The sequence below is a fragment of the Mesorhizobium sp. SP-1A genome (assembly GCF_032460275.1).
In the GTDB taxonomy this organism is placed as follows: Bacteria; Pseudomonadota; Alphaproteobacteria; order Rhizobiales; family Rhizobiaceae; genus Mesorhizobium.
In genome coordinates this window covers 110,842-221,768 of record NZ_JAVXZD010000002.1, presented here as the reverse complement: position 1 = coordinate 221,768, position 110,927 = coordinate 110,842, and the positions used below count along the sequence as shown (strand labels likewise).

The 110,927-nt window shown below is 50.6% G+C and carries 130 protein-coding genes and 1 pseudogene (2 of these 131 only partly in view); 70 read left to right on the top strand and 61 right to left on the bottom strand.

What is annotated here, in order from left to right:
• The 3 genes from QU595_RS09660 to QU595_RS09650 form a co-directional block, all read right to left on the bottom strand.
• Positions 1-438, bottom strand: partial view of a PcfJ domain-containing protein gene (locus QU595_RS09660; RefSeq protein ID WP_315921281.1) — the 5' end (the start) only. 1,407 nt of this gene lie to the left of the window's left edge; the window shows 438 of its 1,845 coding nt (coding positions 1-438); its start codon is at positions 436-438; its stop codon lies beyond the left edge, outside the window.
• A gap of 57 nt (positions 439-495) precedes the next feature.
• A complete protein-coding gene (locus QU595_RS09655; RefSeq protein ID WP_315921279.1) occupies positions 496-2,781 on the bottom strand; it encodes a PcfJ domain-containing protein in 2,286 nt (761 codons plus the stop codon).
• 76 nt (positions 2,782-2,857) lie between these two features.
• Positions 2,858-3,328 carry a hypothetical protein gene (locus QU595_RS09650; RefSeq protein WP_315921277.1) on the bottom strand — a complete coding sequence of 157 codons (471 nt, stop codon included), beginning with the start codon at positions 3,326-3,328 and terminating at the stop codon, positions 2,858-2,860.
• A gap of 337 nt (positions 3,329-3,665) precedes the next feature.
• Between QU595_RS09650 and QU595_RS09645 the strand changes: the two genes are divergently transcribed.
• The 3 genes from QU595_RS09645 to QU595_RS09635 all read left to right on the top strand — a co-directional run bounded on the left by QU595_RS09645 (position 3,666) and on the right by QU595_RS09635 (position 5,910).
• Positions 3,666-4,079, top strand: a complete 414-nt coding sequence (locus tag QU595_RS09645; protein WP_315923267.1) for a peptidyl-tRNA hydrolase — start codon at positions 3,666-3,668, stop codon at positions 4,077-4,079.
• A 156-nt stretch (positions 4,080-4,235) separates the two neighbouring features.
• Entirely contained in the window at positions 4,236-4,997 is a 762-nt protein-coding gene (locus QU595_RS09640) for a porin family protein (protein WP_315921276.1), read from the top strand.
• Between the two features lie 148 nt (positions 4,998-5,145).
• Positions 5,146-5,910, top strand: a complete 765-nt coding sequence (locus tag QU595_RS09635) for a porin family protein (protein ID WP_315921274.1) — start codon at positions 5,146-5,148, stop codon at positions 5,908-5,910.
• Between the two features lie 296 nt (positions 5,911-6,206).
• Here the strand turns inward: QU595_RS09635 and QU595_RS09630 are convergent, their stop codons facing one another.
• The 4 genes from QU595_RS09630 to QU595_RS09615 form a co-directional block, all read right to left on the bottom strand.
• Positions 6,207-6,608, bottom strand: a complete 402-nt coding sequence (locus QU595_RS09630) for a DUF3990 domain-containing protein (RefSeq protein WP_315921272.1) — start codon at positions 6,606-6,608, stop codon at positions 6,207-6,209.
• A 4-nt stretch (positions 6,609-6,612) separates the two neighbouring features.
• Positions 6,613-6,966: a hypothetical protein gene (locus tag QU595_RS09625; protein ID WP_315921270.1), complete on the bottom strand. Its 354-nt coding sequence runs from the start codon at positions 6,964-6,966 to the stop codon at positions 6,613-6,615.
• Between the two features lie 313 nt (positions 6,967-7,279).
• Entirely contained in the window at positions 7,280-7,759 is a 480-nt protein-coding gene (locus QU595_RS09620) for a hypothetical protein (protein ID WP_315921268.1), read from the bottom strand.
• Between the two features lie 327 nt (positions 7,760-8,086).
• Positions 8,087-8,512, bottom strand: a complete 426-nt coding sequence (locus tag QU595_RS09615) for a transposase (protein ID WP_315921266.1) — start codon at positions 8,510-8,512, stop codon at positions 8,087-8,089.
• Positions 8,513-8,895: 383 nt separating this feature from the next.
• Here QU595_RS09615 and QU595_RS09610 point away from each other — a divergent pair, with 383 nt between their 5' ends.
• Positions 8,896-9,597 carry a type IV toxin-antitoxin system AbiEi family antitoxin domain-containing protein gene (locus tag QU595_RS09610; protein ID WP_315921264.1) on the top strand — a complete coding sequence of 234 codons (702 nt, stop codon included), beginning with the start codon at positions 8,896-8,898 and terminating at the stop codon, positions 9,595-9,597.
• Between the two features lie 117 nt (positions 9,598-9,714).
• Positions 9,715-10,632 (top strand): nucleotidyl transferase AbiEii/AbiGii toxin family protein, encoded by a 918-nt coding sequence (locus QU595_RS09605; RefSeq protein WP_315921262.1) that lies wholly within the window; start codon positions 9,715-9,717, stop codon positions 10,630-10,632.
• Between the two features lie 314 nt (positions 10,633-10,946).
• On the opposite strand, the gene QU595_RS09600 is transcribed toward QU595_RS09605, so the two are convergent.
• From QU595_RS09600 to QU595_RS09590, 3 genes are all read right to left on the bottom strand, one after another.
• Entirely contained in the window at positions 10,947-14,912 is a 3,966-nt protein-coding gene (locus tag QU595_RS09600; RefSeq protein ID WP_315921260.1) for a putative Ig domain-containing protein, read from the bottom strand.
• A gap of 150 nt (positions 14,913-15,062) precedes the next feature.
• The gene (gene dnaK, locus QU595_RS09595; protein ID WP_410000503.1) at positions 15,063-16,895 is read right to left on the bottom strand and encodes a molecular chaperone DnaK; all 1,833 of its coding nucleotides are present in this window, start codon (positions 16,893-16,895) and stop codon (positions 15,063-15,065) included.
• Between the two features lie 174 nt (positions 16,896-17,069).
• On the bottom strand, positions 17,070-17,465 hold the full coding sequence (locus tag QU595_RS09590; protein ID WP_315921257.1) for a hypothetical protein: 396 nt from the start codon (positions 17,463-17,465) through the stop codon (positions 17,070-17,072).
• A gap of 170 nt (positions 17,466-17,635) precedes the next feature.
• Here QU595_RS09590 and QU595_RS09585 point away from each other — a divergent pair, with 170 nt between their 5' ends.
• Together QU595_RS09585 and QU595_RS09580 are read left to right on the top strand one after the other, a co-directional pair.
• Positions 17,636-18,223, top strand: a complete 588-nt coding sequence (locus QU595_RS09585; RefSeq protein ID WP_315921255.1) for a hypothetical protein — start codon at positions 17,636-17,638, stop codon at positions 18,221-18,223.
• Between the two features lie 6 nt (positions 18,224-18,229).
• A complete protein-coding gene (locus QU595_RS09580; RefSeq protein WP_315921253.1) occupies positions 18,230-18,709 on the top strand; it encodes a hypothetical protein in 480 nt (159 codons plus the stop codon).
• Here QU595_RS09580 and QU595_RS09575 read toward each other — a convergent pair.
• From QU595_RS09575 to QU595_RS09560, 4 genes are all read right to left on the bottom strand, one after another.
• Entirely contained in the window at positions 18,706-19,203 is a 498-nt protein-coding gene (locus QU595_RS09575) for a hypothetical protein (RefSeq protein WP_315921251.1), read from the bottom strand. The genes QU595_RS09580 and QU595_RS09575 overlap by 4 nt on opposite strands.
• A 146-nt stretch (positions 19,204-19,349) precedes the next feature.
• Positions 19,350-20,855, bottom strand: a complete 1,506-nt coding sequence (locus tag QU595_RS09570) for a hypothetical protein (protein ID WP_315921249.1) — start codon at positions 20,853-20,855, stop codon at positions 19,350-19,352.
• A 123-nt stretch (positions 20,856-20,978) separates the two neighbouring features.
• Positions 20,979-21,950 carry a hypothetical protein gene (locus QU595_RS09565; RefSeq protein ID WP_315921247.1) on the bottom strand — a complete coding sequence of 324 codons (972 nt, stop codon included), beginning with the start codon at positions 21,948-21,950 and terminating at the stop codon, positions 20,979-20,981.
• A 100-nt stretch (positions 21,951-22,050) separates the two neighbouring features.
• Positions 22,051-23,136 (bottom strand): hypothetical protein, encoded by a 1,086-nt coding sequence (locus tag QU595_RS09560; protein WP_315921246.1) that lies wholly within the window; start codon positions 23,134-23,136, stop codon positions 22,051-22,053.
• Between the two features lie 116 nt (positions 23,137-23,252).
• On the opposite strand from QU595_RS09560, the gene QU595_RS09555 reads away from it, so the two are divergent.
• From QU595_RS09555 to QU595_RS09535, 5 genes are all read left to right on the top strand, one after another.
• Positions 23,253-23,426 (top strand): hypothetical protein, encoded by a 174-nt coding sequence (locus tag QU595_RS09555; protein WP_315921244.1) that lies wholly within the window; start codon positions 23,253-23,255, stop codon positions 23,424-23,426.
• A gap of 93 nt (positions 23,427-23,519) precedes the next feature.
• Complete coding sequence (locus tag QU595_RS09550) at positions 23,520-24,452, top strand: hypothetical protein (RefSeq protein WP_315921242.1); 933 nt, start codon at positions 23,520-23,522, stop codon at positions 24,450-24,452.
• Between the two features lie 58 nt (positions 24,453-24,510).
• The gene (locus QU595_RS09545; RefSeq protein ID WP_315921240.1) at positions 24,511-25,320 is read left to right on the top strand and encodes a hypothetical protein; all 810 of its coding nucleotides are present in this window, start codon (positions 24,511-24,513) and stop codon (positions 25,318-25,320) included.
• A 63-nt stretch (positions 25,321-25,383) separates the two neighbouring features.
• Positions 25,384-25,779 carry a nucleoside 2-deoxyribosyltransferase domain-containing protein gene (locus tag QU595_RS09540; protein WP_315921238.1) on the top strand — a complete coding sequence of 132 codons (396 nt, stop codon included), beginning with the start codon at positions 25,384-25,386 and terminating at the stop codon, positions 25,777-25,779.
• A 110-nt stretch (positions 25,780-25,889) separates the two neighbouring features.
• A complete protein-coding gene (locus tag QU595_RS09535; protein WP_315921236.1) occupies positions 25,890-26,261 on the top strand; it encodes a hypothetical protein in 372 nt (123 codons plus the stop codon).
• A 64-nt stretch (positions 26,262-26,325) separates the two neighbouring features.
• On the opposite strand, the gene QU595_RS09530 is transcribed toward QU595_RS09535, so the two are convergent.
• The 4 genes from QU595_RS09530 to QU595_RS09515 all read right to left on the bottom strand — a co-directional run bounded on the left by QU595_RS09530 (position 26,326) and on the right by QU595_RS09515 (position 31,527).
• Positions 26,326-27,312, bottom strand: a complete 987-nt coding sequence (locus tag QU595_RS09530; RefSeq protein ID WP_315921234.1) for a hypothetical protein — start codon at positions 27,310-27,312, stop codon at positions 26,326-26,328.
• Between the two features lie 91 nt (positions 27,313-27,403).
• On the bottom strand, positions 27,404-28,993 hold the full coding sequence (locus QU595_RS09525) for an ATP-binding protein (RefSeq protein ID WP_315921232.1): 1,590 nt from the start codon (positions 28,991-28,993) through the stop codon (positions 27,404-27,406).
• A 423-nt stretch (positions 28,994-29,416) separates the two neighbouring features.
• Positions 29,417-29,950, bottom strand: a complete 534-nt coding sequence (locus QU595_RS09520; RefSeq protein ID WP_315921230.1) for a hypothetical protein — start codon at positions 29,948-29,950, stop codon at positions 29,417-29,419.
• The gene (locus QU595_RS09515) at positions 29,947-31,527 is read right to left on the bottom strand and encodes a TROVE domain-containing protein (RefSeq protein WP_315921228.1); all 1,581 of its coding nucleotides are present in this window, start codon (positions 31,525-31,527) and stop codon (positions 29,947-29,949) included. The genes QU595_RS09520 and QU595_RS09515 overlap by 4 nt, the downstream gene beginning before the upstream one ends.
• Positions 31,528-31,948: 421 nt before the next feature.
• On the opposite strand from QU595_RS09515, the gene QU595_RS09510 reads away from it, so the two are divergent.
• Positions 31,949-32,152: a hypothetical protein gene (locus QU595_RS09510; RefSeq protein ID WP_315921226.1), complete on the top strand. Its 204-nt coding sequence runs from the start codon at positions 31,949-31,951 to the stop codon at positions 32,150-32,152.
• A gap of 297 nt (positions 32,153-32,449) precedes the next feature.
• Here the strand turns inward: QU595_RS09510 and QU595_RS09505 are convergent, their stop codons facing one another.
• Positions 32,450-32,935, bottom strand: coding sequence for a hypothetical protein (locus tag QU595_RS09505; RefSeq protein WP_315921224.1), 486 nt, complete (start codon positions 32,933-32,935; stop codon positions 32,450-32,452).
• 120 nt (positions 32,936-33,055) lie between these two features.
• On the opposite strand from QU595_RS09505, the gene QU595_RS09500 reads away from it, so the two are divergent.
• Both QU595_RS09500 and QU595_RS09495 read left to right on the top strand, forming a co-directional pair.
• Entirely contained in the window at positions 33,056-33,652 is a 597-nt protein-coding gene (locus QU595_RS09500; protein ID WP_315921222.1) for a hypothetical protein, read from the top strand.
• Positions 33,653-33,942: 290 nt separating this feature from the next.
• Complete coding sequence (locus QU595_RS09495) at positions 33,943-34,218, top strand: hypothetical protein (RefSeq protein ID WP_315921220.1); 276 nt, start codon at positions 33,943-33,945, stop codon at positions 34,216-34,218.
• 59 nt (positions 34,219-34,277) lie between these two features.
• Here the strand turns inward: QU595_RS09495 and QU595_RS09490 are convergent, their stop codons facing one another.
• From QU595_RS09490 to QU595_RS09475, 4 genes are all read right to left on the bottom strand, one after another.
• Positions 34,278-35,183, bottom strand: coding sequence for a hypothetical protein (locus tag QU595_RS09490; RefSeq protein ID WP_315921218.1), 906 nt, complete (start codon positions 35,181-35,183; stop codon positions 34,278-34,280).
• Positions 35,184-35,395: 212 nt separating this feature from the next.
• Positions 35,396-36,331, bottom strand: coding sequence for a transposase (locus QU595_RS09485; RefSeq protein WP_315921216.1), 936 nt, complete (start codon positions 36,329-36,331; stop codon positions 35,396-35,398).
• 43 nt (positions 36,332-36,374) lie between these two features.
• Positions 36,375-36,623, bottom strand: coding sequence for a hypothetical protein (locus tag QU595_RS09480; protein ID WP_315921214.1), 249 nt, complete (start codon positions 36,621-36,623; stop codon positions 36,375-36,377).
• Positions 36,623-36,910, bottom strand: a complete 288-nt coding sequence (locus QU595_RS09475; protein ID WP_315921212.1) for a recombinase family protein — start codon at positions 36,908-36,910, stop codon at positions 36,623-36,625. The genes QU595_RS09480 and QU595_RS09475 overlap by 1 nt, the downstream gene beginning before the upstream one ends.
• Positions 36,911-37,120: 210 nt before the next feature.
• Between QU595_RS09475 and QU595_RS09470 the strand changes: the two genes are divergently transcribed.
• A complete protein-coding gene (locus tag QU595_RS09470; RefSeq protein ID WP_315921210.1) occupies positions 37,121-37,924 on the top strand; it encodes a hypothetical protein in 804 nt (267 codons plus the stop codon).
• A 35-nt stretch (positions 37,925-37,959) separates the two neighbouring features.
• Here QU595_RS09470 and QU595_RS09465 read toward each other — a convergent pair whose 3' ends face one another.
• On the bottom strand, positions 37,960-39,120 hold the full coding sequence (locus tag QU595_RS09465) for a glutathionylspermidine synthase family protein (RefSeq protein WP_315921208.1): 1,161 nt from the start codon (positions 39,118-39,120) through the stop codon (positions 37,960-37,962).
• 6 nt (positions 39,121-39,126) lie between these two features.
• Entirely contained in the window at positions 39,127-39,678 is a 552-nt protein-coding gene (locus QU595_RS09460) for a DUF1190 domain-containing protein (RefSeq protein WP_315921206.1), read from the bottom strand.
• Positions 39,679-39,839: 161 nt separating this feature from the next.
• Here QU595_RS09460 and QU595_RS09455 point away from each other — a divergent pair, with 161 nt between their 5' ends.
• From QU595_RS09455 to QU595_RS09445, 3 genes are all read left to right on the top strand, one after another.
• Positions 39,840-40,931 (top strand): hypothetical protein, encoded by a 1,092-nt coding sequence (locus QU595_RS09455; RefSeq protein ID WP_315921204.1) that lies wholly within the window; start codon positions 39,840-39,842, stop codon positions 40,929-40,931.
• 104 nt (positions 40,932-41,035) lie between these two features.
• The gene (locus QU595_RS09450; protein WP_315921202.1) at positions 41,036-41,731 is read left to right on the top strand and encodes a hypothetical protein; all 696 of its coding nucleotides are present in this window, start codon (positions 41,036-41,038) and stop codon (positions 41,729-41,731) included.
• Between the two features lie 255 nt (positions 41,732-41,986).
• Positions 41,987-42,235, top strand: coding sequence for a hypothetical protein (locus tag QU595_RS09445; RefSeq protein WP_315921200.1), 249 nt, complete (start codon positions 41,987-41,989; stop codon positions 42,233-42,235).
• A gap of 69 nt (positions 42,236-42,304) precedes the next feature.
• On the opposite strand, the gene QU595_RS09440 is transcribed toward QU595_RS09445, so the two are convergent.
• The 4 genes from QU595_RS09440 to QU595_RS09425 form a co-directional block, all read right to left on the bottom strand.
• The gene (locus QU595_RS09440; RefSeq protein WP_315923266.1) at positions 42,305-42,568 is read right to left on the bottom strand and encodes a WGR domain-containing protein; all 264 of its coding nucleotides are present in this window, start codon (positions 42,566-42,568) and stop codon (positions 42,305-42,307) included.
• Between the two features lie 189 nt (positions 42,569-42,757).
• On the bottom strand, positions 42,758-43,591 hold the full coding sequence (locus QU595_RS09435; RefSeq protein WP_315921198.1) for a hypothetical protein: 834 nt from the start codon (positions 43,589-43,591) through the stop codon (positions 42,758-42,760).
• Positions 43,592-43,621: 30 nt separating this feature from the next.
• Positions 43,622-43,984 carry a hypothetical protein gene (locus tag QU595_RS09430; RefSeq protein WP_315921196.1) on the bottom strand — a complete coding sequence of 121 codons (363 nt, stop codon included), beginning with the start codon at positions 43,982-43,984 and terminating at the stop codon, positions 43,622-43,624.
• Between the two features lie 8 nt (positions 43,985-43,992).
• Positions 43,993-44,586, bottom strand: a complete 594-nt coding sequence (locus tag QU595_RS09425) for a hypothetical protein (protein ID WP_315921194.1) — start codon at positions 44,584-44,586, stop codon at positions 43,993-43,995.
• A gap of 296 nt (positions 44,587-44,882) precedes the next feature.
• Here QU595_RS09425 and thrS point away from each other — a divergent pair, with 296 nt between their 5' ends.
• On the top strand, positions 44,883-46,067 hold the full coding sequence (gene thrS, locus QU595_RS09420) for a threonine--tRNA ligase (protein ID WP_315921192.1): 1,185 nt from the start codon (positions 44,883-44,885) through the stop codon (positions 46,065-46,067).
• A gap of 51 nt (positions 46,068-46,118) precedes the next feature.
• On the opposite strand, the gene QU595_RS09415 is transcribed toward thrS, so the two are convergent.
• From QU595_RS09415 to QU595_RS09405, 3 genes are all read right to left on the bottom strand, one after another.
• A complete protein-coding gene (locus QU595_RS09415; RefSeq protein ID WP_315921190.1) occupies positions 46,119-46,781 on the bottom strand; it encodes a hypothetical protein in 663 nt (220 codons plus the stop codon).
• Between the two features lie 160 nt (positions 46,782-46,941).
• A complete protein-coding gene (locus tag QU595_RS09410) occupies positions 46,942-48,222 on the bottom strand; it encodes a hypothetical protein (RefSeq protein ID WP_315921187.1) in 1,281 nt (426 codons plus the stop codon).
• 10 nt (positions 48,223-48,232) lie between these two features.
• The gene (locus tag QU595_RS09405) at positions 48,233-49,165 is read right to left on the bottom strand and encodes a hypothetical protein (protein ID WP_315921185.1); all 933 of its coding nucleotides are present in this window, start codon (positions 49,163-49,165) and stop codon (positions 48,233-48,235) included.
• Positions 49,166-49,342: 177 nt separating this feature from the next.
• Between QU595_RS09405 and QU595_RS09400 the strand changes: the two genes are divergently transcribed.
• From QU595_RS09400 to QU595_RS09380, 5 genes are all read left to right on the top strand, one after another.
• The gene (locus QU595_RS09400) at positions 49,343-49,927 is read left to right on the top strand and encodes a hypothetical protein (protein WP_315921183.1); all 585 of its coding nucleotides are present in this window, start codon (positions 49,343-49,345) and stop codon (positions 49,925-49,927) included.
• 79 nt (positions 49,928-50,006) lie between these two features.
• A complete protein-coding gene (locus tag QU595_RS09395) occupies positions 50,007-50,669 on the top strand; it encodes an NADAR family protein (protein WP_315921181.1) in 663 nt (220 codons plus the stop codon).
• 12 nt (positions 50,670-50,681) lie between these two features.
• Entirely contained in the window at positions 50,682-51,005 is a 324-nt protein-coding gene (locus QU595_RS09390; RefSeq protein ID WP_315921180.1) for a hypothetical protein, read from the top strand.
• A 10-nt stretch (positions 51,006-51,015) separates the two neighbouring features.
• Positions 51,016-51,222 carry a hypothetical protein gene (locus QU595_RS09385; protein ID WP_315921178.1) on the top strand — a complete coding sequence of 69 codons (207 nt, stop codon included), beginning with the start codon at positions 51,016-51,018 and terminating at the stop codon, positions 51,220-51,222.
• A 4-nt stretch (positions 51,223-51,226) separates the two neighbouring features.
• Positions 51,227-51,661 (top strand): hypothetical protein, encoded by a 435-nt coding sequence (locus QU595_RS09380; RefSeq protein WP_315921176.1) that lies wholly within the window; start codon positions 51,227-51,229, stop codon positions 51,659-51,661.
• A 21-nt stretch (positions 51,662-51,682) separates the two neighbouring features.
• Here the strand turns inward: QU595_RS09380 and QU595_RS09375 are convergent, their stop codons facing one another.
• Both QU595_RS09375 and QU595_RS09370 read right to left on the bottom strand, forming a co-directional pair.
• Complete coding sequence (locus tag QU595_RS09375) at positions 51,683-52,294, bottom strand: hypothetical protein (protein ID WP_315921174.1); 612 nt, start codon at positions 52,292-52,294, stop codon at positions 51,683-51,685.
• 139 nt (positions 52,295-52,433) lie between these two features.
• On the bottom strand, positions 52,434-53,258 hold the full coding sequence (locus QU595_RS09370) for a metallophosphoesterase (RefSeq protein WP_315921172.1): 825 nt from the start codon (positions 53,256-53,258) through the stop codon (positions 52,434-52,436).
• A gap of 411 nt (positions 53,259-53,669) precedes the next feature.
• Here QU595_RS09370 and QU595_RS09365 point away from each other — a divergent pair, with 411 nt between their 5' ends.
• The gene (locus tag QU595_RS09365) at positions 53,670-54,206 is read left to right on the top strand and encodes a dihydrofolate reductase family protein (protein ID WP_315921170.1); all 537 of its coding nucleotides are present in this window, start codon (positions 53,670-53,672) and stop codon (positions 54,204-54,206) included.
• A 195-nt stretch (positions 54,207-54,401) separates the two neighbouring features.
• Positions 54,402-55,901, top strand: coding sequence for a hypothetical protein (locus tag QU595_RS09360; RefSeq protein WP_315921168.1), 1,500 nt, complete (start codon positions 54,402-54,404; stop codon positions 55,899-55,901).
• Between the two features lie 54 nt (positions 55,902-55,955).
• Here the strand turns inward: QU595_RS09360 and QU595_RS09355 are convergent, their stop codons facing one another.
• Both QU595_RS09355 and QU595_RS09350 read right to left on the bottom strand, forming a co-directional pair.
• Positions 55,956-56,327, bottom strand: coding sequence for a hypothetical protein (locus QU595_RS09355; protein WP_315921166.1), 372 nt, complete (start codon positions 56,325-56,327; stop codon positions 55,956-55,958).
• A 2-nt stretch (positions 56,328-56,329) separates the two neighbouring features.
• Complete coding sequence (locus tag QU595_RS09350; protein ID WP_315921164.1) at positions 56,330-56,914, bottom strand: hypothetical protein; 585 nt, start codon at positions 56,912-56,914, stop codon at positions 56,330-56,332.
• A gap of 121 nt (positions 56,915-57,035) precedes the next feature.
• Here QU595_RS09350 and QU595_RS09345 point away from each other — a divergent pair, with 121 nt between their 5' ends.
• The 3 genes from QU595_RS09345 (at position 57,036) to QU595_RS09335 (ending at position 58,805) form a co-directional block, all read left to right on the top strand.
• On the top strand, positions 57,036-57,236 hold the full coding sequence (locus QU595_RS09345) for a hypothetical protein (RefSeq protein ID WP_315921162.1): 201 nt from the start codon (positions 57,036-57,038) through the stop codon (positions 57,234-57,236).
• A gap of 480 nt (positions 57,237-57,716) precedes the next feature.
• Positions 57,717-58,343 carry a hypothetical protein gene (locus QU595_RS09340; protein WP_315921160.1) on the top strand — a complete coding sequence of 209 codons (627 nt, stop codon included), beginning with the start codon at positions 57,717-57,719 and terminating at the stop codon, positions 58,341-58,343.
• 54 nt (positions 58,344-58,397) lie between these two features.
• On the top strand, positions 58,398-58,805 hold the full coding sequence (locus QU595_RS09335) for a uracil-DNA glycosylase family protein (protein WP_315921158.1): 408 nt from the start codon (positions 58,398-58,400) through the stop codon (positions 58,803-58,805).
• Between the two features lie 174 nt (positions 58,806-58,979).
• Here the strand turns inward: QU595_RS09335 and QU595_RS09330 are convergent, their stop codons facing one another.
• Positions 58,980-60,500, bottom strand: a complete 1,521-nt coding sequence (locus QU595_RS09330) for a hypothetical protein (RefSeq protein WP_315921156.1) — start codon at positions 60,498-60,500, stop codon at positions 58,980-58,982.
• A gap of 107 nt (positions 60,501-60,607) precedes the next feature.
• Here QU595_RS09330 and QU595_RS09325 point away from each other — a divergent pair, with 107 nt between their 5' ends.
• Entirely contained in the window at positions 60,608-61,306 is a 699-nt protein-coding gene (locus tag QU595_RS09325) for an HD domain-containing protein (protein ID WP_315921154.1), read from the top strand.
• A 42-nt stretch (positions 61,307-61,348) separates the two neighbouring features.
• Here QU595_RS09325 and QU595_RS09320 read toward each other — a convergent pair whose 3' ends face one another.
• A complete protein-coding gene (locus QU595_RS09320; RefSeq protein ID WP_315921152.1) occupies positions 61,349-62,149 on the bottom strand; it encodes a hypothetical protein in 801 nt (266 codons plus the stop codon).
• Between the two features lie 316 nt (positions 62,150-62,465).
• Here QU595_RS09320 and QU595_RS09315 point away from each other — a divergent pair, with 316 nt between their 5' ends.
• From QU595_RS09315 to QU595_RS09305, 3 genes are all read left to right on the top strand, one after another.
• Complete coding sequence (locus QU595_RS09315) at positions 62,466-62,855, top strand: hypothetical protein (RefSeq protein WP_315921150.1); 390 nt, start codon at positions 62,466-62,468, stop codon at positions 62,853-62,855.
• 91 nt (positions 62,856-62,946) lie between these two features.
• Positions 62,947-63,228 (top strand): hypothetical protein, encoded by a 282-nt coding sequence (locus tag QU595_RS09310; protein WP_315921148.1) that lies wholly within the window; start codon positions 62,947-62,949, stop codon positions 63,226-63,228.
• Between the two features lie 45 nt (positions 63,229-63,273).
• The gene (locus QU595_RS09305) at positions 63,274-63,831 is read left to right on the top strand and encodes an FAD-dependent oxidoreductase (protein ID WP_315921146.1); all 558 of its coding nucleotides are present in this window, start codon (positions 63,274-63,276) and stop codon (positions 63,829-63,831) included.
• A gap of 3 nt (positions 63,832-63,834) precedes the next feature.
• Here QU595_RS09305 and QU595_RS09300 read toward each other — a convergent pair whose 3' ends face one another.
• Genes QU595_RS09300 through QU595_RS09290 form a run of 3 tightly spaced genes read right to left on the bottom strand, consistent with a single transcriptional unit; the run spans position 63,835 to position 66,295 of the window.
• Complete coding sequence (locus tag QU595_RS09300) at positions 63,835-64,329, bottom strand: hypothetical protein (RefSeq protein ID WP_315921145.1); 495 nt, start codon at positions 64,327-64,329, stop codon at positions 63,835-63,837.
• Positions 64,330-64,386: 57 nt separating this feature from the next.
• Positions 64,387-65,736, bottom strand: a complete 1,350-nt coding sequence (locus QU595_RS09295) for a hypothetical protein (RefSeq protein ID WP_315921143.1) — start codon at positions 65,734-65,736, stop codon at positions 64,387-64,389.
• A gap of 37 nt (positions 65,737-65,773) precedes the next feature.
• A complete protein-coding gene (locus QU595_RS09290; RefSeq protein ID WP_315921141.1) occupies positions 65,774-66,295 on the bottom strand; it encodes a hypothetical protein in 522 nt (173 codons plus the stop codon).
• A 215-nt stretch (positions 66,296-66,510) separates the two neighbouring features.
• On the opposite strand from QU595_RS09290, the pseudogene QU595_RS09285 reads away from it, so the two are divergent.
• Positions 66,511-67,279, top strand: a pseudogene (locus QU595_RS09285) (L,D-transpeptidase family protein); the annotation flags it as partial.
• 354 nt (positions 67,280-67,633) lie between these two features.
• On the opposite strand, the gene QU595_RS09280 reads toward QU595_RS09285, so the two are convergent.
• Together QU595_RS09280 and QU595_RS09275 are read right to left on the bottom strand one after the other, a co-directional pair.
• On the bottom strand, positions 67,634-68,401 hold the full coding sequence (locus QU595_RS09280) for a hypothetical protein (protein WP_315921139.1): 768 nt from the start codon (positions 68,399-68,401) through the stop codon (positions 67,634-67,636).
• Positions 68,402-68,500: 99 nt separating this feature from the next.
• Positions 68,501-70,075, bottom strand: coding sequence for a hypothetical protein (locus tag QU595_RS09275; protein WP_315921137.1), 1,575 nt, complete (start codon positions 70,073-70,075; stop codon positions 68,501-68,503).
• Between the two features lie 267 nt (positions 70,076-70,342).
• On the opposite strand from QU595_RS09275, the gene QU595_RS09270 reads away from it, so the two are divergent.
• From QU595_RS09270 to QU595_RS09250, 5 genes are all read left to right on the top strand, one after another.
• Positions 70,343-71,062 (top strand): hypothetical protein, encoded by a 720-nt coding sequence (locus QU595_RS09270; protein ID WP_315921135.1) that lies wholly within the window; start codon positions 70,343-70,345, stop codon positions 71,060-71,062.
• Between the two features lie 185 nt (positions 71,063-71,247).
• A complete protein-coding gene (locus tag QU595_RS09265; protein WP_315921133.1) occupies positions 71,248-71,682 on the top strand; it encodes a hypothetical protein in 435 nt (144 codons plus the stop codon).
• Entirely contained in the window at positions 71,675-72,007 is a 333-nt protein-coding gene (locus QU595_RS09260; RefSeq protein ID WP_315921131.1) for a hypothetical protein, read from the top strand. The genes QU595_RS09265 and QU595_RS09260 overlap by 8 nt, the downstream gene beginning before the upstream one ends.
• Positions 72,004-72,795 (top strand): ABC-three component system middle component 2, encoded by a 792-nt coding sequence (locus QU595_RS09255; RefSeq protein WP_315921130.1) that lies wholly within the window; start codon positions 72,004-72,006, stop codon positions 72,793-72,795. The genes QU595_RS09260 and QU595_RS09255 overlap by 4 nt, the downstream gene beginning before the upstream one ends.
• 70 nt (positions 72,796-72,865) lie before the next feature.
• Complete coding sequence (locus QU595_RS09250) at positions 72,866-73,294, top strand: hypothetical protein (RefSeq protein ID WP_315921128.1); 429 nt, start codon at positions 72,866-72,868, stop codon at positions 73,292-73,294.
• Here the strand turns inward: QU595_RS09250 and QU595_RS09245 are convergent.
• The 3 genes from QU595_RS09245 to QU595_RS09235 form a co-directional block, all read right to left on the bottom strand.
• Positions 73,286-73,810 (bottom strand): GNAT family N-acetyltransferase, encoded by a 525-nt coding sequence (locus QU595_RS09245; RefSeq protein WP_315921126.1) that lies wholly within the window; start codon positions 73,808-73,810, stop codon positions 73,286-73,288. The genes QU595_RS09250 and QU595_RS09245 overlap by 9 nt on opposite strands.
• 92 nt (positions 73,811-73,902) lie before the next feature.
• Positions 73,903-74,391 carry a hypothetical protein gene (locus tag QU595_RS09240; RefSeq protein ID WP_315921124.1) on the bottom strand — a complete coding sequence of 163 codons (489 nt, stop codon included), beginning with the start codon at positions 74,389-74,391 and terminating at the stop codon, positions 73,903-73,905.
• Between the two features lie 13 nt (positions 74,392-74,404).
• On the bottom strand, positions 74,405-75,121 hold the full coding sequence (locus QU595_RS09235) for a hypothetical protein (protein WP_315921122.1): 717 nt from the start codon (positions 75,119-75,121) through the stop codon (positions 74,405-74,407).
• Between the two features lie 409 nt (positions 75,122-75,530).
• On the opposite strand from QU595_RS09235, the gene QU595_RS09230 reads away from it, so the two are divergent.
• From QU595_RS09230 to QU595_RS09215, 4 genes are all read left to right on the top strand, one after another.
• Positions 75,531-76,064: a hypothetical protein gene (locus tag QU595_RS09230; RefSeq protein ID WP_315921120.1), complete on the top strand. Its 534-nt coding sequence runs from the start codon at positions 75,531-75,533 to the stop codon at positions 76,062-76,064.
• A 66-nt stretch (positions 76,065-76,130) separates the two neighbouring features.
• Entirely contained in the window at positions 76,131-76,544 is a 414-nt protein-coding gene (locus tag QU595_RS09225; protein ID WP_315921118.1) for a hypothetical protein, read from the top strand.
• A 145-nt stretch (positions 76,545-76,689) separates the two neighbouring features.
• On the top strand, positions 76,690-77,337 hold the full coding sequence (locus QU595_RS09220; protein WP_315921116.1) for a hypothetical protein: 648 nt from the start codon (positions 76,690-76,692) through the stop codon (positions 77,335-77,337).
• Positions 77,338-77,357: 20 nt separating this feature from the next.
• Positions 77,358-77,936, top strand: a complete 579-nt coding sequence (locus QU595_RS09215) for a hypothetical protein (RefSeq protein WP_315921114.1) — start codon at positions 77,358-77,360, stop codon at positions 77,934-77,936.
• A gap of 24 nt (positions 77,937-77,960) precedes the next feature.
• Here the strand turns inward: QU595_RS09215 and QU595_RS09210 are convergent, their stop codons facing one another.
• A complete protein-coding gene (locus QU595_RS09210) occupies positions 77,961-78,584 on the bottom strand; it encodes a DUF922 domain-containing protein (RefSeq protein WP_315921112.1) in 624 nt (207 codons plus the stop codon).
• 150 nt (positions 78,585-78,734) lie between these two features.
• Between QU595_RS09210 and QU595_RS09205 the strand changes: the two genes are divergently transcribed.
• The 4 genes from QU595_RS09205 (at position 78,735) to QU595_RS09190 (ending at position 80,312) form a co-directional block, all read left to right on the top strand.
• Entirely contained in the window at positions 78,735-79,241 is a 507-nt protein-coding gene (locus QU595_RS09205; RefSeq protein ID WP_315921110.1) for a hypothetical protein, read from the top strand.
• 101 nt (positions 79,242-79,342) lie between these two features.
• Positions 79,343-79,720 carry a hypothetical protein gene (locus QU595_RS09200; protein WP_315921108.1) on the top strand — a complete coding sequence of 126 codons (378 nt, stop codon included), beginning with the start codon at positions 79,343-79,345 and terminating at the stop codon, positions 79,718-79,720.
• A 42-nt stretch (positions 79,721-79,762) separates the two neighbouring features.
• Positions 79,763-79,906 (top strand): hypothetical protein, encoded by a 144-nt coding sequence (locus QU595_RS09195; protein WP_315921106.1) that lies wholly within the window; start codon positions 79,763-79,765, stop codon positions 79,904-79,906.
• Between the two features lie 22 nt (positions 79,907-79,928).
• On the top strand, positions 79,929-80,312 hold the full coding sequence (locus QU595_RS09190) for a hypothetical protein (RefSeq protein ID WP_315921104.1): 384 nt from the start codon (positions 79,929-79,931) through the stop codon (positions 80,310-80,312).
• A gap of 207 nt (positions 80,313-80,519) precedes the next feature.
• On the opposite strand, the gene QU595_RS09185 is transcribed toward QU595_RS09190, so the two are convergent.
• A complete protein-coding gene (locus QU595_RS09185; protein ID WP_315921102.1) occupies positions 80,520-81,125 on the bottom strand; it encodes a deoxynucleoside kinase in 606 nt (201 codons plus the stop codon).
• A 231-nt stretch (positions 81,126-81,356) separates the two neighbouring features.
• On the opposite strand from QU595_RS09185, the gene QU595_RS09180 reads away from it, so the two are divergent.
• Complete coding sequence (locus tag QU595_RS09180) at positions 81,357-82,364, top strand: hypothetical protein (RefSeq protein WP_315921100.1); 1,008 nt, start codon at positions 81,357-81,359, stop codon at positions 82,362-82,364.
• A 36-nt stretch (positions 82,365-82,400) separates the two neighbouring features.
• Positions 82,401-82,847 carry a hypothetical protein gene (locus QU595_RS09175; protein ID WP_315921098.1) on the top strand — a complete coding sequence of 149 codons (447 nt, stop codon included), beginning with the start codon at positions 82,401-82,403 and terminating at the stop codon, positions 82,845-82,847.
• A 64-nt stretch (positions 82,848-82,911) separates the two neighbouring features.
• Here the strand turns inward: QU595_RS09175 and QU595_RS09170 are convergent, their stop codons facing one another.
• Together QU595_RS09170 and QU595_RS09165 are read right to left on the bottom strand one after the other, a co-directional pair.
• A complete protein-coding gene (locus tag QU595_RS09170) occupies positions 82,912-83,310 on the bottom strand; it encodes a hypothetical protein (RefSeq protein ID WP_315921096.1) in 399 nt (132 codons plus the stop codon).
• A gap of 94 nt (positions 83,311-83,404) precedes the next feature.
• A complete protein-coding gene (locus QU595_RS09165; RefSeq protein WP_315921094.1) occupies positions 83,405-84,046 on the bottom strand; it encodes a hypothetical protein in 642 nt (213 codons plus the stop codon).
• A 203-nt stretch (positions 84,047-84,249) separates the two neighbouring features.
• Here QU595_RS09165 and nadE point away from each other — a divergent pair, with 203 nt between their 5' ends.
• Positions 84,250-85,488: an NAD(+) synthase gene (nadE, locus tag QU595_RS09160; RefSeq protein WP_315921092.1), complete on the top strand. Its 1,239-nt coding sequence runs from the start codon at positions 84,250-84,252 to the stop codon at positions 85,486-85,488.
• 17 nt (positions 85,489-85,505) lie between these two features.
• Here nadE and QU595_RS09155 read toward each other — a convergent pair whose 3' ends face one another.
• Entirely contained in the window at positions 85,506-87,242 is a 1,737-nt protein-coding gene (locus QU595_RS09155; RefSeq protein WP_315921090.1) for a hypothetical protein, read from the bottom strand.
• On the opposite strand from QU595_RS09155, the gene QU595_RS09150 reads away from it, so the two are divergent.
• From QU595_RS09150 to QU595_RS09140, 3 genes are all read left to right on the top strand, one after another.
• Positions 87,213-88,061 (top strand): ATP-grasp domain-containing protein, encoded by an 849-nt coding sequence (locus QU595_RS09150; protein ID WP_315921088.1) that lies wholly within the window; start codon positions 87,213-87,215, stop codon positions 88,059-88,061. The genes QU595_RS09155 and QU595_RS09150 overlap by 30 nt on opposite strands.
• 68 nt (positions 88,062-88,129) lie before the next feature.
• Complete coding sequence (locus tag QU595_RS09145) at positions 88,130-88,528, top strand: hypothetical protein (protein WP_315921086.1); 399 nt, start codon at positions 88,130-88,132, stop codon at positions 88,526-88,528.
• Between the two features lie 11 nt (positions 88,529-88,539).
• Entirely contained in the window at positions 88,540-88,992 is a 453-nt protein-coding gene (locus QU595_RS09140) for a hypothetical protein (protein ID WP_315921084.1), read from the top strand.
• 12 nt (positions 88,993-89,004) lie between these two features.
• On the opposite strand, the gene QU595_RS09135 is transcribed toward QU595_RS09140, so the two are convergent.
• The gene (locus tag QU595_RS09135) at positions 89,005-89,769 is read right to left on the bottom strand and encodes a hypothetical protein (protein WP_315921082.1); all 765 of its coding nucleotides are present in this window, start codon (positions 89,767-89,769) and stop codon (positions 89,005-89,007) included.
• A gap of 280 nt (positions 89,770-90,049) precedes the next feature.
• Here QU595_RS09135 and QU595_RS09130 point away from each other — a divergent pair, with 280 nt between their 5' ends.
• Entirely contained in the window at positions 90,050-90,826 is a 777-nt protein-coding gene (locus QU595_RS09130) for a hypothetical protein (protein WP_315921080.1), read from the top strand.
• 210 nt (positions 90,827-91,036) lie between these two features.
• On the opposite strand, the gene QU595_RS09125 is transcribed toward QU595_RS09130, so the two are convergent.
• From QU595_RS09125 to QU595_RS09115, 3 genes are read right to left on the bottom strand one after another with little or no spacing between them, the layout of a single operon-like run.
• On the bottom strand, positions 91,037-91,915 hold the full coding sequence (locus QU595_RS09125; protein ID WP_315921078.1) for a hypothetical protein: 879 nt from the start codon (positions 91,913-91,915) through the stop codon (positions 91,037-91,039).
• 3 nt (positions 91,916-91,918) lie between these two features.
• A complete protein-coding gene (locus QU595_RS09120; protein WP_315921076.1) occupies positions 91,919-92,428 on the bottom strand; it encodes a hypothetical protein in 510 nt (169 codons plus the stop codon).
• A gap of 30 nt (positions 92,429-92,458) precedes the next feature.
• Complete coding sequence (locus tag QU595_RS09115) at positions 92,459-93,127, bottom strand: NucA/NucB deoxyribonuclease domain-containing protein (protein WP_315921074.1); 669 nt, start codon at positions 93,125-93,127, stop codon at positions 92,459-92,461.
• Between the two features lie 318 nt (positions 93,128-93,445).
• Between QU595_RS09115 and QU595_RS09110 the strand changes: the two genes are divergently transcribed.
• Complete coding sequence (locus QU595_RS09110) at positions 93,446-94,567, top strand: OpgC domain-containing protein (protein WP_315921073.1); 1,122 nt, start codon at positions 93,446-93,448, stop codon at positions 94,565-94,567.
• Here the strand turns inward: QU595_RS09110 and QU595_RS09105 are convergent, their stop codons facing one another.
• Complete coding sequence (locus tag QU595_RS09105) at positions 94,568-94,849, bottom strand: hypothetical protein (RefSeq protein ID WP_315921071.1); 282 nt, start codon at positions 94,847-94,849, stop codon at positions 94,568-94,570.
• A 252-nt stretch (positions 94,850-95,101) separates the two neighbouring features.
• Between QU595_RS09105 and QU595_RS09100 the strand changes: the two genes are divergently transcribed.
• Entirely contained in the window at positions 95,102-95,326 is a 225-nt protein-coding gene (locus QU595_RS09100) for a hypothetical protein (protein ID WP_315921069.1), read from the top strand.
• A gap of 50 nt (positions 95,327-95,376) precedes the next feature.
• The gene (locus QU595_RS09095; RefSeq protein WP_315921067.1) at positions 95,377-95,721 is read left to right on the top strand and encodes a hypothetical protein; all 345 of its coding nucleotides are present in this window, start codon (positions 95,377-95,379) and stop codon (positions 95,719-95,721) included.
• Between the two features lie 39 nt (positions 95,722-95,760).
• Here QU595_RS09095 and QU595_RS09090 read toward each other — a convergent pair whose 3' ends face one another.
• The gene (locus QU595_RS09090) at positions 95,761-96,117 is read right to left on the bottom strand and encodes a hypothetical protein (protein ID WP_315921065.1); all 357 of its coding nucleotides are present in this window, start codon (positions 96,115-96,117) and stop codon (positions 95,761-95,763) included.
• Positions 96,118-96,121: 4 nt separating this feature from the next.
• The gene (locus tag QU595_RS09085) at positions 96,122-96,562 is read right to left on the bottom strand and encodes a hypothetical protein (protein WP_315921063.1); all 441 of its coding nucleotides are present in this window, start codon (positions 96,560-96,562) and stop codon (positions 96,122-96,124) included.
• 126 nt (positions 96,563-96,688) lie between these two features.
• On the opposite strand from QU595_RS09085, the gene ruvA reads away from it, so the two are divergent.
• The 12 genes from ruvA (at position 96,689) to QU595_RS09025 (ending at position 108,882) form a co-directional block, all read left to right on the top strand.
• Positions 96,689-97,285 (top strand): Holliday junction branch migration protein RuvA, encoded by a 597-nt coding sequence (gene ruvA, locus QU595_RS09080; RefSeq protein ID WP_315921061.1) that lies wholly within the window; start codon positions 96,689-96,691, stop codon positions 97,283-97,285.
• A gap of 14 nt (positions 97,286-97,299) precedes the next feature.
• Positions 97,300-97,707, top strand: coding sequence for a hypothetical protein (locus QU595_RS09075; protein ID WP_315921059.1), 408 nt, complete (start codon positions 97,300-97,302; stop codon positions 97,705-97,707).
• A 68-nt stretch (positions 97,708-97,775) separates the two neighbouring features.
• Positions 97,776-98,891, top strand: a complete 1,116-nt coding sequence (locus tag QU595_RS09070) for a hypothetical protein (RefSeq protein WP_315921057.1) — start codon at positions 97,776-97,778, stop codon at positions 98,889-98,891.
• 11 nt (positions 98,892-98,902) lie between these two features.
• Positions 98,903-100,108: a hypothetical protein gene (locus QU595_RS09065; RefSeq protein WP_315921055.1), complete on the top strand. Its 1,206-nt coding sequence runs from the start codon at positions 98,903-98,905 to the stop codon at positions 100,106-100,108.
• 10 nt (positions 100,109-100,118) lie between these two features.
• The gene (locus QU595_RS09060) at positions 100,119-101,129 is read left to right on the top strand and encodes a hypothetical protein (RefSeq protein WP_315921053.1); all 1,011 of its coding nucleotides are present in this window, start codon (positions 100,119-100,121) and stop codon (positions 101,127-101,129) included.
• Between the two features lie 71 nt (positions 101,130-101,200).
• The gene (locus QU595_RS09055) at positions 101,201-102,502 is read left to right on the top strand and encodes a hypothetical protein (RefSeq protein ID WP_315921051.1); all 1,302 of its coding nucleotides are present in this window, start codon (positions 101,201-101,203) and stop codon (positions 102,500-102,502) included.
• A gap of 56 nt (positions 102,503-102,558) precedes the next feature.
• Entirely contained in the window at positions 102,559-103,251 is a 693-nt protein-coding gene (locus QU595_RS09050) for a 2-C-methyl-D-erythritol 4-phosphate cytidylyltransferase (protein ID WP_315921049.1), read from the top strand.
• A complete protein-coding gene (locus QU595_RS09045) occupies positions 103,244-103,948 on the top strand; it encodes an SDR family oxidoreductase (protein WP_315921047.1) in 705 nt (234 codons plus the stop codon). The genes QU595_RS09050 and QU595_RS09045 overlap by 8 nt, the downstream gene beginning before the upstream one ends.
• A gap of 26 nt (positions 103,949-103,974) precedes the next feature.
• Entirely contained in the window at positions 103,975-105,168 is a 1,194-nt protein-coding gene (locus QU595_RS09040; RefSeq protein WP_315921045.1) for a hypothetical protein, read from the top strand.
• A gap of 1 nt (position 105,169) precedes the next feature.
• Entirely contained in the window at positions 105,170-106,297 is a 1,128-nt protein-coding gene (locus QU595_RS09035) for a hypothetical protein (RefSeq protein WP_315921043.1), read from the top strand.
• A 12-nt stretch (positions 106,298-106,309) separates the two neighbouring features.
• A complete protein-coding gene (locus QU595_RS09030; RefSeq protein ID WP_315921041.1) occupies positions 106,310-107,839 on the top strand; it encodes a CDP-glycerol glycerophosphotransferase family protein in 1,530 nt (509 codons plus the stop codon).
• Between the two features lie 44 nt (positions 107,840-107,883).
• On the top strand, positions 107,884-108,882 hold the full coding sequence (locus QU595_RS09025; RefSeq protein ID WP_315921039.1) for a hypothetical protein: 999 nt from the start codon (positions 107,884-107,886) through the stop codon (positions 108,880-108,882).
• A 150-nt stretch (positions 108,883-109,032) separates the two neighbouring features.
• Here QU595_RS09025 and QU595_RS09020 read toward each other — a convergent pair whose 3' ends face one another.
• The 3 genes in view from QU595_RS09020 to QU595_RS09010 are tightly spaced (each overlapping or abutting the next) and all read right to left on the bottom strand, a layout consistent with a single transcriptional unit that may run on beyond the window.
• Positions 109,033-109,692 (bottom strand): ABC transporter ATP-binding protein, encoded by a 660-nt coding sequence (locus QU595_RS09020; RefSeq protein ID WP_315921037.1) that lies wholly within the window; start codon positions 109,690-109,692, stop codon positions 109,033-109,035.
• On the bottom strand, positions 109,689-110,471 hold the full coding sequence (locus QU595_RS09015) for an ABC transporter permease (RefSeq protein ID WP_315921035.1): 783 nt from the start codon (positions 110,469-110,471) through the stop codon (positions 109,689-109,691). Before QU595_RS09015 ends, QU595_RS09020 begins: the two co-directional genes overlap by 4 nt.
• Positions 110,468-110,927: the end of a hypothetical protein gene (locus tag QU595_RS09010; RefSeq protein WP_315921033.1), read on the bottom strand. 818 nt of this gene lie beyond the right edge of the window; the window shows 460 of its 1,278 coding nt (coding positions 819-1,278); its start codon lies beyond the right edge, outside the window — the gene reads right to left on this strand; the stop codon is at positions 110,468-110,470. Before QU595_RS09010 ends, QU595_RS09015 begins: the two co-directional genes overlap by 4 nt.

Sequence of the window (110,927 nt, the reverse complement as noted above, 5' to 3'; positions counted from 1 at the left end):
GTTGTCGACTTTCGCTTTGGCAAGGGCCTCGTGCCACGCGATTGCTGCGTCATCCGCATCCTTCCATGACATGCGCTCGATGCGGCGGATACGGCGGTCATTGTCTGGAAGGGACTCAATCCAATCCATCGTATCCGCCGCCCTCCTCAGGAAGGCCGCTATGGCAGTGGCGTTATGCAAGTAGACTTTAGCCTTTGCAGATCGCCAATCATTCAGAATGCGCTTCTGAACCTCATCACTGAGGCCATCGTTTTGCATGGCGGTTATGATCTTATTCTCGTCCTTGTGCCCAGTTACCTCTTTCACAAGGCTAGGCTCACGCCGAACATGGCGCTTCAGAACTCGACGTGCCCATTCAACAACAACTGCTCGGCCGCTACGGTGTGCAACCGCGTCAATTCCGTCGTCCAATACCGAAGCGCCAACAATCTGCATCATCAAGTTCCCGAAACCAATATCCTGATTTTGGAGCCTGTCGTTGCAAGGCTCTACGATTTAATGCTCACGAGTTCTGGGACCTGCATCGCAATAGAATTCCTGATCTTGAATTTCCCCGCCGCGATGATAATCATTCTCAAAATCAAAAGTGATATTTTTATCCATTTCTTGCTTCGCTCGCTGTCGCCACCAAGCGATATCCTTGCCCTTCAATGCATCCGGCATGATCGGGTCATACAAGCGCAAAAATTCATTCGCTTTCTCATCAGGAACCACGACTGCTTCGATGCCTTCATATACCTCATTTTCAGTCATTCTCAGTCGTTTAATGCGATATTTTTTCTTTCCAAATTTCGCGAAGAAAGCGTGTTCTACAGCTACGCACATTTCGGACGGCGCAGTGTTTTGGAAGGAATGGTGCTGAGCCACCCACAGCCTGCCTTTGCCATGATCATCAGATATGCGCAGTTCAATAGTTGACCTGGTGCCGTCTTTAGCTTCAATTGCGGCTATGTGAGTTCCGCCTGTCATGCAATCCCGATAATATCCACCGACGCAATGGTCCATTAATTGACCTTCTGCATGAAGCTCATCGTCCGACGTCAGGAATTTCAAAGTTCCATATTCACAGACAAAATTTTCTTGAAGTGCAGGCCAAACCTTTGGAATCAAGCCTCTCACACGACGGCAATATGCGCGCTGTTCCACCGCAACTGTATTTACGTGCCGATGCCATAATTCATTAAATCGGACGGCTCGCTTCTTGCTGAACTGGCTTCCAACTACCTCTTCAAATATGATGCGTTGAAGATAGGCCCCACATGGCTTTCCACGCAACGGAACTCCACCTGGAAGTTCGATCCAATCGAAGTAGCCGACAATCAATTCCTCGATAAAGCAAGCCACCGATGTAGCTGGCTCTCTGACAGCTCGAAAGACCTTTTCTGAACTACTCGGATTGGCAGCAATTTTGGACGTAAAATCACCCGCAAACGGATAACCATACCGTAGCCAATCCTGCCCAACCGAAAGCATATTGCGGAATTTATCTTTATCGACATCGAAATAATCGACGGGGAGCGTGATCGCATATTCTCTCAACGGATGTGGGCCGCAAGCGAATGAATCAATAGAATTCACATTTTTCATACGGAACTTCGCCCTCGTCAGGCCAGCCAGCTTTTTGATCTTCGAGGCAGGCAGACCTGTGACTTCAGTTAGAATCGGGATCAGAGGTCTGCCTTCGTCAATCGCGGCCGTAACTTTCTTGAGCGTCAATATCCGCAACAGGGCTGGGAACGCGTCGCTTGCCTGTCTACGCCGCTTGCGGTTCTCTGGCGTGGTGTCGAGGAACCAATTGTAATCGCGCCCCATGAAATTGGCCCTGCGATAAGCAAGACGACGTGCCTCCTTATCCATTGCCTGAGAGATCAGCCATCGAAAATTTGTACGCGATTTGAAGCCATTTCTGATGCTAACAACAGCAGATCGCCACCTTTCTTCGCTGATCTCTTCCCCAATCAGTTTTCCGAACTGCTCTCGCTGATGGTTGATTCCGGAGAGTGCGCCTTTCAGGAGATTTTTGACATGCGTAGATAAATTGCGATGACGATCATGAATGAAGTCGTTTTCCGAGGTATACGTCATCATGATTGTGTTATCGAAAATGAAGTCAAAATACGGAGATTTGGTCGATTTATTCAAGTTGATTGAAATCTCGAATTCGCCAGAAGAGAAATCGATCTTGATGGCGTTGCCTGTTGCTCGATAGAACTTGCAGCCACTTGGCAGCATGACAGCGAAAACAGCCTTGGAAATCTTCACGCCGTTCTGCCCGAGTTCGACATGTTCGGGACAGATCACAGCGTCATAGCGACCAGCCTTCCCAACATGAGCGCGTCGCGCGAGTTTTAGACCACGAACCAGTGCGAATGCTTTCTCTTGAGCCTCCTTGCCGTCGACCAAGCGCTCGGCGATGCCGCGTATAGATGCGTTGAAGTTCGCGACACGCTCTTCGTGTGTCTCAGGCTTCTTCGGCAGAAACTTCTCCATGGGGTAGTAATACACACCATGATGATAACCATCTTTCTGCTCGATCCTTATGACGCCCGATTTATCAAGCGCCTTGGCCAGTTGTATCTGTTGCGCTGCAAGGATAGGGCAGTCGGGTCTTTTGAAAATCTTTTTAGCCACATTATACATGCAATCACGGAACCCGTCTTTCGTGATCGGATAAGACAGCCGCATGCGCATAATGACATTCAAGGCTATCCGCCGCAGAACTTTGTCCACGGGGAGGCCATCTTTGTCGACTACAATGTCCTTGGCGGAAATGACTTCCATAATTCACCTCTGCCAAAATGGTGACAGAAGTGATTAATATCGCAACCCTTCAAATCCTGGGTCTTCCGCAAAAAGCCTATTTTACGAACAATTCCAGATTGGCCGCCTGACAGATTTTAATCAGTGTCGGCATCGAGATTTCACCTGGCTGGTTGATCGACCTGACCAAGGTTGGCTCGAACATCTTCGCCCTCCTGGCGATCAGGCCTTCTTCGTCGTTGTCGTGGGCCGCCGCAAGGATCGATGACAGTTTCGAGATCGTCGAGACCGCTACAGCTGGCTCTTCGTCACCAACAAACCTGCAGTGCAAGGCCATCCCAGCTTTCGCAAGCGTCGAAACAAACACCGAGACGCGGATTTCCTTCAAACCACGCAGATCGGCCTCAAACTTGGGCGTCAACGCCACATTGGCCTCCTTCAAGCCCGCAAGAGCATCGTGATAGATTCTGCGGTAGACCTTCACGCTTTCCATTATGGTGCTCAGGTTGCTGGCTACGTCATTCGACACGTTCGGTACCCTGTTCCCGGTGGTCGTCGTTTCGCTCATACTTTCCTACTCAAGCCACTTAAACACGTGGGAAAATGGTTTCAATTTAAAACTGGAGCCATATAGCTAATTTCAATCGAATTGGCAATCGATACATGTTCATTGTGATCAAAAAGGTATTCCTTGAAGAATAATTTGCCACGCATTATATCTAGGTCGTGATTAGGAGCGTTCCCCCCTTTTATCCGCCAAGGGCGGCTCTGAAACATGAAACTAAGGAAGCGCTGCTACTGCAATCACATCATATGGCGGAAACCATAACGGTGACCGCGCCATCAACTTTAGAGACTAGGAAGGATAAAATTGATGTTATAGCTCTTGCGTACGGGACGACCGCATCGCTGAAAAAGCGAATACCACACCGGATGATGACCGGAACAATCATCTCTTCATCTATGCAATCGTTCGGGCAGACCTTGAAATGCCCACTGGCAAGCTGGCCGCACAAGCGGGGCATGCCTACACCGACGCACTTCTCGATTGCCTGGACAAACACCCCGAACTCGTTGAACGATATCGCCGAGGCATCAACGCCGGATCAAAGGCGACCCTGAAGGCAAAGAATGAAGCCGCTTTGATGCGAGCTTACGAAGATTGCCAGACATCGGGCCTGCCGTGCGCGCTGGTCGTCGACGAAAACCACATTCTGCTCCCTCACTTCGACGGATCACCAATCGTGACTGCGCTGGGCATCGGACCAGTGAGCAGGGCGGATGCGCGGCAAATCGTGAAACGCTTCAGCAGCGTTTGAAATCCAGATATTTCGGGCACCGTCCAAGGCGTCCGAAATATCTTTTATTCCACTCAGTGGCGAATAATTCTTGAGCCAAAATATTTTGATGTCATTATTGGATTAAGTCCATTCATGGTGATTGGGCTTAATCCCTTTTGCTGTGAGGAGACTTTAATGAAGACCACTGCTCTTGCGCTCGTGTCCGTTCTATTCGCTTCGAGTGCGTTTGCCGCTGATGCAATCGATACTATCGAGCCACCTATTCCAACTGTCACGGGTACCCCTGATGCGGCTGGTGTCGACACCTTCTCTTGGAATGGCGTCTATTTCGGTTTCAACGGTGGGTATGCAGGCGGCAAGTTCAAGAACTCCCTCACTGCATCCGACCTCGTCACCAATGAAAGCCTCACCAACACCACTTCGGTTTCGCACAACGGCTTCGTCGGCGGCGTCCAGGCAGGCTACAACTGGCAGTTTGACAATGTCGTAGCTGGTATCGAAGCGGACTTTCAGGGTAGCTCGCTCAAGCGGGACAAGATCATCCTTGAAAACGACGGTGCTTCTCTGGCGCTGAAGAACCGCCTTGATTGGTATGGCACCGCCCGTGGTCGCGTCGGCTACACCGTTTCGCCAACCGCAATGATCTACGCCACTGGCGGCGCGGCATATGGCAAGGTCAAAACTGCCTATGAACTCAGCGACGGCGTTGATACCGAAGGCGTGTCCTGGTCGAAGAACAAGGTTGGCTACACCGTTGGCGGCGGCACCGAAATCGGCCTTACGGACGAAATCTCGTTCAAGACCGAGTACCTCTACACTGACCTCGGCAAGGCCAAGATGTTCGACTACTCGGACGCCGATCTGGGCGAAAGCCTTCGCGGTGAGAACAAACTGCAGTTCCACACTATTCGGGCTGGCATTAACTACAAGTTTTAAGGGCCAATCACATTTAACGAAGAGGGCATCGGATGGTGCCCTTTTTATTGACTATATTATTCGGCTATTGAGACGGGATATTTTTGAGACCATCATTTAAGTATCTCAATAATTGTGTTGAGAAAGTCTTTCAACCGAGGAGTTCGACATGAAGACTTTTACTCTAGCCTTTCTAGCCTCTTTGTTCGCTTCGACGGCAATTGCCCAGGAGCTGACGAACGATAATATCGATCCAGCAATCCCCGCCTATGCCAGTAACCCACATACTCTCGGCCTCGATACATTCTCGTGGCAGGGCGCGTATATCGGCGTCAACGGTGGCTATGCCACTGGCAAATTTCGAGATCAGATCGACGCATCCGATGCAAACACAGGCGAGACTGCTGGGTTCTCTGACACCGTCAGCCGATCCGGGTTCCTCGGGGGCGTTCAGGCTGGTTACAACTGGCAGCACGAGCGCAACGTCTACGGCTTCGAACTCGACCTTCAGGGCGGCTCGATGAAGAAGGAAAAGGCTGTCTTTGATGACTCCATCAACTCCTTCAAGCAGAAGAACAGCGTTGACTGGTACTCATCGGCACGCAGTCGTCTCGGTTATGCGGTATCTCCGACTGCAATCCTCTATGCGACTGGCGGCCTTGCCTACGGCAAAGTTTCGACTGGCGTGACCGCTTCCGATGGAACAAACACCGAAAGCGCTTCGTGGAAAAAGAACACATTCGGCTACACAGTGGGCGGCGGCACCGAAATTGCCATGACCGACAACCTCACGTTCAAGACCGAATATCTCTATACCGACTTGGGCAACGCCAAGACGCTCAATTTCGCAAACGATAATTTCGGCACCAGCTTGCGCGGAGAAACCCGCTTTGACTTCCATACCATCCGAGCTGGTATCAACGTCAAATTCTAAGAATCCGAATACGAACATTGAAGGGGCCGCTGAAGCGGCCTTTTTCGTATCCTTTGGGGCGGGCTGTGTCGGCGGGGCGAGAAGGAACGGGAAACCTTCCATCGGCACTGCGAACCGATCATATCCTCAGGCAGCGTAGGTGGAGAGCGCAGTGCTACACCTGAGAGAAGCGCCAACATCGCCGACACGATTGAATTATTGGTTGCCAAAAATTGTTTTCAAGTCGGCCGACAATTCAGTGAACTCTCCGCTTGGCGGTGTAGCTGGAACCTTCAAAATGGCTAACTTCGGAAATTCTACAGCCTAAAGGCTGGGGTCTCGTCCACCTCCAATGAGACACCTCGCCCGAGGTTCTCGATCATCTCGGCGTGCAGGACCACCATCTCAACGTAGTTCCCCTGCTTCACCAGAACGGCGTCATGTCCCATCTCGATCAAACGCTCGCGAACACCCTTGTTTGGTCGGAATACGCGCTTCCGCTCCATCATCTCGCCATAAGGCAGATCGAGATCGACGATGTATGGGCTTTCGCAGGCGATCTGGACGACATAAGGGTCTTTCTCGCCAGAATACTGGTGACCGAGGCTGAGGTCGTTGGAACAATAAAAGCCGCGCCCGAAAGCGCAGCCATCTCTTGTCATGCTGAGATCGAACTCGGAAAAGTCCTGCTCGGAACCGTGGTAGAGGATGATTTCCATCAGATCACATCTTTGGGGCAGGGGCCTCGTCATCGGCGACCGCTGGTTCAGCTGCAGGCTTCGCTTCGGTCAGAATCTTCGGCTGCGCACCTTTGTTGATCACCGTGTAGCCAGCTTCCTTGAGGGCTTCAACAAGACGGATTGGGGTGTCAGCAGGCTTGTACTCAGCTATCCAGGCTTGACGATTGAAGTTCAACTCAAAACCGTTCTTTTTGTAGATCCGAGCAAGCTTACGGCTCTCAGTCTCAGACGGAAATGGCTCCAACGCGGTTCGGAACGCTACAGCACCTGAGACGGGACCATAATTCTCATCGCGCCACGTAATTGTCAGGACCTTTTCTTTCGCAGCTCTAGCCATCATCGATCTCCTTGGATTCGTGCATTCACTGTATCCGATGGCCTTGCAAGACGGAACTTCCTGATCGACAATTTAGGTCTCAGCGGACATGCCCCACTGGCCTAAGCCATGCGCGGTTCGCACCCCGGCGTACATGGCCTCCCTATCGGACACCGTGTACGCCATTTTTTCTCGATCAAATACAAACTCACAATAGGAATTTTCCCATTCAATCATTAAAAAGGCCGGAACCAAAGCTCCGGCCTTTTTCGCATAATTTCATATTTGGCGTTGTCAGTGACCTAATGAAGCCACCCCAAGAAGGAGTTGAAGATCAGCCGATCCACGTCCGGTCAGGCCATTCCTCCACCCGAAACTGTGAATCATTAGGTAACCAGGAGGAATTCTCTACCCAGTTCGTGTGGTCTTTCGCGGAAGCAAAATATCGCCACTTGCCATCCACCTCTTTGGCTATAAGCGGAGTGCTATGATTATCGAAACAAACAGTGTCATTACGGGCGCTTAAGCCACTCATCACGAATACGAGATTGTTGTCATCGAGAATAGGTTTATGCTCCGCTCGAAACAACTCAGGGATACGTTGAATGTCTTTTCGGAATGCCAACACGAATTTACGGGCGATAAATGGTTTTGGCTTTGAACCCCTAGAAATTTGTGAAATGACCCTTGCGTTGAGCGGACATATTCCAAAAGACAGTTCCGACCAGACGTATATTTCACATCCACTTGGCTTTTCGGGTACATTCCAGATGTTCTGATGGCCTTGAATGCTAACTTTGAACTGATAACTCATTTTTGAATTCCCTAAACATTTAGATGAAAGAGCTATCCTGATTTTTCGTTCTGCAAGATTCTAGCTTCGTCACAGATCAAGGGAACGTGCGACAGTGGTAGTTGTTACAATTTGTACCCCACTCCAGAAGCACTCTATGTAACACAAGCCACACTGACTATGACGGCACACCGATGCATTTGTGCAGCTCGCTGCAGGGCGGTAGCCATGCGGTTCAATATCTCCGCAACGAGTTTCAGTGCAGCCGACTGACCAAAAATAGGAACCGAACATGAAGGCGAGGAGGGCACAACATGTTCGGTCAATCCGTCGAGAAGGTGAGAAAGATCAGGATGCCAGCCGCTTCCTTAGATCGGCATTTTCAACCCTCAGCTTGTCAGCCAACATCTTCCTGTAGCGCTTGTTTTCTGCCTCCAGTTGCACGATTTCCTCAGAAAGACTCATCTCAGGATTTACCTTCGCTGGCGCTTCAACTCTCGGCGCGTCCTTCTTCCAGGTGTAATAAGTCCTTTTGCTGATACCAGCTTGCTGCAGCGCCTTCTTGAGCGTGTGCTTACCATTCTCGGTGAGGGAAGCGATCTTATCGAGAATTTTGCTTCTGTCCCGTGAAGTCTTGGTCACCACTTTAGCTGAAGTAGCTGGTTTAACAGAAATAGGCTTCTTTCCCTCGATCATAGCAACAGGGCTTTCAGGCTTGATGTCGATGGCTTCCTTTGACTGTTTTTCATGATCAACGTTGTTTTCTTCGGTCATTGGTCGTCGTCTCCGTTCTCATTCAAATCATAATCCCAACAACCACCGGGATTATTGCGATTCAGACCACGGTAGCAGTCATGCGCACTATTCGCGTTTCATCCCTTCAAATCAACTGCCTAATTTACGGAACGGAAAGGAGGCGAATGCCGATGTTACATTCAATACACGACACAGGCGAAATGAACCGAATGTAACCAAATGCTGTGTTCGCTTCCTCCATTCGGCTTCTAAGCCTGAGATTGCAAAAAAACGGGACCCATCTCAAATGTTACATCATGGTCCCAGACTCTGCCTATAGGGATATTTTGTAACAGCCGCTTGACTTCCGCCAGTTGTTACATTATGGTCCCAGACTCTGCCTATGGGGATATTTTGTAACAATGAATGAGGCCGCCAAACATCCTGCTGTCGAACTTCTTCAGAAGTCGCCCACACCACTTCGCACTTCCGATTTCGTGGCTGAAGGCATCAACCGCATGACGCTTCACAGGCTTGTTGCGAAAGGCGAGATTGAGCGCGTTGGCGCTGGTCTGTTCAGACTTCCAGAATTTACAAGCGAATACGCAGACTGGGCTGCGATTGCTCTTCGTTACCCGGATGCTGTCATCTGCACCCAATCGGCCGCGACATTTCATAGGACGACACAGGACCTAGTTGGTGAAATCCACGTCATGAGACCACACAAGGATAGCCAACGGTCTACTTTGGCTTCCAGTTTCCCTGTGGGCACAAGAGTTGTCCGTGTGCGCAACGAACACGGCGTTGACCCATTCTCTTATGGAATTGAAGAACACATCATCGACAACATCCCAATAAAAATCACCGATCTGGAGCGAACCCTGGTCGACATGTTCCGTTTTAGCGCCTTCAACCCGTCCTTAAGAAGTGGGCAGGGGCATATCTCTGAAGAGTCCCTCTTGGTTTGCATGGAAAGAACCCTGTCCCGAAGAGGATTCTCCATCGACAAGCTAACTGATTATGCTGAGAAGGCGGGTATCCGCAGAGCCATGTCTCCGCTACTAAAAACATCGTTGCACATTGTCTCAAGCCTTCCTGAGGAACACTACAGTACATCGCCTTGAACCAATCTTACAATTTACTCTAAGACGCGTATTTTGGTGTAAAATGTAACACAAAAAGCTCCCATTTTGTTACTTTCTTGACTCCCTGTTCTAATAGACTTAACAGGGAGTCATTTTATGAAAAACGTTGGCGCAAGTGTTCAGGCCAAACTAAAAAATTTATCTAAAACAGTAGACTTAGACGTGCCTTCTCTTTTGCGCCGTTATGTTCAGGAGCGTCTTCTTTATCGCTTGTCTGTCTCTGACGAGGCGAACAACTTCGTGCTCAAGGGCGGCCTGCTCATGGCTGCCTACAACAACGGCAATCTGATGCGTCCTACAGAAGACATCGACTTCAGCGGTATTTCTCCCGAAGGTAACGTCGAACGGTTGAGATCCGCTCTCGTGAAAATTCTGGCGCTAGATGTGCCGGATGATGGTGTTGAATTCATTATGGAGACGATGTCTGTAAAAAAAGATCGGACAGGCATCATTCCCGGAGGGAAGATCGCGATGTTCGCCAAGGTGGGAACAGCGAAAGTGGAGCTGAAAATCGACGTCGGGTTTGGAAATCCTGTGACACCGGAAGTCAGAATGATCGAATTTCCCACCATACTCGATGGAGGCATACCTCGTCCTGTGATGAACAGCTATCCGCTTGAGACCGTAATTGCAGAAAAGCTGCATGCAATGGCGCAGTTCGGCATTCAGAATACCCGCCTCAAGGACTATTACGATATCTGGATGATGACGAAGCTGCAGGAGTTCGACGGTGACATCATCTCAGATGCAATTGAGACCACCTTCCAGCATCAAGAGCGACCGATTCCTGAAACCTTCATAGGGTTATCAGAGAAGTTCGTCGCTGAGAGCGACAGGGCCTGGAAGGACTTCTTGCGCAAGCTGCCAGGCAAGCCCAATTATCAGTTCGACGAAGTAGTCGACACCCTCAATGATTTTCTTGGACCGCTCATTGAGAATGCCCGTTCTGGTGACAGGCCTGGGACGATATGGTCGCCCGATGCAGGTTGGTCGGGAAGGGGATTAAAATTATAGAAATTGAAAATCGCACTTAAATCTTGCACGCAGATTTGTTGTTCTGAGGATAGCCTCAATTCCGGCGCATATTTGGAAATCGTAAACTCATTGTTCGATAGCGGAAAATGGTGGCAAGCCAATTTGGATTTCCACCATTTTTATTATATAACGTCGCCGTTCTAAATCGAACGTGGCGATAAGCCTTCGATGTCGGAGACCAGCGCCTCCGTGATCGCGTCAGGGCGGTTTAGCAGCGGCAGAGCCGACGCGCGTCCTCTCTGCCTTCAAGTCGTGCTCGGTTACCTTGAAATTATTGAGCACGACCATTTTCCTTATCTGCTATTTGGAGACTCATTGCAGATTATGTATTTTGTTGAACCTGCTGGGGTCAAAACACCATTATTGCACGTATGCTGCGCCCTAATAGTGTTGCAATACCTGTTTACATTAGAAGAATACAGATATTGTGTTACCCCATGGCTCACGGTTCCGTCTCTAACAGGGCAGTTTTTTGGCTTATCCACAACACATGTTTTGCTGCCATAAGAACCCGACACAACGCCGTTGGTGCAGGTTCTGGCCTGTGACGCACATGTGCTTCCATAAGGCACAGTCGCAGCCTGATATGCGGTCACGGAAGAGCCATGAGCGAGAGCTGCTCCCCACGGATCGGTACAATTCAGAGGTGCCGTAACGGTGCACGCCTTGTTGGCATAAGTTCCTGAAAGAGTTCCGTTTGAACAGGTTCTGGACTGTGATGTGCATGTAGCGTTCCATGCCACTGTCGCCGCCTGATAAGCGGTAACCGCAGCACCGTGGTTCACTGCCGTCCCCCAAGGGGTGCTGCAATTTTTCACACAGGAACTGTTGGTGTAGGTGCCTGACAACACGCCATTGGTGCAAGTTCTGGACTGCGGCGTACATGTCCCATCAGAAGGTACAGACGCAGCCTGGAAGGCGGTAACCGAGGAGCCGTGATTGACCGTTCCACCCCATGGGGCCGTGCAATTTAGCGGGGTTGTGACAGTACATGCCTTGTTGGCATAAGTTCCCGACAGCACTCCGTTGGTGCAGGTTCTGGCCTGCGAGGCGCACGTGCCATTCCAAGGCACAGATGCAGCTTGATAAGCCGTCACCGAGGAGCCGTGGCTAACCGTTCCACCCCAAGGATCGGTACAATTCAGAGGGGTGGTCACAGCACACGTTTTGTTGCCATAGGTTCCTGACAGAGTGCCGTTACTGCAAGTTCTGGACTGAGACGTGCAGGTTCCATCCCAAGGCACAGATGCGGATTGATAAGCGGTAACCGCAGCACCGTGGTTCACTGCCGTTCCCCAAGGGGTGGAGCAATTTTTTACGCAGGAACTGTTGGCGTAAGTTCCTGAGAGAGTGCCGTTGGTGCATGTTCTGGTCTGTGAAGCACATGTCCCGTCCGAAGCCACAGACGCAGTTTGATAAGCCGTAGTTGAAGCGCCGTGATTCACGGTCGTGCCCCAGGGCGTTGTGCAATTTGTTGGAGCAGTGACTGCGCACGCTTTATTGGAATAGGTCCCTGACAACACGCCATTGGTGCAGGTTCTGGCCTGTGAGGTGCAGGTAGCATCCCAAGGCACAGACGCGGCCTGATAAGCGGTGACGGAGGAGCCGTGATTAACAGTTCCGCCCCAAGGATCGGTGCAATTAAGAGGGGCAGTTACCGTACATGATTTATTGGCATAAGTTCCCGAGAGAGTACCGTTGGCGCAAGTTCTGCTCTGAGACGTGCAGGTCGCATTCCAGGCCACAGTTTCAGCCTTATAAGCCGTAACGGACGAACCGCTGTTTACTGCTGTGCCCCAAGGCGTCGTGCAATTTTTCACACAGGTGCTGTTGGCATAAGAACCAGACAGCGTCCCGTTGGTGCAAGTTCTGGTTTGAGATGTACATGTCCCATCAGAAGGCACCGACGCAGCCTGGAAAGCAGTAATAGAGGAGCCGTGATTTACGGTTCCGCCCCAAGGAGCCGTGCAATTATCCGGCGTAGTCACTACGCATGTTTTATTGGAATAGGACCCTGACAAAGTGCCGTTATCACAGGTTCTCGTTTCTGGAGAACATGTCCCGTTCCAAGCCACCGACGATGTTTGATAAGCAGTCGTTGAAGCGCCATGAGCAAGCGTTCCACCCCATGGAAGTGTACAAACAGACGGCGCTGCTACAGAGCAAGTTCCGAATGTGTAGGAACCCGAAAGCGTCCCGTTCGTGCATGTTCTAGTTTGCGATGTGCACGTATTTCCAAAAGACACACTCGCAGCCGCATATGCTGTCGTAGTGGCACCATGATTTACCGTGGCACCCCATGGCGCAGTGCAATTGCCAGGAGCTGAAACTACGAACGACACATTATTAGAAGCTGAACGCGCGTTGGCATCTGTCGCAACGACCGCGAAAGAGTAGGTATTTGCAACAGTTGGAATGCCTGACAATACGCCGCCCGAAGACAGCGCCAATCCCGTAGGGAGTTTGCCCGTAATGGACCACGAATAACCAGGTTTCCCGCCCGCTACAGTGAACGCGTAGTTCACGTTGGTGATGCCAGCAATCGCTGGATCGAGGTTTGCAGAGGATATTACAATCTGCGGCCTAGTGGCAAAATCGTAGGCTCTCGATACGGACTTACCATTTACGTCAGTAACCGTGATGGTTGACGTGACAGTCCCCTCTAATGACGGGACTCCCGATATGACGCCAGTTGAGGAATTAATGCTCAGTCCTTGCGGAAGCTTTGTTGCAGACCACGCATAAGGCGCTTTTCCGCCGCTCACGGCCGGAGCTGCACCTTCAGAGGCTGTGTAGGCAACTCCTACGTATGGGTCGCTATAAATCTTGGCCTGGAGTGCCAAAGCCCCCTTGGTTGAAAGACCGTATTTTCTCGACACGGTTCGCGAATTTACGTCTGTTGCAAAAATCGTCACCGTCGAGTCAGCTACTACAGTAGGAACCCCTGAAATCTGCCCCGACGCATTCATCGTCATACCTGCTGGCAAACCAGTGGCCGACCAGGCAATTGGGGACTTACCTCCGCTCAATGCAGGAGGCTGACCATCAGCAGCATCGTATGCCGTTCCCACATAGGCGTCAGCGAATGTCTTTGCGGCCAATGCAAGCTGATTATAGGTCGACATGGTGAAGGATTTAACGGCATTTTTCCCGTTAAAATCCGACAACTGGACTGTCGTGGCGACTGTCTCTTTGGTCGTCGCAACACCAGAAATTTTACCTGTCGACGGACTAATGGAAATGCCGCTCGGCAAGTTCGAAGCACCCCACGCGATTGGCGTACGTCCACCGCTACCTTTCAAATCGAACTGGAATGTTTCACCAACATAAATATCCGGTATTGAGACCGTGCTTATATTCGGAAGCTGATAAATCCCCAGCGAAATTGGCAGATCAAAGAACTGTGTCGAGCCGTCCGCAACTTTGGCAACCAGATTTGATACTCCGGCTGTTTGAGGTGTCCCACTGAACCGTCCATCGGCATGAAAAGTCAAACCATCAGGCGCTACTCCAGAGGACAAATACCAGACATATGGAGACTCGCCACCCGATGCATTCACCGAACCGGAATATGGAAGGCCTACATACCCATCACTGATCGCGCTCGTTGCGAACAACGCATCGTACACTTCGATCAATGCATCTGCAGACTTATTTCTCCCATTGCCATCAGACACGCTGATTACTGAATTATAATTTCCCTTGGTCGTTGCAGTGCCTCTGATTCTTGTTCCAGACAACGTCAACCCATTGGGAAGAACACCGCTGCTGACTGTAGCTGTGTAGGGAGATTTGCCGCCATTAATGTTCAGATCAATGGTCGCGCTTTTACCAACAACAAGTCTTCTGATGATAGGAGCAACACTCAGTGGCTCGTACACTCTGATTGAGTTGGGTCTAACCGTATAGGTACTATTGAAGCTGTCGGTAAGTTCAAACGATATGCCACCATATGTTCCACCAGCCAGAGGAACGCCACCCAAGAAGCCAGTTTCAGACAGGCTCAATCCAGAGGGGAGGGGTGATCCCGAATTACGCCAAGAGACTTTCCCGTCGCCTCCGACATAAGTTCCCTGGATGCCTACTGTTTCACCGACGTAGAGGTCTGGTATAGCGAGATGAGCGTCGCTTATGCCTTTAGGCACTACACCCGCAGGCCTTTCGAAATTTAGACGGAAATAATAAACGCTCTCCTGCGCCGAAGCAGGAATGCCATTTAATAAGAATAACGCAGAAAACACACCTACAATCTTGCGCATGACATACTCCACTCCCCATTTGGGGGATAAGGTTCCCTGTCAAGTGCAATTAATCAAATCGCCGGTGGAACTAAATGAATCGCAGCCTGCGATTTCAGTCAAAAAGAGGCACTCAAACTCACAATTCGAGTGCCTCTTAGTTATTCTCCCTTATTTGTCCTCGACTTCCTCATACTCGGCGTCGACCACATCGTCACCGGATGCCGATGTCCGTGCCTCGTTGCCAGCATCGGCTTCTGGAGCTTCAGGGCTTGCCGCATAGACGGATTCACCCATCTTCATGAGCTTCTGCATCAGGTTCTTGGAGGCCTCCTCGATCTTGTCGAGATTCTCGCCTTCGGTTGCAGACTTCAGGATCGCGATAGCGCCCTCGATGTCCGAACGAACAGCCGCAGGAAGCTTGTCGCCATAGTCGTTGAGGGCACTCTGCGCCGAGTTGATCTCGCCTTCGGCCTTGTTCCTGGCCTCGACCAGCGCGCGACGCTTCTTGTCAGCTTCAGCGTTGATCTCGGCATCGCGCACCATCTTCTCGATATCTGCATCAGAGAGGCCACCGGACGACTGAATGCGGACCTGATGCTCCTTGCCAGTGCCCTTGTCCTTGGCCGAGACGTTGACGATACCGTTGGCGTCGATGTCGAAGGTCACTTCAATCTGCGGAACGCCACGCGGTGCCGGAGGAATGCCAACGAGATCGAACTGAGCCAGAAGCTTGTTGTCAGCAGCCATCTCGCGCTCGCCCTGAGACACACGGATCGTTACGGCTGACTGCCCATCTTCTGCCGTCGAGAAGGTCTGCGACTTCTTGGTCGGGATGGTCGTGTTGCGCTCGATCAGACGAGTGAATACGCCGCCGAGCGTTTCGATACCCAGCGAAAGCGGGGTCACGTCGAGGAGAAGGACGTCCTTCACATCACCCTTCAAGACGCCACCCTGAATTGCCGCACCCATAGCCACGACTTCATCCGGATTGACGCCCTTATGCGGGTCCTTGCCGAAGAAGCTCTTCACGACCTCCTGAATCTTCGGCATGCGGGTCATGCCACCGACCAGAACCACTTCATCGATCTCAGCGGCAGCGAGACCAGCATCCTTGAGCGCCTTACGGCACGGCTCAATGGTGCGCTGAACCAGATCTTCGACCAACGCCTCCAGCTTTGAGCGAGAAAGCTTGATTGCGAGGTGCTTTGGACCAGAAGCGTCAGCGGTGATGAATGGCAGGTTCACTTCTGTCTGCTGAGCGGAAGAAAGCTCGATCTTAGCCTTCTCGGCGGCTTCCTTCAGACGCTGGAGAGCCATCTTGTCACCACGAAGGTCGAGACCTTGTTCCTTCTTGAATTCGTCGGCCAGGTAGTTGACCAGCGTCATGTCGAAGTCTTCGCCACCGAGCGCCGTATCGCCATTGGTGGCCTTCACCTCGAAGATGCCGTCGCCAATTTCGAGGATCGAGACGTCGAATGTACCGCCACCGAGGTCATAGACGGCAATTGTCTTGCCATCGCTCTTGTCGAGGCCGTAGGCCAGCGCAGCAGCAGTAGGCTCGTTGACGATACGCAGGACTTCGAGACCAGCGATCTTGCCTGCGTCCTTGGTCGCCTGTCGCTGCGCGTCATTGAAGTAAGCCGGAACGGTAATAACCGCTTGGCTGACGCTTTCTCCGAGATACGCCTCGGCCGTTTCCTTGAGCTTGCGAAGAGTGATCGCCGAGATTTCGGATGGGGAATACTTTTTGCCTTCGACTTCGACCCATGCGTCACCGTTCGGACCAGCGACGACAGCGTAAGGAAGCTTGTTCAGCGACTTCTCAAACCGACGACCAATAAGACGCTTGACCGCGAAGATGGTGCCAGACGGGTTCATGACAGACTGAGCGCGAGCTGGCTGTCCAACGAGCTGTTCTCCGCCATCGGAAAAACCAACTACAGACGGGGTCGTGCGAGCGCCCATTTCGTTTTCGATGATTTTCACATTCGAACCGTCCATGACGGCAACGCACGAATTCGTCGTACCCAGATCGATGCCGATAATTTTCGCCATTTATTACCTCTCCTAAATTGAAATGGATGAGGCTTATATGGGAAAAAGCGGAGTTTAATCAAGGGATGTAATTCAAATAATACCGGAAATAACAAAGACTTTGATCGGCAGGGCCGTCGTCTAGTGCCAGATTTCAGCTTTCTTCGGACTATAGCGCTCAGGCAGGGAGGCAGAAACGTTGTTTGCGATTGCGTTCATGACTGCATCCTGCGTTTTCAGGGTTACAAAAATCATTCTCATAATCTCGATGTCCATGCTTTCGGCATGCTTACGCATTCTTTCAGCTGTATCGACAACCGCATCTTTAACGGCCCGTAGAATTGACTGTATTTCCTCTTCCGTCAGGTCTGCGTCTGCAAACTTCGGCTTGGCATGAACTGCCGCTAAATCCAGGATTTCTTGTTCTTTCCCAGAGTTGGCGTGCATGATGAGAACAATTGCAGACGCCTGAATTTGTTCAACCATATCAGGGTAGTGCTTCGACAAAAATTCATTGGTTGCCACCGGATGGCCCATGGAGTTCTCCATTCTTTCCGGGAAAAATATCCGCAATCATTGAATGATACCCCTCGATTGCGAACTGCGTCGAGCACTTTAACTTTAAAGTGCAGGACAAAAAGCAATATTCGGCTGTGGCTTTCAAAATTGAGGTTCATAATCAAGGAACCTAATTATTGGACAGTGTCATGGACGGGAACCGCTATCTCGACGCGCAGCTTGCAAGAGAGCTTCTGTTTAAGCTCGGAGAAGGCCTTGCGGCAAAAAACCTGACCGCAGAAATCGCACTTTATGGCGGTTCTTCACTTCTTTTCACCATCGACGGCCGCCAATCCACCAAGGACATCGATTATCTGAATATGGGTGAAAATAGCTTTGATCTGGAGGAAGTAAGCGCGAAAATTGGCGAGGAGTACGGTCTATCTAATAATTGGTTCGCAGACGTCACCGAAGTCATAGCTTCCGAAAATCCGGAATACAGCTTTCTTGGTGATTTTCCGCCTGAGAAGCCTGGTTTGCGGGTATTTACTGCCACGCCTGAATATGTTCTGGCCATGAAGATGAAAAGCCCACGCTCTTCATTTGAAGGAAACGACGTCAAGGATATATGGCTTTTGCTCGAACATTGCGGCATTTCGAATGCCGATAAGGCAATCGAATGGTTCGACAAATTTTTCCCTTCAGATAAGCTCTCTCAGCGTGATGTGGCCATCTTGAATGACATAATTGCATCACAACAAGCTGGTGAGGAATACAGCCCCATGATTGGCTGGTGAACCCAGTTGACAGCGCTTTATCAGCCATCCATGCTAAGCCATATGTCTATTGAATCACATTTCTCGCCGAAACCAAAAAGCATTGCTGAAGTCGCTCATAGTGTCCGCAACGGGCATGACTACACATGCGCGGTCAAGGAATTCCTAGACGAGGTCATTAATTCGACCGATGCGCCGGAAACGAGATACGGCTTTTATCAGATACCCAGCAGTTTTTATGAAGACGCGCCGATTGAACTGGACAGTCCGGCACATATGGCCCATCTTGCAGGCCTCGCTGAAAATCTCGCATTGCTAACTGGCTCTCAACCGCCTGCCTGGACCGAAGAAGAAGCATACTTCCTGAAAGAACCCGTCGTCCTAGGCGGTGCAAATAGCCGGGATCACATAATGGCCGAGACAGGCTCCGCATTCCGCCGCAGACTTCTGTTTTGCGGATCATCGCTCTCAAAACTCTTTAAGAAGCGCCCGCGTCCAGCCGCTTAAGGCTTCAATCCCACTTCTGGCGTCAGCTCAGCACGATATTTCTGCAGCTCTTCGAGCAGTGAATTTGGTGATATCAGAACGTCAAAATCGTCCATCGTGATGATGGGCTTGTCAGCAAGAGCGCTCAACGTATAACTGTGATCATCGCAGATCGCCCTGTAGAAGCCGTAGATGCGGTTCAGGCCCTTGACGTCTCGGACTGATATATTTCTGCAGTCGTCGTTCTTCAGAATGCCGAGCGTGCACGATAGTTCGTCCTCGTGATGCCAACTCAGGTAGACCAACTCAGCAGCCAGTTCCGCCATTTTTGAATAGCGTGGATTTATTGGGGCAGGGGCATCGATATCGACGATCAGGTCCTTGATGACCTCTTCCGCATTGGAAAGCCATTGGTCGTCGTAATTTCCAGCCTGATACCAAGCCAACCGCGCTTCTTCGAGCGCCTTGGGAAGAATCTCCTTCGCTTCCTGCTTCAGTTCGATTCCAGTGATCATGGTTCAGCGCCGTCGTTTGTGGATGCATCATCCTCAACGCTGATGACGAAATCAACAAGCACGGGATGATCCTGTAACCTTCGATATCCGTCCAAATGAAAAGGGCGAGCAAATGCCCGCCCATGTTGAAGTATGGATGCCTACCTTCAAACCCGAGGCGGCAAGACCTGGCCACGGCTTTCGATCAGCTTCGTGATTGCATCCGAAGGTACTGGCAAGGAGTTGGCAGCAATCGCCCATTCGACGTGAGCTTCAAGCTCCGTCAACTCATCAGCAGTCTCGACGCCGAGACTACGGATTGCGTCATTGGCCTTACGCAGATCGCCTTCCTGAGCGATGACTTCAGCCACTTCGCCAATGGTGACGTCGTGATAGACATCAACGATGCGCTTGCCGACCTGCAGGAAATATTCGCGCTCAATGGCTGCACGATAGATCGTCTCATAAACCTTCGACAGCATGGTCTGCTTGTTCGCACAAACCGCAATCAGGCGGCCAGACACACCATCCTTCGCCATTTCCTTGAAGAACTGCATCACGTGGTTGCGGAATGCGTTGTGCCCCTCTTCTGAGCCGTCAACTGGGCGGTTGAGCCGGAGGAAAATTTCAACGCGAGAGAAATCAACACCCAGCTCTTCGGCGGCGGTACGCAGATGACGCTGAATAAGGGCATAGGAGATCAGGGCAGAGATTTCGTCTTCCGAATAGCCCCACGAAACGATCTCACGCTTCATGTCGGCATAGGCATCCATGTAGTCGACGAACGCCTTGATTGCGGTATCGATGTTCTCTTCGCCTTCAAGAGCGCCACCGAGCGCTTCGATAACATGAACGAAGTCGTTTGGGCGCATGTGCTTGACCGAGCGGATAGCGCCTGCAAGAGCCGTTTCCGAGAATAGAACCGGAGCCACGCCGCAGATGCGCTTCACGTCATTGGAAGCGGCGACAACCAGGCCACGTGCGACTTCCAGCTTGTCGAGAATGTCACCCTGAGGGAATTGCGAGATGGAAATGCTCTCGCTGATGAAGTCTTCGGACGCGACGATGGAGTGCGAAGCGGCAAAGATCGTCAACATGGCTTCCACGGACAAATCTTCGATCATGAAAACGGTCTGAGCGCGGTCTCGCAGATACTGGACGCGATCCACGAAATCACGCAAACCAGCAACATTCCCACTCATCTTGTCGACAAGCTGCCGAAGTGGAGCCGAGCGCGCAGCTTCAAACTTTTCGATGGCTTCACGGAAATGATTGTTGGCACCGATCTTGTCAGCGATGACAACGGTCTGTGCGCTGAATGCCTTGATGTCAGAAATAGCCTGAAGGGCTGACCGAACGCTTGCAGGATCAGTAATCACGTTCCACACGAAGCTTCCCTGCGCGGCCGGACGCGGCAGGTTCGTCAAAGCGCGATAAATGATTCCCGCATCAGCATCACGTAGACGATCAGTGAAGCCCTTTCCGAGCCACTTTTCCAGAACCTTGCGTTCTGCGATGCCAACACCTGCGACTGCGCGAGCCTGGCGGTCATGGTAGATATCCAGAACCTCTTCAGCCTTCTTGGCGTCGACACGCACGTCTTCCTGTGGCTTGGCATCCACATTGACGCCCGCCTTCTCGGGCACAGGCAGGTTTTCAATCAGGTCAGTCATTATTTCTCTTCCACGGGTTTACGCGAGAATTTCGCAATTAATTCATGATGCTCGCAATTTTGTGGATTTGGCAAGATATTAGCCAAACAAAAACGGGCGAAATATCCGCCCATTTCAGGAAAATCAGCCAGCCCTGCCTAATTCGACAACTGCAATATGGAATTGCTTTAAATAATGAGATCGGCCGACGCTGAACATTCGTGCGCATTCGTGCCCGATATAATATCCAGCACAAGTGTGCAAATCCTTGAGCGTCGTTACATTCTCAGCTGCCTTTTCCATACGGTCGATGTACACGCGGACAAGCCTGATCGAAGCCTTAAGGGTCTCTGCCGCCGCTCGGAAATCCCACAAAGCCTTGAAGTTCTGCGTCATAAATGACGTCGATTTGCTCGTCGCGGAATTCTCAAGATCACGACGCACGCTGATGAGGTGCACAAGACGGGCTTCTGCTTGTTCCACATGGTGGTGCTCAGGATCGCACTTATTGATAGACGGCGGCCTATATCCGATCATTTCATTGAACAGCGGATCGACCTTAGCGCTGATCTCATCAGCAATACCGACCAGCTTGGTGCCCAGATCACGCATCCGCTTCAATTGATCATCAAAATCGCTGACACGGGAACCGTATTCGCTTCTGACGACGGAGTAGCCGTCATTGAGCAGCTGACTGAGAGAGGTCTGGACCTTCACAGCGCTCGTGACATCGAACTTGGCATCGAGCGGCACCGTCAGAATATGCTCCTCGAATGCGGCGGCCTCGCGCAATTTCCTGATGTCTTTCAGCACGTCAGCAATCTGATCATCGATCTTTGGGAAATATTTGCTGTCGCGTTCATACTCCCGCAAGCGCCCAATAACTTCAGATGCTGTTCCACTTTCATGATCGGTGTGCACCACGACATCGAGCAATCCATCCGCTTTGAGGACCCTTTGCAAGCTCTTCATCGCGAAACGCTCTGGCAAATCCTGGCGAACGCGAATGCCGATGCTGGTACCGACTGGCGAAATCGAGACAGCAATCCACCCGTGTTCGATGGCGTGCAGCATTACATGATTGGGGTCCATATCCGGCAGGTCGAAGACGCCCATGTCGGTAATAAGCTTGGCATGCTCCTACGGGCTTTCGAGTGCATAAATATCGCCGTGAGGTGAGAACCAATAGCCATGTGGCGAATAGACCTGCTCGACCTTAGACATTGGCCGACCTCTGATTGGCCTCGACGACGGCAATAGCCGCCTCGACCTTATCAAGAGCCGTATCCGAGATGCCGAGGGCGACGGTGCACTCGTGGCCGATATAGTAATCGGCGATGGACTGCATGCGTTCAAGGCCTTCGTCGTTGGCCCGCGACTTTTCAAGCTCCTTCATCATCACTCGCATATTGGAGCCGAGGCTGCTGGCGAAAGATGATGCCGAATTGATGGCCTGCACCAGCGGAGCAATCGTCACGATAATTTGCTTATGGTTATCGAGCACGGCCTGAGCGACTGCGGTTTCGTCGCGCAGCTTCTTTACCGCGATCAGCTGCTCTCCCAACGATCCGGACAGGTTGTATTCAGGCAGGTCTGTCGAAGGTTGCCAGTCATCGAAGCCCATTGAGCGATTAAAAGCGTCATTGAGCGTACCAGCAATCTGCTCACCATAAGCTGTCAGTTTCTGGCTTGCCTCGGTAACGACAGACATGAATTCATCGACGCTCGCGCCGCGACGGAGTGCGGAGTTTAAAACAATCTCATTGGCTTCATAGGGAAGCTTCCTGATATCCGTCAGTGCAGCACGCAGGCCGTCCAAATTGACCTTTTGAATGTCGAACCTGTTGGCCACGAAATCATACCAGCGCATATTCGCACGACGACGTTCAACCATCCGCACATGAAAGGCGACCTCATCTTCGATGTTCGGATAAGTCATTGAGTCACGTTCAATTTTCTGGAGACGCTCGATGACCGTTTTCACGGTGCCGCTGTCCTTGTCCGTGTGCACGATGATGTCAAATAGACCATCATCCTTCAGCACAGACTTCATTCTCATAAGCGCGCCCTTTTCAGGCAGATGATCGCGAACACGGATTCCTAGGCTACTGCCGACTGGCGAGATGGAAACAGCGATCCAGCCTTGTTCAATGGCATGACGCATGACCTCGTCAGGCGATGCACCTGGCAGATCAAAAACTCCCAAACTGGCAATAACTTCTGCATGAGATTGCGGAAGTTCGAGGCCGAAAACATCAGCCTGCGGCGAGAACCAGTAGCCAAATTTGGAATATTCGCTCATGGAGTGCTCCTTAGTTGGCGCTCTTAAATCATTTTAGCTACATAAAAACAAGCAAAATAAATTGACTTACAACCAATTATTGCGGATTAAATGGAAAACTTGGAGGTAGTAAATCAATGAATCCTTTTGCTTTAGTGGGTATTGTCTTAGCAATGGTGGTTTTTGGCGGCGCTGGCATGGATCAACTCGCCCGCAACAATCCCGTTGGAGGTGGCGTTCTGCTCTTAATTGGAGCAGGAATGATCTTCTCGTTCATTCTGATGGGCGGCGGCTTTGAGAAATCGAAATAGGTTGTCCACTGGGGAGAGGGCGACCTCCTCTGAGAGCCTGCCTAGGAAACAACCAGCACGCCAGAGTTCAATTGCGGTAGCCCCAAAATTTGAATGGATTCAGGTATCCATTGCTTCTTTGCACGCTGCCAGATTATGAGGGCGAATATGCGCGAGTGGATAGCTAAAAACATTCTTGGTCTTGTCAGAGCACCCGAAGCAAGGAAGCTTGATATCTTTGCAGAGTTGGCAAATGGGAAATCCATTCTGCTCGACTCAGGCCTTCATAGCCCTATGCAGGACTATATTCGAAGGATATGCGCATCGGCCGAATACATTGATAAACCGACGATAGAATTGTGGCACTCTCTTTTTCCTGTAGAGGCGTATCTCCAACACGCTGGACGTTTTAAACTCAGCAAGGATCGGACCCTATCTGGAGACAATCTGATTCACGCGTCCAATAAAATTGGAAAATGGCATGATCATACTGAAAAATCCAAAATTAGGAATCTCAGGAAGCAAATCGAAACGATCAAGTCCGCGATGCGATCTGAAAAAAAGACCATAGCCCAGATCGATTCCATGAGATACGAAGAACGCGTAATTGAAGCAATTGTAGAAACTGCGGAAGAACTCTGGGTGAAAGAGCACAATATGCCTCTTTTCGTGATCCAGTTTCTGCAGCGATACAAAAATGAATACGTATTTGAGCTTATAAAGCGGCTTCAACAAATCGCACCCACCGTCATTATCAGAGTGGTTGAAGCTCCGATGCCAATTACTCCTTCACTCACAGCCGACATCCATATTGTGGAGCGAACTGACTTCCAAAAATACCTCCGGTCGGACGCGGAAGTCCTTCTCGCTAACAACCAACGAGCTGTGATTACTTCACATCATGAAGCCCGCGAATTCACCAAATGGGATTACAAGAGCTACAAGTTTGAGGACACGCCCACCGTGGCTGAATACAATGCTAGCTTTTTTTCGAAATCGGCACGAAAAGCGTTTACCGACAAACACTGGGAACGATGCCATAATTAGTCAATAAATGTTGACGAACCCCTTATTTGGCGCAATATTTATTTAAAAGGAGTTTCCGATGAAGCGACCAAACCTGACTGATGAATTGATTTGCCACGTTGCGGCCGAAGAATGGGTGGAAAAGAATATCGATCACCTCAAGCGGGAAGATTATTTTTATACCGAGGCAGGTGCAAAGTCCTTTACAAAGAGCCTGGCTGAGGCAGCCAGATACGGCACAATCGACGCCCATGCCCTTGCTCGGTATGCCAAAATCGACACTGATGACGACACTATCGAGGACCTGGAAAGCTTCATTGCGCATCACCAATCCGTCTACAATCGAACGGTAAAGCAGTGGAAAAAAGGCTGGCCTCCGAAACGTCCGTTCGAGGGTGAATATGGCCGTGTGACTTTCAACATCAGTGACGATCTCGCCTATACAGGGATCGCCAGAATTGACAATTGTCTCGACGAAGAGGGGCAGCTCCATCTCTATCTGGACAAAAACAAAGACGACGCAAAGATCATGGCGAATCCGTATGGGCTTTTCAGCTCGGCTCGCATCATGAATTGGGAAGATGTCACTGAAGTCCACCCACTGGCGGACGAAGACCAGCGCCTCATCGCAGAATACCAGGCCAGAGTCATCCAGTTTGAAGAAGAGTCGAAGGCGAACAAGGCCTACAACGTCGCGAAACAGCGAATGGCTTCAGACGTAAAACAGCACAACAGTCTGAATATCGATGAAGCTAACGCGATCTTCAGCGATCTCAATGTGGCTGATAAAGACATTCCGCTGATCATTTCAGCCTTGACCAAGGTCGGTATTCATAAACGCCTTGAAGGCGCTGACGCCTCCAAAGAGCTTCTAAATCGCCTGATTTAAAGGACAGAACGTTGGGTCAATTAATCACATCGCCAGCCGTCTCATTCAAGACGACAAACACCTTTGTTCCTCGCGGGTGGAATTTCAAATTGCCCTGATTGGCAATCGCCAGTCGCAGAGATGCTGCTTGTGCATACTGACTATACGATTTTCAATCCGCGCCGGAATGGCTGGAATATGGACGACGAGGCTGAAGAATCCAGGAAGCAGATTATCTGGGAGCACGAGCACCTTGCTCGCTCCGAGACGATCCTGTTCTGGTTCCCGAAGGAAACGCTTTGCCCGATCACACTGCTTGAATACGGCAAATTTCTCGTCTCCGACCGCAAGCTGATCGTCGGTACACACCCTGAATACCAGCGCCGCCTTGACGTCGAAGTGCAGGGAAAGCTTGAACGCCCGAATATTCATGTCTGGGATGATCTGGACCTGATGGTGGCGTCGCTCTTCCAAAAATAAGAACACGCTGAAAGCGCTTCTCCGGAGGCACTCACCACCTGCAGAAAGCCTCATCCCGGTCTTGAGATCCTTCATCGCCTGAAGCTATAGTCAGGCCTCGGAGGCCACGCATGCAACTGTATCATCTCGATTGGGAAAAATCGTCCGCCAGAAGCAGAGACGATCACTTCAAAATCATCTCGCCCTTAGCGTCAGACGACCGCACCTTCGTCCGCAAAATGTTTGACGAAGGCGATCTGTACGAGCTTGTCGCCACATCGGACGTAGACGACATCGAGGAGGTGTACAAGGCTACGCAAAACGGTGTCGTAAGCGACAGCTGGAGCCTTGATCCTCCAAGCATCATCTCTCCCACGGAACCAAATTTTCACGCCGGACCAGACGGGAAAAAGTACGGTCGCCGGAGCACTTCGATGGGCGATATCATCGTCAAGGATGGCAAGGTGTTGCTGTGTGCAACGATGGGATTTCAGGAAATCTGAATCAAAAAAGGCGAGGGGACTCAATTCTCTCGCCTTCAAGGATCATCTAACGATTTAATCTCAACTACATCGCCATTGACGGCTGATTGACGCTGTCGATGCCGTCGCGAAGGATATCGCGCATTCGGGAGCGAGCATCGAAATCGCTCGTCTCGTGCAGCTCAACGAGAGCCTTGCCTTCTTCCTTATCGAGGACCACCCAAGCCGTCTGGCCAGCGATGTATTCCGGATAGAGGTTGCGGACGACGCGACCCATGCCGGAGAACTTACGGGCGTTCTTGCGCTCCAGCGAGAACGAAAGATCGATGCCCGACTTCACTTCGGTATAGCGACCAGCGACGGCTTCCTTGGCGGCAACCGAGACGTTGAAGGAGTTGCCCTCGACCGCCTGTTCCGAGACGATAAATTCGAGCAGGCAGCGGTTGCCGCACTCAGAAATTTCGATACCGATAAAGCGGCCCTGGTCGTCGACATTGTGGAGCTTCGGATGCGGCTCGTAGCCCAGGAGCTTCACAGGTTGCTTCTTGTCGTGGATCACGAAAGGCACGGTTGGGAGAAAGTGATCGTTGAAGTGAGTGCGGCGGCCGGACCAACCGAACTGGTGAACGAGGCGAGCCGCAGCGCAGTGACCGTCAAGAGTTGCAAGCAGCAAGCCCTGCAGGCGTTGTTCATCATCCGTCATTGGAAGAACTTCGCGCATCGTATTGGGATTGAAGCCCTTTTCGGTGACTTCCATGCCAACGAAATCAGCAAGCTTCTTTAGTGCCTCCTCCGACGGATAGGAGATGAAAGCCTCCTTCAGCGATGGGACCTGATGGAAAATGTTCTTCGATACGCCCTTGGTCAGGTCCTCGTAAGGAATGACGACATCGATGGCGTCTGCGATGCGGTATAGAGCTTCAGCAGCGGCGGTGTTGTGATCGAGAACAACACTCCAGCCATCTTCGAGCGAGACCATGTTCGAAGCCCCCAGACCCTCTGGCAACCAGGAAGTACGGAAAAGGCCAGCCTTGAATAGATCTGCAGGAATAAGCTTCGAATTGTTGTCCATGACCATCACCTTGTGTCGTTAGAAGGAAGGAAAGAGGCCCCCGCAAAGGAGGAGGAAACGGGGGCCTCTGCGTTCAGCGCTTGGGAGGGGGTTACGCCGAACGGATCGTGGCGAACGCGCGGTAGCGCTCGACAAAACGGGACTTGATGTCTGCCTTCAGGGTGCGAGCGAGTTCCGAATAACGCTTCATCAATTCCATCGGGTCAGTCATAGCGACGGTCTCGAACTCCTGAGCCAGCGTCAGCTTGGTCTTGAGTTCAACGAAGGCATCCATGGAAATGTCCATGAGAGCCTGGCGACGCGTCGGGTCTTCTTCAACCTTCGGCAGGCAACGTGCATGCTCGTGGTTGAGGTTGATTTCGATGAAGCGAGCTTCTTCGTTGATCTGGTAAGGGATCGTGTGATCGTCCAGATGTTCGAAAACCAGGCTGACCTTGGTCTTGCGCTCAGCCTGAGTGTCACGCTTCACACGCTCACGTGGCTCGGCAGGGTTTTCCTTTTTCGTTTCCTGACGCTCACGCTTGCCACCGAGGTCCCACATCGATGAGAACGAGCGGCTGAGGTCAGATTCCCACTCACGCAGGAGCTGGTTATCTTCGTCCTTGCGGCGCTGTTCTTCTTCGTCGACCAGCTTCTTCATGTAGTCGCCGACAGCCTTGATGGCGAAGTCGCGGACTTCACGAGCCTTGGCATCAGAAGTCTTGAGCTTGAGGTCGCGGCTTTCCGAAACGAAGCGCTCACGGCGATGATTGAAGTGCTCTTCAGCCCATTCAGCGGTCGTCGAGATAACAGCGTGAACCTTGTTCGAGAACTTGTGGCCTTCCTTGCCGAAGTTTTCACGGGCAACGAAGATCGGGCCGCAGGTGATGTAGGTATAAGCCAGTTCTTCAGGGTGTGAGCCAGCGCGGTACATGATGTGAGCTTTAAAGTTGCCGCAATCCGAGGTCACGAAGTGTTCTTCGTCGAAAGCGACTTTCTGTGCATCGACAGCTTCGCCATTGACGGTGATGTTAGCGCCCTTCATCCACATCATCATTTCGAGGGCGATCTTTTCGCGAACGTCGCGAATATCTTCGGCCTTGAAGCCGGAATGAAGCTTGGAAATGGTGATCGAGGTGCCGTTCGGCTCATTGGTCACTTCGTTGATGACCAGTTCCTTGAGATCGATTGGCGTGTTGGTTCGCGCAGCCTTTTCAACTGCGTCCAGGGTTAGGACAACGACATTGCGGTAGCCATTGCGGACAGAGTCAACGCGCATGGTGCGGCCGACGACCAGCGGAGCGACCTTACCCGTACCGTTGTAGCCTCGTAGATTACGGCCACCAACGCGACGTTCAGTGTGAGCATGAAGAGAGAAAAAGCGCTCAAGGTCCTTGCGATCCATGCCGCGAGCCTTATCGGTGATGGTCACGAAGCCATTCTTGCCGAGACCGATATTAACGTCGACCGATGCTGCTTCACCGAGATCGTATGCTTCGTAAGCGTTGGCGATACCTTCGAACAGAGCGTCCTGCTTGGTTTTGAAATCCATAGCGCGCTGTAGAACGGCTCGACCGACGTTGACGGTCACGTTAAGAGCCGAGATCGAAACCGAATCCTTCAGGCCCTTCGAATTCGTTTCCGTAACCAGTTCCTGAGCGAAAGAAGATACGGCGGTGATGTCAGCGGTCATATTGGTCATTTTTAAATCTCTCCTTTTTTGGCGCGAATTATTTTGTGTCGCGCTCAATTCGCGGCCTTAATGCCATTAATATCTAAGGTGGTCAACATTTTTCTTCATAAATATGCAGATAATTTTGGAAATAATCCGAATGCGGGATTATTCACCCTTTAAATATAGCCAGCAGGGGTAATTAATAGCGATAAATTACCCCGTTCGGGATATCAGAAGAGGAGTTTTCGTTAAAATCTGACCGTAATTATGCAGAAGGCATTAGCAGTGGAGAACCGCTTCACCCATTCACAAAAAATCTCCCGAACATGCCTGTTAGCCAGCCTTCAAAACTTGGGAGCAATCCGCTTGCCCTTCGAGCGCGTCGACGCTTATCGACCGCGCCCATGCGCAAAGGCTGAGATTTCGGGTGTTTGGATTTCGAGCCGGACGTTAGTCTGACATCAGCTTCGCATATTTCGAGGCCTTGGGCTTCTTCTGCGAAGTCTGCTTTCCGGTCTCGGTCTTGGATTCCGGTGACGGAATTGGCTCTTCAAGATCGAAAAGGAGTTGCCACGCTCTAAGAGCAACAATGACCGGGGCAGGGTATTCACCAGCATCCATTTGCCGCCAGAGCGTTGAATAATTGACGCCCAGATGTTCGGATAATGCCGTTTTCCAGTGCTCGCCGAAGATGCTTTCGGCCATCTGCCCGATATCCAGGCTATCGTCCTCTGAGATCAAGCCCAGGTTTTTGCCGTCTTCAGTTCTGTACGGCCCCATAGGTTTGAACGGGGGCAGAATGCCGAAGGCCCCATGCAGCACCAGCCATGAAGTGACTGCTGCGGCAACGGGGCCTGGTATCTTGCCTCTTTGAAGCATTCGCCATCGTGTCGATGCATCGATCCCGAGAGCGTCAGCGATCAGTCCTTTCCAGTTTTCACCGAAAAGCCTTTCGCCAGCGCTCTCAAGTTCGTGCGGGGTCATGAGCGGATGAAATCTCCCATGACCGAAACTGCACTGCTGTCGAAACCAACGATATCGAGCGAACCCGTATCCTTTGGATCGGCAATCGTGAAGCCCGTCGACGTCATGCCTGCAACAACCAGCTTCGCGTTGATACCCGTCGCCTTACGGTAACGCTTGAGAGCCTCCATCGGATGGATGGAACCAGCCCAAGTCTCGTTATCCGTATAGATGACAAAGGCATCCACTTCGAGACCCTTGCTGAGGGCGTAGAGCATCGGCTGCGCACAATCAGTACGCTGGAACGGCAAGTTGCTGATCTTCCTCGTGACGTCCGGCAGGCTCATCTTCGCGGTAATATCGAGTGGTGTGATACCTCCCGTAAAACCAACGAAGTGATGCTGCTTTTCAGTGCGTGCAGTCACCAACGACATTGCCGCCGAAGCCGCACGTGCACTAACGATGCCACCGATCAAACTGGACTGCATGGAACCGGACACATCAAGTGCCAGGAGATGACGCTTGCCAGTCGGAACCACGTTGTCGAACGCCTTGTAGAAAGCGTCGTCCAACGCATCACTGATCGTGGACACAGGAGACCACGTACGATCACCCTTCACAGCGCGACCCATCCGGTATGCAGTCAGACCCTGCAGGATCGCGTACGGATGCACACGAGCGTCCTTGATCTGCTTCGCATCAGTCAGGCGGTCCTCGATGAAAGCATTATGCTTGCCGAGGGGCTTGATCACTCCAACCGAAGTCAGCGTGGACAAGTTGCGCAGGAGAGCAGTCAGACCGAGGTTCGGCAGGAGTGCCTCCCAAACCTTCTCGTCCTTGAGCGCCCAGGTCGGCACAGCCTCCCAAGTCAAGCGATACTTCTCGATGAGCGGGATCAGCTCGGACGCAGTCTCTGCCTTCATTGCGGCCAGATGACCAACAACGACGTCAGGAAGCGCACCAGCATCATGATCGCGACCGATTGCCCAGCGATAGAGAGCGACACGCTGTGCGTCACCGTCCTCTGCCTTCGGGCGAGCACGCTTGATCAGGCGCTCGTGAGAATAGCCGTAGCGCTCACGATACTTGGACATCTGATAGCCGAGCTTGTCGACCGAGCGGGACTCGTACCAGTTCTGAACCGAACGCTGGACCGAGCGACCGAAGCCACGGCCGAGAGCATCGAGGATCGACGCAAACTCGAACAGGTGAGAAGCAGTACGGCAAACCTGATCGACAGCAGCAAGTGCAGCACGACGAGCATCAACGCTCTCAGACAAGGTGCCGAGCGCCAGTGCGAAGATCGCAGGGCTGTTCTTCGGAGCACGACCAGCGACAGAAATATCGACGATAGCCTGCGCGGTACGAGCATAGTCAGTTGCCCAGCACTGCTCGATGACAGCAGCATTGTCACGGGTCAGCTTGCGAGCGGACTCGTAATAGGTCTGCGCGTCAGAACCGAGGATGAGGAAACGCTGAAGGCGGCCCCAAATGTCGAGCGCATAAACGAAGCCACCAGCGTTGTTCTTCACCTGGCGCGAATCGAGAGGCTCACTCTGAGGGATGGAATCCTTACGAACGAGATCAGCATAAGTCATGTTCAAACCTTTCTTTTGGCTTGCGCCGTCTCGTCAACTTACAGAGTGTGCGAACGCGGTTTAGGCATCGATGTTTTAGGCGTCCTACCCCTAGACGAACACCATCAAATCGACGGTGTGCAGGATTCGAACCTGCGTTACCCGCTTAGAAGGCGATAACCGAAAGCCAGGGAGTTCGCACACTCTGTAAACCGACGAAACGAACGCGTTAATTGCAATGGGAGCTAATCATTATGAGTGATAACCCAAAGCGGGGAGTTCGCTTGCGTCAAGCTATGCATATACTGATATTGCATTTTGCAATGTCGCGCAAGGGCCTATTTTAAGATTTTGGTATTTTTATCGGCGAGACCGTAAATTTGCCTGGCCGCGCAATCCTGCATCACAATGGCATGGTCACTCGAACAGAAAAGGCATTGTGATGGCAGACGACGTATGGGAAGCATATTTTCGGGACGACATCTATTTGGTCTCCCCGACTGAAAACAAGATCGATGCGGCAAAGAAACTTCTCCGAGGCCTGCAGGAAGACAATGACTGCGTCTACAAGCTGCCTCAGGAGGTCGCCATCAGAGAAACACCAGATGACGACTGGGAAGATTTTATCGTGAAAAGCCTCGATTAGAGGCTAGTTTCTGTGCTGGGCCGAACGCGGGGGGACATCGATTGGGCTTACGCCCGAGGCTGTTGCTCTACCACCTGAGCTACTCCCGCATAGTGTAGCGGGAGGCGAGACTCGAACTCGCGACCGACTGCTTGGATAATCGAACATCAGGAGTTCGGTCCAGCACAGAAACTAGGTAACGAACGCGTGGAGCGCTATGGGGGACATCGTTTCAAGAGATAACCCAAAGCAAGGAGTTCGTTGAGATAACCATATTGCATTTTGCAATCTGGCGTCAACAGGAAAAAATGAAACTTTTCACATTTTTCGAAAAGAGGCATCGAAGGTCGGTTTCGGTGAACCGAGAAAGACAGCCACTTCTTTCACGTCATGCCAGAATGCTCCAGCTAAACGATGATAGCCATCCAACACGCGATATCCATTATCCTCTGTCACTATATACAATGGATAGATAGACGTATCTCTGGACCATTCAGCAAGCCACTCCGCACGACCTTCGTATTCGATACTGCCATTTGCAACAGCCTCTCGATCCGATTCCTGATGCCTTAAATAAGCAGCTTTCCATCCTCCCTCAGGTTCTTCGCCATCTTCATTACTGAAACGCAACAAATCCAGAGGCAACATCTCAAAAGACCATGCGTAATCACTGGTGTCTTCCAGCGCATCGCCAGGCATTTGAAAACCGACGATAGCCGCAATGTCCTCGGAAGAAAGACTGGCTAGTTCATCCTTCGCCAACGGAACGCCGTTCAAATGACAATCCAGCACTGTGTGCGTCATGTGACCTCCAAGACCTATTTTCGCTCAGTGTGCTCAGCCTCGACGCTTGTGACAACGAAAATGGTGTTCTCTTGCATTCACCTGCGATCTAATGGCAAACAGCAGCCAGAGCAGGGTTCGATGACGACACTTCCCGATAACAGATACCTCTTTCACTGGACATCCATCGAGCGCCTGCAGCGCCTCGCGAAGTCTGGGGTCATGAAGCCGTACTGGACGCACTATTTGTTTGACGAGAAGCGTGACGTGAAAGGCACTTCGACCTGCCAAGAACCAATGCTGTGGCATCCAGATGAAGAACTTCACCGAGAACCCTGCCTGATTATCGACCGCTCGACGATTGAAGCGCCACTACATGATCTTGAATCAGGGGAAACTTACCACCTGACCAAGGCGATCAGAAACGCTCGCAAGGCCGGAAAGCCAATCGAACCAATCCTGGAGAGCGTAGTTCAGGCGAGAAAGCGAACACACAGCACAACAGACGAGGTCTTCATTGAAGGTCCCATCTCCAAGGACAGCGTAGTCGCAATCGGCTTTCAGGATGACGACCTGGATCATACAGGAGAGAGGTTCGCAGCCATCAAGGCGATTGCGGAGGCAATGAATCTCCCGCTGCTCGACATGACGGGCTGGGAAATCGGTGCGCCTGGGTTCAGAGAGACTGACGAAATCGTAGACGAGTTGATCGGCCGGACTTCCAATTACAAACCATAGACCCAATAATTCCTTCATGTGGTCGAAGGAGTTAGCACCATGCCTGTTCCCACGTCATACAGTTTTACCGACGCTGTTTTCAATGTCGCTTCTGATCCAGCACGGCAGTTTGAATTCGTGTCGTTCGCAAGCCAATTCCTCTTAATCTGCGCGACGCTTCTCGTCGCCATTGCTCTAGTGGATGTTCTGCTAAAGCATCGTCGTGACACACACGACAATGAGTGAATTCGTACAGAATTAATTTGACACCTTGAACACGTCCACCGACTATTTTCGTGGAAGGAAATTCGATGGATTTATCATTTGCTGAAATTCTGATCTATATCGTTGCGATTCTCGCCCTCGGCGGCCTCACAGGCATACTAATTTGGGCGGAAATGCACGAATCTAATAAAGCACCCCTCAAGCAAGGTTCGAACGCCTCTAGGAACAATAGCAGCTATTACACCAACCTCAGTTCCAGCAGCTCTGATGGGCATATCTATGGCTTTTCGTCATCTGATGGCCATTGTGGTAGCGACAGCGGCTCGTCCAGTGGAGGCGACGGTGGTGGTGGCGGAGACTGACCACAATCGAACACTGAAATGAGAAGGCCGTCGAATTCGATTTCGGCGGCCTTCTCATTTCATGCTATTCGAGGGCAACCTCTAGATCGAAGCTCGCGAGCGATCATCAGCTTACATTCATCCGAAACCATCCACGGTTTCCCGAACTTCGGCCCTTCCTTGTCAGGAGCTGTGTCCAACTTGATCGGAAGCACTTCATAGTCTGCATTCATTCGAGCGCAGGTGAGCTTCCGGCCACCGTCATCGTCCTTAAACTCACGGTTCTTGACATAGAGTTCGAGCAGAATGCGACCAGCGACGAAATCTGCACGCCACTCCGCGTCGACCAGGAAGTGATATTTGAGATCGAGCTTCTCCGTTCTTCGCAAATAGGTGAGGAGATCCACCTCACGTAGCCATGAATAATAGGCATTCCCCATCCGCCATAGAAAGGCATCCATGATGCGCGTGTCTTGCTGGTTCACTGGGAGTTCTGCATTGAGCTTTCGGCTATTGCAAAACGGCACCCAACATAGCGAGCGGAAGTCTCCGAACAGGTGGCGCTTGATGTCATTCCAGACAGGAACGCGGCCCATTTTTTCCAATATAGAATGGAAAATATAGACCAGAGGCACTGGCGGAGAGTAATTATGGATGTCGTCGAATTTTGCAGCAGATTTGTCGATTGTACCTAATGCATGGGTCGTCTGCCGGATGGCATTTTTGATGTCAACAATCTCAAGACGGTATAGAACCTTGTGCTCAAGCGCACGGAAGCCAGCCATCAACTCGGCCCAGTTGCTGAGCTTCCCTCGACGTTTTTCCCAGTCTTGGTACTGTTTTTGACCTGTTTCACCGCGTTCAGCGAGGAATTCCTCGAACCATGCCCAGTCAGTGACAACCTCTGGCGATGCTGCGATTGGCTTCCGACCAGGCAAAACTGGCCGCGTAAAGCCCCGAAAGGCAGCGGACGTTGAATGAAGCATTTAATGAGCCTTTCTGCTCAATTTTGTGGCAATTATTAAATGCTCCTGGAATTATTCATAATCGTCAACAAATAAACTATTTTTAGTCTTATTTTCGATCCGAACCACGCGCCTATTTATTTTCTTTGAAAACACCGCAAAAAAGAGGCCCTGCTTTTCCCGCAGGACCTTCAAAATTTACAGGAGATCAAATACATGCACGTATATCGTGCCTAGTTTGATTTGTCGGCGTAGATCAACTGGCGCTTCATTTCGGATAATGACGCATCAGCAATGGACCGAGCCAAATGCTTGTTCTTCATCATTCCCTTCACATTCAACGTCTCGATACAGATGATCTTGTACGTGTCAGTGAGATGCGACGTCAGCTTATGCAGCGCATCTTTGCGAATGTTCGCGATGCGGTCGTGCTGTCTCGCTACGCGCATTTTTGCGCGTAGCCTGTTCTTCGAGCCTTTCACCTTGCGCGACAGTGCCCGCTGAAGTTTTTTCAGCTTCTTCAGGCCTTTGCGTAGGGATTTTGGTCCGTCGAACTTCTCTCCATTGGAAAGAACTGCAAGGCTTGTCAGCCCTGCATCCAGCCCCACCACTTCGCCTTGGTTTTTGGCATGTTGTTTGAAGTATGGGGTATGATCATCCACCTTCACGCCGAAGGAGATGAACCAACGATCAGCCTGACGGCTGATCGAAACTGTTTGCACTGATCCGGCAAACCGGATGGCTTCGCGCATCTTGATCCAACCGACATGCGGCAGTCGCACACGATTGCCCTTTACGCGGATATGATCGTTGCCAATGGTGAAGCGATCATCGACATAGCGCTTCCTGTAGGTCGGATATTTGGCTCTGCCCTTGAAGAAGTTCTTAAACGCTGTACCCAGCTGCTTGATTGCCTCTTGCGGGGCATATTTCGTCACTTCCATCAAGAACGGATATTCGCTGCGTTTAATGGCATTGAGCCGTTTGCGCAGATCAAGCTCAGAGACGTATTTCCGCTGTTCTTTGGGCAGTTGCTTCTGCTTTTCCCAGTGATTTTTCCATTCCGTCAAAGCCCAGTTATACGCGAAACGCGCACAACCAGCACAATCGACCAGATATGAAGTTTGAAGCTTGTTTGGAACAAGTTCAATGCGATGGGCTAAAAGCATGAATATTTATATGGTTGAATTATTTGTGAAAGTCAACCAATGTTCATTTATTCCGGTGTAACCGTTTGCCATATAACCTCGCGCAAAACACGGTCATTAATTCAATTACATCCTGAGACAGTTCCTGCTCAAATGTAACGTCATTCCCGTTCGCTTCGATGACCACCACCTGTACCTTGCAAAAGCTGCAGAACCTGAAAATTAGCTCCGCGCCAAATCTCAACAGCCGATCTTTGTGGTTCAGCACCAGGACATCGATCTGACGTGCCCAGATGAGCTTCAGCAGTTGCATCAGTCCTTTTTCTTGTAATTCAAGCCAGACCCAAGGTCGGTTATATGCACCGCCTCTGCGACTGGATAATTCACAGCGACATAGTTTTGAAGTTTGAGAGATTGGGTTTCAAGGTCGTTTTTCTGATCTGCAGATGATACTCTGGCATACGTCGCGATAGTCATTTGATGTTTTTGCCGTTGAATAAACTGCTCTTCAATTTGATTGACGTTGAAGCGACGATGACCGCCAGAAGGGAGAAAAGCTGGAACGAGTGTTCCAGCTTTTAGCCATCGGTAGGCAGTCAATAGAGATATTCCAATTAAAGTGCATCATTTGCCGATACTGATGTGTCTTTCCATGTTTGAATGACTGAACATGAATAGATTTTTACTCGGCTGCAAGTCACTCCTTACCAATATTGATCCGACAGTATCATATCGATTTGAAAGCCAACACGGGCATTGTTTGATGCAACGAAGATTTTTACGATATGTCGATCAAAATAGGGTTTTGCCATGTTCAACAAATATTACGAAGTCATCGAGCCAATCCATTATTTCGAGCGCAAAGGCCACGCGCTTTCCAACACATGGGTTGGCAGATCGCAGGCTTATGACACGATTTTCGAAGGCAAAAATGCTGTTCCTGGTGATCAGTTTCATTTGCTTGCTGGTGGTGACTTCATCCTGACTGAGGCGGGCGAAACGCCTTCCGTTGATTTCTGGAAGCCCAAGCACCTGTTTGAGAAAAGCTATGGAGGCACAAATAGTCCAAAGCAGCTCTTTGAGCAGTTTGAAAAGGCAGGGAAAGTTCGTGAAATTCCCGCGCCAGATCACAAGATCGATTATACAAATATTTCCAAACTGCCGACATTCACGCAGGGAACGCGCACTTTCACTAGAATTGAAAATTCCCCGACGTTCGAAATGTTGAACCAGAATGCCGACGACCTGATCGGCTTGGCGAGCGATTTCGGACTTCAGTACCCGCTATATGATTTCGGGGAAGATCGCAGAGCTATTCTCCGTATTACCGATGTCAATGAAGCTGGTCGGCTCAAAGCCAATATCTTTGAAGCACAGCTGCGCGAAGATGGACGCATTTATATCGCTCCCAATCAGGACTGGATTGATGGCGAAGCTTTTGTAGCGGCTTTGAAGGACAACCCGCTCGTTGATCCTGCTTACATCTACAAGGGGAGATTCTGGGCCACCGACGTCGCGATCCTCAAAGAACCCGACCTCATCAAGCAGCTTGAGATCGGCCTCGATCAGTACCTCGAAAAGACCAACCAGAAATCTGTTTTCCTGAAGCCATAAGCAAAAACCCGAGGTTCGGACCTCGGGTTTTCCATTTAATGGAGAATGAAATGCGGCAGGAACCGCGAAGAGTTCCTTGTCACCGGAGAGTCATCCTCTCGGATGCCGATGCCGCAGGCCTTACCCGCAACCACCCAGGAACCGATCACAGCCCAATCGTCACCGAAACGGGGCAGGGCATGGAATGCCTGGCGAACATAGCCTTCGCCGCCATACGGCCCATCGACCGAAATACCCATCTTCGGGTCGACGATAGTCACGTTCGCGCCCTCGCGAGACAGCAGCGGCTTGCGGACATAGGAATTGCCCAGAGAGACCGCACGCGGGTCATGATCGAAGTAGGCGGGCAGCAGGTTCGGATGACCTTCAAACATCTCCCACAGGATCGGCAACAGCCCCTTATTCGACAGCACGATCTTCCAGAGCGGCTCGATCACGCGGGTAGGGCTGTGTTTCAGGTACTGACCGAACTCCTCGCGGACCATGTCCTCAAGCGGATAGAGCTTGAAGAGATTCTCGATCTGCTGATCCTCGGTATCGGTGAACCAGCCACCAGCATCGACACCGACATGTGCGATGTCGATCAGCTTAGCCTTGTATCCAGCCTGTGTGGCGCAGTCAGCCAGATAGGTGACAGTACCCCAGTCTTCGATAGCATCGGATACGGCCGCAAAGTGGATGCTCTTGTCGCCACGAGCGATCACAGGGATCGACTGGATCAGACGTTCATGGATCGAGTTGTACTGGTCTGCGTTCGCAGACAGCTTACCCGACGCCTTCATGGCCTCCAGCCATCGCCACTGGAACACAGCCGCCTCAAAGAGGCTAGTAGGAGTGTCGGCGTTAAACTCCAGCATCTTTGCCGGACCAGTGCCGTCATATGCGAAGTCGAAGCGGCCGTAGAGGTCGAACTCACGATTGTTCCACGACTGCTTCACAGCGAAATGGAAATCCTCAGGGATCGCGAGCTTGTTCATCAGCTCAGGCTCTTCGACGATACGAGCTACAGCCTCGTAGCACATGCCCAGCAGGGCCTGCGTTGGATCTTCGATGTCATTCTCGATCTGTTCGAGCGAGAACTGATAGGCATGGCGCTCGTCCCAATAACGCTCGCCATCCATAGAGTGGAATTCGAATCCGACATATTCCGCGTCCTGCTGCCAGTCAGGACGCTCTTCAAATGCGATACGCTTCATGCCGATTTAACCCGCAAAGCTCATCGAGCGCGAGCCGAAACCGCCGCGCGCAAGCGACTTGGTATGGCCGACAGGCGCACGAGCCGCTTCAGATCGACCAGACATAGTCATACGGCCAACCTTGCTTGCGACAGAAGCACCGTTCGAATTCACGAAATTCGAGGTGTTAGACGGACGATAGAGCGCCTGCGGAGCCATCGACCTGTCGGTCGTGCCCATACGCGACCCCATCATGTAACCCATCATGAGCGGCACAAAGGAACTATGCGATCCGCCAGACGACGCCGCAGCTGCATTCTCCGCCTTAGCGGGTTCGCACTTGCCCTGGCCAAATTCAGCCTCGCAATCAGTCTGAGACTTGAAAGCAGGCGCAAACTTGGCATGAGCCTTCTGCGCTTCTGCAAAATCCTGCTCACAACGCTCGCGGGAATAATCGTATGAAATCTCACATTCGTCGACACTCGTGTACACCGAGGAATTAATAGTCGTATCCTCACAGGCCGTGAGGGTAGCCGCAGCACCCATGATGACCAGCGAAACCGCAATAGAACGCTTCATTTTCTCTCCTTAATTGGACTTTTTTATTATGACTACATCGACCACTAGTTTAACCAAAAGCCCTATCGCTGCAATAAATATAAAACAAGCATTTGCGCCAACACCTCGACACTCTTAGAATTAAATTTCAATAAGGGTGCAAAAAGTGAAAAGGGGAAATCATGTCCATTTTAAAGACGCAAAGATGTTGTGTTTTTTGTGGGGAAAAGCCCAAAGACAAAAACAGAGAACATGTTATACCACGATGGCTAATGGATATAACGGGCGGACGAAAGAAACCCTTTGATGTTCAAATGGAACCCAAAGCAGGCGAAAAAATTAAATCAAAAATTGCAACAGATAAATTTGTATCTCCGTCGTGCACAGAATGCAATTCAATTTACGCCGCATTGGAAAATGAAGCAAAGGCTGCCATGGCAGTCCTGCTGAATCAAACAACATTAACTGGCAAGCAAGCAAACAGTTTGCTGGACTGGTTTGACAAGGTAAGAATTGGTCTTTTTATTAATAATATGATGCTGAACAAAGGGGGATACATAACAGATCCGCACTTCTTCATCGACCAGAGAATAGCAGCTAAAGACAGATGCTTGTTGATCTACAAGCTTGATGAAGCGAAGGATACAAAGGGGATTGCAATCATATCTACGAATGACCATTCATTTTACGATTCTCCTACATCCTTTATATTGATTGTGAACGACCTCCTCTTCATAAACATTTCCAGTGATTTTCTATTTTCTGAGAGAATGGGCTTTCCATATCCCACTAGCCCTGAAATAGCTGACGGTAAATTCATGGCTGACGAATTCTCAGCAAAATTCCGGCTATTCGAAACAATTAGTAGGCTCAAATACCATAGGCCGAACATAGAATTATTCCAATCTATTGTAGATTTAAAGATTGTAAGCGCTGAGCACAATTCAATGCTTAACAATAAATATATTTTAGATAATAGCCTTCAGATGAACCCTCTGAGGAGCAAGGTTTGCGCGAAAATAGGATCACGATACAGATTTATCGATGACGGAGGTGTCATTCCATTTGGATTGGTGCCCAAGAATAAATCGAAAGACATGATATCCCATGCTATACGACTCTATGAAATTAAAAATCAATTGCTGAAAAGTCTGTACGACACCTACCCATCTGGACATGATTTTTTGAACCGTAATATATTATACAATAGTCGCCAGTTAGTCGTTTGGAATACTTATAAGCTCGCTTCAACGTTCGTCAAAAAGAAAACATGAAAGAGGATCGCAGTGGGCCGCCCCTCATTCATTTAACCTATACAAAAATGGTTGACTGACACCCATTGCGCCAACACACTATTTCTTAGTTAAACGAGGTGCCCATGATCATCATTCCAGAAATCAACGCTATCTACGTCCGCGTTCCATCGAACGAGGACGGCAAACTCACCGATGCCATCATGCGGAAGTATCCCTCAGCGCGCCCGCTCTATAATCAGATGGAAAGCGATGGCATCCCAATTGAATACAAGCACTTTGAGAAGTTCGGCATTATTCGCGATCCGATTGACCGCCTCTGGGACTTCTATAATGCCCATCGAAACGATGAAGCCAATGTCTACAGTCTCGCTATCTACGGCCCAGCGGCAAAGAGATATGACTTTGAAAATTGGCTCATCCTGAACAATGTCTGCTTCCAGGCATATGCGAACCCTGAGAAAACGCGCGAGAACGGTACGCTCTATGGGATCAATGAAATCATTCATCACCTTCCCGAGAACCAAAAAAGCCAATACTTCTATTTGTCGCCAACGTCGGGAACGGCTGCCTACGGCAAATCAGCAGTCGAACCCAATTCAAATGGGATTATGATATTCCCTTATTCCCACATGAACCACGTCGCCAACGCACTCGGGATTAAAGAAGACGTTACGCCAGAAGAACTCTACGGACCAGCACCGCAGATCGAGTCCGCCCTTGTCAGAGACACCGTGTTGCCGCTCTTCGCTTGGGACTTCCAGATGTGCGAGAACATGCGGATCGCCATGTTGGTTTCAGACAATAGCAAAACCGCCTGATCATTCGGGTTTCGCATGACCCTAAAAAATCCGGCCCAGAAACTCCTGTCGATATAACTCGATCATGGGCCGGATGCATCAGCATAAAACCCCACAAATCCCTTCTCGCAGACTTCAAAACAAAGAAACTCAAGCTCCCAATTTTCAGAAAAAACTGAAAACTGGGAAATTATCTATTGACGCTCATGAAAAACGGGAATAAATAGCACCCCATAAGCCGCTTAACTCGGTGGCTTACAGACATGGGGAAAAGTCATGAGTGGTATTTCTACGAAGAAGTTCGCGAAGGAAGTCCTGAAGATGTCGGGCGCGGATGAAATGATCCTAGTCCGAAAGAATAGCCATGCTATCTACGAATTTCGCATGAAGGGCATGGAAAAGGGTTTTCGCTACGCAATGCCGATTTCGGCTTCGTGCCATCACGCGATGAAAAATGCGGCGAAGGACATCAAGCGTGGTCTTGATAAAATCCTGTCCGAAGGCTCGCAAAAGATGGCAGCTTAAATCGATACTATAATAATAACCACTTCAAATTATTGAAGTTGTTGTCTTTAGAGTATTGAAAAGCCGAAATCAGGTAAACAAATCCAATTGTATTCCGACATTGGCCCGAGGTCGCGCTGGCATGGCTCCTACGCGATATCCTCGGGCCAGTTTTTGTGCAACGATTTTAGCCCGTGCGACCTCTGCCTCTCCGTGGCTTCCAAAAAGATTTATCCTGAAAGCACCTCTCTTGGCCATTCGTCCCCATGATCGGACCAGCGCAACGTCCCCGAACAGGGATGGCGATATGACCATGGTGTAGAATTTCGCCATGTTCCTTGCTGGATCGACCATGTGCAGCACGGTTGGTGGCAAATGATGTGTCTGTACCCGTTTCATGCGCGATACAGAATCAGGCTTCGCAAGCCTTTGCAAATTCATAATCTGAATCGCAGACGACGGTTTGATTCATTCTGTTGATGGATCAGAGGATCGAAGGCGGCGATTTTGAGGGTAGGGGCCACGCCGCCCTGATCATTTCAATCACATGCCCATGCCGAAGGCCATAGGCTCTTCTTCCGGCTCTTCCGCATTCTCATGCTCGTGACATACGACTTCCTCCACGTGCCATGGGGAAAGGGCGTAGTTGTCCGTCAGGGTCAATGTTTCCGTGACAGCTACCTTGGCCTTATCCAAATCCATGCGATAGAAACCGCAGCCGAGACTGTGGTTCGAAAGCCTGCTACGGATATCGTGATAGGCTTCAACCGGATCATGAACCAACCATGCTCCCAGGACACCATAAGGATCTTTGTCAGGGTTCTCGATCCGCAGCTGACGCGTAACTTCGTCAATCTGACCACCGCTGGCACCGATATAGAGTTCGTCCGGCGCGGAACTTGACCAAAGGATATAGGCCCAGCCTTCTTCTTCGACCGGATGCTGGCTTGCACAGGCGATATCCAGATAGCTATCCAGCATTTCGCGAGCATAGTTCTTGTGCAGGAATTCCATGCATTTCTCGAAGTAGCTGTCGCTCTCCGTCACGACGGCGTGGACCATACGATGGAACCGAAGCGACATCTGTCGAGACAAATCGCTCGATGGGAAACCAAGCATTCTCGACGTCGTGAACCAATCCCACTGATCGCCCACAACCAGAGCAAGGAACATGCCTTTTACAATTTTCAGGTTCTTTATTCCTTGCTCGTCGTCTGCCGCAGGCATCCGACCCGTTTCCAACATATTTGAAACGTCCTGTACGGCTTTAATTCTCAAATCCCACTGATGAGCAGCAATCGGAATAAAACCGTACCCGATGTTCTGAAACTTTCTATTTGGAACGGTTGCCATCACCTCTCGTTTTGGCCTGTTCATAAACTCCCCCTCCCAGACGCCCCTTATCTGCTAAGGAGTCGGACTGGCCTCTCTACTTATTAAGTTGCCGTGCACGTCCCTGTATTCTGGTTCCAACGCAGGAATGTCGAACGCGACGGCAACTGCCTCCTCGTCGCAGTCATCGTCAAACGTCCAATCGCAGTGTCCGATAGAGACGACTTCTATGCCTACCCTGGCTGAAACGAATTCAGCCAATTCGTCGAAATCGATTTTGTCTTCATCGATATAACTCGGGCGCTCGAATGCAATAACGCCTGGCGTATTGGATTCGAATGTCTCCAACGGCAACGTCAGCTTCGAGATGATATATTCATCAATCGCAGCCTCAGCCTTAGCCCTATCGAAACCCTGTTCTTTTTCGATATCAAGCATGTCTAGTCTCACATTCCCGGTGCTTTAGGGTTATTTTCTTGAGCAATGATCTCTTTTGCCATGTCGTAATATTCACGACCATAAAGACTGATATACGTATCGAGCATCCGCATCTCACTCAGCATCTCATAGCGAGGGTCATCTCTGTCGAAAAGCGTTACCGCACGAATGCCGTCATAATGAAGAGTTTGGAGAGTCTCGGAGACATCAAGCTCGCCAGCCAGACCAGCAGCGACTGCAACATCGAGCACATCCACTTTCTCGCGCTGTTCGTCGCTCAGTTCTCCCGAAAGTATCCAGGCGAGATCGCCCTTCACCTCTTCCAGATATTCCAAATCGTCATATGGGTATTGGGAAACGAACTTAAGGTTCGAGAATGAAACGATCTCGGAGATGACTTCTCTTTTTACGTTTCCGTCTTCGCCTAACTTTGAAGGATCGTTCCTCAATACATCAACGATACCATGAACTGGCTTCATGATGTCCGACATATTAAGTCTTTGCGACCGGCCGTTAATGATTGGCATTTCAGAAGTCACTTTCTGAATTCCAGCCTCCAGAATTTCCAATTCTGCTTGCGTCAGATGCGTATATTCAACCATTTCAAGGCCTCTAATTTCTCCCTATTATAATTTTGATGCTAATCCTTGCGAGGAACAACATCATGCGGTTGACAACTTCAATCCGTCCCGGCAATGTTGCAAGCATGAGAGCAATTTTGAACATCGCCCTGACTACAACCACCACAACGACCGCTTACGGCGGGCCGTATCGTGGTGTCATGCGCTAAGCAAAGTTAGCACTCACCGCAAACAGGCCTCGCCATCTCGGACGGGGCCTTTTCTTTATCCAGAATTGTTCCCCGTGCCCTTTTTCAAACGCACGAAGGAACAGACCAATGGAAAATAACGATCACCGCAGGCTAGGCTCCGATCTCAGCCTCTACCACATTCAGGAAAATGCTCCCGGCATGGTTTTCTGGCATCCTCGCGGCTACGCCGTCTATCGGGTGCTTGAAGACTACATTCGCAAGAAAATGCGAGGCCTCGGCTATCAGGAAGTCCGTACCCCGCAGCTTCTGCCTCGTGAACTCTGGGAACAGAGCGGCCACTGGGAGAAGTTCAAGCAGAACATGTATTGCGTATCGGACGATGACGAGCGTGAATTCGCTCTGAAGCCGATGTCCTGCCCATGCCACCTGCAGATTTTCAATCAGGGCATCCGCTCTTGGCGCGAGCTGCCGATCCGCTATGCCGAGTTTGGAGCGTGTCATCGCAATGAGCCATCGGGTTCGATGCATGGCCTCATGCGGACCAGAGCATTCGAGCAGGACGACGCTCACGTGCTGTGCCGCGAAGAAGACGTCCAAAGCGAAGTCGCGCGTTTCATCGGGCTTCTGGATCAGGTCTATGCAGATCTCGGCTTTGCCAACTATGAGATCGCACTGTCGACCAGGCCTGTCGTGCGCGCAGGTTCAGATGAGCTTTGGGACTGGGCCGAAGAGCAGCTGGCGCTGGCCGCCAAACAGCGTGGCGTGGAAATCAAAATCCAGCCAGGCGAGGGCGCTTTCTACGGACCCAAGCTCGAATTCGTTCTGAAAGACCGTCAGGAACGCTCATGGCAGTGCGGAACTGTACAGCTCGACGTGGTGCTGCCGAAGCGCCTCGGCGCGGCCTACATCGACAAGGACGGCAAGCCTGCAGTGCCTATGATGATCCACCATGCGGTCTTTGGCTCCATGGGCCGTTTCCTCGCGATCCTGCTGGAAGAGCATGAGGGCAATCTCCCGTACTGGCTGTCACCGGATCAGGTTGCTGTCATCCCGATCTCGGAAGGCCAGCTGGAGAATGCACGTGACGTCCACAACCAGCTCTTCGACGAAGGCGTTCGTTCAGTCCTCTACGACATGAATGAAGGGCTTTCCCGCAAGCTGGTGCAGGCGCACCAGGACAAGATTCCGGTTACTGCGATCATCGGCCGCCGCGAGGCTGAAGCAGGACAGGTGGCCGTGAGAGAAGCAGACGGATCGCAAGTCGTAATGTCGATCTCAGAAGCCGTCGAGCTACTCAGGAAGCGGCGTTAAAGGCGAGGGGAGGCGGAAATCAGGTTCTGCCTCCCCTTCAATTTCCAAACTTCAGACCACCTTTAATAGCTCACCGTTCACCCGATCCCACAACCCGCGCCTGTGTGATTTGACGTATTTGTCGAGTTCAGACAACGGAAAGGCCATCGGGAACATGGTTTTGACTTCTCCAGCCTCTTCGAGGCGATCAGCTAACACCAACTGAGTTGCGATGAATTCGTCTCCGACAAACTTAAAGTTTTGGATGACGATGACTGGGTCGTGAAACGATATCCACCAGCTACGTTCACTTGAATATGACACGATGCGTGTGATCGCCTCGGGCGGAATAATGCCTTTGTGGGTACAGTTGCCGATTGCCTTCAAAGACCAATCGCTATTGCATCCCAATTCGGCAAGCTCTTCGAGTTTGTGCGCGATAGTCGTAGCCTGTTCGTGGTGAGACAAGCCTGCCAAGTGCTCGTCTAATCCCAGACCTTGAAGGGCTTTGAGACGCCACGCTGACCAGATTGCGTCTTCATCAGCCAACAATGAGTTCTGTGAAGGTAGCAGATCGGTGTCGATCTCTACGATCAAGATGTCGCTGTCGGTTTCACAAGCGACATTAGCAGCAAAATGCATTGCATATGCTTTTGTCAGGTAAACGAGGTCGGCATTACTCGCGGCCTCCCAATTCGACGCATTCTCACCTCGCGGGACGAGGCCATTTTTCATGATCGAATCCAAAAATTTCGAGGAAGTCCCGTGATATAGGCGCATCTGAAGTCCTTTCACGGTCATGTAACTTGGTTGCCAAGCCCTCGTCAACGACACTCGTCGAAGACGAGAACGGCTACATTGATTTCAATTCAAGATCAGTTCCCGCCTTCAATATTTAAAGGCTGCGTTCTAAGGACATTCCTTCGATATCCCAATGAGGAATATGCTCGTCCGGCTTGCTGGAGTAACGCGTATACTCGTAGAACTCCAAATCTTCCACCTTGTCTTTGGACGATGGCAGAGGGTCGAACCCGTATAGGTTCTTGAATTCCGACCGCTTGAAAGACCCTCGATACTCACCGTCATGGTTGTTGAAATAAAGATGCGCCTTTGTCCCAGCCTCGTTCCAATAGCTGTTGCACTCTATGCTCTTGCCATTCAATTTGTATTTTGCACGAACAGAATTGGAATTCACCATTTCGATGCCGCGAGGGTCCCGCGTCAACCAAGCTATTTCGCTTGTCTGATTGATCACATTCTCTGGCTTGAGTGCATAATCACCGACCCGCATAATCCATTCGCGTTCTTCCTTTCCCGTCACGGGGTCCTTACCTCCGAGCACGGCATCCATGCACCAAGCAGAAACAACCGACACATCTTTCGAGTCTATCTCCAACACAAAGCCTTCCTGGTTCGCGAAATATTCCGCGATGCTCCGGTTGGCAGTGAACGATAATATTTCCGAGTGCGAAAAGTCAGCGAGGGTGCTTTCAAGCATTCGCGCCTTACGCGCCTTATGGACTTCAACATGTCGCTCCCATCGGCCAAGATCGCTGGCGATAGCGCTATTATCGAATTTGATGTTCTGATTTCGGACGCCGCGAAATAGCTTCTTTGGCAGCTTGACGATGCCTTCTCGAACCAGCGCACGGTTCTTTTCTTCCCACACACGGAAAGCGCGGCCGAGTGCATTAATCTTGGCGGCACTTTCATCCAGAGCGGTCATTGCACAATAGTCCCCAGTGAGTTGCCACCGCTCCTTGGCCCCGTTCTCCTTGAACTTCCCTCCCCAGACACCAACCATGCTACGCTCAATCACTACCTTGCCGAGGATCGCAGCACCAATCACCTGAGACTGCGAACGAATGTCAGCGAACATTGGCTGACCAGCGCTACCCTGATCGACATCCTTGATGATATTGATGAGTGATCCAGCTGGATTAAGACGCCAACGACGAATGGCGTAGTCGACCACTTCCTGGAAATTGTCCACTTCCAGCCCCGCATGCTCCGCCATTTCATTGGCAGTCATTTTCACCAGGAGATCGTCAGACGGAAAAAGGGCAGTATAGCCGTTCCAGCCATCATCCATCTTGATGATCGCGTCATCGCCCTCAAACTCGACGGGCTTCAGATGATATCCGTATGTTGGCGTTCTATCGCTATTCCAAAACATTTATTTCTCCTCACAGTCCAACAGCAGGCGCGGTCTCAAGCTCCACCGCTTTTCGATATTCGACAGCGTCCCTGCAATAAGCTGGACGGATTTGCTCCGGCGAGAGAGCAATATAAACGGTATGAGAATCAGCTCCTGTCACTCGGCCGCCCGTGTCCTTTATGCCGTCGTAGCCCAGCTTAAGAAGCGCATTTCGGAAAGCGGGAGTTAGATACGTCACGGTCTCCATGCCCTTCTCGGTTAGCGTCTCACGTAAATATTGAAGGGCCTCGTCGTCCTTACCGACAATAGCCTCGATCCGATCAAAAATGTCTGCTGGATAAGCATCCGTCGACAAAGGGTTCCGAATATCGAGATAGACGGGCGTAACAATCGACTCCTGTCGATATGGGTCATTGAAGACGACATTGTCGAAGATGTCGCACTCCTTAACGAACGTCAGAAATTCGTCGTCTCCGAACATCAACCCGCTGTCATGCAACAGGTCGATCATCGTTTTGATATAATCGTGCCTGTTCCTGGCCAAGAAATCTTTGAAGGTGCTTTCGCCAATTACAGGGTCTTCTCCAGTCGGCTTATATCCGTTTGGCGTGTCCGAAAGTTTCATGATCATATCAGCGATCTGCTTCTTCTTCTGACTGCTAAGCCAGAGATTTGCACTTTCGAGCGGAATAACCTTGTCTCGACCGCGATGTTTGACAGTGACGTTGATCCAACGCCAGGTGTCGCAAGCCTCGTCATCCTGATATTGCTTAGTTGTCGCGTAGCTGGATGCAATTTCCGAGTTGTCAGTAAAATAGAGGCCGCCGCTGCCGCCATCGGCGACTTCAACGACCTTAAAGCCCTTGCGTAGGGCATCGGCGCGATAATCGCCGCGAAACATCATTTTTAACTTGCCGTCTTCATCCCGAACCGCAGACTGAGAAAGAAATTCTCCGCTCATCGTTTTCTCCCTGAAATCTATTGGATTAGACGAGCGCGGCATGCATTAAACAAATAAGAGTTGACGACTTCGTCCTTTGTGATAGGGATATCGCCAACCGTCCTGGACAGGAACGGATTTGAAGGCTCTCTGGATAGAGGTTCAAGTCTTCAAGGCATCAAAACCTTGGAGACAGATATGCGCCTTTTCGTCCTTCGCCTCGGCGACCACACTCACTACAGCACCGACTTCCGCCACGCCATGCGCACGGCCTCGGCAATCGTCTTCCCTGATGCCGCAGACCGTGAAACTGCGAGGTCGATGTCAGACTTCCCCAAGCTGACCGAGATCAACGCAGGTGGCAGCTTCCACCAGCTCGTCCGTTTCACAGCGGCAAAGCGAAAGCTGGAACCGTTCCTGATCGAAGAGCACGTGCTCGGTGGCCCGCCGCTCTCACCAACCCTCGTAGAAGTCACCGACGCTATCGAAGACCTCGATCCGTCATTTATCATCCAGACGGCCTTGTGGACCTACATTATCGCCGACAAGCAGATGGACGTAGACGAGCTGGCTGACGAAATCGAACGAACAGTTGCCTCCAAGGTCAGCACTTTGCGAAAGCTCGGCCAGCCGGATGACGCGATCCTGAACAAAGTGACCAATCTCGAAGCGCGGATGCAGGGCATCAAAGTTGTCCCACAAATCGGCTCTCCGAAGAGAATTCTCGACCAATTGCACAACAGCGCATCGGAATCATTTTTAGCGATTGTCGACGAAATCTAATAAATGCAAAATCTGCAATCTATTTACATGGATTTATGCCAAATTTCCGTGTAAATGATTTGAAAAAGGAGCACTATTTATGGTCACGAACTCATTCGGTCGAGGCTTCACGCGCCCTGGAATGGCGAAGCCGAATATCATTCAGCCCAACAAGCCCGCGCTTGTACAACCGTCAAAGCCTACCGGATCTCCTGAAGAGAAATTCACATTCTTCTGGCAAGGCCCATTGAGCCAGTGGCATATGTGCAAATTCACCGTTCATCACGTCGAATATAATTGCACTGAGCAATGGATGATGGCTGAAAAGGCGCGGCTCTTTAATGACCGCGACACCGAAAGCCTTATCCTCAAAGCGAAGTCTCCAAAGGAGCAGAAAGCACTTGGGCGACAGGTCAAGGGATTCAAGGAAGACGTCTGGAACCAGCACGACATGGAAATCGTGGAAAAGGGGAATTACGCCAAGTTCACCCAAAACATGCATCTCCTCAAAATTCTGCTCGCTGGCGAAGGCACCACATTCGTTGAAGCGTCTCCGTACGACAAAATCTGGGGCATCGGCCTTGCTGCAAACGATCCCCGTGCAATGGTTCGCAGTCAGTGGAAAGGCCAGAACAAGCTTGGCATCGTTCTGACGCGCCTTTGCGACAAGCTGGTACTCACACACAAAGACGCGCTCGCAGAATGGGAAGGGTGTCAGGCGAGAAACCGCGAACTCGATGAGCAACTCGGCCTCAGGCCATGACGGGAGAACGCAATGCAGCGGTCAGAAATCGAGAACTGGCTGATACAGCATGACTTTGAAAAGCTGGAGGATGACAGCTTCGTTGCGAATTTTGGCGAGGCTCGCGTCATCGTCTCGCTTATAAAAAATCGTTTCAAGACATCGGTAATGTCGGAAGGAAAGATGTTCGACGTCATCAAGGGCTTCCAGAGCAGATTGAAGATCGGCGAACACGGGATGCTGAACGGCGCTGGACTGTTCAGTCTATTTTCCGACCGAGATCATCCAGATTTTCCACCAAAATGGTGGCCAGAAACAATGGTCGAAGAATTCACAAAACCGAGGCCAAGGCTTTAGGAGGACAATCGTGGCAAATGCCCACTACGTTTATAGAGGCGACGAAAACAACCGCGAATTCTTCGACGGGGAGGGTGGCTGGTGGGCCGAGCGCATCGATGCTCATGAATATGAATGCATGAACGACGCTGCGGAAGCCATTCTGAAATACAAACTTGCCGATGGATATATCGGCACCGAACCTGTCAGTGGCAACCACTTCAGATCTGGCAGATGATCCGATGACCAGGGATGAGTACGAGGCCTTCAAAAATGCCGTGAATGAGATCGACGAGGTGAAATCAGGCCTCGTCGAGATAAAGCTATTTGGAGCAGGCCATAGAGAAAATGAAATCGAGCTTGCGCAACTCTGGTCTCACGTCGAACGAGGCAAAGGGCACGCGACTAGGGCAATGCACGCGTTCCTGAAACTGGCTGACGAATGCGAAGTCAACATCGTACTGACACCATTCGCGCTCTTCTACGATGTCGGACTCGGTGATTATTCCGATGACGAAGCTGACCGCTTGGAAGCATTAAACGAGAAGGTTATGAACAACTACCAACTCATTGAATGGTATGATCGTTTTGGATTTGAGGAGACTGGATATAAGGACGGCGATGCGCCTGTCATGAAAAGGAATTGGCGTGCTCCTATAGCAACGCCAATTCCTTAAAAATTCATCGCCTGCTGCGCTTCAACCTCCGTACTCGGTTGGAGGCACAATCTTACGCAGCTGAACACCAATGTTCATGCGTTGCTGACCGGGATTCAGATTATCGTATCGCTTGTCGATGCCATATTTTTGAGCCACTCGGTAAAGCGCATCAAGATTGAGCGAACCGTCACCGTTTTTCACCTGAGCATCGAGCCACTGATTGAACGGGCTGTTTTTCGTGTTTTTAGCCCATGCTTCCCTTTGCTCTTTCGTGACTTTCATGGTGCGACTTGCCCCAGCGGGAATGTATGTTGTGCCTGTTGTAAACAAGTTGGGGCGGGTGATCCGCATAGATTTCCGATCAAGCTTATAGCCAAGCGCCTCCATGACCTGTCTCGCCATGTGACCCACCATCTGCTTGCAGCGCTCATCTTTGATCTGATCTCCGAATTCCAAGACCAGGAAGGGAGCTAGCGGCTCAACTGCAGGACGTTCAAGAATGTTAGCTGTTTCCATCCGGATAAGGTTGTCTTCCCTCCGCATGAAATCCCAAAGGGCTTGTCCAAACTGTGTTTCAAAAAGGTCGCGAAAGTTCTGCGGCACGTAGGCGAGCAACGCAAGACGCGGCTTCTTCGAGTCATCTGCTGGCATGGATGTCATCCTTGTTTAGGTGGTACATATGCTACATACCATCTAACACCCACCAGTCAAGACAGGTGTTACATATGCCATGTTTACGCTACGTCATGTGAGGCCCAGAATGTGCCCACGCAGTGCCATCGCCCAAATTCTAGATTTCTATTACGAAGTCCCATCGGAACCCATTCTCCTTCTCATGGCTATCCACCTGATAGCCTTTCGGGTTTCCGACGATCCGTGTCCGGCCGACTGTGACGTCAATTTTCTGATGTGTATGACCGCAAACCCAGAGCGCTGGCGCACTATCTGAAGCAAAGATGTCTCCAAACGCCTCGGCGCTGCTTGCATAAAGGAAGTTCGTTTTGTTGCCTGCGTAGGCTTCCGGCGTGCAGTCAGGATGAGGCAGGTGATGAGAAAGCACCAGCGTCTTGCGGCCGGATGCCTGTTCGAGCTGTTCACGAATGAACGCCCGCGTCTTGCGATGCATCTTGAGAGCAGACTGCGGGGTAAGCTTCTTTGCGGGGGACGTATAGATATTGGAGAAGTCCGGTGCCATGGAGATGGCGTCATTCATGCGCCAAGCGACATCGCGCTCAGATACGGCATCCAATTTGAAGTCAGTCCATAGCGTCCCGCCAATGATCTGGACGTCGCCGATCAGGGTCGTACTGTCATCGATTACGGTCAGGCGCTGAGGCCAACGGGTGCTGGCTTGAGCCAACTGCTGCATGGCATTGCGCTTATGGCGCATAATGCGAGCATTCGCCGACTGACCTTCAAAGAATTCGTGATTGCCTGGGACGAGGACCAGAGGCAGATTGTATTTCGAAATGATCTTCTCAGCCCAATAGGAAATCTGATACGACTGGCATAAATCGCCTGCACATAAAATAGCATCGACACCCGCAGGTGCGACTGACGGCAAGCTGATCTTCTGCACCTCAAGATGCAGATCCGAAAAAATCCAAAACCTCATTTGTAATTAAACATCCTTCTGGCCTATTCAGTATCCGAATGAGGATGAAATCACAAGAGCATAAAATGGATTTATTCAGAAAATGATGAATGTCCAGAAAAGAAAATAGCCCCCGCAGAGGCTACTTCTGTCCCATCTAGTGGAACGCACGGTGTAGTCGCTTTACTCGCCACTGACGAACCAGAAATCTGGTAGCTGGGGTAGCTCTTGTGCCTTCGCACTCAACCGCCTCTCATCCCATAGAATAAATATGATGCCGATATATGGGCACGTCAATTGGACATTGACTAAGTCCTCAATAATATCGACAATTATTCATGCGCTTACGAGAACGAATTATTTCGCTTATCGTATGACACACATCAGAGAGGCGGCCTTACGAGGACCGCCTTTCGCTTTTGGAGATTCCGAATGACTACAGCCCATGTCTTCATCGCTGCAAGCCTAGACGGCTATATCGCCTGCAAGGATGGAAACATCGACTGGCTGTCGTTACCTGGAGGAGAAACCGAAGATCACGGCTACAACGATTTCTTCTCGACCATCGACGGCATTATCATGGGACGCGGCACCTATGACGTCGTCAGCACCTTCGGCGACTGGCCATTCGAAAAGCCGACCATCGTCCTGACGTCATCGCTGAAGAATGAAGATCTGCCAGCCAATCAGAAGGGCAAAGTCCGCTTTCTGATCGCCAATCCGGCCGAAGCCTTGAAGGTGGTCGGAGATGATGGCTGGAAGCGAGCCTATATCGACGGCGGCAAGGTCATCCAGTCGTTTCTACAGGTAGGCCTGATCGAAGACATGATCATCTCGCGCATTCCGATCCTACTGGGTGAAGGACTGCCGCTATTTGGATTTCTCGACAGCTCCATTCCGCTGAAGCACCTCAATACCAGATCGTTTGCGTCTGGCCTCGTTCAATCCAAGTACGCGATCAGGGTTTAGGAGCGGTCTGCTGACTCCGCATCAGGTCCTTGAGGAACACAAATTGCCATGTTAGGTAAGTTCCTGGCTTCCGGAGCCACGCCGTCCACAATGGCATAGTCTGTCGACACCGGATTGACGACCTTTATGTATGCCATCCCATTGAACTCTCTTTGGCGGCATCGAGTGGACAGGTGAGTGCGCCGAGGAAAGTCAATGATCATCTATATGGACGGCACAACCCATTTCCTGAAGGTCTCCAAGACCCTGAAGAAGGCATTGGATGCACGTGGCATTCAAACCAAACTGAGCCAAGCCCAAGAAATGGCCGCTCGTGTATTCGGCTACTCCAACAGACACGAACTCAAGAAGACCTGCACATCAAAGCCTGCATCAGCGTGGGATGACGTGATCCCCGCGCATGAGGCCAAAGCGCGCCATGTAAAATACGTAGAGCGCCTGGTCGAGGCGGGCGTCCCGTTGAGCGTTGCCCGTGACATCATCTCAGACATCGCCCCTACGTCAGTCAGAAGAACAGAGGGCGAGTACGACTGGGTGTTGATGCACAATGACAGCCATTTAGCACCTCTCTCCCACTGGATACCCAAACAAGAGGCTTTCAAGAGAACAGACGCTTACAAGGGATTTCAATACGCCTGTTACGAAGAAGTCGGCAGCATTCACTGGGCAGAAAATCACGCGTTCCTCGAATACAACGAGGGGAAGCCCTGGATATATGACCTCCTCAACGAAATGAGGAACAATCACAAACATCCAATCTGGTTACCTTCTATCATTTCGTTCCTCGGCCGTACTTTGAATTCGACGATACTTGGGACAATGACTATCGATCAGGACTTCATAGACGAGTTTACAGAGGCCTTTGCACAAGCCTCGCCTACGAAGGTCGCCTCCCTTTTAGAGGAGGTTAACATCTATGAACTGGCAAAACTCTTCAGCGCGAACTTCCCTAGAATCCTTGCCCCCAGCTACGTCACAAAATTTGGCCGCACGCCTGTCTCTGATGATGTGCGCCTTTTCAAAGGTCGAAAAGCACACCTGAACCTTCCCCATAGGATTTCCACATGGATGGATAGCGAAATTGGCAACAAACAAAAATGGGTCTCCTTGTCGAATGGTGACCTCGAAACCTTTTGTTTCCTTGAAGACGACGGCGACCTTCCAGCAACTATGTACTTCAGGAAGGTGTTTACAGCTAACGATCCAAAGTTGTTAGAACTTGCTGATATGATCGAGGGTCTCAACGAGGTTATAAAGGGCCTGAACTTCAATCTCAGAACAAGCGGTCCACACCATATCAGAGACATTGTTCTGATCGGGCGTACCAAAGACAAAACCAAGACAATACAGCCTTGCGGCATCTTCGAAATTGAACATTGCGCAAACCTACCTGCGCTTCAGCACGTGACCTCCGTGCCATTCATCCACGCCCTCGACAGGAATGCTGCCATTGCGGCGATAGCGGCTATCTGCATGAGCACGATAGACGTCCGTTCACACTGGCCATCAATCCTACTGCCTGGAATGTCCGCTCGTTTGAGCGTGGAGGTTGGCGATATGGAAGAATACATTCGCGAAATGCTTTACGATTCACTCTCGATGGAAGAGGGCACGTGGGAAATGCAGGGTTATCGAACCTACGACCTCGAAATGATCGTCACGCACAAAGGGAAGATAGTCGATCTTCGCCGTTGACGGAAAACGAGGCCAGATGGAATTGATTTGGCCTCGAACCACCTCAGTATGCGCTTACGGCTTAGGAGCAGGAGCCGCTCTCACGATGCGGCTCTCGTCGATTTCGGGAATACGACCTTTTTCGACCAGCTCCTGATAGACCTTGAGGACGCTGGCGAAGTGATCGCGGCCGCCTTCACCAATCGCGTTCATGAACTGATTGACCAGGACGTCGTTGAGCTGCTCGCCGTCAGGAACTGGTTCGAGCTGATCAGGATAGACGCGATAAGTCGACAGGTTATGGGCGTTACGAACTGAGACCCAGAGACGATTGCCTGCGTCGTCCTCTTTGATGCCGTCAACGACCAGCGCACAACCGACAGGCCGACCCGATGTGGGATAGGCCTTGCCCTTGTTGCTGTAAAGATAGATGTCTCCAGCCTTCATTTTTACGCCCCCATTTGGGCAGCGAGTTCATCCAGCTTAGCCTTGCGATGTCGATTGGCCTGGCGAATTTTGCCGCGTTCCGTGGCCACACCGCTCTGATACCGATTAACCCAACGACGAACCCATTTGCCATGGCGGCCATAGGTATTGGCCCACGCTACAACACCGCCATAGCGATCCTCCAGCGCCTCAATCGCATTCAATGCCCAGCTGATCTGGCGGTCGGCATCTTCATTGATCCGATCCTCTGACAAGTCACGGAGTTCGGCAGTCGCGACGAGTTCGTCAAGGGTGGCATCAAATTCAGCACGGGTCATCGGAACGGGAAGCGTCCTACCGACAGAATTCGCCCACCGATCAAAATCGCCATCGCAAATCTGGAAATAGTTGATGTGGCCAAGAATGCGAAAATGACGCGAGCGATCTACAATTCCGTTGGTGAATTCCTTGCGCTCGGAGCGCAAATAAATGCTGTCGCCCTCAGCGTAAGAGACGACCAATCCACGTGACCTTGCCCAGTGGCGAATGTTGCGGGGAAGTTTCACTTCCTTACACTCTGGCAGAGTATAACCGTTCTCTTCAGACATGCATAAATCCTTCTTTGAGAACTCAATACGGCTTATTGAGATCAAAAACAATAATAATTATGCAATAATCATTGATTTTCGAGAGATGGAGATTTATTGTCGCCTCGAAAAGGAGTTCACCATGAGCCGTGAATGGACTGATAAAAGCGATATTCGAGTGATTATGGAATTCAAAGACTCCAAACTCGGTTATCTAGGCGGGTACGAAGAGCATTCTTATCTCCCGCCAGAAGACCGTTTCGCCGCTAAAGTTCCTGGCAAGAATCCCACGTATCATCCCGACGAAGCCAGCGCCAAGCGGTTTATCGAGGAGAATGCTTAGTATGAGTATCGACCGCGACACTCCGATCATACGCGTGCGCCATCGGGGCGCACGCGTATGATCGGAGGTAATTATGCATCACAAAAGAAAACGCCCGAAGGCAGCTCGCGCCGGATGTCTTATGTGCAAACCACATAAAGCTGGCGGATGTCCACGTCACAAGAACATGCGTATGGGCGATAGACGTCGATTTGAAGCCGGATCGACCCAGCTCCGCTGCGTAGCGATCAAGGACTGAAGCACAGAAGCCCCCGGGCTAATCCACTGAAATGTAAGGATTTGTCATTCACACTCCCATCTTTTGGATTTTGAATGACAAATCTAGCTGTATCAGCAACTTAGCTTGTTGAATGCCCTCTCATACAGCAGCCAGCTACCCAAAAATCATTACTTCCGCCGACAGCCTCCCTGTGAGATATAAGAAGATCAACTCTATCGCACATTTGTCACAAGCATAACCGCGAATGCGGAAGGATTTTCATGACTAAAACTGAACCAAATCAGCGAGAAATTATCGGTTATTCAATCAAGGATGCGAACAAGAAAGCGGAATGGATTGATCTCGTTAAGACCATCGCCAAGTGGGTCGAAGACAATGATCTGGCGCATGCCGTTGTCTTTCACGGAACGTCGTCCAGACGCGCTCTGAACATCCTAGAGGACGGCATGGAGCCGACTGACATCACCCATGCGATCTCGGAAGGCAGCCTCAACGACACCGGAAGTTTCTGGGGCGACGTCTACACTGCGTCAGCTTATGCAGAAGACACCGTCGCAGAACGCGACCCCGATGCCACTCCCGTGCTCTTGATGGCCTACACAGCCGAGCTGGAAGAGGACTTTGACCTGCGGCCGGATCTCGCCACCCTCGACTTCCCGCTGAAAGGCCTAACGAAGCTCGACGACCAGTCGGTCTACGACAACTGGATCAACAATCACCGAACGCTCACCTGGCAACAGTCGCTAACCGACCTCGGGGCGATGATCGTCGTCCATGAACACAGCCTCGATCCTGATTACATGAGGAAGATCACATCGAAGGAGGATTTCAACCGCCTGCGCAAGATTGTGCGCATTGATGAGCCAGAATTGTCGCCGTGCCCTTAAGGATCGAGGCTCGACCAACCTGCACTACGGGCGCACACAATGCTGGAGCACAAAATGGCAAATGACATCCTGACCGACCTCATCCGACCAGACCTGAAGCTCGTCATTTGTGGCTCTGCTGCTGGCACGGCGTCGGCCGAGCGTAACGCCTATTATGCGGGCCGTGGGAACCGTTTCTGGAAGATCATGCAAGAGATCGGCCTGCCAGGAGATCGCCAGCTCGATCCTGAGGAATGGAGACGACTGGACGAGTACGATATCGGGCTTACCGATCTCGCGAAAAATCACTTCGGAATGGACAACCAGTTACCTGCAGGATGTTACGATAATCAGCGTCTACAGAGGACGATTGAAGAGGCACAGCCCGCGATCCTTGCACTTCAACGGGGTGGCCGCAGCTCGACATTTTCTTGGCCGCGCAGTCGATTTCGGAGCGCAGGCAGAGACCATCGGGGTGACTGAAATATGGGCACTCCCCTCGACTTCAGGCGCAGCCAACGAGTTCGGAACGCGGAAACTTGGCACCGTGCGAGAGAGCCAAGCATATAACTTAAAAAGTCACTACCACCAAATGAGGCTCAAAAATTAACAAGGAGCCATATAGGCTCCTCATTGTGCAATATCTTAAAACCATAATCATAGATCAGGTGTTATTTTATAAATTGACCTCCGTGGGATCTTTAATTGCCGTAAATCTGAGTAAGTATTCATCTTTTCAATATCTTCAAGCTTCAGAGAGCTAACTGCATTTTTTAAAAATCTCCCCTTTGCAACTATTCTAGCCATAAACAAATCAAACTTGAAATCATTCATAGTCTCGTTGTTAAAGCTAGCTATTTCGGTTAGCTGACTATCACAATCTGAAAATACGGCGTCTAAAACTATAGCTCTCGCAAGAAGACTTTGAACCTCCCCAAAATTCTCAGATACCTTAATTCGTTGTAGTGAGACCAACCTAGACAGGGGTACTCCCCACATCACTAAACTATCAATAGTTTCCATTCGAAACCCGAAATGAATGCTCTTCAATTCTTCTAGTAAATGCTCCCTACTGTAGAGTTCGACTTTTGTCTTTTCAGTTTTTTGACTGCTTGCCCCAGTTATTCCAATCACCCCAGAATTGCCAACTTGGGCACCAACGCTTTTGCCATTCCCCACCTCAAGCTCAGAGAGACTATAACGATTTTTACCTAATCGCTTCCTTGCTAAGGCCATGGAATTGAGTGCACGATAGCAAGCCATCACATTATTTGAAGACCCCTTCACTAGATAGGAAACATAGTCACGCATAAGATTAGTGTCATCTACTGGAACAACAATAGCGTATCTTGAATAAGCGCTGTCGTGGATTTTCTTTTTATAAAAATAATTGTCAACTGATTTAGAAAATATTAACTTGATATCGCTGTCAATATATTTATTCACGGAATTGTCGCTTAGTTTGTACTTGCTTATTATTCCGTCAAATTCTTCATTCAACTCCTTTTCTATAACTTTAAGCTGATTGTCTGGGATTTTCGACACAGTCTCGACGGCAACAAGGGTGACAAGGGAAGTTATCTCTGAGACATCTCTAACACTGTACCGCACAGTTCTGTTAACATGTTCAAGCACCCTGTCCATTAGTTTCATGAATTTCAAAGTAGTCGCCGTACATTTTTTTGACCAGCTTTCCCCGTCACTGCATTTTTTATCAAAATAATCCGCAGCTTCCTTAAGGGATTCTATCTCATCTTCCTTAACTATGCTTTCAAGTAGGCCTACAATTACATCTTCATCAAATATTTTTGACAAATTTCCCTCCCCCAAAGGCAGTTCCAATGACGTCAAGTCTTTGAAGGCGTCCTCTGATGTGACTTCCGTATATTTATCTTCTTTTGCCCCCTCTTTTTCGACCATGTAAAACATTCCTGATATGACCAATGTAGCCGATATCAAGATGGTTCCCACAATTCGCGAGGCGTCTCTAATGGCAAATTTTATACTATTTGGCCAATCCTTTCCCTTTAAAGCCCATTCTTGCACAACCCATAGAACTAGGACCAGAGACATAAAACATATAGGGACAACCAGCGACAAAATAACTAAATCACTGGCTTGCAAATCCACCATCCTCAGTTCAATTTCCGTTACTATTCCTCGTATGATTTCCCGCATAAGTGCCTCCGCTAAATGCATATTAGAATTTTTATATTTTAAGTGTACATTTGTCGCCATCAAGCCAACATTGATATATATTACCGTAAGTGAAGAAGGAGCCAACGATGATCGACGTACCGCAGACCGAATATAAAAAGCAGATTTCGACCATGCGGAGCTGGCTCGACGGCAAAGGCTACCATCTGGCGCTCAAAGCCTTTGAGTTTGCCCAGAAGCACCACAAGGGCACCCGCAAGGACGGTGTCAGCCCTGAATTCTCACACCAGATGTTCATCGCCAATTATGCGATGTCGATCCTACCTGGTCTGATGTTCAAGGAAGAAACACTGGCCGCGATCTTCCTTCATGACGTCTGCGAGGACTACCACGTCAAAATTGAGCAGATCGAGGAGATGTTTGGCCAAGACGTAGCGCAGGCTGTGCGCCTTCTGACCAAGAAGACTCCTGGAGAAAAAATTCCAGAGCACGAAAAGGAACTGCGCAATCGCAGGTACTACGAGAAACTGGCGACTGATCCGATTGCTTCGATGGCAAAGGGCCTGGATCGTGCCCACAACATCCTGACCATGAAGGCTGCAGGATGGACCCTTGAGAAGCAGAAGGCCTATCTGCAGGAGGCAATCAGCCTTGTGCTACCGATGCTCAAGGAAGCTCGTCGTACCTTCACCGAGCAACGTCTGGCATACGAGAACGTAAAGAGCCTGATCCTTATTCAGGCGCAGCACATCAACTTCAATCTGCAGATGATGAAACAGCTTCAAGAGCAGGCAGAGGTAACAGAACCAGCTGCTATCAAGCTCTAAGGGGCGACGCTGGCGAGACAGATTGTCCCGCCAGCTGATACGCTAGAGGCGAGCGGTTTTCAGTACCCTTGTCTTCCACTTATCGCTGCGAGCCACCTGAAGCTCTCCGTTACGCCGGATATAGCGCACGCCGGGAATCTTCTTGAAACGTGCACGTCTGGCACTCTCGACAGCAGGATGAACTTGCCGAGGCCGTTCATCGAGGACGTCATCAACCGCGTCGTCGTCATCAACCGAATCGACATCTTGATCATCAGCCATGGCAGCGGCAGTGATGTCATCTGAGGACAGTGACTGCTCGACTTCCTCGGCTTCGTCTTCCTCATCTTCGATGACACTCACGGCCTCTACGGGCGCATCAAAGGCGATCTCTTGCTGATCAGCCGCCTGTACGGAGACTGGTTCAATTTCCGGTTCTGGAATTGGGTCTGGCAGAGCTTCCGGCTCCGACACCGCTACAGGAGCGATAGCTTCCACCGCTTCATCGACCTGCTCCCCAACTGCTTCGATCTTGGGCATCTGCGCGGAAACGGAGGCTGAAACCTCCTCCTGCGACGCCGCGACCAAACTCGTTTCAATCTTGGCTTTCATTTCAGCCTCCAATTGCGCGACTTGCTGCCGATCTTCGAGAATGCGGGCAACATGCTGCCGCGCCTGCACCTCTGGCGCAGGTTTAACGCGCAGAATGTTTTCTTGCTCATTCGGGGCACCAGAAAGGACGTGAGAGACGTTTTTGGAATGTTTGTCCAAGTCGATATCTCCCCAAATTGAGCTACCAGCCTTGTTCACACGGCGAGGATGTTTAACCTCGACCACGACGCTTTTGTTGCTAAACCTGATCATATGTCTCTGTAGGGTTGCGTTTACCAGGGGCCGTCTGCCCTGTTTGATTCCACGAAGCGAATTTAATCAAACTCGCACCGAAATCAAGCCCGCGAGGGCACTAAAAATATCTTTCTAATTCATCTGATGTCGAAAACAAAACATGAAGATGAACAAATTAAACTCGGAAACGCACACAAAAATGCCCCAAATCGCCACCTTTCAATCGATATGTCATCACAATCACAACATCAATCAGTATTTCAACCAGTCAGTTGCCGTTTGCCAGCTGACATGAAACTATCTCCACACCGATTAGAATATCCGGAGCGCAAAAATGAGTTGGACCGACCTCAATGACGAAATCTACGAAAAGCTGAACGGCAAGGTAGTCATCTACCATTGGAACGGCGTTCCGAACGACAATAGTGGCCAAAAGGTTGTTGTGTACCTGTCAGAGAAAACTCGCATTGCGTTCGGCAAGGAATTCGCGCTCGCCACCCCCTTCGTCGACGATGCAAAAACCTTTGATACTATTGAAGATGCACAAGAATTCCTGAAGCTTCAGAACGAAGCACGCCCTCATCCGCTAGGAGAGGGATGGAATATAGACACGGTTGCCAATGTCGTCCAGCGCACTGGCGGCCGGGATGGCACTCACGTTGCCTTAATGGGTCTGGCCGGAACTGAGGAGCAAGATGTCGAGGCCACAACTCCCAAATTGTGATCGTCGGCGGATTTTTCACTTCCCAGCACTGCTCTCGTCAACTTAAGCTTGTTCTCATCGAATTCTACAGAACAGGCTGTGGGAGGCTAAAGTGAGGGGAATCTATATCCTTATTGGCATATTTTTGATCGCAACGCCATCTCTGGCATGTGGTTTTGTTTTTGATCTCGTCAGCGATATGCAGGGCAGGGGCCTCCAAGCGGACAAGCTGCCGGATTTATTCAAAGTCGGGTTTAAGCTCTCCAGTCCAATCTCGGTTCCGCTTGGAATTCTCGGAACGATTTTTATCGCTCGCGGCATCACAGGACGGTGCCTCACGAAATCAAAGCGGATTCCCAGTTTCCACCTGCTGGATACGACCAAAGATCGTTGACAAACGTGCCTATTAAAAACACCCTTATAAATGAGAGGTGTTTAGATGTTAGAAAATCGTGAGTGCAAATTTGTGATAATCGGCGGCGGCCCAGCTGGGACGCAGTGCGCACTGACATTGCATCGATGGGGGCTAAACGTCACCGTTATATCTCGGCCTTTGCCACATTGCCCCGATGCGCAAATTCCCAATCTTAGTGACCAAAATCGGTCAACGGTCGAAATCGCTCGCGAGAACATCATCGAATTTCGCAACCAAAATATCAGGACCGTCACAGGCTCGGTGAGAGCGATCAAAATCATCCCTCGAACAGGCTTCCAGGTCACAGTCGACAACGGAAACGTCGATGCAACGCACGTCATTCTCGCGACTGGATCGCCCCGCGCAGACGGCACCCTCGATCTCTCTGAACTCGAAGAGCTGGAGTTTGACTCTGATGGGCGGATAATCACCTCATCGGTTTACGAGACTGGACACTGTGGTCTCTTCGTCATCGGAGAAGCGGCCGCAGACTACGTCAGGACGCTATCCTGCGCGCTCGGCACAGGTGACGGCGTTGCACGAATGCTTGCGAAACGGCACTGGAGGCCTCTTGCAGCCTGATTTTCAGCGGACCAAACCCGCAACTGGTGCTTCGAAAGCGCGATCCATCCACTCGCAGTGATCGCAATAGTCGTCTTGCGTCAAATCCTCGTCTTTGAGCATTGCGGTCTTGATCTGCTGAATGGCTTCAGACGGCAACATTCGTAGAACAGCGAAGCTCTGCTCTTCCTTGGCCTGATGAATGTCGAAGTTCTGCCAGTACGGCTCGTTTTTGAAGTGAATCGAAACGAAAAAGCCGCCACCTTCCTTCTGATAGATCACGCGAGCTGTGGCGAAGTCGTCGTTTGTCACGACGTGCCATTCGTCCCAATCGTGCATTTCCTTCGTCGGGAAAGTCGTCCCCTTGTAGGTCGAGCTGTCGACGCCGAACTCGATGCTGTCCTTGAGTTCTGCGATCTTTTCCCAGTCATCAACTGAGATCGTTCCAATCAAACCTACCTCGTCCTGCACGATAGTCGTGTTGGCGACGATGGCTTCGTATTGCTGACTGAGTGACATGGGCTTCCTCCTGTTGGAAGTCCAGTTTCGAAGCTGCGCTTGAAAGCAACAACGACCTCAGTAGCGGATGCTGACGTCGCCACCTGTCTTCTCTGCACGGGCCTCTGCTCGCTCCAGCGCCTGTCGGATCGGTGTCTTAATGTGGACGACACCCACCTTCGGCGGCTTGTCTTTCCAACGAGCGTGTCCGCGAACCCAAGTCCGGCCGCGAACCAGATTACCCTCGGCATCCCGCCCGTTGGATTCGGGGGCCAACCTCCTCCAAAAGCCATCCACCTCGACCCTGAAGCGCGGCGGAGTGTAGGCGTGATCGAACTTCTCCCCCGCGTAGCTGAAGTCGAGTGTGGACACCCGCCTTGTCAGGATGCGCATATCGAGGGGAGCCTTGAGGGCGTACTTGGCCTTAGGGTTATCGTCGCTGAGTGCGGTTTTGACCTCTCGCTCAGTCACCAGGCTCACCTTTGTGGCGAAGTAGGCGGGGAGACTGAATGCCGTCTCAGCGAGGTCGAAGTACAGGCTGGATGCCTCCAGTTGTGCCATGGACTTGTCGACCAGCCGCTTGACTTGAGGATTGCTGTCATAGGCGTCAGCGAACCTAGTCTCGAACTGATCGCTAAAAACGGAGATCGTAACGCCCCAATCGCGAGCGATGATCCTGATCTCGTGCTTGGCAGTCTTGAGATTGAACAACCCCATCGTGAACGAGAGCCAGACATCATCCGCGCCTGGCATTGCCACCGCAGTGGGGTTCAGCGTCTCTTGAATCTGTGTCTCGGAAGCGCGAGGGTTGGCCGCTCTGATTTGAGCTTCATTGGCAACCATTTCAGCGCGACGCTTGGCCGTGGTAGCGGCAAGGTCCATTACTGGCCCTCCAAGCACGATCCAGTGCAGGTGGTCGCCATAGCGGACCATGGCAATCCCGCTCATCACGACAGGATCACTTCCCTCCTGCTCGAAAGCGACCTCCTTCAGATCGCCGATGGCTGTAAAGTTGTGAACCACCCCCTCGGGCAGATCTCGCAGCCTCGGCAGCGTCTGTTCCTGCAGACCTTCCTCGGTGACGAAATGGAAGAAATCCATGGCGCTGAATGCATGGTCCTTTTCAGGCTTCATGCGCAGCACATCGACGACTGGGCCTGGTTCACGTTTTACGAACCCAGAAAACACATCCCATATATTAGCAAACGGCACCTTAGCGCCGTGAACCATCTCCTCGTTGCAGGCTTTGAGCAACGAGCGTACTTGCTGATCTATGGGATAGCCAGCGCCGCCCATCATGTCTGCGTTTGTAAGATTGGTAAGGCGCTTGATCTCGTCTTGCAGGAGCTTTTTGGCGCTCCTGCGTTGGGCACGAGTCATGCCTTCTGGGGAAACATCCAAGAGTGCGTCGAGAGGATTCTTTGCCATCCGCTCGGTATAATCAAAATGCGCACCGCAGCCAAGCCTAGCTAACGCGCGATTTCACAATGAAGGCAACCACGACGGCCGCCATCACAGCAAAACAAGCAGGCAGGATATAACGAACATATCGGTTTTCGACCTTCGACACTTCTGTCGGAAACAATAGCAGATCGCCATCGGTTTCCGATTTAACGAGAAGCATCGCGTCTACGCCATTTGAACGAATTTCATCGACAACACCAACTCCATACTGCCCATCTTTGAGAGTGTAATTCACACGAGCATTTTCCCATGCCTTGTTCAATCTAAAATAGGTTGCCGCTCCGACATAGGGCCTCGACGCAATACGACGCTCTAGAATTGATACCACCACCAGGAATGGAGCCACATACATTGCAAATAGAATAAGGTTCCAACCAAAAGGTACCAGCAGCAAAATACAAGGGAGAATGGCCATTGACACCCAATAGCAATAATTCAACATTCGAACCCAGTAACGGAATGTCTTGGCCTTCTCTTGAATGCTCCTTTGAACATCGGCGTCGAAATATTTCTCGTTATCCATAAGAGAGATCCCTGTTTCATAACATGCTCATGGATACGACCAATCTGTCACCCGAGCCACAATTTTCATTCTTATTCATTAGTCAAAATAAGGTTCGTCGTCAATATTTTTGCCATTTAAAAAGCGACCTCGCTGAAGTCATATATATTCGCTTTACGAGCATCCATATTTAACAGAAAATAATTTGTAAAAATGTACGCTGGCAGGACTTTTTGATGAATCGAATTCAATCCTCTATTCGCGTTTCACGCTTCCTGAAAGGGGTGGCGCTAATTACGCTTTTGACTGCCGCAGGGTGTACGGCCCAGAATTCCGTGCCCACGTCCAGACCGGAGCCAGAGCAGTCCCGGGCTGTCGAGGAGGTTTTGAAATCCAAAAACATGTCGAAGAAAGCTCCGATCATGATGCGCATCTTCAAGGAAGAGGGCGTTCTCGAAGTCTGGAAGCGTGTCGACAGCGGGAAATATGAACTGGCATCGAGCTACGATATCTGCGTGTGGTCCGGCAAGCTCGGCCCGAAATACGCCGAAGGCGACAGGCAGGCACCGGAGGGCTTCTACACCGTGTCGCCTGGCCAGATGAACCCAAATTCCCAATACCATCTTGCCTTCAACATCGGATTTCCGAATGCATATGACCGCGTCAACGGTCGCTATGGCCAGTACCTGATGGTCCACGGCGCTTGCTCGTCAGCAGGCTGCTACTCCATGAACGACCAGCAGATCGAAGAGATCTACGCTTATGCCCGCGACGCCTTCCGAGGCGGTCAGAAGAGCTTCCAATTGCAGGCATTCCCGTTCCGGATGACCGACCGCAACATGGCGCGCTACAGAAACGACCCGAACATCAAATTCTGGACCATGCTCAAGCAAGGTTACGACGCCTTCGAAGCCACCAAGACACCTCCAAAGGTTGACGTCTGCGAGAAGCGCTATGCATTCAATCTGAAAGGCACACCTCTTTCGCCCACTGCAACCTGCCCAGGTGAAAGCGAGACGAAGACCATCAATGCCTACACGTCTGTCGATGTCCGGACTGCGGTATTTGCTAGCCTAAAAGAGCTGGAAACACCCCCAGGCGCGCTAAAGCCCTCGATCTCTGGTATTGAAGAGGCTGCCATCGTAGCAGACTGGTCCCGCCGTCGCGCCAAGGGCGAGAAGGTGACACCGCGTCCGCCAGCCATGACGGAAGTCACTCAGGAACAAATCTCGGCCGCTTTGGCTCCCGTGAAGCAGATGTCTGAGCGAATGGCTACAAGAGCAACACGTCCGGCATTTGCACCCCAGCCTGTTCAGGCTCCGATTCCCGTCAATACAGCTTTGCCGAGACGCTTTTAAGCTAAGTATCTTTTTTGAGGACATCCCGCTCTATCTGAATCTGAACGATAGTTGAATAAACTCCAAAAAACAGAAACCAGATCGGACCACCTGTCAGCAATACATAAATGAGACCTGTCAACCCATCAAAAAAATTGTTTTCAATTAAACCTCTGCTATAGCCATTTCCGAATACAGCACCAGCCAAAAACATTATGAGAAGTAGGGATAGTATTGCCGCTAGATTAACGCCTTTTAATATTCTCCACCACGGAACTATCGATCTAAAATACCGACCTCCATTTGCAACACCATACGGCAATATATAGAATAACTTCTTACACAAAATGGGAATGCATGAGAACATAATACCTACGTATTCATATGAAAGTTCTTGATTGGTTGTCCATTCCTCGCGAAAAACAAAATACATCCCAAAAGCTCCTATAAAGAACAATAAAAGCATGAAAACAAATGAAATGATCCATATCAAGTAGAATGCAAACATGAACCAAACAAAATCTTTGCTGAATATAGAGCTATTATTCTGATTTAAAATCACCAATCTGCAGCCATAAAACCCCGCATATGCCATGGTCAAAGTGACGATAATCCAATAGGAAAATTTAAACGGCCAATAAGGGGTAAAGTCGTAGAATTCCCCCAAGCAGGATAACAAAATGGTGGGAATAGAAAAGTATATGACAATATTCCTACATAATTCTAAAAAATGCCAAAAGCCAAAGCAGCCAAACACCCTTGACAAAATTAACTTGGTATCCTTAATCATAATCGCCTCCCCATGTCCCAGATGAATTAAAACCTGATCGGCGGAATAAAGACAGGGGGCAGCCCCAAAAAATGACTGCCCCCTGTAAAGAAAACTAAACTACGCTTGATAGAACACTTTAAAGGCACAGCTTTTAACCAACTCATGGATGTATTGCTGCGTATCACGCGCCATAGGGCTGACATCCTCAATAATAGCTCCTTCAGGCCTATCAAACGAGAAATTTTTCATGTTTGGCAGAGATAGAATGTATTTCTGGAAAGGGACTTTGAAATCTGCATGAAGCAGCAGCCACCACGAATTTCTGAATACATTTGTCCTATTGTCAAAACACGTGTTAACGCCGCTGCGGAAATAATTGATTATTAGACTATCCAATGACAAAAATTCCACGAAGTCATCAACCGAGTAGCGGTTATCTTTGATAACTGACGGGCTAGCTCTCGCCGAATTCCTTACAGTTAACTGATTTTCAAGGCACTTCTGAAAGAATGGAACAAAGAACTCTTTCGCCAACGTCAGTGTATCGATATCCGCTTTTATTGATGATGCCTCTGAGGTGACAAAATCCCAAAATTCAAACGACACAAAAGCTTTAAGCCTATCAAGCTCGTTATTGTATCTACGATGAGAAAGCGTTGGAGCTTCACGGATTCGTAGCCCGTCAGTTGTATTGAAAATGTATCCGAGTTCTGATGCGTGCCCGACCGCCCAAGCCAATAGGTCTGGGCGGTCGGGCACAATCCCACCGTTTCTCCGATTAAACAATTCTGCGGCATCGCTTTGAGCACTAAATGGCAGGCCAACGATTTGCCCCACATACGCAACGGTCGCCAGGTCTCCTTTGAAAGCGCTCTCCAGATAATTATTGGCCTTAACTTCATCTGTTTCGAGGTGGAAAAATGCCAAAGCAAGCGAACACCACGAATGGTTTGGATCAATGATATGCTCATATCTTCTCGCCGACTTCATATCGCCTCGAATGACGGCCGTCAGAAAATGATCAAGCAAACTCAGACTCTGAAACTTGTCGTTTGAAGACAATGAATTGGCTGCAGGCGAAACCACATCGTGCTTCAGCGGAAAACCACGCGCTTCCATTTTATCGAGCGCTCTTGCGATCTCAATTGCGCAGTATCTATGTTGGTCAATGGTTGTTTGTGACTGCTTCGGTCCTCTTTCCTCAACGAAACCTGGTAGAGAAAACAGGTATGAACGGAGTGTGGTCAGGTTAGGACTTTCTTGAAGCGCGGGATCGCTCAACCAGCTTGAGATCGCGCCCAAAGAGACAGACCTCCTTAACGCCATATAGGTGATTTCACCACCATTTCTCCCACATTCCCACTCCAGTAGAGGGAGAGACGCACTTAGAAGATGGCGGGCTTTATTGGACCATATCTTCTTATCATCCTCATCATTCGAGTGAGACATAAAATGCCGCATAATCCCATCGACTAAATAATCCTGCGATATACCTGCTGCGGGAGTCTGGATTTCAGCACTCCCCTTGTCACGATTATTTTTAAGCTTATGCATCAAGGCGTCACCGTTCCAGCCGAGACTCTTGGCGATCAAATTGATGGCTTGGGTGTGTTTAATATCCTTACCGTATTCGGCACGAATATTGGTCGCGAGCTTCCTTACGAAGGAATGCGAAATAATAAGTTCAGACATGACAAATCCTCTCGTCTGTCAGCGAGCAGCATCAAAAATCAGGACTTCTCCATCTCCTGTGCCGTCGCTTACGTTTGAGAGTGATTGCACAGATGATTAATTTGGTAGACAAGAACTCCGAGGTTTAGCATGCCTCTTTCGAGGTGGAGAATGCCAAGGCTACGGAAAGGGCCTGCATATATGCTTCATCTTTTTTCATTTCCACGCAAGATATTAATTGTATATTTTACAATCGTCCTCTATGCACGCTTGAAAAGAGGACTATGTATGAATTCAATGAGCAATAATTCGCACATTTGCGATTGGTTCCGATCTTGGGAAGAAGCAGCTTTGGCAGCTGATTTTCGATGGGGCCATCTGACGCCAATTTCGATTAGGATCGGTGGTCTGAAGAATCCTGAAAAAGTTACACAGCTTAACCCGATTTGCTGGATGAACCGAGAAGCCGTCGAAGCAGGATCTTTGCAAATCAACAAGGAGTTGTTCCAAACAGGGAGGATTCCATCCGTTGAATCAGCCACGGTCGGACGCCAGCACCTCTTATCTTTGATTCAGCAGAGCTATCTTTGCTCTCGATCCAACGATCCTGCATCGTTTACATTTGAGTTATTCAATATTTTGGTTCAAGCCTCGTTACATGAGTTCGACTGCCGGAAGCGATTTGGCGTGTGGCGACAATGGTCTCGCGCAGCCCGCCAAGAGATTAAAGAACAGCTTGGTGAAACACACACATGGCACGATCTATCCAGGAAGCTAGGGCCAGATGATCATGACGCTTTGCTATGGATTGATCATATGGAAGACGCGGCAAATACGGAGAATATTCAACGCCCACTTACATCAATCGAAGTCAGGACTGGCATCCTTCTTGGTCTCAAAAGCGTCTTCGACCAGTACGCGTTAGTCGCACCGATCTATTCCAATAAAATTCCAGATGAATTCGCTGACGATTTTTTCCTTTGGTATGAAGGCGGCGAGAACATCTGAGCAGGCTTAAGGCCAGCAGAACCATCCCTGCTGGAGCAGCGAGCCACATCTTTTACTCGCCTTCGCCCTAAAAGTTCGAATTCGTTTGGGCCTACGAGAACATTAATTATTGCCTAACATTTCGTGGAATTTTGTTGATTATCTCTGCAATTGCCGATAATTGTTGTGATCAACAGGAGAGCGAGATGGCAATGAATTTTTCTGAAGGCCAGACGGTGAATACGAAATATGGTGTCGGAAAAATCACCTATTTTGACGACGACTACATGGACGTCGTCGTCAATGGGAAGGAGTACAATTTCTTCGCGCCTTTCGAAGGTAAGGTCCAGGAATATACGCCACCGCCGCCAAAGGATCAGATTTGGCGGGATATTCTGGCGCGGCCAGACATGGCCCCACTTATCGCCCTCACGAAGCTAAACCTACACGGCATCAATTTTATGATGAGCCTTCTCAATGGCAGTACCGCCGAATGGGATGAACTCACACCCACTCAGAAAATGAACCACGTGGCCGTCGCCACAGCTATCCCTCTCACATTTTGGGCTGAGGCTAAAGAAACCGGAAAACTGGACGATCTCATCTCCCAACACTCCAGAGGAGGTGAGCGCCGTGCTTAATTCGTTCTTCTACTGGAGTGGTGTGGCATTCTGGCTACTTCTAGCTATCCTTTTAGGATGGGGCGTCAAAATCGTATTCAAAGATGCATATCAGTGTGCGGTTTTTACCATCCGACGTCTTCGGTATCTGCCTCATGGCGGCTTCAAAAAAGATTTACCTCTTTACCGAACGGCGGTGCGTTACTGGTTTTTTCTTTGGTGGGGTAGCTACCATCGATCCCCGTATGTCTATGATCCCGACACAGATGTGATTGTATGGTTCCCTGGCAAAGAGAACAGCGAGACCGTCTACGAGCAGTTTCACGCACCGAAGGAAGCCAAGTGACACAAACATTGCATGATAACGAAAGTCCAACTCTCGAAGAACGCATCAATGATGGTTTCCGGTATGCCTATAATGGCATGTGCGAAGTCATACAGCGCCAGTTGATCATCCTGAATGTATTCAAAGGTCATAATCTAAATTTCCGAGACCTGACTCTTCTGGACTTCTTCGTCCAGCACGGCGGGGATGTCGGAATGCCAGTCAGCATGCATTATCCTAATCCCAATCGGGGGATGGCCTACACGGTGCGTATCGATATGATCACAAACGCACTGGAGCTATTATCCGCCTCTGGTGTGATTTCAGGTAGTATCGATGACGACCTTTTCCAACTGGAGAGAGACCTGACGCTTTCGGCTGACGATCTATCAAACGGATACCTCAAAGGCATCTGCTATGCCGCCGAATGGTTGGAGGAAAGGTTCACGAACAATCGCGAAGACATCGAAAACCACATGGATAATCGCCTCAGAGCACTCAAAACCGCTCCTGTGGACTTGCCAAAATCCCTGTCGGAGCGCTTCAATTACCTTCAGATACAATACTCTCTGGACTACCCTCGGCTGGAAGGCTTGATTGAAAGCATCGCATTCCAGCGAGAACTATTCGAAAGCGACTTCATCATCAGGACCAAGGACACTTCCAAGCTTCTCCCAACGAAGAAAATGTTCGACCACGTTGAAGCCGAAGCCAAGAAGGAATTGTCTCGCATCCCAGCGCAGTATCGCGATCTGACCGACCTCATTACCACCCTTGGTGACCGGATCGACGACGAAGAAGAAGAGTAATTGACGCCGCAACGTTGAACCAATGGCGACGAAGTCGTAGATTGCGCCTGTCGGTGACAGGCGCTTTTTAATGGACAGAACCAAATTCCATGAATTCGAAATCGGCGGCCTGAAATTTACGGCCAGCATTGGTGCTGTCGGCCCAATCCTGACAGCATCACAGGGCGTCATCCCCCATGGCAACATCCCGCTTGGCCCGACCGTGAAGCTTGACGTGATCCCAGAGTACATGCGGCTGGGGAAACCAGCGATGTTTGGCCTGTTCAACCCAAAGGGCCAAGCCAAAATCCGCCTCGAAGGATTGACACCGGAAGAAAGCATAGCGCTCGCCCGAGAGTTCGGCATCTCTATTGCTGGCGTGCAAGACTCACCCACATTCACTGAAAGCAAGGCCTGGCAGTCTTTAAAAGCATGGGTTGCACATCACCCCAAACTTGCCATCGCCTACTCGTCCAACGCCACCTATCTGCCGAACTGGTATCAGCAAGCGTTAAACTGACTTGGAGGCCTTCAGAGGCTGACCATACTGGTCGACGAGCTGCGCACCGTTAAAGCCGACCTCAATCTTGGAAGGCACATAGAGATCAGCCTTCTGCGACGTCACGTCGAACCCGTAGTGGTCGAACATCCGCTGGAAGAGCGGGAGCTTGTGTGCGCCGACAGTGGCGTGAGGCTGGTCTTCGTCGAGCCAGCGCAACATGTCATCCATGATGAGGAATCCCATTCCTCGGCCAACATACTCTGGAGCAACGCGCAGAGTGCAAATTTTCTTCTCGTCCGCTTCGTTCTTGGCGATACCTAGAGCAACCAGCTGGCCATGGCGCTCGACCTTCACGAAATGCCGCGTGCCCGCTCTAATTCCGGGGACGACTTTATCGAGATACCAGCGCTCAATGTTCGGATAATCTCCCGACATCGGCAGCATAAAATTCATGACTCGCAATTCATCTGGACGCAGATCGTCGATCATCAGAAAACTGCGATTGTTTCCGGTTCCAGTCAGAATTTGGGACATGAAAACTCCTTGTTACAAGAGCATTCTGACCAAATAAAATGGCCCCGCCAATAAAAACCCAGCGAGGCCTCAAACTAATTATATGAGGATTCTCACATTCTCGGAGCGGGGACCTCAATTTCAAGAGCTGCTTTGAGAACTCCGAGAGACTCCTTCAAAGCCTGCAGATGCAATCCGTAAATTGTGTCGTCCTGCTCAACCTCAATCACAGCTCGGATCGGAGAACTTTGGTTGCGCGTCCGCTCGGACAAAACGACGTTTTTCTCGCCAATGGAGATTGAGAACCAACGATCTTCAATCTTATTCAGATATGAAACCGTATCCTTCTGGCCAATAACGCCAAGCCAACCTTCGTCCGCAAATATCCGCTCAATTGCTCGTTCTTCGTTCAGTTCGAGTTGCTCTTTCAACTCCTCTTCGGCCTCTTCCTCAGAATGCCAAGGGCCGCTCCAGCTGTCGTCGCCAGGTACTCGAAAGTAATATCCGTCACCAGCACGATCAGGCTCACCGTCTGGATCTTCGTCAAAAAATTCGATTTCGCAGGCGCTCACATGAACGAGGTTACCGTTTTCATTTTCCATCTGGATATCCTTCCTACAATCTCATTGACGACAAAGCCGCATTTTCGTTGATCGACAGATCAAACCTGACCTTGCCCTCATTTTCCAATTCACTTTCACGAGTGAGAGAAACCTCGATGTCCCCATTCATGATGCCCGCCGTATACTGCTCAAGGACACTGATGGCCGTCTTATTCACCAGCTCCTCTGAAACAGGATGACGCTCTGGGCGACCAAGGCGTTGCGCAATGCGATCCTGCCAGCTACCACGACCGATCTCTGCACGCTCATCGCCATCCAGAATGCCTGAATTGAAGCGAGCACGCTTGTTCGCAGGCACACGGCCCACCAGCCTGCCATAGACGTTGGCCAGCACCGAGAAGTCGACATCGTCGCCAAGCACAGCGAGTGCAGGCATGACCTTCTTCACCTCAGAGCGAAAAGCACCCTGAACGTCATCGACTGCAGCCCAGTCGGCCGCGTTCGTCGAGTTTTCTCGTATCCAGAGGTTCATTTCTGTATTGAGATCGACACAGAGATCGCCGTTTTCGAACTGTTCGGAGCACTTCTGGATTTCGATCATCAGCAATCTGGCACTCTGCTGCGCCGGATCATACTCGTCGCCTTCACTTTGCCGACCCAGGAATTCCAACCTCGAAAGATCGCGTATGTGCTGAAGCCAATTGCGCTCATAAACTGTTTCGAGATGCTGTTCTGTGCGTCCTAGGAGGACGTCGTCTAGGTTCTTCATTTGCCAATCACTCCTGAGTACAGAAATTATGCGCAGGAGAAGTCGCAACAGACAAACGGCCGAGTGAATAAAAAAAAAGCCCATGCCGCCTTAACGACATGAGCCTTGCCTTTCGAAGCGAACGGGGAATCGAACCCCTCCTACCAGGCGCTCATGCAGGACTTTGCATGGAAACGTCCGACGAATTGAACGTCAGAAAACGCGGCATGCCATACAAGGTTGCGCAGCGTCACTTCTATTCCGAAAGATTTCGCATTGGTTTCCCCCACCATAGTCGACGTCGGGCGGGATATTGTATGCTCTATCTTTAAGACATAAGCCATATCTATAATTAAATATTTCTGCCGTCAACATTTTATTGTTTGATTTTCCGAGCGTTACAAATATTTTAAGAGAAAGGAGATTCCGGATGGGTTACGAAATCGCGTGGAAATTGACATCTGATCTAACCAAGGAGGAGGTGGCTGAAGTTAAGGAAATCTATCACCGCAATATCCGACCTGGATTGCAGGCGATGTCCTTACGAAAGCGCGACATGTCCGAGGTGTCACTCTTCTCAAAGTTTGCGTTCTTTCTGTTCGTCCAGAAAAAGAACGCGAAATATTATTCTCGGTCTGACAGCGCGGTGTTCAGCGATCTCGATATTGCTGTAGGTGCATCCTCCCCCGCGCCTGGGTCAGCCGAGGCGCTCATCCCATTCAAGGCAGGATTGACAAGAACCGACGTTCTAGGAGCGCAGCAGACCCTTACGATGGCGCTCCTGGCCAGCATCTCCAGCGTATCGAACAAGGCTCGACTGATTGAATGTGAAGCTTCATCGCTCAACGACGTAAAGATCGAACTGAAGCTGATCGAGAAGCATTCCGGAATCAAATTCAGAAACCTCGACACCTTTTTCAGCGAATACGAGGACTTCGCTGAAGTGACTCCAATGCTAATTTGAATATACATAGTTTTTATTGACAGAACCGATATATTTTGCGACTTAATCCCAAAGGAGCCGATCCAAATGGATACCAGTCGTAAAATCGCACCTGCATTGCTCGGAATTATCACTTCAATTTGCGTTGGCGTGTACTCTTTTCATGTTATTGCAGCTCGAAATTATGAAAATTCGACCCATTCGGATCTTTATGATCGCATTTCCAGTGCGAAAAATCTGAAAATCTGCTCTGGTGTCGCTCTCGAACCTTCGGAAGAAATTAGTGAACTTGGAAATTGCTTCGATGAAGCGAACTTCCGTTTTGTTTATTATCGAGAAAAGCAGATTGGTTCTTGGCGCGTCTATCGAGCTGGATCGCCCATTCTCGTTGCCGAATTCAAGCGAAGGGACACAAGCAACGCTATCGACGCCTCCTATTTCGGAGATCAGGGAGCGGTTTCGGATTTCAAGGAAAAGTTTCTGGCCGAAAAAGCCGAATGACTCCGCTTATCGTCTAATTTTGGTCTTTATCAACGCTTCATTAACCGCTAGAGCGATCAAATCGAATGCGATCTCATGATTTGACCCTTGCGTCGTATATGAGGTTTGGTATCAGCCCACTAAGACGTTGTTGTAAGGCCTTTGCATGGCAGACCCTAAGGCAGCATTGACTGCAAACCTGCGGAAAATCCGCAACAACCTACTCCTGAAACGTCAGGAACTCATTCGCCAGGTTATCGAGATCGAGGGCCAGATTGCGGCAACTGACAGGTTGCTCAAAGTCCACGACCCCGATCATATAGCGCTTCCATTTCACCCGACCTCTGTCGAGGGGGCCATCAAGCGGCCTAGAGTTCAGCTACCGCCGCCTCCATCCCTTCAGGCATCTCCCTCCGTTCAAACACCTCCGGCAACTCAGCCACCCAAGGCTCCAGAGTCTGGTGTTGAGCGCTCAGAAATACCTCTTAGACCCGCCAAAGATCACGTGGCTTTAAGAGGGAAGCTGAATATCTATTTCAACAGCTTCGACAAACGGATCGCGGTGCTAACTGCTCTGAGTGAGTTAAAAGGCCCAGCAAAGGTTCACACCATTGCAGCAGGCCTATTAAAGAACCACCCCATTGAGCTTGGCAACGGTACCCCCATGAACATCGTCAATAGCCGCGTTTCCAGCCTCTTGTATCGCCTTCAAAATCACGAGCTGGTTTCGAAGACCGAACATACCAACTCCAAAGGCAACAAGATCGTATTCTGGGAAATTACCGCCTTAGGCAGGTCGACACTTCGAGCCTGAGCATTCTGAAAGAGACCTCCATGAGCTACGTAAGAAACAAAAAGCCCAAAACGATTTTGGAACAAATCAAGGCTCGACGCGTGTTAAGGCGCGAGCGCACCGAACAACTCGAAAAGCGCCTACAGGCCAGCCAGCCTCAAGCTGCATCGACCACCAAAGAGGCGAAGCCCGTCGCCGTCCGCGCAGAAACACCAGTCCAAGCCAAACCTGCGACGGCTCAACCGAAGCGCAAAGACAAAACCACGGCTAAGGCCAAACCGAAGCCAAAAGCCCCTAAGAAGCCCGCCAAGGCCAAGACAGAGAACAAAAGTCGCCCAAAGCCTCTCCCAGAAGCCCAAGTACACGACAAAACGAGCGCTGCGCCTACTGAGACCGACGCCGTTCAAGACCTCTATACCGAACGGCAAAGGATCATTGGCCGCATAGAGGCACTAGAAGACGATCTGCAAGCCGAACTAGGCAATCTGGAAGCCGTTGATACGGTCCTTGCCGCGCTTCTCCCCGATCCAACCTTAGCGATGGAAAGTCCCTACACCCCAACTGCGGACACTGACTTTCCTCTGCTGGAAGACATAGAGTACGAAGTCACCAAACGATAACGACAAATGCGGCTTGGTCAGTGCCTAGCCGCATCCCTTCTTGAGATAGTAGATAGCTCCGTGCTTGTCGTGGAACCTTTCGTTCCGCCGCTTCATCTCAGCGCTGATCTCGCCCGCAAGACGCCCTAGCTGCCTGCTGGCGGCCGCAGCATTCGAGGTCGACAGGATCGCTTTGAACTTCTTCTCGTACTCCTGTGGAGTGTCGCGGTAGATGGCCACGTGTTCCATCTCGTGCTTCAAGACGCCGTTGTAATTGCATGAGAGCATCGATTTCTTGTCCGGCATGATGACTCGGATAGGAGCACGATGCTGGACTCTAATTTCGATGCCCATACCGCATCCGAGTTGCACATTCTTGATCGTCCAGGTCAAGCCTGAGAAGCGAGTCTGGCCTCCAAGCTTTTGATTTGATCGAAGCTTCTTCTTTGTGAAACCCTGAATATTTTTGTGGTTCTCAACCTTGTGGCTAGGCTTCACATATTTGAAGTTCACCGTATTTAGACAGCTCGAACGCCCCCAGAAAGCCTGCTGCGCTTGACTTCGTGGCGTCTTGGATAGATCGGGGGCAGGGGCCGCATAAGCGCCAGCAGAAAGCGCTAGAACAGCACCGAAAGCTGAAGCGAGAATTTTAAATCCTGAATTTTCCATATTAAACCGCACCTTTCTAATAATTAACTATGTGGAAAATTCAAGGTTCGTCAACATTATTCCCTAGCAATTTGGCGGGCGCGGCCTCCGGTTCCATCCTTTTTCCTTGCTTTAAATCTCGGCAAAATGACAACGAGTACGGAGAATCCAATGACCACCACACCCGATCCTGAACGTCTGATATCAGAATTCAAACACGGCCAATGCTATCCGATGGCGGTCGCGTTAAGCCGTACACTCGGCTGGGAAATCGGGGCTTTAATTGTCGATCTAGACCATAGGGGAGTTGAAAATGGCTTCTGGCCCCATCCTGTCCATGCTTATGTCATTTCACCCGATGGCCGTTTCCTCGATGCTGGCGGATTTTCAGATGAAGCCACTCTCAAAGAGGACTTCCTTGACACGACTAAAAGGAAGTTTTCCAACCCGAGGTTTGAGCGCTTTCCCGATGTGGAAAGCTTTCTGACAACGCTCAGACACTTTGAAGAAGGCCATTGGGACGGTGCCAGTTACGATCCAGAGCTATATGCGACCTTCGACTACAGCCATGGCTGGAGATATCAGAAATTTCTGGATGAAATCTATCCGCGAGCAATTGAGGCCATCGAGGTTCTTGGACTGGAAGAAATGGCCAATGAACGGATCATGTCCATGTAATTCGGTTAATGGATCAGTTTTCGCAATTCTGTTGACCAGCCCGCATTTTCATTAGATCATTCCTTTAAACACAATTCAGCCTCCACCTGAAGGACTAAAGGATGTTCCAAAAATTCTGTGACTCTAAATTCTTTATTCCAGTTGTCCTGGTACTCTGCGTAGGAACGCTTATTGGGACCATGCTGCTGACGGCATTCTTCACTGAGAAACATCAGGCGGCATATGCTGCCAACGCATTCCGTTCAGCAAAACCAATTTTGTGCGAAAATGTATCCTCTATCCCTCTTCCTGAAGAAGCCAAGTGCTATTCAAACAAGGGATATCTGATCGTAAAACTCGATAGTGCACTCAATTTCTACGACGGGACTTCTCGTCAGATGGTGGCGTCAGGAACTGTTAAAGACGGCACTTACACCCTTAATTTTCCAGTATTCAAATCAGTGACTACCGACGCATTCAAGAACGCATTCAGAGAATAAAAACTCCGCTGAAGACACTGGCACATAAAGGGGAACAGCGATATGGCGAGGAAAATTGCAGGCTTCTTAGTTTTCGGAATGATTGTTGCGATACTCGTGTCGCTGGCGACCATCGATGCGTATGAGAATTTTGGCGGCGCTCAAGTAGCCACCACGGACGCCGAAATCCCGTCCACAGTTGAGTAAAAAACATCAAAGGAATCGAATGATGGAAAGAGAAGGCTCGCCTCTCGTATTTTTTGGTGTTGTTGCCGCTCTGATCTTTCTGGTCATTGGTGGGCTGACCACCAAAATCAAGAACGACACTGAGAGCCGTAGCTCCCAAATCGTGCGCCTCTATGACAGGCTCGCCTCTCTGGAAAAGAAGTCCTTCGACAACTGCGAGCGGCCATTTGATGAAGTCAAATGCGTGACCGCAGGCAACGTTGTGATCTACCAGCAGCCTGAGAAGATCAGCGTTTACGACAGCGTCTCCAAGGCCAATCTGGCAACCTTCATCAAGAAGGGCGACCAAGTGCACTATTCGGCAACTGGCGGCACGCTTTCCATGCTCCTGCTGGAGTTCCTGGAGCCACGAGCAAAGAATGATTGAGGTGTGGCTGTTCTGGAGCCAAAATCCTGAAGAGTGATTACCACTACTCCAACAGCCTTCTTACCAAAAAAGCCACGGAACCCATTTCAATTCGGCTCCGTGGCTGAGTTCGTGGTGGAATTTGCGTAGTAGGAACTACCGCGCCGTCCTCGATTGTCAATGATCTTCAGCGCATCGTCCAACGACGACAATGTCGCCATCCTCTATCTATGCGGCAATTACCTGCGGCCGCATTCTGGAAACCTCGTCCAGAAGTGCGGCGGCCATCGCATCGCTACCCAACTTACCAGCATCCAACACCAGCGCCTTGACCCCAGTGAGAACCGCTAGAGAAGCCTCCAGCTCGATCTGCTCGTTCAAACGATGCAGATAGTCATAGCTGTGAACCTGTTCGAAGCTTCGACCACGCTGTTTGATGCGCTCAATCTGCTCGCCAGTTGAGATCGCCATGCAGACCAACAGATCAGGCAATCCGTACTTCTCATAAAAATCGTCAACCTGGCGGCTCATCTGACTAAGCTCACTGGCATAGGTCGGGATTAGATGACGAGCATACGCGCGCTCGGTCCAAACGCTGAAATCAGCAATGATGTCCTGCTGACTGTTTTCAATCGCAGCGCCAAGCGAGGATATTTTGTCCGCGATGAATTTTTCCTGGCAGGGCAGGGTGTAGGTCTCCGGATCGATTTTTCGAAGCTCCAAAAACGGATTCGTACTCAGATCTTCCGTAACCAACTCAAAACCATGGCCGGACAGATGTTGGACAAGAGTTGATTTCCCCGCAGCCAAGGGGGCGATGATTTCAATACGCATGACGACAATCCATTTTTGCTTAATAATGCCACCCCAGCAAATTTCTCGCAATGTGACCCCATTATTCTATATTCAAATTACGGCATTTTTGTAATTAATTATCACATATTCCGCCGCGATGCCCGCCAATCTCAAGGCGCTGGGTTTTGAACGCGGCTAGATAGCGATATTTATTGACAATAATCTCCGCATTTAATATTCACTTCGCATCTGAACCAAGCTGGAGACCCAATGACCGAGAAAGCGACACCTAAACTTCTTCACGGCCTTGGATGGCTCGTCCGCACCAGCGAAGGCGTTACGCTTTCCGACAGGGTGACTGACGAGGTCATCACGACGACTGAAGAACTGGGAGAAGGGCGCTTCGAACTGCATTGGCATCATGATTTCTCGCACGCCAAGTCGTTCGCCAACGGCATTGCAATTGCTGGCCGCAACTCCGTCACTGCTGTTCTCGGCCTAGGCGATGTTTCGCAAGCCGTGCTTGTGCTGTTTGCTGACGAAGAGACACCAAACACCACCGATCTCAACGAAGCAATCAAGCTCGTGCAGCATTCCGATGCGGCTAGACGCCAGGGTGTGGTGGCATGGTCTGCTGAAGTCAACGATCTCATTATGCATCACACCCCCAACAGGCACAGAAACACGAGTGCGCCACCTATCAGGATCAGAGAAGAAACTCCTGAAGCCCTCAAACTCGAAGTCAAATATGCGAACTGGTTTCTGAAGGAGAGCACATGGAATCCGCTTATGAATGGCGGCTGGTATCGCGTCGACATCAAACGAAGGTCGGGAAAACTATTTGCTGAATTTGATCTGACTTTCGAAACGCTGCGCAACTATAAGGATATCCCTTCTGAACGAAAACAGCAGATGCTGGAAATCGCTCAAGATGCAGGCGGCACCATCAATCACACTCACCTTATCCTGCCAATTGGCGACGACATCGGGCAGAGCTTCAAAGACATCCACCCGTTGCTTGAGCGGATCACTGAACCACTGTACGCTGGATTGAATGAAAATCACATCGCCAGTTTGCGCGCAAACAAGGATAACCAGCGCGTAGGTCGCGTGATTGCAGCTGGCGGAGCATTCCGAAAGGAAGGCACGCAATGGTTCCTCGTGGACAAGAACGGGAAAGCCAAGCCAATTACGGAAGGACGAATCCACACCGTAGTTCAAGCGGGCCTTGCGAAAGACCCATTCCCAAAAATTGACTACGCCGAGTTCAAGGTCTAGGGCGCAGGCTTTGGGACCCGCAGTCGGAGAACGGACATGAGCCTGGACGTCTTTCTGAAAGGCGACAGCCCGTTTGGCAGTGTCAGCGGGCCTCAAATCTTCATCCGCGAGAACGGCCAATCGAAGCGCATCTCACGCAACGAGTGGGACCGCCGCAATCCTGGTCGAGAGCCTGTGACCGTCAAAGCCAGAGGAGGCCACCTCTACGAGGGAAACATCACCCACAACCTCAGGGACATGGCGGATGCAGCTGGCATCTACAAGCCGCTGTGGCGACCCGACGAGGTAGGCTTGAGGTTCGCACGAGACCTGGTTGCTCCGCTTACTAAGGGGCTGGAAGTCCTTCGGGCCGACCCTGAGCACTTCAAAACCTTCAATCCCTCGAACGGGTGGGGCAACTACGAGATTCTCGTGCAGTTCGTCGAGGAGTACCTGCTTGCCTGCAAGGCGTTTCCTTCCGCAGAGATCGAAGTCTCTCGCTAAGGCACCACAAACAAAGAGGGCGGCCGCTTGGACCGCCCTGAAGACTGATGTGCACGAGACTACTCTATTCTCCCGCATACCACGCCTTTTTCACATAGGCATCGGGGATACACTTCTTCACCTTATCGCGAACAGCTTCTGCCTTAGCCTTAGCCTTGGTTCCGTGAACCTGCGGTGAAAAATAGTCTTCGAGGAAGTAGAACGTCATACCTGTCTTGTTGGAGAACTTAAAGGAAGGCTCGCTCGAAGCTACAAAACCGCACTTACGAGCAGCGCTTTCGATTGCGCGCCCCTTTGCACCGCTCTCTTCGTAAGATCCCTTCGTTGCACCCACAAAAACCCAATAAGCTTCAAATGGCTCAAGACCCTGAGCTTTCAGCGCAGTTGGAGCCAGCATTGCTATACCGAGAGTAGCGGTGACAAAAGTTTTACGTATCATATGAATCCCCTGCATGACTTCCATCAAATAGCCAGCATGGAAATTCTTTTCAAGAGGAGAATACCTAAATGCGACCGCAAAAATGCATCGCATAAACCGCTTTTCGCATCAGATTAGTTTACATGCCCAGTTTAGGTGACTGGAATTGAAATTCCTTAATTTCGAATTTCCCAGTTCCACCTGTTACGCGGCAACCTGTAATGTCTCTGACCTTTTCCTTGAAAGTTGCCACGAATTTTTTGACATCGTCTTTGGTCACATCACCGACCGCCTCGATGTCTTCAATTTTCAGGCCATCTGAATTCATTCGGAGGCAGATCGCACCAACAATTCGATTACCTGCAGATGACGGATCAGGAGAGATCGCATCCATTGTCCTGCAGGTGATTGCATATTCAGTGAAGTTACGCGCCATCCAGTCATGACTGACGGTTGAGCGAGCCAGATCGCAGAGCTTATTGATAGCCTCAAACTCCTCCTGACAGGCTTCCTCGCTCCATTCCCAGCTGTAGGCACGTAGAACGAAAGCCCGCATCCCTTGAACAAAGGCATCGTAGTTTTCATCCGTGTCTTCAACATAGATGTCGCTCATCAACCGTCTGAAAACATGACCATTTTGGGCGATAGCGGCATCAAAGGCGTCGTGTAGCTCGGCATCGTCGCCGTCATCAAAGCCCAGTCGGCCGAACTCAAAATCATTCCTGATGACTGACCAGATCTTGTCCTCGTCTGCGATGAGGGTGTCTTCGTCGACTTCCAAGACAAAGACGCACGGGTCCATGCCTAAAGAACATTCCGAGGACGTGGCCTTAGCAGCATAGAAAGAGGCGACATCGACCCGGTCGGTCACAGTGGAATTAAGGATTGAGAGATGCGTCTATATCACGGCTCTGGCCAGTTCGACCAGATCATGAAGGAAGGCCTGGTTCTTGATAGGCGGCTGATCGCGACAATGCTGATTTCGTGATCTCGATCAATTCCAGTCCATATTCCATTGCCAAAGCTGCCTACCGTCGCAAAGTCTTCGAAGACCGCGTTATGGAGAGCCATATCCCGCTCATCTACGTTAATCAGGTTGGTGGCAATGACGAGCTGGTGTGGGACGGCGCATCTGCCGCGCTCGACGGCCAAGGTAACTACCATGAAATGGAACCTTGGAAGGAAGGCGTTGCCATCATTGAATTGTCTAAAGACAAGAATGGCTGGCATATCGTCAATCCCAAGGCACCAATGGAGCAGGCTTTCGACATCGAGCGCTACACTGCCGCTTGTATCGGCCTGCGCGATTACGTTCACAAGAACGGCTTCAAGAAGGTTGTTCTCGGCCTGTCGGGCGGTGCAGACTCGGCGCTGGTCGGCCTGATGGCTGCAGACGTGTTCGGCGTCGACAATGTCGATTTCATCACGATGCCAACCCGCTTCACTTCGGATGACTCGAATGACTTTGCCAAGCTGCTCGGCCATGGCATGGGAAGCGGCGCTCGCGTTCATACGATGCCTGTTCAAGCAATGTACGACACCTTCTTGACTGGCTTCACAGAGGCATTTGGAAGTCAGAAGACGAACGTGGCAGAAGAAAACCTGCAGGCGCAGCTTCGCGGCGACATCCTGTCGTTTTTCTCGAACAAATTCGGTTCGATGATCCTGTCGACGGGCAACAAGTCTGAAATCGCCATGGGGTATGCGACGCTTTATGGTGACATGCGTGGCGGATTCAATCCACTCAAAGACCTCTACAAAACTGAAGTTTTCGAGCTTCTGGAGTTCCGCCACCGGATCGGGAGCAATGCGTTACGCGGCTCGGAAACGCTTACAGATATCGATGCGCAAGAAATTTTCAAAGGAGCATTCGGCCACAAGCTGGTTGCCCTCGATAAGAATGCCGTCGAAGCACTCCGCAAGACGATTGACCGCCCACCTTCTGCTGAACTTGCAGAAGGTCAGAAGGACAGTGACAGCCTTCCTGATTATGCAGTGCTCGACAAAATTCTTTGGAACATGATCGACCACAAGGAAAGCCTTACGGACGATCAAATTGCTACGGAAACAAGCTATCCGCTTGATCTTGTAAAGACGGTGCGCAGTCGTGTCCGCTTCATGGAATACAAGCGGTTCCAGGCGTGCCCAGGACCAAAAATTCACCGGAAAGCTTTCATTGGCCTGGATTGGCGGCACCCCATGAGTAGCAAGTTCCGCGCCTAATCACCGCTTAGAAGGGATCACATGCGAAATGTGATCCCTTCGTCATTTTCCTTGGCCTTGGCGACTTCCTCGCGCTTCTTCTGTTCGAGACTTCTCTGCCGCTGATTAGCGAGCTTTTCGTGCTCGGCACCGATTGCTCGATATTCGGCCGGATCAGCTACAGGCGGAAGTTCGACGCCAAAGAACTCCGACAACTGATTACGAAGTTCGGCATGGTATGCCATCGCCTTATAGGCGTTCGCTTTACGAAAAGTCCCAACCTTGGTCTTCAATGACTCTTCGATTTCGGCCTGCAGATGAGCCGTTTTCTCCTCAATCCATGTAGCCAACTTTTCGAAGTCCACTGACGCGCCTCGCGGTCTAGCCTCCTCGTCTTTAGAGTACCTGCACCGTCTCGGAATTTCCGCCAACTGTACGCCGCCCCAGGTGATGAAGTCGCGAAGATCGTCAACTCTGAAGCGCTCAAACTTACCGTTCCTGGCGGCAACTTCGACATCGCCGATAGCGCTAGAAGCGGTGCCAGCAGCCGTTCCACCAAGGCTGTGATTGCGACCAGTGAAAAGTGCCGTCCGACCATCAGCAAGGTCAACGAAGGCTGCTACCGGATTGCTATAAAAAACGGCATAGGCAATCGGCCCATGGAAATAGAGCGATTCACTGCTCAACAACCCACGTGGCGCTTCACGAGCAATGAATGCCTCCGCTACCGATGCAGTCGTCTGATGCCAGGTTTTTGGCTTCGAGGGGCGAGAAGCAGCGCGTGCCTTACGCTTTTCTTCAAAGATATCCCAAGGGGCGTTCTCAAACTTCGATCCGACCTGCAGAAGAGGACCAAGAGAAGACACAAATCCTATCTTGCCGACAGGCTCTGACTTTTCCAGCTCAACCGTGAAAATAATAGATGGATAATTCTGGCGGTCGAATTGCTCAATCTGCCGAAACCATTTGGCGTGTGCCTCCGAATGGAAAATGTAGACGTTAGCCTCCTTGGCAGACTTGGATTTCGCAACGGCAACCTCAGCAGCCTGCCTCTCCGTCACCTGACGAATGTTCCACTTCATACCTTCTGCACTGTTATCAACGTCCACGTCCTGCGGCATCGAGTAAACTATGTCTGAGCGATAGCGTTCGGTGACTGGGGCGTAGTGTGCAACGGTCGGGAGCTTGAGAGAACGACGCTCGGCAATCATTGCCTGCATCAGCTCTGCTGCTCGGGCTTCACCTTCACAGGCGACAAAGATGTTGAAGCCACCCTGATCATAAAGCGAACGCATGCGCCCGAGGTCATTCCCTAAACCAGGAACAACCGCTTCAATGCACGGTCTTGGCGTCCGCTTTGTCTTGATGCTGATCGAGTCATCCTTAACTTCATACGACCAGTCGCCAAGTCCTGGGACGCTGATTTCCAAGGCGCTTGCGCGATAGTTGTAGTTACGGATATTCGTGTTCTGGAAGAGATCCTGCAGACCATCGATAGGCAGTAAAATGGCATCGCCATTTTTGGTCATTTCAGACTTGTCGCCGAAGAAGCCTTTCACTTCGACCCCACCCTCAGAAACAACGATTTCTCGACCAGCGCGCTCGCGACAATTGAGCAAAATTCCGCGTAGCGATTCCAACAATGACTTACGATCATGCGACATGGCAAAATTCCTATTTTTAAAAATGAAAAACCAATAGAATGAAAAGCACCATGCCATGCGGCAATTTTCTGAGGTTTGAGTATGCTGAAAAACGTAAAATGGGTTGTCCATGATCATTTAGTCCAGCGCGCCCTGCCGACTGGACGTCCAAACCTCGTGCAAGCCCTTAAAATGCGTGGCTACGAAGTCGCCGTGCTCTCGTACAACGATGAAGACCGCTCGCTTTCTGACCTACCACAATGGGAGAACGAATGCGTTGTCACCTATGGCTCCGTTCAGTTTGTCAATCAGGTTACCAAACTCCGCCGAGGCAAATGGCAGCCAGGAGCTTTTCTGCGCACGGAAAACCTTTCATATGCGGCCTATTCGCCTTTTCTTGGCGACATCCTGCTCAACGATGACTTCGTGATCGTTCCTTACGCAGAATTCCGCCGTCGAGGTGTGAAGGCGTGGGGTGATGCTGTCTTCATTCGTCCGAACGCCGTAACCAAACTCTTCACGGGCTTTGTGATCACGGGACGCGATTTCAATCACGAAACGAACTCTCTTGAGCGGCTTTCCAACGTGTTTCCAGAAGACCTGATCGTGGTCGCGAAGCCAAAGCCGATCTTGGGTGAGTTCCGCTTCATCATCTCGGAAGGCAAGGTCGTGACTGGCAGCGCCTACAGCTGGGACAATACGCTCGACGTCCGCTCTGACGTCCATCCCGCATGCCTTGAGCTGGCCGAGGAAGTCGGCCGCAGGGAATGGCAGGCGGATCGCGTCTACACCTGCGATATCGCCCTGACAGAAATCAACGGCAAGCAAGAAGCACGCGTTCTGGAGATCAACGCTTTCTCTTGTTCCGGCCTCTATGCATGTGACACGGAATTAATTGCGGACGCTGTTTCGCAAGCTGCATGGAATGAATATTCGGGCGACGATCTTTAATTGGATTTATTCACTCCCGCTTGCATTATTTGGAATAATTCCGTAAATCGCATCCAAAGGAGATAAATATGACGGTTGATGTAACCCTTACCTCTGCAGGTCATCTCGACATTGGTGAGATTCGCTCGTTTTTGCAGAATGCAAGTGATCGTCCAGCGGAAGTCATCCGCGACGAATGGATTCTGGATACTCATCACTTCACTATTGCATTCAAGGACCCGCACAATCGTCGTAACAACCGCGAACTTCGCATCCATCATTCTTTTGGTGTCGATGATGAAACCGAAGCAGCCAAATACATTGGGGACAAAATCGATTATACGTACATGGTACTCGGCGAGCACGGCAACGGCCCCAAGATCATGCGAGACCTAGCTGAACGCTTCGGCGGTTATTTTCAGAATGAAGCCAATCCCGAACAGGACGAGTATTACGACGTCAATGGCCCGCTTATGAAGCCGCGCTGAACGGGTCGAACATGAAAGATGTCGATATTAAAGCCCTTGCGGCTGCACTTAAGGAACGCGCCGACCAGATCGAGACGGCAGATGATGTCATCAACGAACGCCTCTGCTGGAACCTCCGTGATGACGATGACAGCTTCTATTCGACTGAGCACATGTCTGACGACGAACTGCAGGCCGCTGCCGTGGAAGATCTCCTCAATGTCGTTCAGCACCGAATGGAGGGCAAGGAGGTCGGAGGCGACATCGAACACTTCCTGCGTTTCCTGACGGGCGCATCAAAGGAACGCGCTCGGGCCGCATTTGAAGCCGACTTCGTAAAATCGCTCGTCGTCGTCCTCCCAAATGGTCATATCGAGCTTAATCCAGAGCACATGCAGGATGCGATGGACTTTGCAGGCGTCTGGATTGAAGGCTGGGAGCCACTTACGACCGAAGCTGTCTACTACGCCAATCCAAAGTTCTGATCGTCGATGCGATCAGAATACGGGAGCCTCAGCAGGGGTTCGCTCGTCTCTCAGCTGATCCAGGATGTCTGAAACTTCATCGAACGTGGTCTGATGGACGATCTCGCGGTCCTTCACCCAATGCAAGGCAACGATCTGATCCGTTTTGACCTGACCTGGAAACAGGCCGTACTCGTTGTCACCGTTCATGCCCGTTCGGCCGCCATCCTCGCACGAATAACGGAAACCTATCTTCATCGGCGTGGTCTCCATCACGCAAGACGTATAGGTCATCCGTTCACGCGCTTCACGCTCTTCAGCATATAGATCCAGGTAACGCGGGCGAACTGACGCAGCCATCTCCTCACGAGTCATACCTTCATCAAAGCACGACTTAATAGCAAGGTATTCAGCAACACGGTCTGCACGCTCCCCCTGGCCGATGGTCTGCTCGTTCAGCTTGTCTGCGAAAAAGACAAATGGCCGAGGGTCGAATTCATTGAACAGGTTCCCGCCGCCACTGATATCGCCAGCAACTACGATAGCCTCAAGTTCCTGAATGGACACAGAGCGGTAGAGCGTAATTGGCTCCCAGATAAGACCGGGCATCAGTCGATCATCGTAATCGTCCGGCATGCAGCCATGATTGATGGCGGCGAAAGCCTGGCCTTCGAACTGAGACGGAGCCTTATCCCAGACGAGTTCATAGCCCTCGTTCTGCCAAAGACGAACGTCATCGGAGCCTTCAGGCACAGTGCGGGATAGATCCCCATAGATGAATACGAGCCAGTTGGTCATTGCCGTCGAGTCTAGATCAATGGCTTCAATCTACCAGACGAGGTTGAAACCGCCTAGCATTTCTCAGTCCGATTTCAGGCTGGGATGGTAACGGAAGTCGTTATCCCGACTGAAGATAGGTCTGTCATGAGTTATCTCGTAAGGCCGCTCGTGGATGCATTCTCGAAGACGTTTAGGCGGAAATAGTTTTCGCCAAAGAAAGCAAGTACGATAGAAATACGAGACATATATTTGCGACGATCATTTTCAAGAACTACGTGATTAAAAGGCAGGGGTGAATATGGTTAAAACTAGAAAAACATCAGGAACTTTTTATAGAGCGGTGGGCGCAATCGTTATTGGCGCGAAGTGCTTTTCTAGCGCCGCTTTTGCCGAAGAAACGTTAAATAAACCGAACACAGAAAATGAATGTTCCTACTTCCGCATCAATACCAATGACAGCCAAAAGACAATCGGTTTACCCAAGAGATTGAATCCTTATCTCAAGGATAATAAAGTTTACGCCGAAATTTCATCTGATTTGGACACTGGTCGAGAAAACTTAGACAAGCTACTCAACCACAATTATATAATTGAGATTGCGTCCGACAATTTGACCGCGCAGGCCGTAGGTAGTTTATACAGATGGACTTGGTGGATAGAAGATTCGCTTGCCTCTCTGAAACAGCCCCCCATTCAAACGCGAACTGTCTATGGAGCCACCAACACAATATTGGATCGAAGATGCGATACAACCGAAAATCGAAGCTGCCCGACTCAAGCGTACGCCTACAATTACTATACGTTTGGAAATGAATACAGATACGACAAAGCCGTCGAAGTCACGCAATTAATATCAAAAGGGCAGGAATGGTCAGGCCCAATAAATGAACGTAACGTCGGCTCATTCCAGATTGCGTATATAGTAGCCACAGTTCTTGGTAGTGATACCATAATCAGCATTTCCAGACGCAAAGATGAAAGCCTTAAGTACGACACTTTTGTGCCAACGCCGTTAAAGTACAGGCTGAATTTACTACGAAAAACTCAAGACTTTATTGCAATGTGCGACAGCTAAGGAGGCAAAATGACCATAGCACCGATAACCCATTGAATATCATCAATACCCCTCAGTCCGCATCAGGCATAGTGAATTCATTGAGATCAACCTCGACGGCGATGGCTCGCTTAATTGGTGACGATCTCTTCGCGTCTCCGGTCCTCGATAATACCCCAGGCGTCTATCATCAGTACCAGTGCGTAAGTCGCCCACAATGCCTCCTAAGGATCAATCCCCCATATCGCCGCCCTTTGCGAACAGCTTCATAATCCAATCCGAAGCCTGCGGGCGGCTCTCGCAATCGAGCACAAACTCCTGACCTCGGGCGACCGATTGCAGTTGGACGGCGTCGCCGTCATCGGTCCAACGATCTGGCGAAGCATGATAGCTCAACGGAGATAGACCATCTGCCTGCTTGAACCATGTCGGCAGACGCCATGTGGAGCGGTTCTTGGATGTCGGATCGGTCAGGGTCCGCTGCTCGTTTAAGTTCAAGACGGACCCACCACCCTTCAAACCCGTGGATTCGACACCTGGAAGCACGAGTTCGTCCGATGCGACGTAGATGACATTCCGGGGATCAGCCTTCCGTTTCACATGCGGATGATCCGCCAGCCATGGATATTCAGCCCACTCGTTCTTATCCCCGTTACGTAACGGGACAATCGCACCAACCTGCAACCATCCGAAGATAGCGTGGATGCTGCGGCCGCCCTTGGCGAACGACCATCGACCGCCTGCGCCGCGCTCGATATCGCGGAACCAGCCAAAGAAGACGAAAACGTCACCGACTTCGACACCCTGCGCCTCCAGATGCGACTGCGCAGCGCCAGTCTGTCCGAATGCTGGCTTCCAGCCGTCCGCACGCTTAATCGTGACATGATCAAGATCAGGATCGAGATGAGCGCGATTGCGACCCATCACTCTCGCACCCGACAGATCCTGAACCATCCTCGGGAAGTCGTCGATCACGACCAGCTGGTCATAACGATAGGGAGAGCGGCCATCAGGGATCGGGAGCGAAACGATCCGCGAGCCGTCAATGATCGGGCTGGCGCACCCGCCTGACCCTGAATCGAAACCTTTTCTACTCAGAATGATCTTCAATTCTCAGCCAACCCATTCGATTTTCACTCGGCCACCATCTGGAACATCAACCAGCTGAGTCGCCAAAGCAGTTCTTAGCTGCATAATATGGGCTAAAGGGCACGCAACGATATTATCAAAATCGTAGGTCCCGCCTAAAATAAACGGTACTTTTGGCGTTAGCCTATGACCATCAGGCAAGCGACCATTTTCCTCTTCCCATGCCAGCAAAAATTCAAGACCGACTACTTCATCTGGATTGTCGATTACGGCTTTCAACCAGTCATCGTAAGATGACCATGTTTCCTCGATTTTTCCTGTTTCAGTGCGAATAAAATAAATCTTTCCGCCTGATCTAACGAAGAAATCACCAAAGACATCAAGAGCCACAACCTTCCATCTCTTGACCCCAGACAGTTTTGTTAACGGATATCCCTTCAGAAAGTCGATCTGATCCAGAATACCAGCCAGCATCACGGAGGATAGCAAACTACTGCCACTTTCCTTATCAAGATCATTCATAACATCGGTCATTTACATCCCCTTTCCACGATTACCATTGCATTAGTCTACAGTATCTAACAAAATCCTCGTCCCATCTGGCAAATCCCTACACTGAGCTGCAATGCACGCTCCCGCACCCCGGTTATCTTTGGGCGAAATATGTCTAACGCTGGACCCCTTGCCACCTTCTTTAAACATGGCAGGAGGATACTCATCTCTATCGTACCCACTTTTCCTTTTCACTCCTCTCATAGAGGCCTTGCGATTGGGACCCGCTCCTTTACGAAAAATTTCGAGCGCCCTTGGAAGACCAAGGTCAACCGCATCATCTGCATGCTTTGCAGCTTCAGGGTAACCACCACGAGGTAATTTTACCACTCTCTCGTATTTTGAGGCCTCCGCTGCTTCCGCAACAAAATCATTAATTTTTTTCTGCAATTTAGGATTTTTCTTTACCCATCGACTACCCTGGATTTTTAGAAAATCCAAGATTTTGGGATCGGAAACGATGGAATCAATCAATTCCTTCTTCAGTTTCTCACCACCTTTTCCAGCCAAATATCTACCAAATCTCGCCAGTGCGATTGTTTTCGCACCCTTTGAAACCAACCCCGCATTTGCTTCCGTTAGAAAAATAGAGCTAGATAAGCCAGAGATTGTCACGCTAGCTGACAGACAAATAACCAAAAGCAGCCTAACAAAAAATCTAGAAAACAATCCGCCTTGCATAAATCCCTCCTATGCTGATCGGTTCAATTAGCCAATAAATAAATAATAGTCAATAAAGATTGCTAACTTTCATTGGCAGACTTTGCCTCTGGATAATTATTCAGAGGTCTATCCATACTCATCGCCGAATATTTGACCACCGTTACCCATAATTCAGCGCAATAATCCATAAGAATTCACCAATGAGGCCCAATAATTCACGATATTTAACGGCAATTCGCATTTGTTGCGCGCCGCATTTTGTAGCTTTCGATCCTTATTCAAGTTTCATTCATGATGTCTGGCAATAATGGCAAATTATTAAATTGGGGTGCGACAATGGTAAAACCTATAAGCAGACAACGCGATCTGCGACTTGATTTCTTTAGAGGTTTTACGTTGATTACGATTTTCGTAAATCACGTCCCTGGCAACGTGTTTGAGAATTTCACCAGCAGAAACTTTGGCTTCTCCGACGCTGCGGAGGCATTCGTCCTGATGGCTGGGATTGCAGCCGCATTCGCCTACTCGTCATCGGTCAAGTTCTCCATGGCCGAGGCCATTCGCAAGACGGCTTCGCGCTCGTTCAAGCTCTATTGGGTGCATCTGCTCATTACAGCTCTGGCGATCACCGGAGTGATCATCCTCGCCAATTCTCTCGATGTGCGAGACTTCCTTGATCGCAACAACTTCAGACCACTCCTGTCGGAACCAGTCGCTGGGATTTTCGGGGTCGTCACCCTCGGCCACCAACTTGGCTACTTCAACATTCTGCCGCTTTACGCAGTCCTTATCCTCGCCAGCCCATTCCTTGTGAATGCCGCTATTCGGTCGCCTTATGTGCTTCTCTCGGTGTCAGCGGGCCTGTGGCTTGCTGCTGGCCTGTTGCAGGTCAACTTCCCAAATTATCCGACATCTGGCGGCTGGTTCCTGAACCCGCTCGCCTGGCAACTCGTTTTCATCATCGGGATCGTCATCGGTGTCTCTACGAAGGAAAAGCGGTCGTTCTGCTCATTTCATCCGCTGGCATATGCCATCGCAGTTGGCTATCTCGTCCTCTCGCTGATCGTCGTCCGCTGGCAACTGTGGTCCTACATTCAGGTTCCCAGCCTCCCTACAGTGCTCTTTGGCTTCAACAAGAGCTATCTGACGCTCCCAAGACTCCTTCACGTGCTGGCGCTCGCCTATACGATTATTCACCTGCCTACCTTCTCCAAGGTCGCCAACAGCAAGCTGGTAGCGCCTGTGCGCCATCTCGGGCAGAATAGCCTGGTTGCCTTTGCAACCGGATCGGTCGTCTGCATTCTGTTTCAGGTCATCAAGGCCAAATATCAGCTGACAATCGCGCATGACACGGTTCTGTTAGCGGTCGGTTTGTCCATACAGTTTGTTGCAATCCATATCGCGCAGCGCGCAAGGCAGACGGTGGGCTTTACGGCGCGATCCTCGAAACATGCATGATCACATGCTGTAGCGGTTCTCCTGAAACATGTCATCGAGATCGATCTCGTGCTTATCAGCAATCTGCCGCATTGCGCTGAGCATCGACTTCACTAGCTCTTCAGGTTGCTTCTCGAAGCTAATGCCAATGGAATCCGCATAGCTTTCGGCCGCCCATAGCTCAGCGGTCATGCGACTGTTTTTCTCGGCCGCGTCCTGCCCTTTCACCCAGTCGCAGAGCGACGTGTATTGGTCGGAGCGTTCTTTGAAGCTCTTTTGCGAGAACGACACGCTTCTCTTCATTGAAACCCTTCAAGTAAAGAACGTCGCGACCATCCTCATGAGCGTATCTATCGCTCACAACGTCACTTACTTCGACATAGTGCCGATAGAATTTGTACCATTGGTCCTTCCGCACCAATTCTTCTCTGAGTTCCGTCATTGAAATCTCCTCGATTTGCTTAATTCAGATTGCAGACAGCCCATGAAAATATCTATGTAATTCTGGACATTTTCGAAATTATAGATATCAACTAACCAATAGAGGGGCATTCAATGGCTGACGGGAAATTCACATTATTTGTAAAGAGTGCAGGCGGCATCGCGATCTTACTGTCATCGAGCTGGCGAGTTACGCTCGCTGCGATGGGCTACCAAAATCCAATTAACGACGGTCAGGAATTCATCGTCGTCGGCATCCTAGGACTTATCGGCTCCTATTTTCTGACCCGCAAGATGGTCAAAAATTGGGAAAAGGAAATTTTCACGAAAAATAATTAGACATTTACATTTCGTGAATATAGTCTGGTTTTCTGTGAGAGGAGACCAAGATGCAGACAATTTCTCAACTTGAAGACCTGAACATTTTCGGTGGCAAAGACGTTACGATCCTTGTCGAAACTGATCGCGAAAATCGCGCTGCCAAAATCTCCATCGACGGTGTCGACATCCATTCCGGACATCTATGGGAATTCCACCCAGGCGCTTGCGGCGGCTGGTTCTACGATCTCGCTATGTCCTATGGAGGCTTCTCCAGCGTGAAGATGCTAGTGGCATCGCTTCAGAACGCCTTGAGCGACCTTGGAGCAAGCTGCGAACTGAAAGTAGCGGATGGAAGCCAGCTGATCAAAGAAGTCGTCTTTGAAGACGCACCTGCGTTCACATACACGATCTGATTGGCATCGGACTAAAAATAAGGGGCTTAGCGCCCCCTATTACATCTTCGGTCCCGAAGGCTCATCAACAGAATCCTCTTCAGGAGGAATGGCGATGATTTCCCTCGGCGACGGCATCTCCATCTTGCCTGCCTTGATGTGACGAACCACAGCTGTCGCGATCTGCTTTTCCAAGGCTGACTGACTTCCTGCAAATAGCTCCGTCTCCACACCAATCGATGAGTTCCTGCGGAACATGTACTCCGTGACCACTTTTGTTTTCGTAATGCCCGTGCGTTTTCCACGTCTCACGAGCTGGCCAATTTCCAGCTCTCCAATGTAGAGACGATTCTGGCCGATGCGTCTGTCGTATCGGCTTTCCATCATATCGAGAATGTTGTCTTTCGTGACCTTCATGGGATTACCTCATGACCGTTGGCGTCGAAGTATGAGGATTGTACCCCTTGTCTTCGACCAAATCGGCATTGAAGCCAACCTTCTGCTCCCGGACCTGTTTGCAGAACTTGACCAGCGCCGCACGGTTTTCATCATCGAGCTTGGTAAGCGACGCAAAGTGGTTGCGGCCGCCCGTATAGTCCTTGCGCCCTTCGCAGGTGCGGATCATGAGGCCTTTGTCCGATCCCGCCAAAGACTGCGATGCCTGGATGTAGAGATCTTCGTGATGCAGAGTGATCTCGCCCGAGACAGCGATGCCGCCCATGTTCGAACGTAGGTCGTATTCACCCTTCTTCCAGCCCATGTCATCGGCCAGCTTCTTGAGCTGACGCTTCGCGAGACGATGAAATTCCTTCTTCTCGGCAGGCTTGTAGCTGACCGACTCATTCCAATTGAACTTAGGCATGGGAAATTCTCCTTATTTCGATATTCCCATATTATCTATCGCCATCGCATACAACGACATTTTTCATGGATATTTATTGTCATAATTGTTTTCCATGTCATAATTTCGGCAACTCAGGAGTTTTCTATGATCGCTAGACTGAACGGAACTGTCGTCGACATTGGTTTAAGCCATCTAATTGTTGATGTAAATGGCGTTGGATATCTGGTCGCCTGCACGGCCCACGAAATCAAAAAGGCCGAAATCGATAAGCCAATCGTCCTCTTCATCGAGACCATCATCCGTGAAGACGCGTTCCTTCTGTATGGTTTTGCCACCAAGATCGAGCAGGACTGGTTCCAGCTACTCACCAATAAGGTCCAAGGCGTTGGCGCGAAGTCAGCTATCGCAATGCTCTCGACCCTCAGTCTGAGCGAACTGGCCACCGCGATTCAGAACGAAGATGTCAAAGCAATCTCCCGCACGCCTGGCGTCGGCCCCAAGGTCGCCCAGCGCGTGATTGCGGAGCTAAAGGGCAAGCTGCCTGCAGGCGATTTCACCACCAACGGCACTCCAGCCTCTCCTCCAGTAGGCCTTATCGCCTCAGAAGCCATCCAGTCGCTTGTGGGTCTCGGCTTCGACAAATCCAAGGCGGAGAAGGCCATTCGGGCAGCTGTCGACGAACTCGGCGATGCGGCTGACATCGCTTCCCTTATCCGCATCGGTCTAGCACGAGCCAACTAATCAGGACGCGTATCATGAAAAAGTACCTCGATTACCAGCACATATTTTTCTGCCTTCACATGGTCTTTTTGCTCGCGCTCGGACTTTTGCTCGCACGCTATGACCCCACAATGGCTTTCTCAAATGCAGCCATCTGTTTGTTTACTATCCTGATCTCCAATCAGGTGATCTACGCTTTCAAGCGCGCCAATGTTGATTATCGTCTGCCCAGTGGATTGCCCGAACTCGATATTCCTGGCCAGAGCGTTGCCCACTACCTGATGCTGGCTTCCTCTATTGCCCAGTTCTATTTCCCGTGGTCTTTTGACCTGCACGGCTTCCTAAACAAGCCAAACCTGTTACCGACTATTTTCTTTCTCTATACCATGGCTTCGGCCCATCAAATTTGGAAGATCAACAGCCACGACACGCCACAAATCTGATTTGTGGCATTCAAGCGTTGCACTGAAAATGACAGGAAATCAGTGCAACATTATCAGTGAGCCTATTCATGCACATTTCCCTTCCTGTCCATCACAAAATATCCACGCGTCTCAAGCATCATCGCAGCCATCAGGAGGCCAGGGTCTACCAGTATGCTGATTTCGTTCTTGAGGAAATTTCGGCAGCAGACGCCCCAATCGTTATCCAGGGATTTGATCGCAATAACACCCCTGTAGAACGGCGCGAACCATCGCCTTATGGTCGTGGCTATCGTGAAGTGACCGATTATCGTAATGAGCCAAATCCGACAGGAATTCTTCGGTATTACGACGATAGCTTGTGGTACCCCGAATTCAATTCTGGGAACGTCATTGCGACCCCTGACGACTGGTCCTCGATCAGACCGAAAAACGTTCCAGAATACGAAATCGAACACCGTTTCTGGAACGCGACGTTCGCAAGAGCGAAAGAACGAGGCTTCGCTAGCGATACAACATGGTCTTCCATGCTAGATCCTGACGAGCATCGCGACATTCGTGAGAGTGATTTTGAAGAGACCCGCGCTTTTTACGCCGAGCAACTCGCCAATGACATCCGTGTCATTGATGGTCAAATCTATCGTCGGACACCTGAGCCATTCTACGCGATTAACCGCACGCATGGACACGTGAAAGCTGTCCTTCAATTCTCGCCAAACGAAAAAATCAAAGCAGGCGAAAAGATCGAGTTTTTCCGTCTGGACCGCTACGACGACATGGTCGCACATCTAAACGAGGCGAAGGATCTTTTTCCTGAGTTTTTTGGAAACAGGAATATCATCACAGGCTCCAGACCCGAGATTCAAATTGAAGGAATTCTCGAATTCAGGGATGACGAAACTTCGATGAGACGCACCGCCAGAAGAGGGTGCAAGGAGATCGAAGACAAACTGAAAACATTTCAACGCGAAACAGGAATGCTTTGGTACGATCTTCGGGATGCTATAGAAGCGGCAAAGGAAAATCCCGACAGCGAAAACACTGAACTCGTAGCTGACGCCTATTCGAAACTCTGCGCCAATCTGTCGGAAAACCCTGCATTGGAATCGGATTACCGAATTAAGAGTTTCATCGAAGACGCAAATTTTGCTCTCAACAGATGGGAAATGCGCACTATCGACCTCAACATTTCATTCCAACCTTGATCGGAGAGAAGATGTACGTCCAGGTTCCGGTCATTGCAGAAGCAGAGATCAGGCAGAAGAAGGGGATAAAGGGCTTCTCGCAGCGCGATGCCTACATAAACGTTCGCTTCGATCTCAAAGAGGTTTCCCTTTTAGATGCGCCGATTGCCATCGAAGGCTTTGATCGACATTTTGGCGAGTACAAGACGCCGTCAAAAGTCGTTCGCCGAAAGACCCCGAATCCGGTCGGGCACCTCCTCTATTATGACGGTGATCTGTGGTATCCCGACTTCAACCCAGACAACACAATCGCCACAGCAGAAACCTGGGACTGGCACAACGCAGCTCCGAAGCCCTATGCCCCATGGGAACGCGGAGAATACCAGTCCATAAAGGCGATTGCCCCAAAAATCTCGAAACGAACATGGGTCGGAGCTGACAGCTTCACCCACCAAATCGTTGATTGCGAGAGCGATTGGATCGCGGAATTGAGGTTCTCGAATATTGACGAGAGAATCTCGCTTTATCAGAATCATTTTGACGCGAATGTCATTGCTGTTGACGGCATGATCTACAATCGTGTCGAACCATTCTACGTGCTTGAGGTCAACAATAACCTGAAGACCATCCAGGCGACCGTAGCCTTTAACCTCGATCATGAAAAACAGTTTTCCCGGCCGAACACAGTCAGGTTGGAATACTTCCGTATTGATCGTTTCGACGACATGGCTGAACACATCAACGCGGCCAAAGGATTAAACTTCATCGTCAACGACAAACGTGAAATCCTGATTGGTTCGCGACCCGATGTTAAAATAGCGGACGTCTACAACTTCCGAGACGAGGATGCGTCTATGCTTCACTACGCGATTGGAGCCTTTGAAGGCCTGCTCCAATATGTCCATCACCTTCCAGTCGGAACCATTCAACAGTGGGCGTCCATTCGTGATGAATTGCACGATATCGGATACAAGTTCAGTGGAAGCCATAGCGTGACCCGCTTCAAAAGAATGTTCTCGAAGATGGATGTAGATGCGGTCGAACGCATCGCCTCTCACGTATCTGAACTTGTTGAAGGCCTTGAGCCGTACGCATCCGGTCACATGAAGCTGCGCAACATGAACAATGAAGACGAGTTGCGCAAAAAAATGAAAGCGCTCCACGGGTTTGGACAGCATATCCAGAATCGCTGGAATGTGCGTCCGATGAACCTCCACAGCGATACATTCAAGATTTGAAGAGGCAAATATGAAGGTCCAACTCCAGATCATTCACGAGATCACCGCTCGGTTGAAACACACGAAAAAGCCAGACAGCTACACCGTCTATTCGGAAGAATTTTTCGACCTCAACGAGATCGAAGAGACTGACGCTCCGCTGGTGGCGTCTGGAATATTCAGACCGGACACGGTTTCCCGTGATGGCGGATTGTTACGCTATTTCGACGGAGATTTCTGGTATACCGAAGTCGGGAACGAACCAGAAACTGCTCTGCAACAAACTCGCGCATCACAGGCTGGGAATTCATTGCCTTTCTGGCGGAAAACAAAACAGTCGAAACCCCTCCGTGGATTTACCGATGACCTTTTCAGAGAGTTGCAGACATCCAATATAGATGAGGCAAGAGGCCCCTTCATTCACCAACTCAATGACAACGTTCGTATTATCGGGGACAACATCTACACGAGGGTGCCAGAGCCACATTTTGTCGTGATCTTTGGGGAATTTGATCGAAGACCAACCGTGCAGATCGCATTCGATTCTTCCGAGGTTCCATCACACGAAGAGAGCGCAGTTATCCGCAAACCTAAATACGCGAGTGACTACGGACCAAAAGTGATTGATCTTTTTCGCCTCGACAAGGCCATGGAAATGGATCGGTCACATCCCAATCTGCAGTGGGACACACTCAGACCAAAAATTCACATTCCAGATGTATTGGATTTCGATGACGAAAAGCACTTTTTGATTCACAAAACCCAATGGCTTTTAAACAGGGAAATCCAACGTTTATCTTCATTCCCTTATGACGCAGGAATAGCATGGTTCAACCTCAAGAAACAACACAAGAACGCTATCAAAACAGAGACTCCTGATAACCTTCAGGCTCTGGCCGAATTCGTTGCTGCATATCGCGATGCATGGGAATTAAGCGGCGTCACATCCAGAGAAACTCAAACCATAACCCAGATGGCAAACGACATCTGCACTCGATGGCAATTAAGGCCAATTGACCTCGATTTTCCCGTTAAAATCTAAATTGGTATTGCCCGTTCTATTTTTTGATGAAATCCTCACAATTGATGAAAAAATTGTGAGGGCAATCGAGTATGCAGGGGGCCTATCCTGCCTGTGATCTGAAAAGATCGTCTGACGGCAAGGAATTACATAACAATAAAACGGCTCCATTAGCAGAAAAGCACATAGTTCTTCTGCAGGGTCCTGTTGGCCCCTTTTTCAGGGAATTAAGCAACACCCTCGCTAAAGAAGAAGCCAATGTCACTCACGTTTGCTTCAACTCTGCTGACGAGTTTTTCAGCGTAAGGAAACATCGCGCCAGATTTCGCAAGCCGGACAGCGAATGGAAGAAGTGGCTTCAAGGCCTCAACCAGCGCGCTCCGATTGATTTCATCATCCTGTTCGGCTGTGAGCGTCCACGCCACGTCACAGCAATCGAATTCGGGAAAGAACATGGTATTCCAGTCCTCTCACTCGAAGAGGGCTATGTCCGCCCTGGCTTCATCACAGCCGAGATGTTCGGCAACAACCGTCACTCCCCGCTCAAGGACGTTGATCTAACGATAGACGTTGCCGACCTGCCGTCAGAGCCGACACCAGCACCTGGACACGCCTTCAATCACATGGCGTGGTATGGCTTCGTCTACTACATCATCCGTCACATCGGCATAATGACGGGCAAATCCGCTGGCCACCACAAGCAGCGAAGGCTGGCGACAGAAGCCTTCTACTGGGTTCGCAACGTCATGCGAAAGCAGTCGCATCGCCTCTCCAACAATCGCATCATCAATCGCCTGTTCGGTGAACTCCAGAAGAACTACGTCATTGTCCCAATGCAAGTCCGCGATGACGGCCAGCTCATCGCTGCGGGCAGGGGATGGAGCAACGATCTCGTGATCGAGCGGCTGATACCGTCCTTCGCAGCTCATGCTCCACGAGACCTGCGCCTTGTGTTCAAAGCGCATCCGCTCGAACGAGGGCACACCAACGCAAAAAAGAAGATCGCCAGGATCGCATCCCAAAATGGTGTGAAGGACAGGGTGATCTATATCGACGACGGATCAATCGGCCAGGTCACGAAGCACGCCAAGGCAATGATAACGATCAATAGCACCAGCGCTCTTTCAGCTCTGCATTTCAATGTGCCTCTTGCAGTTCTTGGCGAGGCCATGTTCCGCCGCGATGATCTCGCGATCTGTATCGATCACGAAAAGGACCTCGATAAATTCTGGTCCGCAATTAATTCGGCAGATCCAACCGCAAATGAGCGGTTCATCGCGAATATACGATGCCGCGCTCTTCTTCCTGGCGATTATTATTCAAAGAAAAATATCAGCATAGCCTGCTCGGAAATATTATTAAAAGTCAAAATGGTGTTGACTGACATTAAATAAACCATGAAGCTTTTATGACGTTTAGGGGCGCAAGCAAAAATCAATCAGGAAAATTCGTGAAAAAGTACAGTCTTCTTCTCCTTTCGGGCGGCGTTGGTTCGCGAACTGCGCTTGATTACCCGAAACAATTCCACAAGATCAAAGGCCATCCGATGTTGGTCTACTCGCTGATCGCTGCGCGGAAGGTCCGCGAGATCGACGAGTTCGTGATTAATTACCCTGAAGGCTGCGAAGACATTACGCGCGAAATTATCGGCTCATATTTTCCTGATATGACCGTCAAATTCGTACCGTGCGGCGAAACTCGCCATGAATCCACAAAGCTCCTGCTTGAAGCCGCCAAGAACTTCGACGTTATCGTGCATGAAGCTGCCCGTCCGATCATTGGAGCCGCTGGCTTCAAAAACCTGATCAAACACGAAGCCAGCAACGTTGCCTACTGCCTGCCCATCCCATTTTCAATGTGTGAAGTCGATCCAGACTCCATGGAAATGGTGAGACGAGTTGACCGTTCCACTACGATGAACATTCAGCTCCCCCAAAAGTTCTCCAAGCGCGAACTAACTCACGCCCATGAGAAAGCGACTGAATTGGACGTTGTCTTCACAGAAGACGCGATGCTCGTCCGCGAGGTCGGAAATGTTCCGGTCAAGTTTATGCTTGGCTGGGAAAAGAACATTAAAGTCACCACTCGGGAGGATTTCGTTTTCGCCGAGTCATTCTTGAAGGAAACCTATGACAATGATTGAATCAGTCCTTTTAACAGGTGCGTCACGCGGCATTGGCGCAGCCACGCTTCGAAAGATGGCCTCGGAATCCACCACCATCGGCACCTTCGTTACGGTCGCTCGTCCAAGCACCGATTATGACGAGCTGATCGCGGAAGTTCGCAGTCTGAATCCGAACAAGACCTTCCTACAGCTCAAGGCCGACCTAAGCAGCCTCGATGACGTGTCGCGCGTCCTCTCGGAGATCAAGCAGGCTGGCATCGAGGTCCACGGTGTCGTCAACAACGCTGGCTACACCAATCCGAAGAGCATTCAGGAGATAGTCATCGACGACTTCTACAAGACACTGACTACCAATCTGGTTGCACCATTTGCGGTCATCCAGGGCCTCTTGAAGACGGGTCGCCCGCCGAAGCTGATCATCAACGTCGCTTCGACCGCTGGCATGAACGGCCGCCCAGGCTGGCTCACCTACTCGGCAAGCAAGGCTGCTCTGATCAACATGTCGGAAGTCCTGCGCGAAGAAATGAAGCCATACGGCACTCGCGTTGTCTGCGTATCGCCTGGTCGTTGCGCAACGGCCCTGCGTCGTACTCTGGCTCCAGATGAAGATCCGTCGACGATCATGCAGCCCGAAGACGTGGCTGACATTCTTTCGATCCTGGCATCGCCATCTGGTCGAATGATCGACAGCCAGAACCTCGTCATCCGCACGTAATTCGTACAGTCGGCATAGGGTTCATCATGGAAAAATCGCCAAAGGAATTGGGTCACCAGCATTCCAGTTTCTATGTCGACAGCCCGATGCCGGGATCGATTAAACAATTTGAACCATTCTTCGCGTCGGGTTTCTTTGACGCGGAGAAAACCGAAATCATCACGCGGAGACGCGTTGGAGGCCCTGATTTCAGTAAGGCCCCACATCTCAAGAATGTCATTATCCGCAAGGAAAACACGCTTCCCCACCTCGCATTTGAAGATAAGGTTGCGGTGTTTTATTCATTCAACTCAAAATCAAATGTCTCGATCACAGCCAACCGTCGCGTCAAACACGCGCTCATTCTCCATGGCGAGAGCAACAAGATTTCCTCATGCAGACCTATTGCCCGTCTTTATGACCATGTTTGTGTATCCGGCTATGCGGCGATCACGCGCTATCTCGATGCCGGAATTTTCAGGATGGGCGATGTCGATGGCGGCCGCTTGATAAGAACAGGCGACACGTTCATCCAAACGATCCCATACATTCGAGCCTCAACACCAGCAGACAACGACCCATGGGTCCTCTACGCTCCAACATGGGAGAATTCGTCTGCACCGGAAAACTACAGCAGCGCAGTCGACGGTTACGGTTTCACGGTCGCGCAACGAGCGGCTGAAGTGCTCGGCATTCGAAGGATTGCCATCAAGCTGCACCCGAATTTCGGAAAGCATGACAAGTCACTGCTGACCACGTTGCGGAGAATGGCGCGCGGGTTTGTAGACAATGGTTTCGAGGTCAAATTCCTTGAAGATAATCTGGATTTTCTCACCAAGCTTCGCCTGAAGCTTTCAATTGGTCAGGAGCCATTTTTCCATGATCGATCCAAGGCCATGGCGGTCAAGCTGGCAATTGTCGACGTGTCTGGAATGGAAGCAATCTGCCTTAAGCAAAACATTCCTCACTTGGTAATCCTTAAGCCAGAGGCCAACAATGCCATCCCTGAATATATCAAAGAAAACGTCTATAATTCCAAAGCGATTAATTTTCGAAGCTCGCCTGGAGAAATAGAAGGGATTTTATCCGCTTTGTTTGATGGTGATTTTCAGACACGATTAGACAACCTGCATCGCAATGCCATTTTCAGCTATTCCTGCGACGAACTTAAAGCTGAGGACTATGCCGTCCGGCATTCGGCATTGCTCAAGTTTATGAACGAGAACACCTACTGGAAGTAACATGAAGAATACAGCTTTGACGGTCGTGACTGCGACGGCTTTTGGATTCCTCTATCTGAACCAGATGCATGGCATCGACCCCCTGTTGATCGCGGCCACTTTGATCATCGTCCTGTCTCACATCGCGCTCGCGCTACCGAATTGGGCGTTCAACAAGGTAGTGACAAGCCTCAAAATAGGAACGTACAAGATCGGACGCCTAGACATGACAGGAGCGCTCGTCTGCAGCTCAATGACGACTGCACTGCTTTCTCAAAAACAGGCAACGAGCATTTTTGATGCGGCACTCATCGCGTCAGCCACAGGCTTCTTCCTGATTGCGACACAGTTCATCACTGATGGCGTTTCCAAGGCCTCAAGGGCAATTTCCAGAACGAACATTGTCGGCCCCACACCCGTGGCCGTTAAAGGCGTGCTTCTGAATAAAGCCGTCTTTGGCCTTCGACAGGTGGTGATTGCCATGTCTCTCGTCGCCATTGGGTACGTCGCATTCCTCGATTCCAACTTAGGCTCCTATCTGCCAATGACGTACTGGGCCATCGTGCTCATGCTGGTATCGCCATTGGCGGTCGCGACGGCTGTTTGGCGCGCAAAGACCTGCAATCCTGCCATTGAGAAGGCCAGGAACGAGCAATGGTCTTCGCTGACCGCCGCCGTCTCGGACATGAAGCCAAAGGCCATCCTTCATCACACAGGTCCGATGTCCAAAAAACTGACCGATGCGATCAAGGCACTTGATGAGCAGAAAATCCCCTTTGTCACGCTGGCGCGCGAGCAAACGATCTACAACGCGCTGAAGGCAAAGAAGGTGAAAAACATCATAATCTGCACAAAGATGACCGATCTTGAGACGCTGATCGTGCCCTCGGTCAAGGCAGTCATATACACAAACAACAGGGCAAAGAACGCCCACCTGGTCCGCTTTCACCAACTAAACCACATCTTGTGGGACGCACCCGCTGACGCTCTGGAGATCAGCCCGACCTACGGAATGTTCACAAGCCTGATCGAAACAGACAAAAAAATTCATGGAGAGACAACCTACACCGTCAAACATGTCGGAGGCGTAGTCGAATCTGAAGTCGATCTCTACAATGCCCTTTATGCCAGCATCGATTTAAAGCAGTAGTCGGAGACAATAATGTTTAATTTGAAATCTATTCTCCTTAGTCGAGATAGCGTGGCATGCATTTTTATAGTCGCTGCCGCAGCAATTCTCGACGCACTCGACATTACGTCTGGATCAACTTTAGTGGCGTGTGTTGTTGTCAGCTACCTACTGATTGATGATGTTAAAACCAAATTTCTGACTGACCGTTTTTCGACGTCGAACCTGAAGGATGAGAAGAAGAATTTTGAAACCACAACCACAACGTATGTTTTTGCCACCATCGCCCTCGGTGTAGCGTCTGCCATCATCGATCCATCCGATACCCCCGACCCATTCGAGACCTCATACTTCATAGGGATTCCCATTCTAATCGCCCTCGTGTTGTCTCCACTGCTCTCGCTTCTGATCGGAAGCATCAGATTTTCTAAGGATAAAAACGCACGCGTTTTGCGCGCATCGAAGAAGATAGAGAAAAAATCCAAGCCAAAATTCGCCTTCTATTTCTCAGGCGGCGACCTCGAAACACCCATGCATTATTTGGTTTGGAAGAAATATCTCGACGGTCTCGACACCCCCTATGTGATCGTCCTGCGCGAGCGTAAGCACTTGGCCTTTTTCCAAACCAAGGAATACGAGGATATCCCTGTGCTTCTGGTGACTTCCGGCAAGGGAATAGGCGACATTATTCCGGCTAGCGTCAGCACGATTTTTTACGCTAACAATGGCTTCAAGAACCTCGAACTGATCAATGCACGGCCGGAACTCCGCCATGTCCAGTTGCTGCACGGCGACAGCGACAAACCCTCCAGCTACAGCCCAGTCGTGCGCTGCTACACGGATTTGTTCGTCTCTGGGCAAATGGCGATTGATCGCTATGCGGCCAACGGAGTCTCATTGAACCATGTCCTCACGACCGTGGTAGGCCGCCCGCAGACTGAAGACATCAAAGTCGTTGAGGATCGAGGTCAAAAAGACGAGATCACGATTGCCTATATGCCGACGTGGCTCGGCTATCACGAAGAAGCTCGCTTTTCTTCGCTTGAGCAGTCTCCGCAGATCATCCGCGACGTACTGAATCACGACTTCGGCGCAAAGGTTCACATCCTCTTCAAGGCTCATCCGATGTCCTACAAGGACCCGAACGCTGCCGTATATTTCGATCAGATCAAAGAAGCGATTGCCGCGAGTCCAAAAAACACGGCTGAAATCGTCGATATCAATGTGGATGCCATCACGTTGTTCAACAGGTCAGACGTACTGATCGCGGACATCTCCAGCGTGGTCATCGACTTCCTGTATTCGAAGAAGCCATACCTGATCACCAATCCAAACAACTTCGATCTCAACGATCTAAGTCGATATCCGTGCACACAGGGCGGGTACCTGCTTACGCCTGCAGCAGACAATGTCATTGCTTCACTCGAAGAAGCGTTCGGCTCTGATCGCCTCAAAGACCTCCGGACAACCAGACTCCGCAATTACGCTTTCGGCGATAGCCACATGAAGCCAGGCCAACTTTTCAAGCAGGAAGCACTGGCGATCATCAATCGAGAACAGTGAGGAGATGCGGCCGAGAGGCCGTTGTCTTCCTATTGGGGAACTTTATGAAACGCATCGCAATCATTCTCGCATCAACACTGCTCACCATATCGACCAACGCTTTCGCGCAATCGCCAGGATGCGAGTACCAACCTCTCGCGCCTTTGATTTCAAAGACCCGCACCTATCAAACATACATGGCAAGCACGACAGAGGCCTCGCTTCTGACAACACTGCCTCTCTCTGGCAAGTACAAGGGCCGCACCGTCCAATCCATCGGCATCGACCCATCGTCGTGTCGGACAATTGCTACAATCAGCATTAGCACGAAGCCGGAAGTTGTTGGAATCTGGTCATTTTTACCGAAAGGCGCAGAGCAGGGCGCTTTCACCTCCACGGAGGCTTTTGGCCATCCGCAGGATCTCACGGTAGAGCATGACGGAGGTTCCAACCCATACCTCTGGCTGCCTGACGAAAACGGCCTTGGAGCCAAGCGCTTCAAACTCACGAAAGACACCGAAGGCAAGCTGGCCGTAAGCGACATTCAATTCGTCAGGATGCTCAAGAAGCCCGTCGCCAGCCACACAATCACCGTCTCGGCCGACCGTCGCTTCATCGCCATTATGGGCAAGGTATCAGACCGCTTCCGTGGCAAACAGGCGATCAAGATTTTCCAACTACAAGACGCGCTATCGACAGGTGATGTCTCCAATCTGAGGCCGATCAGCGAATTCCCTCTTGCCGCCGAACAGCAGCCGAATGGCGAGTATCGGCAGGGCTTGGCCATCGTCGGCAATACCGTATTCGTCCTATCAGGACGTCCCGAGATCGAGAGCACCAATCGCCTCGTTTCCTATACTCTCATGGGAAGCAAGCTTCAGAGCGAAGTCCTGACCATTGGCCGGGATTTCAGCGCTCAAGACGGCGAGGGCATGTTCAGCGAACCAGAGGGACTGGAGATCATCTCCCACAAAGGCCAGCTTGCTCTGGCGGTCGGCATCGTGTCGGGCGACAAGGGGAAAAAGACGAACCGCGTCTACAAGCTACCGCTCTACGGCAGATAGGCCTTTGAAAAGTTCATCGACAACAAAAAAAGCAGGCCGCGCGCCTGCTTTTTCGTATTCACGTCAATCGGGGGTGTGCAGTAGCAGTGACCGTATCCGAAAGCCCTCATGCAATTATTATCTGACACGAGCGATGACACAAGCGATCATTCATCCGCGTCTTTGATTGGCTTCATGAACTTTGATCGCGTCGTTAATGTCATCATAGAAATCCAGTTTTCCTTTATGAAGCACGGCACCGACTTCACTGAATTCCTTGAGAATTAAGTTTGAGTGCGAAATCAGGATCAGGGTCGACGCCTTATTGCGCTCTTCCAGAACGTATTTGCAGCGCCTCTTGAATGCCGTATCGCCAACGGCGATCACTTCATCGATCAGATAAAAATCAAAATCGATAGCCATGCTGACGCCAAAGGCTACACGTGCCCTCATACCGCTGGAGAGATTGCGAATTGGATCATCAATCGATTTTCCGATATCAGCAAAATCAGCGACGAAATCAAAAACCTCGCGACTATCCATGCCGTAGATACGGGAGATGAACTCGATGTTCTGCCGCCCGCTCAAAGATTGGTGAAAGCCGCCAGAAAAGCCCAACGGCCAAGACACGAGACCATCGCGGACAATCTTGCCGCTATCAGGCATTTCGGTGCCAGCGATCATGCGCATCAAGGTCGATTTGCCAGCGCCATTGTGACCGAGAATGCCAATATTCTTGCCCTTCTCGATAACCCCACTAAAGCCTCCGAGAATGACCTTCTTGCGATCACCATGGCCGTATGATTTTGTTACGTCACGAAATTCAATCATGCCTTCATGACCTTCCTGCGGTAGGCCCGCTCAATGAGCATGCCGAGAGCGAATGCCGTGACGCCAAAGGCAATTACATAGGCCTGACTGAGCATTGGGTCGTAATCGAGATACATTGCGTAGCGGAACCACTCGACACAGTTCAGCAGCGGATTCCATTCTAGGTAGGGATGGAATTCAGGTGGAAGCACCTTGGGGACATAAAAAACGCCAGACAGAAGCAAGAGCGGCAGGCGGATCATCCCGAACACACGCTCCCAAGACGGCATGATTGCGTTCAAAGCTCCATTAAAGACGGACATTCCGGCTGCGAGGACCATCAATCCTCCCATGGCGGCTCCAAACCTTTCGGGATAGGCAATTATGTGGTGATCGCTGGCCAGATGCATGAACGAGAAAAAGATCGCGAACACCACGAGCATCGTCACCGCTTCCAGGATGATGCGGGCGAAGATGGCATCCATCGGCTTCACCATCGGATAGGTGAAGAGCGCATTGTTGGACGAGACTGCCTTCAGGCCGCGCGAAGCAATCGAGCTGAATGCACGGAAGCAAAGCAACCCCGACAATACGAAAAGGATCATGCTGTCGCCGAAAGGCACTGTCTGCGCAACCGCGTTCCTGATCGAAAGGAACAGCGAGACATAGGCGACGGGTTCCAGCAGCGCCCAGAGATAGCCGATCTTGTTCTTGCCAAAACGTGTCAGCGTCTCGCGCATGATGATCGCTACAATCACGTCCCAGTTGGTAGTGAAAGACCGAAGGCGCTGGATGCTCATCGGGTATGATCCCTGATCGACATGGCCAGCAGATAAGCGAGTAGCCAGATCACGAACGAGCCGAACAGAACCATGATGATGTTGGCGAAACGCTTCGGGTACATCGAATAGTCGGCCAGCGTCGGTTCGACGACAACCGCCAGATAGCGCTCCTGCTTTCGAGCTTCCTGTGTCGCTGTTTCCAATGCGCTCTGCGCGGCAATGAAAGCCTTCTCCGCAAATTCCTGTGCGGCCAGCAGTTGCTGGAACTCGGTAGCGAGAGAGCTGATGTTCTTGGCGTTCGAGGCCGTCGTTGTTCCAGTGCCGACCTTACTTTTCTGAGCCTCGATCTGATCCTGAATGACGGCTATCCGGCTATCCAGGTCTTTCACAATCGGAGAATTCGCTGCCATTTTGGCAATCGACGACCTTCTCGCCTTCAGTTCCAGCTCCTGCTTCTGGAGTTCACCCAGAAGG

Coding starts and splice junctions, on each gene's coding strand:
- QU595_RS09655 (WP_315921279.1), bottom strand. CDS start 2,781: ATGGAAGTCATTTCCGCCAAGGACATTGTAGTCGACAAAGATGGCCTC.
- QU595_RS09650 (WP_315921277.1), bottom strand. CDS start 3,328: ATGAGCGAAACGACGACCACCGGGAACAGGGTACCGAACGTGTCGAAT.
- QU595_RS09640 (WP_315921276.1), top strand. CDS start 4,236: ATGAAGACCACTGCTCTTGCGCTCGTGTCCGTTCTATTCGCTTCGAGT.
- QU595_RS09635 (WP_315921274.1), top strand. CDS start 5,146: ATGAAGACTTTTACTCTAGCCTTTCTAGCCTCTTTGTTCGCTTCGACG.
- QU595_RS09630 (WP_315921272.1), bottom strand. CDS start 6,608: ATGGAAATCATCCTCTACCACGGTTCCGAGCAGGACTTTTCCGAGTTC.
- QU595_RS09625 (WP_315921270.1), bottom strand. CDS start 6,966: ATGGCTAGAGCTGCGAAAGAAAAGGTCCTGACAATTACGTGGCGCGAT.
- QU595_RS09620 (WP_315921268.1), bottom strand. CDS start 7,759: ATGAGTTATCAGTTCAAAGTTAGCATTCAAGGCCATCAGAACATCTGG.
- QU595_RS09615 (WP_315921266.1), bottom strand. CDS start 8,512: ATGACCGAAGAAAACAACGTTGATCATGAAAAACAGTCAAAGGAAGCC.
- QU595_RS09610 (WP_315921264.1), top strand. CDS start 8,896: ATGAATGAGGCCGCCAAACATCCTGCTGTCGAACTTCTTCAGAAGTCG.
- QU595_RS09605 (WP_315921262.1), top strand. CDS start 9,715: ATGAAAAACGTTGGCGCAAGTGTTCAGGCCAAACTAAAAAATTTATCT.
- QU595_RS09600 (WP_315921260.1), bottom strand. CDS start 14,912: ATGCGCAAGATTGTAGGTGTGTTTTCTGCGTTATTCTTATTAAATGGC.
- dnaK (WP_410000503.1), bottom strand. CDS start 16,895: ATGGACGGTTCGAATGTGAAAATCATCGAAAACGAAATGGGCGCTCGC.
- QU595_RS09590 (WP_315921257.1), bottom strand. CDS start 17,465: ATGGGCCATCCGGTGGCAACCAATGAATTTTTGTCGAAGCACTACCCT.
- QU595_RS09585 (WP_315921255.1), top strand. CDS start 17,636: ATGGACGGGAACCGCTATCTCGACGCGCAGCTTGCAAGAGAGCTTCTG.
- QU595_RS09575 (WP_315921251.1), bottom strand. CDS start 19,203: ATGATCACTGGAATCGAACTGAAGCAGGAAGCGAAGGAGATTCTTCCC.
- QU595_RS09570 (WP_315921249.1), bottom strand. CDS start 20,855: ATGACTGACCTGATTGAAAACCTGCCTGTGCCCGAGAAGGCGGGCGTC.
- QU595_RS09565 (WP_315921247.1), bottom strand. CDS start 21,950: ATGGGCGTCTTCGACCTGCCGGATATGGACCCCAATCATGTAATGCTG.
- QU595_RS09560 (WP_315921246.1), bottom strand. CDS start 23,136: ATGAGCGAATATTCCAAATTTGGCTACTGGTTCTCGCCGCAGGCTGAT.
- QU595_RS09555 (WP_315921244.1), top strand. CDS start 23,253: ATGAATCCTTTTGCTTTAGTGGGTATTGTCTTAGCAATGGTGGTTTTT.
- QU595_RS09550 (WP_315921242.1), top strand. CDS start 23,520: ATGGATTCAGGTATCCATTGCTTCTTTGCACGCTGCCAGATTATGAGG.
- QU595_RS09545 (WP_315921240.1), top strand. CDS start 24,511: ATGAAGCGACCAAACCTGACTGATGAATTGATTTGCCACGTTGCGGCC.
- QU595_RS09535 (WP_315921236.1), top strand. CDS start 25,890: ATGCAACTGTATCATCTCGATTGGGAAAAATCGTCCGCCAGAAGCAGA.
- QU595_RS09530 (WP_315921234.1), bottom strand. CDS start 27,312: ATGGACAACAATTCGAAGCTTATTCCTGCAGATCTATTCAAGGCTGGC.
- QU595_RS09525 (WP_315921232.1), bottom strand. CDS start 28,993: ATGACCAATATGACCGCTGACATCACCGCCGTATCTTCTTTCGCTCAG.
- QU595_RS09520 (WP_315921230.1), bottom strand. CDS start 29,950: ATGACCCCGCACGAACTTGAGAGCGCTGGCGAAAGGCTTTTCGGTGAA.
- QU595_RS09515 (WP_315921228.1), bottom strand. CDS start 31,527: ATGACTTATGCTGATCTCGTTCGTAAGGATTCCATCCCTCAGAGTGAG.
- QU595_RS09510 (WP_315921226.1), top strand. CDS start 31,949: ATGGCAGACGACGTATGGGAAGCATATTTTCGGGACGACATCTATTTG.
- QU595_RS09505 (WP_315921224.1), bottom strand. CDS start 32,935: ATGACGCACACAGTGCTGGATTGTCATTTGAACGGCGTTCCGTTGGCG.
- QU595_RS09500 (WP_315921222.1), top strand. CDS start 33,056: ATGACGACACTTCCCGATAACAGATACCTCTTTCACTGGACATCCATC.
- QU595_RS09495 (WP_315921220.1), top strand. CDS start 33,943: ATGGATTTATCATTTGCTGAAATTCTGATCTATATCGTTGCGATTCTC.
- QU595_RS09490 (WP_315921218.1), bottom strand. CDS start 35,183: ATGCTTCATTCAACGTCCGCTGCCTTTCGGGGCTTTACGCGGCCAGTT.
- QU595_RS09485 (WP_315921216.1), bottom strand. CDS start 36,331: ATGCTTTTAGCCCATCGCATTGAACTTGTTCCAAACAAGCTTCAAACT.
- QU595_RS09480 (WP_315921214.1), bottom strand. CDS start 36,623: ATGCAACTGCTGAAGCTCATCTGGGCACGTCAGATCGATGTCCTGGTG.
- QU595_RS09470 (WP_315921210.1), top strand. CDS start 37,121: ATGTTCAACAAATATTACGAAGTCATCGAGCCAATCCATTATTTCGAG.
- QU595_RS09465 (WP_315921208.1), bottom strand. CDS start 39,120: ATGAAGCGTATCGCATTTGAAGAGCGTCCTGACTGGCAGCAGGACGCG.
- QU595_RS09460 (WP_315921206.1), bottom strand. CDS start 39,678: ATGAAGCGTTCTATTGCGGTTTCGCTGGTCATCATGGGTGCTGCGGCT.
- QU595_RS09455 (WP_315921204.1), top strand. CDS start 39,840: ATGTCCATTTTAAAGACGCAAAGATGTTGTGTTTTTTGTGGGGAAAAG.
- QU595_RS09450 (WP_315921202.1), top strand. CDS start 41,036: ATGATCATCATTCCAGAAATCAACGCTATCTACGTCCGCGTTCCATCG.
- QU595_RS09445 (WP_315921200.1), top strand. CDS start 41,987: ATGAGTGGTATTTCTACGAAGAAGTTCGCGAAGGAAGTCCTGAAGATG.
- QU595_RS09440 (WP_315923266.1), bottom strand. CDS start 42,568: ATGGTCGATCCAGCAAGGAACATGGCGAAATTCTACACCATGGTCATA.
- QU595_RS09435 (WP_315921198.1), bottom strand. CDS start 43,591: ATGAACAGGCCAAAACGAGAGGTGATGGCAACCGTTCCAAATAGAAAG.
- QU595_RS09430 (WP_315921196.1), bottom strand. CDS start 43,984: ATGCTTGATATCGAAAAAGAACAGGGTTTCGATAGGGCTAAGGCTGAG.
- QU595_RS09425 (WP_315921194.1), bottom strand. CDS start 44,586: ATGGTTGAATATACGCATCTGACGCAAGCAGAATTGGAAATTCTGGAG.
- thrS (WP_315921192.1), top strand. CDS start 44,883: ATGGAAAATAACGATCACCGCAGGCTAGGCTCCGATCTCAGCCTCTAC.
- QU595_RS09415 (WP_315921190.1), bottom strand. CDS start 46,781: ATGAAAAATGGCCTCGTCCCGCGAGGTGAGAATGCGTCGAATTGGGAG.
- QU595_RS09410 (WP_315921187.1), bottom strand. CDS start 48,222: ATGTTTTGGAATAGCGATAGAACGCCAACATACGGATATCATCTGAAG.
- QU595_RS09405 (WP_315921185.1), bottom strand. CDS start 49,165: ATGAGCGGAGAATTTCTTTCTCAGTCTGCGGTTCGGGATGAAGACGGC.
- QU595_RS09400 (WP_315921183.1), top strand. CDS start 49,343: ATGCGCCTTTTCGTCCTTCGCCTCGGCGACCACACTCACTACAGCACC.
- QU595_RS09395 (WP_315921181.1), top strand. CDS start 50,007: ATGGTCACGAACTCATTCGGTCGAGGCTTCACGCGCCCTGGAATGGCG.
- QU595_RS09390 (WP_315921180.1), top strand. CDS start 50,682: ATGCAGCGGTCAGAAATCGAGAACTGGCTGATACAGCATGACTTTGAA.
- QU595_RS09380 (WP_315921176.1), top strand. CDS start 51,227: ATGACCAGGGATGAGTACGAGGCCTTCAAAAATGCCGTGAATGAGATC.
- QU595_RS09375 (WP_315921174.1), bottom strand. CDS start 52,294: ATGCCAGCAGATGACTCGAAGAAGCCGCGTCTTGCGTTGCTCGCCTAC.
- QU595_RS09370 (WP_315921172.1), bottom strand. CDS start 53,258: ATGAGGTTTTGGATTTTTTCGGATCTGCATCTTGAGGTGCAGAAGATC.
- QU595_RS09365 (WP_315921170.1), top strand. CDS start 53,670: ATGACTACAGCCCATGTCTTCATCGCTGCAAGCCTAGACGGCTATATC.
- QU595_RS09360 (WP_315921168.1), top strand. CDS start 54,402: ATGATCATCTATATGGACGGCACAACCCATTTCCTGAAGGTCTCCAAG.
- QU595_RS09355 (WP_315921166.1), bottom strand. CDS start 56,327: ATGAAGGCTGGAGACATCTATCTTTACAGCAACAAGGGCAAGGCCTAT.
- QU595_RS09350 (WP_315921164.1), bottom strand. CDS start 56,914: ATGTCTGAAGAGAACGGTTATACTCTGCCAGAGTGTAAGGAAGTGAAA.
- QU595_RS09345 (WP_315921162.1), top strand. CDS start 57,036: ATGAGCCGTGAATGGACTGATAAAAGCGATATTCGAGTGATTATGGAA.
- QU595_RS09340 (WP_315921160.1), top strand. CDS start 57,717: ATGACTAAAACTGAACCAAATCAGCGAGAAATTATCGGTTATTCAATC.
- QU595_RS09335 (WP_315921158.1), top strand. CDS start 58,398: ATGGCAAATGACATCCTGACCGACCTCATCCGACCAGACCTGAAGCTC.
- QU595_RS09330 (WP_315921156.1), bottom strand. CDS start 60,500: ATGCGGGAAATCATACGAGGAATAGTAACGGAAATTGAACTGAGGATG.
- QU595_RS09325 (WP_315921154.1), top strand. CDS start 60,608: ATGATCGACGTACCGCAGACCGAATATAAAAAGCAGATTTCGACCATG.
- QU595_RS09320 (WP_315921152.1), bottom strand. CDS start 62,149: ATGATCAGGTTTAGCAACAAAAGCGTCGTGGTCGAGGTTAAACATCCT.
- QU595_RS09315 (WP_315921150.1), top strand. CDS start 62,466: ATGAGTTGGACCGACCTCAATGACGAAATCTACGAAAAGCTGAACGGC.
- QU595_RS09305 (WP_315921146.1), top strand. CDS start 63,274: ATGTTAGAAAATCGTGAGTGCAAATTTGTGATAATCGGCGGCGGCCCA.
- QU595_RS09300 (WP_315921145.1), bottom strand. CDS start 64,329: ATGTCACTCAGTCAGCAATACGAAGCCATCGTCGCCAACACGACTATC.
- QU595_RS09295 (WP_315921143.1), bottom strand. CDS start 65,736: ATGGCAAAGAATCCTCTCGACGCACTCTTGGATGTTTCCCCAGAAGGC.
- QU595_RS09290 (WP_315921141.1), bottom strand. CDS start 66,295: ATGGATAACGAGAAATATTTCGACGCCGATGTTCAAAGGAGCATTCAA.
- QU595_RS09280 (WP_315921139.1), bottom strand. CDS start 68,401: ATGATTAAGGATACCAAGTTAATTTTGTCAAGGGTGTTTGGCTGCTTT.
- QU595_RS09275 (WP_315921137.1), bottom strand. CDS start 70,075: ATGTCTGAACTTATTATTTCGCATTCCTTCGTAAGGAAGCTCGCGACC.
- QU595_RS09270 (WP_315921135.1), top strand. CDS start 70,343: ATGAATTCAATGAGCAATAATTCGCACATTTGCGATTGGTTCCGATCT.
- QU595_RS09265 (WP_315921133.1), top strand. CDS start 71,248: ATGGCAATGAATTTTTCTGAAGGCCAGACGGTGAATACGAAATATGGT.
- QU595_RS09250 (WP_315921128.1), top strand. CDS start 72,866: ATGGACAGAACCAAATTCCATGAATTCGAAATCGGCGGCCTGAAATTT.
- QU595_RS09245 (WP_315921126.1), bottom strand. CDS start 73,810: ATGTCCCAAATTCTGACTGGAACCGGAAACAATCGCAGTTTTCTGATG.
- QU595_RS09240 (WP_315921124.1), bottom strand. CDS start 74,391: ATGGAAAATGAAAACGGTAACCTCGTTCATGTGAGCGCCTGCGAAATC.
- QU595_RS09235 (WP_315921122.1), bottom strand. CDS start 75,121: ATGAAGAACCTAGACGACGTCCTCCTAGGACGCACAGAACAGCATCTC.
- QU595_RS09230 (WP_315921120.1), top strand. CDS start 75,531: ATGGGTTACGAAATCGCGTGGAAATTGACATCTGATCTAACCAAGGAG.
- QU595_RS09225 (WP_315921118.1), top strand. CDS start 76,131: ATGGATACCAGTCGTAAAATCGCACCTGCATTGCTCGGAATTATCACT.
- QU595_RS09220 (WP_315921116.1), top strand. CDS start 76,690: ATGGCAGACCCTAAGGCAGCATTGACTGCAAACCTGCGGAAAATCCGC.
- QU595_RS09215 (WP_315921114.1), top strand. CDS start 77,358: ATGAGCTACGTAAGAAACAAAAAGCCCAAAACGATTTTGGAACAAATC.
- QU595_RS09210 (WP_315921112.1), bottom strand. CDS start 78,584: ATGGAAAATTCAGGATTTAAAATTCTCGCTTCAGCTTTCGGTGCTGTT.
- QU595_RS09205 (WP_315921110.1), top strand. CDS start 78,735: ATGACCACCACACCCGATCCTGAACGTCTGATATCAGAATTCAAACAC.
- QU595_RS09200 (WP_315921108.1), top strand. CDS start 79,343: ATGTTCCAAAAATTCTGTGACTCTAAATTCTTTATTCCAGTTGTCCTG.
- QU595_RS09195 (WP_315921106.1), top strand. CDS start 79,763: ATGGCGAGGAAAATTGCAGGCTTCTTAGTTTTCGGAATGATTGTTGCG.
- QU595_RS09190 (WP_315921104.1), top strand. CDS start 79,929: ATGGAAAGAGAAGGCTCGCCTCTCGTATTTTTTGGTGTTGTTGCCGCT.
- QU595_RS09185 (WP_315921102.1), bottom strand. CDS start 81,125: ATGCGTATTGAAATCATCGCCCCCTTGGCTGCGGGGAAATCAACTCTT.
- QU595_RS09180 (WP_315921100.1), top strand. CDS start 81,357: ATGACCGAGAAAGCGACACCTAAACTTCTTCACGGCCTTGGATGGCTC.
- QU595_RS09175 (WP_315921098.1), top strand. CDS start 82,401: ATGAGCCTGGACGTCTTTCTGAAAGGCGACAGCCCGTTTGGCAGTGTC.
- QU595_RS09170 (WP_315921096.1), bottom strand. CDS start 83,310: ATGGAAGTCATGCAGGGGATTCATATGATACGTAAAACTTTTGTCACC.
- QU595_RS09150 (WP_315921088.1), top strand. CDS start 87,213: ATGCTGAAAAACGTAAAATGGGTTGTCCATGATCATTTAGTCCAGCGC.
- QU595_RS09155 (WP_315921090.1), bottom strand. CDS start 87,242: ATGGACAACCCATTTTACGTTTTTCAGCATACTCAAACCTCAGAAAAT.
- QU595_RS09145 (WP_315921086.1), top strand. CDS start 88,130: ATGACGGTTGATGTAACCCTTACCTCTGCAGGTCATCTCGACATTGGT.
- QU595_RS09140 (WP_315921084.1), top strand. CDS start 88,540: ATGAAAGATGTCGATATTAAAGCCCTTGCGGCTGCACTTAAGGAACGC.
- QU595_RS09135 (WP_315921082.1), bottom strand. CDS start 89,769: ATGACCAACTGGCTCGTATTCATCTATGGGGATCTATCCCGCACTGTG.
- QU595_RS09130 (WP_315921080.1), top strand. CDS start 90,050: ATGGTTAAAACTAGAAAAACATCAGGAACTTTTTATAGAGCGGTGGGC.
- QU595_RS09120 (WP_315921076.1), bottom strand. CDS start 92,428: ATGACCGATGTTATGAATGATCTTGATAAGGAAAGTGGCAGTAGTTTG.
- QU595_RS09115 (WP_315921074.1), bottom strand. CDS start 93,127: ATGCAAGGCGGATTGTTTTCTAGATTTTTTGTTAGGCTGCTTTTGGTT.
- QU595_RS09110 (WP_315921073.1), top strand. CDS start 93,446: ATGGTAAAACCTATAAGCAGACAACGCGATCTGCGACTTGATTTCTTT.
- QU595_RS09105 (WP_315921071.1), bottom strand. CDS start 94,849: ATGAAGAGAAGCGTGTCGTTCTCGCAAAAGAGCTTCAAAGAACGCTCC.
- QU595_RS09100 (WP_315921069.1), top strand. CDS start 95,102: ATGGCTGACGGGAAATTCACATTATTTGTAAAGAGTGCAGGCGGCATC.
- QU595_RS09095 (WP_315921067.1), top strand. CDS start 95,377: ATGCAGACAATTTCTCAACTTGAAGACCTGAACATTTTCGGTGGCAAA.
- QU595_RS09090 (WP_315921065.1), bottom strand. CDS start 96,117: ATGAAGGTCACGAAAGACAACATTCTCGATATGATGGAAAGCCGATAC.
- QU595_RS09085 (WP_315921063.1), bottom strand. CDS start 96,562: ATGCCTAAGTTCAATTGGAATGAGTCGGTCAGCTACAAGCCTGCCGAG.
- ruvA (WP_315921061.1), top strand. CDS start 96,689: ATGATCGCTAGACTGAACGGAACTGTCGTCGACATTGGTTTAAGCCAT.
- QU595_RS09075 (WP_315921059.1), top strand. CDS start 97,300: ATGAAAAAGTACCTCGATTACCAGCACATATTTTTCTGCCTTCACATG.
- QU595_RS09070 (WP_315921057.1), top strand. CDS start 97,776: ATGCACATTTCCCTTCCTGTCCATCACAAAATATCCACGCGTCTCAAG.
- QU595_RS09065 (WP_315921055.1), top strand. CDS start 98,903: ATGTACGTCCAGGTTCCGGTCATTGCAGAAGCAGAGATCAGGCAGAAG.
- QU595_RS09060 (WP_315921053.1), top strand. CDS start 100,119: ATGAAGGTCCAACTCCAGATCATTCACGAGATCACCGCTCGGTTGAAA.
- QU595_RS09055 (WP_315921051.1), top strand. CDS start 101,201: ATGCAGGGGGCCTATCCTGCCTGTGATCTGAAAAGATCGTCTGACGGC.
- QU595_RS09045 (WP_315921047.1), top strand. CDS start 103,244: ATGATTGAATCAGTCCTTTTAACAGGTGCGTCACGCGGCATTGGCGCA.
- QU595_RS09040 (WP_315921045.1), top strand. CDS start 103,975: ATGGAAAAATCGCCAAAGGAATTGGGTCACCAGCATTCCAGTTTCTAT.
- QU595_RS09035 (WP_315921043.1), top strand. CDS start 105,170: ATGAAGAATACAGCTTTGACGGTCGTGACTGCGACGGCTTTTGGATTC.
- QU595_RS09030 (WP_315921041.1), top strand. CDS start 106,310: ATGTTTAATTTGAAATCTATTCTCCTTAGTCGAGATAGCGTGGCATGC.
- QU595_RS09025 (WP_315921039.1), top strand. CDS start 107,884: ATGAAACGCATCGCAATCATTCTCGCATCAACACTGCTCACCATATCG.
- QU595_RS09020 (WP_315921037.1), bottom strand. CDS start 109,692: ATGATTGAATTTCGTGACGTAACAAAATCATACGGCCATGGTGATCGC.
- QU595_RS09015 (WP_315921035.1), bottom strand. CDS start 110,471: ATGAGCATCCAGCGCCTTCGGTCTTTCACTACCAACTGGGACGTGATT.